The sequence below is a fragment of the Staphylococcus sp. HMSC063F05 genome (genome assembly GCF_001837075.1).
Lineage (GTDB): Bacteria > Bacillota > Bacilli > Staphylococcales > Staphylococcaceae > Staphylococcus > Staphylococcus epidermidis.
In genome coordinates this window covers 1-115,343 of sequence record NZ_KV831317.1, presented here as the reverse complement: position 1 = coordinate 115,343, position 115,343 = coordinate 1, and the positions used below count along the sequence as shown (strand labels likewise).

The 115,343-nt window shown below is 31.2% G+C and carries 111 protein-coding genes and 1 pseudogene (1 of these 112 running past the window's edge); 81 read left to right on the top strand and 31 right to left on the bottom strand.

What is annotated here, in order from left to right; all coding sequences use genetic code 11:
* From mvk to HMPREF2576_RS02155, 4 genes are all read left to right on the top strand, one after another.
* Positions 1-827 carry the 3' portion of a mevalonate kinase gene (gene mvk / locus HMPREF2576_RS02170; protein WP_002438735.1) on the top strand. Its footprint begins 94 nt before the window's first position, so the window shows 827 of its 921 coding nt (coding positions 95-921); the start codon falls outside the window, past its left edge; the stop codon is at positions 825-827.
* 4 nt (positions 828-831) lie between these two features.
* On the top strand, positions 832-1,815 hold the full coding sequence (gene mvaD / locus HMPREF2576_RS02165; RefSeq protein WP_002502520.1) for a diphosphomevalonate decarboxylase: 984 nt from the start codon (positions 832-834) through the stop codon (positions 1,813-1,815).
* A gap of 12 nt (positions 1,816-1,827) precedes the next feature.
* Positions 1,828-2,904 carry a phosphomevalonate kinase gene (locus tag HMPREF2576_RS02160; protein WP_002489802.1) on the top strand — a complete coding sequence of 359 codons (1,077 nt, stop codon included), beginning with the start codon at positions 1,828-1,830 and terminating at the stop codon, positions 2,902-2,904.
* 213 nt (positions 2,905-3,117) lie between these two features.
* Complete coding sequence (locus HMPREF2576_RS02155) at positions 3,118-3,459, top strand: YuzB family protein (RefSeq protein ID WP_001832090.1); 342 nt, start codon at positions 3,118-3,120, stop codon at positions 3,457-3,459.
* A gap of 389 nt (positions 3,460-3,848) precedes the next feature.
* Here HMPREF2576_RS02155 and merA read toward each other — a convergent pair whose 3' ends face one another.
* Entirely contained in the window at positions 3,849-5,180 is a 1,332-nt protein-coding gene (gene merA, locus HMPREF2576_RS02150) for a hypothiocyanous acid reductase MerA (protein WP_002502519.1), read from the bottom strand.
* Positions 5,181-5,184: 4 nt separating this feature from the next.
* Positions 5,185-5,607, bottom strand: coding sequence for a redox-sensitive transcriptional regulator HypR (gene hypR / locus HMPREF2576_RS02145; RefSeq protein WP_002468721.1), 423 nt, complete (start codon positions 5,605-5,607; stop codon positions 5,185-5,187).
* Positions 5,608-5,762: 155 nt separating this feature from the next.
* Here hypR and HMPREF2576_RS02140 point away from each other — a divergent pair, with 155 nt between their 5' ends.
* From HMPREF2576_RS02140 to HMPREF2576_RS02125, 4 genes are all read left to right on the top strand, one after another.
* Positions 5,763-6,701: an aldo/keto reductase gene (locus tag HMPREF2576_RS02140; RefSeq protein ID WP_002469173.1), complete on the top strand. Its 939-nt coding sequence runs from the start codon at positions 5,763-5,765 to the stop codon at positions 6,699-6,701.
* Positions 6,702-7,317: 616 nt separating this feature from the next.
* Positions 7,318-7,794 carry a GNAT family N-acetyltransferase gene (locus HMPREF2576_RS02135; protein WP_002438748.1) on the top strand — a complete coding sequence of 159 codons (477 nt, stop codon included), beginning with the start codon at positions 7,318-7,320 and terminating at the stop codon, positions 7,792-7,794.
* A gap of 91 nt (positions 7,795-7,885) precedes the next feature.
* Positions 7,886-9,184 (top strand): HD domain-containing protein, encoded by a 1,299-nt coding sequence (locus HMPREF2576_RS02130; protein WP_002438750.1) that lies wholly within the window; start codon positions 7,886-7,888, stop codon positions 9,182-9,184.
* Between the two features lie 56 nt (positions 9,185-9,240).
* Positions 9,241-9,747: a YwhD family protein gene (locus HMPREF2576_RS02125; protein WP_002470595.1), complete on the top strand. Its 507-nt coding sequence runs from the start codon at positions 9,241-9,243 to the stop codon at positions 9,745-9,747.
* Between the two features lie 84 nt (positions 9,748-9,831).
* Here the strand turns inward: HMPREF2576_RS02125 and larC are convergent, their stop codons facing one another.
* The 4 genes from larC to larA are packed head-to-tail and all read right to left on the bottom strand — an operon-like array spanning position 9,832 to position 13,922.
* Entirely contained in the window at positions 9,832-11,019 is a 1,188-nt protein-coding gene (gene larC / locus HMPREF2576_RS02120) for a nickel pincer cofactor biosynthesis protein LarC (protein WP_002470583.1), read from the bottom strand.
* A complete protein-coding gene (gene larB / locus HMPREF2576_RS02115; protein ID WP_070856328.1) occupies positions 11,016-11,792 on the bottom strand; it encodes a nickel pincer cofactor biosynthesis protein LarB in 777 nt (258 codons plus the stop codon). The genes larC and larB overlap by 4 nt, the downstream gene beginning before the upstream one ends.
* Positions 11,793-11,806: 14 nt before the next feature.
* A complete protein-coding gene (larE, locus tag HMPREF2576_RS02110) occupies positions 11,807-12,634 on the bottom strand; it encodes an ATP-dependent sacrificial sulfur transferase LarE (RefSeq protein WP_002470573.1) in 828 nt (275 codons plus the stop codon).
* Between the two features lie 19 nt (positions 12,635-12,653).
* Positions 12,654-13,922, bottom strand: coding sequence for a nickel-dependent lactate racemase (larA, locus tag HMPREF2576_RS02105; RefSeq protein WP_002502518.1), 1,269 nt, complete (start codon positions 13,920-13,922; stop codon positions 12,654-12,656).
* Between the two features lie 286 nt (positions 13,923-14,208).
* Between larA and adhP the strand changes: the two genes are divergently transcribed.
* The 13 genes and pseudogenes from adhP (at position 14,209) to HMPREF2576_RS02040 (ending at position 26,748) form a co-directional block, all read left to right on the top strand.
* Positions 14,209-15,231, top strand: coding sequence for an alcohol dehydrogenase AdhP (gene adhP, locus HMPREF2576_RS02100; RefSeq protein ID WP_002502517.1), 1,023 nt, complete (start codon positions 14,209-14,211; stop codon positions 15,229-15,231).
* 80 nt (positions 15,232-15,311) lie between these two features.
* Positions 15,312-15,703, top strand: a pseudogene (locus HMPREF2576_RS12280) (hypothetical protein).
* Positions 15,704-16,192: 489 nt separating this feature from the next.
* Positions 16,193-16,609 carry a YwiB family protein gene (locus tag HMPREF2576_RS02090; RefSeq protein ID WP_001832036.1) on the top strand — a complete coding sequence of 139 codons (417 nt, stop codon included), beginning with the start codon at positions 16,193-16,195 and terminating at the stop codon, positions 16,607-16,609.
* On the top strand, positions 16,606-18,267 hold the full coding sequence (gene argS / locus HMPREF2576_RS02085; protein ID WP_002438772.1) for an arginine--tRNA ligase: 1,662 nt from the start codon (positions 16,606-16,608) through the stop codon (positions 18,265-18,267). Before HMPREF2576_RS02090 ends, argS begins: the two co-directional genes overlap by 4 nt.
* A gap of 256 nt (positions 18,268-18,523) precedes the next feature.
* The gene (locus HMPREF2576_RS02080) at positions 18,524-19,159 is read left to right on the top strand and encodes an endonuclease III domain-containing protein (protein WP_002456006.1); all 636 of its coding nucleotides are present in this window, start codon (positions 18,524-18,526) and stop codon (positions 19,157-19,159) included.
* A 54-nt stretch (positions 19,160-19,213) separates the two neighbouring features.
* Complete coding sequence (locus tag HMPREF2576_RS02075; protein ID WP_002438776.1) at positions 19,214-19,966, top strand: MerR family transcriptional regulator; 753 nt, start codon at positions 19,214-19,216, stop codon at positions 19,964-19,966.
* A gap of 448 nt (positions 19,967-20,414) precedes the next feature.
* Complete coding sequence (locus HMPREF2576_RS02070; RefSeq protein ID WP_070856330.1) at positions 20,415-21,302, top strand: ABC transporter substrate-binding protein; 888 nt, start codon at positions 20,415-20,417, stop codon at positions 21,300-21,302.
* A gap of 278 nt (positions 21,303-21,580) precedes the next feature.
* Positions 21,581-22,525: a FecCD family ABC transporter permease gene (locus HMPREF2576_RS02065; RefSeq protein WP_002456003.1), complete on the top strand. Its 945-nt coding sequence runs from the start codon at positions 21,581-21,583 to the stop codon at positions 22,523-22,525.
* Positions 22,526-22,583: 58 nt separating this feature from the next.
* Positions 22,584-23,312 (top strand): HAD family hydrolase, encoded by a 729-nt coding sequence (locus HMPREF2576_RS02060; RefSeq protein ID WP_001832134.1) that lies wholly within the window; start codon positions 22,584-22,586, stop codon positions 23,310-23,312.
* Positions 23,290-24,087 carry an alpha/beta fold hydrolase gene (locus tag HMPREF2576_RS02055; protein ID WP_002438782.1) on the top strand — a complete coding sequence of 266 codons (798 nt, stop codon included), beginning with the start codon at positions 23,290-23,292 and terminating at the stop codon, positions 24,085-24,087. Before HMPREF2576_RS02060 ends, HMPREF2576_RS02055 begins: the two co-directional genes overlap by 23 nt.
* 202 nt (positions 24,088-24,289) lie before the next feature.
* The gene (locus HMPREF2576_RS02050; RefSeq protein ID WP_002469179.1) at positions 24,290-24,799 is read left to right on the top strand and encodes an SA0570 family protein; all 510 of its coding nucleotides are present in this window, start codon (positions 24,290-24,292) and stop codon (positions 24,797-24,799) included.
* A gap of 244 nt (positions 24,800-25,043) precedes the next feature.
* Positions 25,044-25,763, top strand: a complete 720-nt coding sequence (locus tag HMPREF2576_RS02045; RefSeq protein ID WP_002456002.1) for a hypothetical protein — start codon at positions 25,044-25,046, stop codon at positions 25,761-25,763.
* Between the two features lie 208 nt (positions 25,764-25,971).
* Positions 25,972-26,748 (top strand): alpha/beta fold hydrolase, encoded by a 777-nt coding sequence (locus HMPREF2576_RS02040; protein ID WP_001832174.1) that lies wholly within the window; start codon positions 25,972-25,974, stop codon positions 26,746-26,748.
* Between the two features lie 172 nt (positions 26,749-26,920).
* On the opposite strand, the gene sarA is transcribed toward HMPREF2576_RS02040, so the two are convergent.
* The 5 genes from sarA to HMPREF2576_RS02015 form a co-directional block, all read right to left on the bottom strand.
* Positions 26,921-27,295, bottom strand: a complete 375-nt coding sequence (gene sarA, locus HMPREF2576_RS02035; protein WP_001832055.1) for a global transcriptional regulator SarA — start codon at positions 27,293-27,295, stop codon at positions 26,921-26,923.
* 412 nt (positions 27,296-27,707) lie between these two features.
* Positions 27,708-28,661: an efflux RND transporter periplasmic adaptor subunit gene (locus tag HMPREF2576_RS02030; RefSeq protein WP_002438787.1), complete on the bottom strand. Its 954-nt coding sequence runs from the start codon at positions 28,659-28,661 to the stop codon at positions 27,708-27,710.
* A gap of 325 nt (positions 28,662-28,986) precedes the next feature.
* Entirely contained in the window at positions 28,987-29,916 is a 930-nt protein-coding gene (locus HMPREF2576_RS02025; RefSeq protein WP_001832125.1) for a DMT family transporter, read from the bottom strand.
* A 353-nt stretch (positions 29,917-30,269) separates the two neighbouring features.
* Positions 30,270-30,494, bottom strand: a complete 225-nt coding sequence (locus HMPREF2576_RS02020) for a DUF2922 domain-containing protein (protein ID WP_002438795.1) — start codon at positions 30,492-30,494, stop codon at positions 30,270-30,272.
* 15 nt (positions 30,495-30,509) lie between these two features.
* A complete protein-coding gene (locus HMPREF2576_RS02015; RefSeq protein ID WP_001832147.1) occupies positions 30,510-30,716 on the bottom strand; it encodes a sigS mRNA-stabilizing protein SroA in 207 nt (68 codons plus the stop codon).
* Between the two features lie 723 nt (positions 30,717-31,439).
* Here HMPREF2576_RS02015 and HMPREF2576_RS02010 point away from each other — a divergent pair.
* From HMPREF2576_RS02010 to HMPREF2576_RS01975, 8 genes are all read left to right on the top strand, one after another.
* A complete protein-coding gene (locus HMPREF2576_RS02010) occupies positions 31,440-33,842 on the top strand; it encodes a DUF4040 family protein (RefSeq protein WP_070856332.1) in 2,403 nt (800 codons plus the stop codon).
* On the top strand, positions 33,829-34,254 hold the full coding sequence (mnhB2, locus tag HMPREF2576_RS02005; RefSeq protein ID WP_001832105.1) for a Na+/H+ antiporter Mnh2 subunit B: 426 nt from the start codon (positions 33,829-33,831) through the stop codon (positions 34,252-34,254). The genes HMPREF2576_RS02010 and mnhB2 overlap by 14 nt, the downstream gene beginning before the upstream one ends.
* Positions 34,251-34,595: a Na+/H+ antiporter Mnh2 subunit C gene (gene mnhC2 / locus HMPREF2576_RS02000; RefSeq protein WP_001832057.1), complete on the top strand. Its 345-nt coding sequence runs from the start codon at positions 34,251-34,253 to the stop codon at positions 34,593-34,595. Before mnhB2 ends, mnhC2 begins: the two co-directional genes overlap by 4 nt.
* The gene (gene mnhD2, locus HMPREF2576_RS01995; RefSeq protein WP_011082609.1) at positions 34,585-36,087 is read left to right on the top strand and encodes a Na+/H+ antiporter Mnh2 subunit D; all 1,503 of its coding nucleotides are present in this window, start codon (positions 34,585-34,587) and stop codon (positions 36,085-36,087) included. Before mnhC2 ends, mnhD2 begins: the two co-directional genes overlap by 11 nt.
* Complete coding sequence (gene mnhE2 / locus HMPREF2576_RS01990) at positions 36,084-36,566, top strand: Na+/H+ antiporter Mnh2 subunit E (RefSeq protein WP_001832121.1); 483 nt, start codon at positions 36,084-36,086, stop codon at positions 36,564-36,566. Before mnhD2 ends, mnhE2 begins: the two co-directional genes overlap by 4 nt.
* The gene (mnhF2, locus tag HMPREF2576_RS01985) at positions 36,563-36,865 is read left to right on the top strand and encodes a Na+/H+ antiporter Mnh2 subunit F (RefSeq protein WP_001832031.1); all 303 of its coding nucleotides are present in this window, start codon (positions 36,563-36,565) and stop codon (positions 36,863-36,865) included. The genes mnhE2 and mnhF2 overlap by 4 nt, the downstream gene beginning before the upstream one ends.
* A complete protein-coding gene (gene mnhG2, locus HMPREF2576_RS01980; protein WP_001832099.1) occupies positions 36,840-37,304 on the top strand; it encodes a Na+/H+ antiporter Mnh2 subunit G in 465 nt (154 codons plus the stop codon). Before mnhF2 ends, mnhG2 begins: the two co-directional genes overlap by 26 nt.
* 448 nt (positions 37,305-37,752) lie before the next feature.
* Positions 37,753-39,792 (top strand): cation:proton antiporter, encoded by a 2,040-nt coding sequence (locus tag HMPREF2576_RS01975; RefSeq protein ID WP_001832160.1) that lies wholly within the window; start codon positions 37,753-37,755, stop codon positions 39,790-39,792.
* 735 nt (positions 39,793-40,527) lie between these two features.
* On the opposite strand, the gene mntC is transcribed toward HMPREF2576_RS01975, so the two are convergent.
* From mntC to HMPREF2576_RS01960, 3 genes are read right to left on the bottom strand one after another with little or no spacing between them, the layout of a single operon-like run.
* Entirely contained in the window at positions 40,528-41,457 is a 930-nt protein-coding gene (mntC, locus tag HMPREF2576_RS01970) for a manganese ABC transporter substrate-binding lipoprotein MntC (protein ID WP_070856334.1), read from the bottom strand.
* Positions 41,454-42,290: a metal ABC transporter permease gene (locus HMPREF2576_RS01965; RefSeq protein WP_001832042.1), complete on the bottom strand. Its 837-nt coding sequence runs from the start codon at positions 42,288-42,290 to the stop codon at positions 41,454-41,456. The genes mntC and HMPREF2576_RS01965 overlap by 4 nt, the downstream gene beginning before the upstream one ends.
* Positions 42,291-43,037 (bottom strand): metal ABC transporter ATP-binding protein, encoded by a 747-nt coding sequence (locus tag HMPREF2576_RS01960; RefSeq protein ID WP_001832084.1) that lies wholly within the window; start codon positions 43,035-43,037, stop codon positions 42,291-42,293.
* Between the two features lie 119 nt (positions 43,038-43,156).
* On the opposite strand from HMPREF2576_RS01960, the gene HMPREF2576_RS01955 reads away from it, so the two are divergent.
* A complete protein-coding gene (locus HMPREF2576_RS01955; RefSeq protein ID WP_001832139.1) occupies positions 43,157-43,801 on the top strand; it encodes a metal-dependent transcriptional regulator in 645 nt (214 codons plus the stop codon).
* A gap of 164 nt (positions 43,802-43,965) precedes the next feature.
* Here the strand turns inward: HMPREF2576_RS01955 and HMPREF2576_RS01950 are convergent, their stop codons facing one another.
* Positions 43,966-44,712 carry a M50 family metallopeptidase gene (locus HMPREF2576_RS01950; RefSeq protein ID WP_002469172.1) on the bottom strand — a complete coding sequence of 249 codons (747 nt, stop codon included), beginning with the start codon at positions 44,710-44,712 and terminating at the stop codon, positions 43,966-43,968.
* 173 nt (positions 44,713-44,885) lie between these two features.
* On the opposite strand from HMPREF2576_RS01950, the gene tarA reads away from it, so the two are divergent.
* A complete protein-coding gene (gene tarA, locus HMPREF2576_RS01945) occupies positions 44,886-45,644 on the top strand; it encodes an N-acetylglucosaminyldiphosphoundecaprenol N-acetyl-beta-D-mannosaminyltransferase TarA (RefSeq protein WP_032602480.1) in 759 nt (252 codons plus the stop codon).
* Between the two features lie 77 nt (positions 45,645-45,721).
* Here the strand turns inward: tarA and tagH are convergent, their stop codons facing one another.
* Positions 45,722-46,516, bottom strand: coding sequence for a teichoic acids export ABC transporter ATP-binding subunit TagH (gene tagH / locus HMPREF2576_RS01940; RefSeq protein WP_001832071.1), 795 nt, complete (start codon positions 46,514-46,516; stop codon positions 45,722-45,724).
* A 331-nt stretch (positions 46,517-46,847) separates the two neighbouring features.
* Here tagH and HMPREF2576_RS01935 point away from each other — a divergent pair, with 331 nt between their 5' ends.
* The 11 genes from HMPREF2576_RS01935 to HMPREF2576_RS01885 all read left to right on the top strand — a co-directional run bounded on the left by HMPREF2576_RS01935 (position 46,848) and on the right by HMPREF2576_RS01885 (position 60,863).
* A complete protein-coding gene (locus tag HMPREF2576_RS01935; protein WP_001832041.1) occupies positions 46,848-47,660 on the top strand; it encodes an ABC transporter permease in 813 nt (270 codons plus the stop codon).
* A gap of 322 nt (positions 47,661-47,982) precedes the next feature.
* The gene (gene tarB, locus HMPREF2576_RS01930) at positions 47,983-49,074 is read left to right on the top strand and encodes a teichoic acid glycerol-phosphate primase TarB (RefSeq protein WP_064603114.1); all 1,092 of its coding nucleotides are present in this window, start codon (positions 47,983-47,985) and stop codon (positions 49,072-49,074) included.
* Entirely contained in the window at positions 49,074-50,138 is a 1,065-nt protein-coding gene (locus HMPREF2576_RS01925; RefSeq protein ID WP_001832059.1) for a glycosyltransferase family 2 protein, read from the top strand. The genes tarB and HMPREF2576_RS01925 overlap by 1 nt, the downstream gene beginning before the upstream one ends.
* A 134-nt stretch (positions 50,139-50,272) precedes the next feature.
* Positions 50,273-50,671, top strand: a complete 399-nt coding sequence (tagD, locus tag HMPREF2576_RS01920; RefSeq protein WP_001833002.1) for a glycerol-3-phosphate cytidylyltransferase — start codon at positions 50,273-50,275, stop codon at positions 50,669-50,671.
* 983 nt (positions 50,672-51,654) lie between these two features.
* Positions 51,655-53,382, top strand: coding sequence for an ABC transporter ATP-binding protein (locus HMPREF2576_RS01915; protein ID WP_001832157.1), 1,728 nt, complete (start codon positions 51,655-51,657; stop codon positions 53,380-53,382).
* Between the two features lie 285 nt (positions 53,383-53,667).
* On the top strand, positions 53,668-54,897 hold the full coding sequence (locus tag HMPREF2576_RS01910; protein ID WP_002493541.1) for a NupC/NupG family nucleoside CNT transporter: 1,230 nt from the start codon (positions 53,668-53,670) through the stop codon (positions 54,895-54,897).
* Positions 54,898-55,433: 536 nt separating this feature from the next.
* On the top strand, positions 55,434-56,267 hold the full coding sequence (locus HMPREF2576_RS01905; protein ID WP_001832123.1) for a YitT family protein: 834 nt from the start codon (positions 55,434-55,436) through the stop codon (positions 56,265-56,267).
* Between the two features lie 358 nt (positions 56,268-56,625).
* Positions 56,626-57,423: an ABC transporter ATP-binding protein gene (locus HMPREF2576_RS01900; protein ID WP_001832050.1), complete on the top strand. Its 798-nt coding sequence runs from the start codon at positions 56,626-56,628 to the stop codon at positions 57,421-57,423.
* Positions 57,424-57,742: 319 nt separating this feature from the next.
* Positions 57,743-58,243: a hypothetical protein gene (locus HMPREF2576_RS01895; protein ID WP_001832127.1), complete on the top strand. Its 501-nt coding sequence runs from the start codon at positions 57,743-57,745 to the stop codon at positions 58,241-58,243.
* 224 nt (positions 58,244-58,467) lie between these two features.
* Positions 58,468-59,535, top strand: a complete 1,068-nt coding sequence (locus HMPREF2576_RS01890) for a YkvI family membrane protein (RefSeq protein WP_001832177.1) — start codon at positions 58,468-58,470, stop codon at positions 59,533-59,535.
* Between the two features lie 278 nt (positions 59,536-59,813).
* The gene (locus HMPREF2576_RS01885; RefSeq protein WP_032601707.1) at positions 59,814-60,863 is read left to right on the top strand and encodes an alpha/beta hydrolase; all 1,050 of its coding nucleotides are present in this window, start codon (positions 59,814-59,816) and stop codon (positions 60,861-60,863) included.
* Between the two features lie 560 nt (positions 60,864-61,423).
* Here HMPREF2576_RS01885 and HMPREF2576_RS01880 read toward each other — a convergent pair.
* Positions 61,424-61,930 carry a GNAT family N-acetyltransferase gene (locus tag HMPREF2576_RS01880; RefSeq protein WP_001832115.1) on the bottom strand — a complete coding sequence of 169 codons (507 nt, stop codon included), beginning with the start codon at positions 61,928-61,930 and terminating at the stop codon, positions 61,424-61,426.
* A 108-nt stretch (positions 61,931-62,038) separates the two neighbouring features.
* Here HMPREF2576_RS01880 and graX point away from each other — a divergent pair, with 108 nt between their 5' ends.
* The 7 genes from graX to HMPREF2576_RS01845 all read left to right on the top strand — a co-directional run bounded on the left by graX (position 62,039) and on the right by HMPREF2576_RS01845 (position 69,638).
* Positions 62,039-62,962 carry an auxiliary protein GraX/ApsX gene (gene graX, locus HMPREF2576_RS01875; RefSeq protein ID WP_070856336.1) on the top strand — a complete coding sequence of 308 codons (924 nt, stop codon included), beginning with the start codon at positions 62,039-62,041 and terminating at the stop codon, positions 62,960-62,962.
* Between the two features lie 18 nt (positions 62,963-62,980).
* Entirely contained in the window at positions 62,981-63,655 is a 675-nt protein-coding gene (gene graR / locus HMPREF2576_RS01870; RefSeq protein ID WP_001832046.1) for a response regulator transcription factor GraR/ApsR, read from the top strand.
* Complete coding sequence (graS, locus tag HMPREF2576_RS01865) at positions 63,648-64,688, top strand: histidine kinase GraS/ApsS (RefSeq protein ID WP_002468453.1); 1,041 nt, start codon at positions 63,648-63,650, stop codon at positions 64,686-64,688. Before graR ends, graS begins: the two co-directional genes overlap by 8 nt.
* Positions 64,689-64,833: 145 nt before the next feature.
* Positions 64,834-65,595 (top strand): ABC transporter ATP-binding protein VraF, encoded by a 762-nt coding sequence (gene vraF / locus HMPREF2576_RS01860; RefSeq protein WP_001833013.1) that lies wholly within the window; start codon positions 64,834-64,836, stop codon positions 65,593-65,595.
* On the top strand, positions 65,585-67,474 hold the full coding sequence (gene vraG, locus HMPREF2576_RS01855; protein ID WP_001832022.1) for an ABC transporter permease VraG: 1,890 nt from the start codon (positions 65,585-65,587) through the stop codon (positions 67,472-67,474). The genes vraF and vraG overlap by 11 nt, the downstream gene beginning before the upstream one ends.
* 521 nt (positions 67,475-67,995) lie before the next feature.
* Positions 67,996-68,613, top strand: a complete 618-nt coding sequence (locus HMPREF2576_RS01850; RefSeq protein WP_002457534.1) for a DUF47 domain-containing protein — start codon at positions 67,996-67,998, stop codon at positions 68,611-68,613.
* 14 nt (positions 68,614-68,627) lie between these two features.
* Complete coding sequence (locus tag HMPREF2576_RS01845) at positions 68,628-69,638, top strand: inorganic phosphate transporter (RefSeq protein ID WP_001832181.1); 1,011 nt, start codon at positions 68,628-68,630, stop codon at positions 69,636-69,638.
* Between the two features lie 192 nt (positions 69,639-69,830).
* Here HMPREF2576_RS01845 and HMPREF2576_RS01840 read toward each other — a convergent pair whose 3' ends face one another.
* Entirely contained in the window at positions 69,831-70,631 is an 801-nt protein-coding gene (locus tag HMPREF2576_RS01840; protein WP_001832086.1) for a LysM peptidoglycan-binding domain-containing protein, read from the bottom strand.
* Between the two features lie 410 nt (positions 70,632-71,041).
* Here HMPREF2576_RS01840 and HMPREF2576_RS01835 point away from each other — a divergent pair, with 410 nt between their 5' ends.
* The 5 genes from HMPREF2576_RS01835 to HMPREF2576_RS01815 all read left to right on the top strand — a co-directional run bounded on the left by HMPREF2576_RS01835 (position 71,042) and on the right by HMPREF2576_RS01815 (position 76,058).
* The gene (locus HMPREF2576_RS01835; protein WP_001832176.1) at positions 71,042-71,701 is read left to right on the top strand and encodes a Bax inhibitor-1/YccA family protein; all 660 of its coding nucleotides are present in this window, start codon (positions 71,042-71,044) and stop codon (positions 71,699-71,701) included.
* A 263-nt stretch (positions 71,702-71,964) separates the two neighbouring features.
* A complete protein-coding gene (locus tag HMPREF2576_RS01830; RefSeq protein WP_070856338.1) occupies positions 71,965-74,139 on the top strand; it encodes a helix-turn-helix transcriptional regulator in 2,175 nt (724 codons plus the stop codon).
* A gap of 114 nt (positions 74,140-74,253) precedes the next feature.
* Positions 74,254-74,613 carry a transcriptional regulator, SarA/Rot family gene (locus HMPREF2576_RS01825; RefSeq protein WP_002455993.1) on the top strand — a complete coding sequence of 120 codons (360 nt, stop codon included), beginning with the start codon at positions 74,254-74,256 and terminating at the stop codon, positions 74,611-74,613.
* A gap of 252 nt (positions 74,614-74,865) precedes the next feature.
* Positions 74,866-75,582: a YebC/PmpR family DNA-binding transcriptional regulator gene (locus HMPREF2576_RS01820; RefSeq protein WP_001832120.1), complete on the top strand. Its 717-nt coding sequence runs from the start codon at positions 74,866-74,868 to the stop codon at positions 75,580-75,582.
* Entirely contained in the window at positions 75,582-76,058 is a 477-nt protein-coding gene (locus HMPREF2576_RS01815; protein ID WP_002468440.1) for a cupin domain-containing protein, read from the top strand. The genes HMPREF2576_RS01820 and HMPREF2576_RS01815 overlap by 1 nt, the downstream gene beginning before the upstream one ends.
* 310 nt (positions 76,059-76,368) lie before the next feature.
* Here HMPREF2576_RS01815 and scdA read toward each other — a convergent pair whose 3' ends face one another.
* Entirely contained in the window at positions 76,369-77,043 is a 675-nt protein-coding gene (scdA, locus tag HMPREF2576_RS01810) for an iron-sulfur cluster repair di-iron protein ScdA (protein WP_001832101.1), read from the bottom strand.
* A gap of 171 nt (positions 77,044-77,214) precedes the next feature.
* On the opposite strand from scdA, the gene HMPREF2576_RS01805 reads away from it, so the two are divergent.
* From HMPREF2576_RS01805 to HMPREF2576_RS01780, 6 genes are all read left to right on the top strand, one after another.
* Positions 77,215-78,360: a globin domain-containing protein gene (locus tag HMPREF2576_RS01805; protein WP_001832143.1), complete on the top strand. Its 1,146-nt coding sequence runs from the start codon at positions 77,215-77,217 to the stop codon at positions 78,358-78,360.
* A gap of 19 nt (positions 78,361-78,379) precedes the next feature.
* A complete protein-coding gene (locus HMPREF2576_RS01800; protein WP_001832064.1) occupies positions 78,380-78,565 on the top strand; it encodes a hypothetical protein in 186 nt (61 codons plus the stop codon).
* A 288-nt stretch (positions 78,566-78,853) separates the two neighbouring features.
* On the top strand, positions 78,854-79,447 hold the full coding sequence (locus tag HMPREF2576_RS01795; RefSeq protein WP_001832140.1) for a ribonuclease FAU-1 family protein: 594 nt from the start codon (positions 78,854-78,856) through the stop codon (positions 79,445-79,447).
* Positions 79,448-79,527: 80 nt separating this feature from the next.
* Entirely contained in the window at positions 79,528-80,382 is an 855-nt protein-coding gene (locus HMPREF2576_RS01790) for a LysR family transcriptional regulator (protein WP_001832044.1), read from the top strand.
* A 57-nt stretch (positions 80,383-80,439) separates the two neighbouring features.
* A complete protein-coding gene (locus tag HMPREF2576_RS01785) occupies positions 80,440-81,648 on the top strand; it encodes a sugar efflux transporter (protein ID WP_001832093.1) in 1,209 nt (402 codons plus the stop codon).
* Positions 81,649-81,654: 6 nt separating this feature from the next.
* Positions 81,655-82,143, top strand: a complete 489-nt coding sequence (locus HMPREF2576_RS01780) for a DUF456 domain-containing protein (RefSeq protein WP_001832028.1) — start codon at positions 81,655-81,657, stop codon at positions 82,141-82,143.
* Positions 82,144-82,198: 55 nt separating this feature from the next.
* Here HMPREF2576_RS01780 and HMPREF2576_RS01775 read toward each other — a convergent pair whose 3' ends face one another.
* Positions 82,199-82,888: a DUF1129 family protein gene (locus HMPREF2576_RS01775; RefSeq protein ID WP_001832056.1), complete on the bottom strand. Its 690-nt coding sequence runs from the start codon at positions 82,886-82,888 to the stop codon at positions 82,199-82,201.
* A 438-nt stretch (positions 82,889-83,326) separates the two neighbouring features.
* Between HMPREF2576_RS01775 and HMPREF2576_RS01770 the strand changes: the two genes are divergently transcribed.
* From HMPREF2576_RS01770 to HMPREF2576_RS01760, 3 genes are all read left to right on the top strand, one after another.
* Positions 83,327-83,749 carry an SA0632 family lipoprotein gene (locus HMPREF2576_RS01770; RefSeq protein ID WP_001832142.1) on the top strand — a complete coding sequence of 141 codons (423 nt, stop codon included), beginning with the start codon at positions 83,327-83,329 and terminating at the stop codon, positions 83,747-83,749.
* Between the two features lie 131 nt (positions 83,750-83,880).
* Complete coding sequence (locus HMPREF2576_RS01765) at positions 83,881-84,177, top strand: hypothetical protein (RefSeq protein ID WP_001832178.1); 297 nt, start codon at positions 83,881-83,883, stop codon at positions 84,175-84,177.
* A 125-nt stretch (positions 84,178-84,302) separates the two neighbouring features.
* Positions 84,303-84,851: a GNAT family N-acetyltransferase gene (locus HMPREF2576_RS01760; RefSeq protein ID WP_002470594.1), complete on the top strand. Its 549-nt coding sequence runs from the start codon at positions 84,303-84,305 to the stop codon at positions 84,849-84,851.
* 298 nt (positions 84,852-85,149) lie between these two features.
* Here HMPREF2576_RS01760 and HMPREF2576_RS01755 read toward each other — a convergent pair whose 3' ends face one another.
* The 3 genes from HMPREF2576_RS01755 to HMPREF2576_RS01745 are packed head-to-tail and all read right to left on the bottom strand — an operon-like array spanning position 85,150 to position 86,859.
* Positions 85,150-85,716: an LOG family protein gene (locus HMPREF2576_RS01755; RefSeq protein ID WP_001832158.1), complete on the bottom strand. Its 567-nt coding sequence runs from the start codon at positions 85,714-85,716 to the stop codon at positions 85,150-85,152.
* A 10-nt stretch (positions 85,717-85,726) separates the two neighbouring features.
* Positions 85,727-86,176 carry a YaiI/YqxD family protein gene (locus HMPREF2576_RS01750; protein WP_001832102.1) on the bottom strand — a complete coding sequence of 150 codons (450 nt, stop codon included), beginning with the start codon at positions 86,174-86,176 and terminating at the stop codon, positions 85,727-85,729.
* A 2-nt stretch (positions 86,177-86,178) separates the two neighbouring features.
* Positions 86,179-86,859 (bottom strand): hypothetical protein, encoded by a 681-nt coding sequence (locus tag HMPREF2576_RS01745; RefSeq protein ID WP_001832119.1) that lies wholly within the window; start codon positions 86,857-86,859, stop codon positions 86,179-86,181.
* Positions 86,860-87,055: 196 nt separating this feature from the next.
* Between HMPREF2576_RS01745 and HMPREF2576_RS01740 the strand changes: the two genes are divergently transcribed.
* A complete protein-coding gene (locus tag HMPREF2576_RS01740) occupies positions 87,056-87,520 on the top strand; it encodes a GyrI-like domain-containing protein (RefSeq protein WP_001832179.1) in 465 nt (154 codons plus the stop codon).
* 282 nt (positions 87,521-87,802) lie between these two features.
* Here the strand turns inward: HMPREF2576_RS01740 and HMPREF2576_RS01735 are convergent, their stop codons facing one another.
* A complete protein-coding gene (locus HMPREF2576_RS01735; RefSeq protein ID WP_001832082.1) occupies positions 87,803-88,675 on the bottom strand; it encodes an undecaprenyl-diphosphate phosphatase in 873 nt (290 codons plus the stop codon).
* A gap of 210 nt (positions 88,676-88,885) precedes the next feature.
* Here HMPREF2576_RS01735 and HMPREF2576_RS01730 point away from each other — a divergent pair, with 210 nt between their 5' ends.
* Positions 88,886-90,520 (top strand): ABC transporter ATP-binding protein/permease, encoded by a 1,635-nt coding sequence (locus tag HMPREF2576_RS01730; RefSeq protein WP_002470576.1) that lies wholly within the window; start codon positions 88,886-88,888, stop codon positions 90,518-90,520.
* A complete protein-coding gene (cydC, locus tag HMPREF2576_RS01725; protein WP_002502812.1) occupies positions 90,517-92,211 on the top strand; it encodes a thiol reductant ABC exporter subunit CydC in 1,695 nt (564 codons plus the stop codon). Before HMPREF2576_RS01730 ends, cydC begins: the two co-directional genes overlap by 4 nt.
* A 240-nt stretch (positions 92,212-92,451) precedes the next feature.
* Here cydC and mgrA read toward each other — a convergent pair whose 3' ends face one another.
* On the bottom strand, positions 92,452-92,895 hold the full coding sequence (mgrA, locus tag HMPREF2576_RS01720; protein WP_001830335.1) for a global transcriptional regulator MgrA: 444 nt from the start codon (positions 92,893-92,895) through the stop codon (positions 92,452-92,454).
* Between the two features lie 221 nt (positions 92,896-93,116).
* Here mgrA and HMPREF2576_RS01715 point away from each other — a divergent pair, with 221 nt between their 5' ends.
* From HMPREF2576_RS01715 to HMPREF2576_RS01695, 5 genes are all read left to right on the top strand, one after another.
* On the top strand, positions 93,117-94,043 hold the full coding sequence (locus HMPREF2576_RS01715) for a CobW family GTP-binding protein (protein WP_001830339.1): 927 nt from the start codon (positions 93,117-93,119) through the stop codon (positions 94,041-94,043).
* A 21-nt stretch (positions 94,044-94,064) separates the two neighbouring features.
* A complete protein-coding gene (locus tag HMPREF2576_RS01710) occupies positions 94,065-94,358 on the top strand; it encodes a hypothetical protein (RefSeq protein WP_001830319.1) in 294 nt (97 codons plus the stop codon).
* Positions 94,359-94,486: 128 nt separating this feature from the next.
* A complete protein-coding gene (gene mdh / locus HMPREF2576_RS01705) occupies positions 94,487-95,428 on the top strand; it encodes a malate dehydrogenase (protein WP_070856340.1) in 942 nt (313 codons plus the stop codon).
* Positions 95,429-95,561: 133 nt separating this feature from the next.
* Entirely contained in the window at positions 95,562-97,118 is a 1,557-nt protein-coding gene (locus HMPREF2576_RS01700; RefSeq protein WP_002438863.1) for an SLC13 family permease, read from the top strand.
* A 196-nt stretch (positions 97,119-97,314) separates the two neighbouring features.
* Entirely contained in the window at positions 97,315-98,688 is a 1,374-nt protein-coding gene (locus HMPREF2576_RS01695) for a cryptochrome/photolyase family protein (RefSeq protein WP_001830324.1), read from the top strand.
* Positions 98,689-98,737: 49 nt separating this feature from the next.
* Here HMPREF2576_RS01695 and HMPREF2576_RS01690 read toward each other — a convergent pair whose 3' ends face one another.
* A complete protein-coding gene (locus HMPREF2576_RS01690; RefSeq protein WP_002438864.1) occupies positions 98,738-99,007 on the bottom strand; it encodes a hypothetical protein in 270 nt (89 codons plus the stop codon).
* Positions 99,004-99,621 (bottom strand): DUF1361 domain-containing protein, encoded by a 618-nt coding sequence (locus tag HMPREF2576_RS01685; protein ID WP_002438866.1) that lies wholly within the window; start codon positions 99,619-99,621, stop codon positions 99,004-99,006. The genes HMPREF2576_RS01690 and HMPREF2576_RS01685 overlap by 4 nt, the downstream gene beginning before the upstream one ends.
* 409 nt (positions 99,622-100,030) lie before the next feature.
* Between HMPREF2576_RS01685 and norA the strand changes: the two genes are divergently transcribed.
* The 10 genes from norA (at position 100,031) to HMPREF2576_RS01635 (ending at position 111,942) form a co-directional block, all read left to right on the top strand.
* Positions 100,031-101,194 carry a multidrug efflux MFS transporter NorA gene (norA, locus tag HMPREF2576_RS01680; protein WP_001830321.1) on the top strand — a complete coding sequence of 388 codons (1,164 nt, stop codon included), beginning with the start codon at positions 100,031-100,033 and terminating at the stop codon, positions 101,192-101,194.
* 321 nt (positions 101,195-101,515) lie between these two features.
* On the top strand, positions 101,516-101,986 hold the full coding sequence (locus HMPREF2576_RS01675; RefSeq protein WP_001830333.1) for a hypothetical protein: 471 nt from the start codon (positions 101,516-101,518) through the stop codon (positions 101,984-101,986).
* 113 nt (positions 101,987-102,099) lie between these two features.
* Entirely contained in the window at positions 102,100-102,582 is a 483-nt protein-coding gene (gene ybaK, locus HMPREF2576_RS01670) for a Cys-tRNA(Pro) deacylase (RefSeq protein WP_001830357.1), read from the top strand.
* 230 nt (positions 102,583-102,812) lie between these two features.
* A complete protein-coding gene (locus HMPREF2576_RS01665; RefSeq protein ID WP_002438877.1) occupies positions 102,813-103,571 on the top strand; it encodes a DeoR/GlpR family DNA-binding transcription regulator in 759 nt (252 codons plus the stop codon).
* The gene (gene pfkB / locus HMPREF2576_RS01660; protein ID WP_002438878.1) at positions 103,568-104,488 is read left to right on the top strand and encodes a 1-phosphofructokinase; all 921 of its coding nucleotides are present in this window, start codon (positions 103,568-103,570) and stop codon (positions 104,486-104,488) included. Before HMPREF2576_RS01665 ends, pfkB begins: the two co-directional genes overlap by 4 nt.
* Positions 104,489-104,493: 5 nt before the next feature.
* On the top strand, positions 104,494-106,446 hold the full coding sequence (locus tag HMPREF2576_RS01655; protein ID WP_070856342.1) for a PTS fructose transporter subunit IIABC: 1,953 nt from the start codon (positions 104,494-104,496) through the stop codon (positions 106,444-106,446).
* A 374-nt stretch (positions 106,447-106,820) separates the two neighbouring features.
* Positions 106,821-107,993 (top strand): N-acetylglucosamine-6-phosphate deacetylase, encoded by a 1,173-nt coding sequence (nagA, locus tag HMPREF2576_RS01650; protein ID WP_070856347.1) that lies wholly within the window; start codon positions 106,821-106,823, stop codon positions 107,991-107,993.
* 236 nt (positions 107,994-108,229) lie between these two features.
* Complete coding sequence (locus HMPREF2576_RS01645) at positions 108,230-109,579, top strand: hemolysin family protein (RefSeq protein WP_002456926.1); 1,350 nt, start codon at positions 108,230-108,232, stop codon at positions 109,577-109,579.
* A gap of 214 nt (positions 109,580-109,793) precedes the next feature.
* Positions 109,794-110,633: an aldo/keto reductase gene (locus tag HMPREF2576_RS01640; protein ID WP_001830355.1), complete on the top strand. Its 840-nt coding sequence runs from the start codon at positions 109,794-109,796 to the stop codon at positions 110,631-110,633.
* Positions 110,634-110,835: 202 nt separating this feature from the next.
* On the top strand, positions 110,836-111,942 hold the full coding sequence (locus tag HMPREF2576_RS01635) for a glycosyltransferase family 2 protein (RefSeq protein ID WP_001830351.1): 1,107 nt from the start codon (positions 110,836-110,838) through the stop codon (positions 111,940-111,942).
* 69 nt (positions 111,943-112,011) lie between these two features.
* Here HMPREF2576_RS01635 and HMPREF2576_RS01630 read toward each other — a convergent pair whose 3' ends face one another.
* From HMPREF2576_RS01630 to HMPREF2576_RS01615, 4 genes are read right to left on the bottom strand one after another with little or no spacing between them, the layout of a single operon-like run.
* Positions 112,012-113,064 carry a sensor histidine kinase gene (locus tag HMPREF2576_RS01630; RefSeq protein ID WP_025987135.1) on the bottom strand — a complete coding sequence of 351 codons (1,053 nt, stop codon included), beginning with the start codon at positions 113,062-113,064 and terminating at the stop codon, positions 112,012-112,014.
* Positions 113,065-113,066: 2 nt separating this feature from the next.
* A complete protein-coding gene (gene saeR, locus HMPREF2576_RS01625) occupies positions 113,067-113,756 on the bottom strand; it encodes a response regulator transcription factor SaeR (RefSeq protein WP_001830352.1) in 690 nt (229 codons plus the stop codon).
* Positions 113,731-114,204 (bottom strand): DoxX family protein, encoded by a 474-nt coding sequence (locus tag HMPREF2576_RS01620; RefSeq protein ID WP_001830332.1) that lies wholly within the window; start codon positions 114,202-114,204, stop codon positions 113,731-113,733. Before HMPREF2576_RS01620 ends, saeR begins: the two co-directional genes overlap by 26 nt.
* Before the next feature lie 50 nt (positions 114,205-114,254).
* A complete protein-coding gene (locus tag HMPREF2576_RS01615; RefSeq protein WP_001830329.1) occupies positions 114,255-114,692 on the bottom strand; it encodes a DM13 domain-containing protein in 438 nt (145 codons plus the stop codon).
* Between the last annotated feature and the right edge of the window lie 651 nt (positions 114,693-115,343).

Below are 115,343 nucleotides of genomic sequence, written 5' to 3'. Positions count from 1 at the left end.
TTAATGCTGGAAAAATTAAAGTCCTCATTGAAAGTTTAGATGAAGGTAATTATTCTTCTATCACAAGTGACGTATATGACGGAATGTTATACGATGCCCCCGAACATCTAAAGTCTATCATTAATCGCTTTGTTGAAAAAAGTGGAGTGAAAGAACCACTATCAGTAAAAATTCAAACTAATTTGCCTCCATCAAGAGGTTTAGGTTCAAGTGCTGCAGTAGCAGTAGCGTTTGTACGCGCCAGTTATGATTTTATGGATCAACCTTTAGATGACAAAACATTGATTAAAGAAGCAAATTGGGCGGAGCAAATCGCACATGGTAAGCCAAGCGGTATTGATACGCAGACGATTGTGTCAAATAAACCCGTCTGGTTTAAACAAGGGCAGGCCGAAACATTAAAATCACTAAAATTAAATGGTTATATGGTTGTCATTGATACTGGAGTAAAGGGTTCTACCAAACAAGCAGTAGAAGATGTTCATGTATTATGTGAATCTGATGAATATATGAAATATATAGAGCACATTGGTACACTTGTTCACAGTGCTAGCGAATCGATTGAACAGCATGATTTCCATCATTTGGCTGACATATTTAACGCATGTCAAGAAGACTTGAGACATTTAACAGTAAGTCACGATAAAATAGAAAAATTACTTCAAATTGGGAAAGAACATGGTGCCATTGCTGGTAAACTAACTGGTGGAGGAAGAGGTGGCAGCATGCTTCTTCTTGCGGAAAATTTAAAAACTGCAAAGACTATTGTTGCTGCTGTTGAAAAAGCTGGCGCAGCACATACATGGATTGAACATTTAGGAGGTTAAATCATTGGTGAAAAGTGGCAAAGCACGAGCACATACAAATATTGCGTTGATTAAGTATTGGGGGAAAGCTGATGAAACTTACATTATTCCTATGAATAATAGTTTATCAGTTACTTTAGATCGATTTTATACTGAAACAAAAGTGACATTTGACCCTGATTTTACTGAAGATTTCCTTATTTTAAATGGTAATGAAGTGAATGCCAAAGAGAAAGAAAAGATTCAAAACTATATGAATATAGTGAGAGATTTAGCTGGAAATCGTTTGCATGCGCGAATTGAAAGTGAAAATTATGTGCCAACAGCAGCAGGACTTGCTTCTTCAGCGAGTGCTTACGCTGCTTTAGCTGCCGCTTGTAATGAAGCTTTGTCATTGAACTTATCAGATACAGACTTATCACGATTAGCTCGACGTGGTTCAGGTTCTGCTTCTAGAAGTATTTTTGGTGGATTTGCCGAATGGGAAAAAGGGCATGATGATTTAACTTCATATGCACATGGTATTAATTCCAATGGTTGGGAAAAAGATTTATCAATGATATTTGTAGTGATTAACAATCAGTCAAAAAAAGTATCTAGTAGGTCAGGAATGTCACTAACAAGAGATACTTCTAGATTTTATCAATATTGGTTGGATCACGTTGATGAAGATTTAAATGAAGCAAAAGAGGCAGTCAAAAATCAAGATTTTCAACGCTTAGGAGAAGTCATTGAAGCAAATGGTTTACGTATGCATGCCACTAACTTAGGCGCTCAACCTCCTTTTACGTATTTAGTGCAAGAAAGCTACGATGCTATGGCGATTGTGGAACAGTGTCGAAAAGCCAATTTACCTTGTTACTTTACAATGGACGCGGGTCCCAATGTAAAAGTTTTAGTAGAAAAGAAAAATAAACAAGCTGTGATGGAACAATTTTTTAAAGTATTTGACGAATCGAAGATTATAGCAAGTGATATCATTAGCTCTGGTGTTGAAATTATTAAGTAAGGAAGAGATAGAATGATTCAGGTAAAAGCCCCCGGAAAACTTTATATTGCAGGCGAGTATGCAGTAACCGAACCAGGATATAAATCTATTCTTATTGCAGTAAATCGCTTTGTAACGGCGACAATTGAGACGTCAAATAAAGTTGAAGGTAGTATTCATTCCAAAACATTACATTATGAACCAGTTAAATTTGACCGTAATGAAGATAGAATTGAAATCTCAGATGTTCAAGCTGCTAAGCAACTGAAATATGTTGTGACAGCTATAGAAGTGTTTGAACAGTATGTGCGCAGTTGCAATATGAATTTAAAGCACTTTCATTTAACCATTGATAGTAACTTAGCAGATAACTCTGGTCAGAAATACGGATTAGGTTCAAGCGCCGCTGTTTTAGTATCTGTTGTTAAAGCTTTGAATGAATTCTATGGTTTGGAATTATCAAACCTTTATATTTATAAATTAGCTGTAATTGCAAATATGAAATTACAAAGTTTAAGTTCATGTGGTGATATTGCGGTTAGTGTCTACAGTGGTTGGCTTGCATATAGTACGTTTGACCATGACTGGGTGAAACAGCAAATGGAAGAAACATCGGTGAATGATGTTTTGGAAAAAAATTGGCCAGGCTTACATATCGAACCTTTACAAGCTCCCGAAAATATGGAAGTCCTTATTGGATGGACTGGGTCTCCAGCTTCTTCTCCACACTTAGTGAGTGAGGTCAAACGTTTAAAATCAGATCCAAGTTTTTATGGTGATTTTTTAGATCAATCTCATGCTTGTGTAGAAAGTTTAATCCAAGCTTTTAAAACTAATAATATCAAAGGTGTTCAAAAGATGATACGTATAAACAGACGTATTATTCAATCTATGGATAACGAAGCATCAGTTGAAATTGAAACAGATAAGCTAAAAAAATTATGTGATGTCGGTGAAAAGCACGGTGGCGCTTCTAAAACTTCAGGTGCTGGTGGTGGCGATTGTGGCATTACTATTATCAACAAGGTAATTGATAAAAATATTATTTATAACGAATGGCAAATGAATGATATCAAACCATTGAAATTTAAAATTTATCACGGGCAATAAGTAAAGTAACTCGTGATATAAGTCATTTAGGGTTCGAGGCTCAACCGGGGGTGGGACTGTGTATTCAGTTCCACTTTCTTATTTAATTAGTATATGGTATGTATGAATTTTAAAGTGAAAAGTATCTTGAATTTTATAGTAAAAAGAGTAAAATAAATAGAGTTATATTAACGATGATGGTGGAAGAGTTTATATAGAAAGGTGGGTAGCAAGATGAAAAATAAATTTTTAATCTGTGATGAGTGTCAGGCTGTAAATTTAAAGTCTTTGAAGCGAAAATTAGAAAAATTAGATCCGGAAGCTGAAATTGAAATAGGCTGTCAATCTTATTGTGGACCAGGTCGACGTAAAACATTTGCATTTGTCAATAATCGACCACTTGCTGCGTTAACCGAAGAAGAACTTATGGAAAAGGTTACAAAACAATTAAAAAAACCACGTGATCCAGAAGAAGAAGAGCGACTAAGAAAACGTAACGAAGAACGAAAACGTCGTAAAGAAGAACAAGATCGCAAACTTAAGGAAAAGTTAAAGAAGCGCAAAGCAGAGAAATAAATGAATCAAAACCACCTGTGACATGAATTAATGTCGCAGGTGGTTTTAATGTTAGTAGTACATAATTAAGTTGCAAATACTAATATATTAAACCATTTAATTTTCATTACTTTGTAATATGGTAGGTTGTCGCATTAGATATGAATACTATCATATTCTTATTAAAGACTGATGAGTTCTAAAAAGGAATTCATCGGTCTTTAATTTTAAATATTCGTAATAGATAATTCCTATATTTTTGTAGTATCTAATCATCAAAGATCAAAGTATGGAGAGGAACGCAGGAGGTAAAATCTCCTACATAAGAACCACTAATGATCAAAGATCAAAGTATGGAGAGGAACGCAGGAGGTAAAATCTCCTGCATAAGAACCACTAATGATCAAAGATCAAAGTGGTTCTAAAAACAAGTCATTAAAGGATTCGGTCATTGTCGGATGTGTGTATATATTATCTCTTAATACTGTGTAAGGAATATGTTGATCTATAGCAAGTTTGATTAAGTTAATCAGTTCTTCTGATTCTTTGCCATATAATGACGCTCCTAAAATTTCTTTTGTATCTTTATTAATCACTGCTTTAAATAAACCTCTAGAATCATTATTGATTTTATGACGGGGTATGTTACTGACAAAGACTTTATTGTCTAGAATATCGTATCCTTGTAACTTAGCCTCACTTGCAATTAGTCCTACTCTAGATAGGGGAGGGTCAATAAAGACAGTATAAGGTATTGCGCCACGATTTTCAGTTGTTCTAGAACCATCACCAAATAGATGCGATTTAATGATTCTATAATCATCGAGTGAAATATACGTAAATTGCAATCCACCTTTAACGTCACCTGCAGCGTATATGTGTTTCACTGTACTTTGCAAATGTTTATTTACAATCACTTCACCTTGTTTTCCAATTTTTACATCTGTATTTTCAAGACCTAAGTGATTTGTATTTGGCTTACGACCTGTGGCTAAGAGCACAGTATCAGCTGATATTTCTCCATGATTTGTGTGTATGATAGTTTGATCTTTATTGTTTGAAAATGCAATAGTGCTAGTATTAGTGTTTATAGTCACACCTTTATCTTGTAAATCTTTGACAATAAGATTTGCAATGTCTTGATCTTCATTTGCCATGATAGCATCACCACGCTCAAGAATTGTTACATGTGTTCCAAAATTTGCAAACATTGAAGCGAATTCGAGAGCGATATAACCGCCACCAATAATAACAAGTTCTTGAGGTTGATAGTCAATATTTAGTAATCCTGTAGAATCATATATATTTTGAGCTGTATCTATCCCTTTGATATCTGGGATATTCGCACGTGAACCAGTGTTGATTAATATCTTATCTGCGGTAATTGTTTCTTGAATTGTTCCATTACTATCCTGTAGTTCTATTATCTCGTTAGAAATAAATTTGGCGTTATAATTTAGAACATCTATATTGTTCTTTGAATTTAAGCCTTGATAGTTCTTGTTATTCAATGCTTGTACGACTTCTTTTTTTCTAGTAATAGACTCTTTGAATGAATTACCTTCAATACCATCATGAATTAATGTTTTAGTAGGTATACATCCGATATTAATGCATGTACCACCATACATCTTTGTTGATTGTTCTACCACTGCAACCTTTTGTCCATGACCAGCAGCATGTGCCGCTAATGTTTTACCTGCTTTTCCAAAACCAATAATAATCAAATCATAATTTTTCATGGTTTTATCCCTCCTGTAAAATATCTGCCAAAACATCTGTAATATTTTTATTTTTGTAAAAATCTAAAATTATTTGATGTTCTTGAGAATAATAATGTGACATTGTATGAGCAATTTTCTTAGAAATTTGACAATGACTGTCAGAATCGCCAGTAAATCGTCTTTGGCTATTATTTTTATCTAAAACAAAGTGTTGATATAACTTGGCTAAATCTACTTGAGCAGTATGTTGATTGGCTTGATAGCCTCCTGCTTTACCACGTTGAACTTTGATATAGTTGTGTTCAGTTAAATATGCTAGAACGCGCCTAAGTTGTACAGGGTTCAGACATGTTAATTTAGCTAATTCTTTACTATTGAATTGTTCTTGATCGTGTTGAGCAAGAAAACATAATACATGTACTGCAATATTGAATTCTAAATTCATTTTTACCCACCTTAATGTAACTTCGTTAGTTACATTAAAGCGTATAATGATTTTAAGGTCAAGATAATTGTTCCTAATAGGTATTTAACATGAATGAATAAGTTACAATTTGGGTAGAATATATTTAAGTATATTAAATAAAGGAGATGACTTTAATGGTAAATCAAGTACAATTAGGTAAATCTAGTGTCAACGTTTTTCCTATCGCATTAGGCACAAATGCAGTAGGTGGCCATAATTTATATCCTAATTTAGATGAAGAGCAAGGTAAAGAAGTTGTACGTCAAGCTATTGATAATGGTATAACATTATTAGATACAGCATATATTTACGGGCCCGAACGTTCCGAAGAATTAGTTGGACAAGTTGTAAAAGAATATCCACGCGAGAAAGTGCAAATTGCAACAAAAGGTTCACATGTTATTAAAGAAAATGGAGAAGTTGTTCAAAATAACGATCCAGAATTTTTAAAACAGCAAGTTGAAAATAGTTTGGAACGTCTTCAAGTGGATTATATTGATTTGTATTATATTCATTTTCCTGATGACGATACACCAAAAGATAAAGCGGTAGCCGCTCTCAAAGAGCTTAAAGATGAAGGTAAAATTAAAGCAATAGGTGTATCTAATTTCTCTTTAGAACAATTAAAAGAAGCGAATAAAGATGGATATGTTGATGTTGTTCAATTAGAATACAATTTATTACATCGTGAAAATGAAGAAGTAATGGCATATGCTGCTGAAAATAATATTACATTTGTTCCTTACTTCCCACTTGCTTCAGGTATACTAGCTGGCAAGTACGATGAAAATCAAACATTTGAGGATCATCGTGCAGAACGTCCTGATTTTCAGCCAGACGTATTCAAAGATAATGTTCGTCGTGTAAAAGCATTAACTGATATTGCAGAAGCACATGATACAACGATTGCCAATGTCGTGTTAGCATTTTATCTTACACGTCCATCACTAGATGTTGTCATTCCTGGTGCAAAACGTGCAGAGCAAGTTGTTGAAAATATTGATGCTGCAAATATTGAATTATCACAAGGTGAAATAGACAAAATTGATAGTTTATTCCCAATTAAAAATTAACTTAAGAGATAGATTAAGAACCTGAGACATCATTTGTTGTCTCAGGTATTTTTTATGCAATAAAAAATAGTACTGAATTGAAAAATATTTGTAACAACTGTTCATACTCTCATACTTGTTATCTCAATGGAATAAACCATTGAGTATGAATGTTAACTTATTTTTATGTCTTGAATTTGAACTCATTTAGATTAGAATTCTAAGATTAACTTTTTAATATTAATGAAATTATTTATAAGTAGGAAGATAGACGACATTGATAACAGTATTTTTGGTAACAATCGTCCAAAAGCTAACGTAGTGCAGTTCATAAAATAAGCATTTAATCATGTAAAAGAATGGAATAGAGAAATAACCAAATCATGATTTCAAGAAGGTTAGTATGAAATTATAATATTGAGTGAATATTTAATGCTTGCTTTTAAATTTTAAAAAATTAGAAATATGTGTATAAAAAATATTGTGTCAAATAATCATTTTTTAAAAGGTGTAGTTATTAATAGTTTTAAAATAAATTTTTGTGAAGCTTTTTGAATGTCTAGATTGAATTAAGGTATCATACATGTGGTATAATGCCTATATTAATAGTGAAGTAAATAGTTAGGGGAGAAGTCACATGTATAGTGTCAGACAAGCAACTGAAAAAGATGTTGTAGCGATAAGAGATGTTGCGACAAAAGCTTGGTATAACACATATTTAAATATTTATGCTGCTTCAACAGTTAATGAACTGTTGGCCGCTTCATATAATGAAACGCATTTAAAAAAGAGACTAAATGAGCAATTATTTTTAGTGGCAGAAGAAGATAGTGAGATTGTTGGTTTTGCAAATTTCATTTATGGTGAAGAGCTTTATTTATCTGCACACTATGTTAGACCTGAATCTCAACATAGAGGTTATGGAACTCGTTTGCTAGAAGCGGGGTTGAAAAGGTTTAAAGACCAGTATGAAACAGTTTATTTAGAAGTTGATAACAATAATAGTAATGGCATCGAATATTATCAAAATCATGGATTCGAGATTATTCGCTCATATCAACCTGAAATGTATGGTGAAATCATGGATTTAGCTTTAATGAAGAAATCATTTTAACAAACATATGAATAATTAACATTGTTTCGTCTAGTAATATGAGGAACAAAAAATAAATGTTTTTTGGAATATATAGGATAGGAGGGAAAGTATGACGCTATCATCATATGCAACGAGTAAATTAACAGAAGAAAAGGTATTTAAAGATCCAATTCATCGATTTATCCACGTACAGGATCAATTGATTTGGGACTTAATTAAAACAAAAGAATTCCAACGCTTGAGACGTATTAAACAACTAGGTACTTTGTATTTATCATTTCATACAGCCGAACATAGTCGTTTTGGACACTCTTTGGGTGTTTATGAAATTGTGCGCCGAATGATTGATGAGACATTTATAGGACAAGACGCGTGGGATAATACTGATCGGCCACTTGCGTTGTGTGCTGCGTTGTTACATGATTTAGGTCATGGTCCTTTCTCTCATAGTTTTGAAAAAATATTTAATACAGACCATGAAGCATTTACACAAGCTATTATCACAGGAGACACTGAGGTTAATGGTGTACTAAGTCGAGTCTCTGATAACTTTCCTAAACAAGTAGCTGATGTAATTAATAAAACGCACGATAATAAGCTTGTTATTTCTATGATTTCCTCACAAATTGATGCTGATCGAATGGACTATTTACAAAGAGATGCATATTTTACAGGCGTAACGTATGGCTCATTTGATATGGAGCGTATTTTAAGGTTGATGAGACCATCTAAAGAAGAAGTGTTAATTAAAGATAGTGGTATGCATGCTGTCGAAAATTTCATTATGAGTCGTTATCAAATGTATTGGCAAATATATTTTCATCCAGTAAGCCGTGGTGGGGAAGTTTTATTAAACAATTGTTTAAAACGAGCTAAGCAGCTTTATAATGAAGGATATGAATTTAAAATGTATCCAAAAGACTTTATACCATTCTTTGAAGGAACAATGACTATTGAACAATATGTAGAACTTGATGAAGCAGTTGTATTGTATTACTTGAAGAAATGGATTCATGAAAATGATACAATATTAAGTGATTTATCAAGACGGTTTATCAATCGAGATTTATTTAAATATATTCCTTTCGACGGTTCAATTATTACCATTTCGGAATTGCAAGAATTATTTGAAGCGGGTGGTATTAATCCTGATTATTACTTTGTAAGTGAAGCATTTTCAGATTTACCTTATGATTATGATCGCCCAGGCTCAAATCGCAAACCGATTCATTTATTAAAAAGTAATGGTGGAATTACAGAAATAAGTAATCAATCATTGGTGATTAATAGTATTACAGGGATTAATAGAGAAGACCATAAATTATATTATCCTAAAGAGATGATTTTAAAAATTAAAGATTATCAAATTAAAGGTTCTATTATTAACTTACTTAATGAATTAAATTAACAGTTAAGAATAAGATATATAGTCTTTATTTGATGACTTATTAGGAGGTATCTCGTTTGTCTGAGAAAAAAGGTTTCAATTTCAATATTATAAAAAATGATCCACTAGATGGTCATAAAGGAACCAATATTGGTTCGATTAGTTTAGATAATATTGCCCCGGTTTTTATAGATGTTGAAAATCAGAAGGCATTTGTTGATATTGGTGGTATGCACGCACGTGCTGAAGTTGAAAAGGGTGTCAAGTGGATTACTGACAAATCACAAGTTGAAGGTGAGGAGGCTAAAGCATACTGGCTATGTTGGGTGACGACCGAACGTAGTGAACAAGGGCCATATTATGCGGGTGTGACTGCATGCTATTTATTAGTTAACAAAAGTATTAGACGTGGTTATAAGAGCATGCCAGAACATGTTAATATGATGGATAAGTCAATGAAACATCAATTTATCATCGACCAAATCGGTGATGATAACAAACAAATTTTAAAAAAATTTCTACAAAATCATAACGTTGAAATGTGGAATAATTCTAGTGAAGAACTATATCGAGCATTTGAATAGAATAAAAGGATAGGTGACTGTTTTATGTAGAATGACTGTCCCTATCCTTTTTTGATGAGCAAAATTTAAATGAGTAAAACTAATTTATTGAAGTATATTTCCTATACGATATGTTTGATAGAGTTGTTGTAATACCTCGTTATGAATTACTTGAAACGGTTGATTTGTCGTTTTAGCTATTTTCTTCAAATCTTCATACTCGGGTTTCATTTTCATAATTTTTCCATTTTGTAGGCCGAATTTAATGGAAACAGTGCCGTGTTGCGTAGAAAGAATTTTGAATGCGCGGTCCAAGGTCTTTCTATTAACAGAAGTACTTCTGACGCCTAAAGAACTTGTTTCTTGTAAGATAAGTTGTTCGAAATATGTCTTATCATGTAATTTACATATTAACGTTAACTGCGTGCTTGGGCGACTTTTTTTCATAAATATAGGCGTATAGTAAGCATCTAAAGCACCTTGCTCTAACGCATTATTCATAAAATAACCTAATGCTTCAGGTGTCATATCATCTATTTGACACTCTATTACTTGGACGCTATCTTGTTGCTCGAATTCAGATTCAAATTGAATAACCCTTAATATATTAGGGAAATCAAAATCCTTACTGCCGGCGCCATAGCCTATATGTTGTATTGTTGCTGAAGGAAATGGCCCAAACGATGAAACAAGTCCCTTAGCAAATGCAGCACCAGTAGGGGTTGTGAGTTCACTTTGAACATCAAAATGTGCGATTGGTATACCTTTAAGAATTTCAGCAGTAGCAGGTGCAGGGATTGGATAAATGCCATGAGCAATATTGATTTTACCATGACCTGTTGGAATAGCTGAACAGTATAATGTGTTAATCCCTAGTTGTTCTAGTGCAATACACCCACCAATAATATCTATAATAGAGTCCATTGCCCCCACTTCATGAAAGTGAACTTCTTCAAACGACATGCCATGAATTTTAGCTTCTGCTTGACCAATGATTTCAAAAATTTTCTTACTGCGATATTTAACCCTTTCCGGAAGTGTACTGTCATCTATCATTTTAAATATATCATTAACGTGACGATGATGATTTGCTTCTTTAACATCAATGTTTAATGTCATTGCATGAATACCTTGTTTTACTCTTTTTTGAAAATGTAGCTTAAATTGGTCTAAAGGTAACTTTTTTAGTTCTGATTCAATGTCTTCAGGGTTTGCTCCTAAATCAACTAAAGCAGAAAGTAGCATATCTCCGGCAATACCTGCGTGGCAATCTAAATATAATGCTTTTGTCATAAAGATACCTCACTCTCTTTATTTTCTAGCATATGAATAATCTGTGCAGCGTTGTAACCGCCACCAAATCCATTATTGATATTTAATACGCTGGTTCCGGGTGCGCAACTATTTATCATTGATAATAGGGTGGTAACCCCATTCAAGTTTGCTCCATAACCTACACTCGTTGGTACTGCATATACAGGGTGGTTGACTAATCCTCCAACAACACTTGCTAAAGCGCCTTCCATTCCAGCTATAACGATAGAAACTTTCCCTTTGCGTATATCATGAATGTTGGATAATAAGCGATGAATACCTGAAACCCCGACATCATAAAATCGTTTTACACTTACTCCCATGATTTCAGCGGTTAATGCAGCTTCTTCAGCAATAGGTAAATCAGAAGTTCCAGCACAAAGTACAGAAACATAGTATTTAGATTGTGGTATATCTTTTAGTGGAGTGCTAATTAACTGTGCAGTTTGATGATATTCCAAGTTTGGATAATGTTGTAAAATGTATTTTGCTTTCATTTCATCAACACGTGTCACTAGAATAACTTCATTATGAAATAACAAACTAGAGATGATTTTAGTGATTTGTTCTTTTGTTTTTCCTTGCCCAAAGATAACTTCGGGAAATCCTTGACGCTGTGCTCTATGTAAGTCAATTTTAGCAAAGCCCAATTCGTCATAATGACTGAGTTGGGCTTTAGCATCATTAATAGATAGTTGATTTGATTTTACAGCTTTGAGCACCTCTTCTATAGAATTATAACTATGGCTCATTGGTACTCACATCCTTATTTAAAACTTGTAGATTTGGTATCAATGATTTCATTCATACTACCTGTACGATAGCCTTCTAAATCCATTGTTACATAGTCAAATCCTAATTCTTTCAAATGTAATATGATACTGTCTTTCAATTTAAGAAGATTATTTAATTGATCTTCTGTTACTTCAATGCGTGCTATGTTGTGATGATAGCGTACTCGTACGTGGTTGATACCTAGGCTTAAAATGAATTTTTCTGCTTCGTTGACCTTGTTAACTTTTGTAAAACTTAATTCCTCACCATAAGGTATTCTTGATGCTAGACTACATAAGGCTGGTTTATTCCATACAGGCAAGTCATGTTGATGACTTAATTCTCTAACTTCAGATTTATATAGTTTTGCTTCTTGTAAAACGCTACGAACACCAAAGTCGTCTCTTGCTTTTAATCCGGGACGAAAATCATCTAAGTCATCCATAATCATACCATCTAGCACATAATTAAATCCTATTTTATTCTTAATATTCTCAAGTTGACTATACATCAAGCGCTTGCTATAGTACCAACTTTCAGGCGTATTTTTAACGATATTCGCATCTTGAAGTTCAGACATTTCAGTTTCTAATACTTCAACACCTAGACTTTGTCCAAGTTTAAGCGCTAGTTCAAACTCTTCATTTCTAAATAATTCTGATTTTACTACAACAGGTTTAACATAGTTAACACCTAAAACATCAATCGCTTTTTTCAGTAACAAGCTACTATCTACTCCACCTGAGAAGGCAATTACTACACTCTGCATGTCTTTCAATAGTGCGTCTAATTTCATTTCTTTAGTATTTAATTCAGTCATAGTTTCCATCCTCCATTTATTATTCTTTATCTTCTACGTACGGTATTGTTAAAGGACCTTGTGGCATAACACCAATGGTTAATTTACGGCCATATCGATGTTCTAATTCTTGTATTGTATATTCAATGTTAGAGGTTGGGATTAACATCGAGTCTTTAAGTTGTTGGTCAGTAAGTTCTGAATAAACATGCACATTGGCAAAAGTTTGAATACTTGCTTGTTTTTGTACTTGCCATTGGTCGACTTCCTTAAAGTTTGGATCGTGAATAAGTTCTAAAATACCTTGAGGTGTGTCTGCCATTTTGAAAATTTCGGCAAACTTACCATGATCAGGAAAGCCATCTGCACACTCAGATACCATAATAATATGACCGTCTTTTTTAACAACTTTACTCGCTGCACTCATCCCTTTTACTGTTTGATATAAATTTTGATCTAAAGGATAGCCAGAATTTGATGCGATAACAATATCAAAGCGTTGATCACATTTAAACATTGCATGATCTTTTACATATGCGCATCCTTCTTTGTGTGTATCAAAGATTTCACCAGCAAATGCTGCAGTAATTTCTTTACTTTTATTCAATGCAACATTAAGTAAAAAGTCAGGTTTACACATACGGTTAACTTCCCGTGCCATATCTTGAACTGGATTGTCTTCTAAATTTCCCCACGTTGATCTCGGATCGCCAATCATTTTTGCATTATGAAATGTTTGAATTGTTTCTAAACCTGCAATTCCAGGCATTATCCCTTTAGGTCCACCTGAAAATCCAGCGAAAAAGTGTGGTTCAATAAAACCTGTTACAATTTTAAAATCGGATTCTACATATGCTTTGTTTAAATAAACATCACATCCATATTGACTGTGTCCCACTTTAGCTAGACTTTCTTTTTCTGAGCAATGATTGTGAACGATTTTTACTGAATTTACAATATCTTCACCTAACATTTGAATCAATTCATCTCGCGTTTGATCTCGATGAGTCCCTGTACCATTAATAATTACGAAATTCTCACGAGGAACATGATTTAATTCCTCAATTAGTAAAGGTACAAGAATATGGTTGGGCGTTGGACGTGTAATATCACTAATAACAATAGAAACAATATCATTACTGTTTACCATTTCTTTTAAAGGTTTAGAATTTGTAGGGTTTCTTAATACATTTTTAATTGCTGATTCATAGTTTTGAATAGCATCGATGTTTTGAGGCTCTATGATTGTGCTATCATCAGGCACATTGATTTCAATTTCAGATTTTCCGTACAAAACTTGCGTCTTCACTTTCATCCCCTCCAATTAAGATTTTTAAAATAAACACCTTCATCCCCAAATTATAAGGTGTGATTAAGAACGATGACTTTTCACTGACATGATATATATAGTTAAAAAATAAAATATATGAATAAATCATAAAATATGCTATAAAAGTGACGATATTATGTCGCTCTATATACAATTTACAAAAAATTCAGTATAAATGAAAGGACTTTTGGTAAACGATTTCAAAAGAGTGTAAAATAAGGGTGGAAGTAATAGAATTACACTTTAATACTAGGGAGGGCTTTTTATGAAAGCAGCTGTAGTAACCAAAGATCATAGAGTAAGTATTGAAGAAAAACGTTTAAGAGAATTAAAACCTGGAGAAGCATTAGTAAAGACTGAATATTGTGGTGTATGTCACACTGATTTACATGTTAAAAATGCAGATTTCGGTGACGTAACAGGTGTAACATTAGGACATGAAGGAATTGGACGTGTCATTAAAATTGCTGATAACGTAGATTCATTAAAGGTAGGGGATCGTGTATCTATAGCATGGATGTATGCAGCATGTGGTAATTGTGAGTATTGCACAACTGGTAGAGAAACATTATGCAGGGATGTTCTCAATGCTGGATATACTGTTGACGGGGCAATGGCTGAAGAAGTCATTGTTGATGCGAATTATGCAGTTAAAGTTCCCGAAAATCTTGATCCAGCGGCTGCTTCATCTATTACCTGTGCAGGTGTGACAACATATAAAGCAGTAAAAGTGAGTGGTATCGAACCAGGACAATGGTTAGGCGTATTTGGTGTGGGAGGATTAGGTAATTTAGCATTGCAATACGCCAAAAACGTAATGGGCGCGAAAGTCGTTGCATTTGACATTAATGATGATAAATTAAATTTTGCTAAAGAGCTTGGTGCTGATGCAATCATAAATTCAACTAATGTTGATCCTATTGAGGAAGTAAATCGTCTAACGAATAATAAAGGATTAGATGCAACGGTGATTACTGCTGTAGCTAAAACACCTTTTAATCAAGCAGTTGATGTTGTTAAGGCGGGTGCACGTGTGGTAGCAGTAGGACTTCCAGTAGATAAAATGGATTTAGATATTCCGCGTTTAGTGCTTGATGGAATTGAAGTCGTTGGTTCATTAGTTGGTACCAGACAAGATTTAAGAGAAGCATTTCAATTTGCTGCCGAAAATAAAGTTATTCCTAAAATCCAATTAAGACAATTATCTGAAATTAACGATATTTTTGATGAAATGGAAAAAGGAACAATTACGGGTCGAATGGTAATTGATATGAAAAGCACGCACTGAAAGTGAACATAAAAGATAATATAATATTTAGAAATTAAACTATCTTTTGATTTGTGAATGTAAAAAAGGAAGGGCTAATTATGCGATTTAAATTAAAAGAAGATGAAATTTTAGAATTTTTAGATTTAAATTTTCCACAACAAACATTTGAAAAAGGTCGTCTCCTTATTGGGCAAAATAAGAGACAACCATTACACGTTTATTATTTTGGAAAAAAATTCTTGGCTCTTTTAAATGTAAATTTTAACACTTTTGAATATATTAAAGTAGATGAAGTCGATTATAATGATATAAAAAAATCACTTTAAAAGACGGACTGCTTTTTAAAAAAATGTTTATTGAGACAGAGGATTTTATGTTTAACTATAGTACATCTAAAGCTCTTTTAAGTGATTTTCAAAATAATAATTTTAATTACTTTATTCAAAATAAAAAAGAGCGTGTTATATTTGAAGATGGGCATTTCCTCTAAAATATATGATTGAAAACTAACTCTAACCTTGAATATTTTATAGAAATACAATTTGATAATGCTATAATATATTATAGATTTAAAAATATTTTGAGGAATATGAGGTTAAAAGATGAAAAAGACAATGTTCATCATTGCAGCAATGATATTCGGCATCGTATATTTCGATAAATATAGATTTTTATTAAAAAAATATGAAATTGACATTATTGATGTTGAATAATTGTAAATCTGATTGAAGTGATAGGTGACATTTATATTAAATGTGTGAGTTCTCTGTGGCAACAATATCTAGAATAGGAAAGCACCACTTTCACCTCAGTTATGAATTGTGAATATGTGAAAAGAATCTGAGACAAGATTAATGTTTCAGGTTCTTTTCATATTGTGTAAATTTTTGACATGAACACATGTCTTGAGTACTACAAGCAATAGCAGTTTTATGCTATAATGACATTTATTATTGTAAGGGTTAAGGTGAGTAGTAAATTGAATAAAAATATTAACATTCAAACCCGTCAAGTTTTGAAACAGAATGGTGAAAAGCAGAGATTTGAGTTTACTACAAAAGGTTCTTGGCAACAAAAATTTGCAGATTTTATACGTTACGAAGAACAAATTGAAGATGCTAAAGTTAATGTTACGATTAAAATTGAAGATAGCGGTGTAAAGTTAATTCGTAAAGGCGACATTAATATGAACTTACATTTCGTCGAAGGACATGAGACGACAACACTCTATGATGTACCTGCCGGAAAAATACCTTTAACTGTTAAAACACTAAGCCTTATGCATTTCGTTACTCATAATGGCGGTAAACTTAAAATACATTATGAGTTATATCAAGATGAACAAAAGATGGGTTCTTATCAATATGAAATAAATTATAAGGAGATAAGCGAATGAATATAATCGATCAGGTTAAACAGACGCTAATAGAAGAAATAGAAGCTAGTATTAGAAAAGCTAACCTCGCAGAAGATATTCCAGAAATTAAAATTGAAATACCTAAAGATACTAAAAATGGAGATTATTCTTCTAATATTGCTATGGTTTTAACAAAAATTGCTAAGCGTAATCCACGTGAAATTGCGCAAGCTATTGTCGATCATTTAGATACAAGCAAAGCACACGTTAAACAGGTTGATATTGCTGGGCCAGGTTTCATCAACTTTTATCTGGATAATCAATATTTAACAGACATTATTCCAGAAGCTATCACAAAAGGTGATCGATTTGGATATGCAACACAATCTAAGAATACTAACATTTTATTAGAATATGTATCAGCTAATCCAACAGGAGACTTACATATTGGTCATGCTAGGAATGCAGCTGTAGGCGATTCTTTAGCTAATATTCTCATTGCGGCTGGTTACAATGTTACACGTGAATATTATATTAATGACGCAGGTAATCAAATCACTAATTTAGCACGATCAATTGAAGCACGATACTTCGAAGCTTTAGGTGATACGAGTTATGAGATGCCGGCAGACGGTTATAATGGTAAAGACATTATTGAAATCGGTAAAGATCTCGCTGTTAAACATCCAGAAATAAAAGACTACTCTGATGAAGAACGCTTAAAAACGTTTAGACAACTTGGTGTCGATTATGAAATGGAAAAATTAAAAAAGGATTTATCTGATTTTAACGTGCACTTTGATAATTGGTTTAGCGAAACATCTTTATATGAAAATGGCGCGATTAAAAATACATTATCTAAAATGAAAGAGCTAGGCTATACGTATGAAGCAGATGGCGCGACTTGGTTACGTACAAGTGACTTTAAAGACGATAAAGATCGTGTATTAATAAAAAAAGACGGTAATTACACTTATTTCACACCAGATACGGCCTATCACTACAATAAGATTAATAGAGGAAATGATATTTTAATTGATTTAATGGGTGCTGATCACCACGGTTATATTAACCGTCTCAAAGCTAGCTTAGAAACATTTGGTGTAGACAGCGATCGTCTTGAAATTCAAATTATGCAAATGGTTCGCCTTATGCAAAACGGAGAAGAAGTGAAGATGAGTAAGCGTACAGGCAATGCGATTACTTTACGTGAAATTATGGATGAAGTCGGTATCGATGCTGCACGTTATTTCTTAACAATGCGTAGTCCTGATTCTCATTTTGACTTTGATTTAGAGTTAGCTAAAGAGCAATCTCAAGACAATCCAATTTATTACGCACAATATGCACATGCACGAATTTGTTCTATTCTAAAGCAAGCTAAAGAACAAGGTATTGAAGTGTCTACTGATGCAGACTTTTCTAAAATAAATAATGATAAAGCAATAGACTTATTAAAAAAAGTAGCAGAATTCGAATCGACGATAGAGAGTGCAGCCGAACATCGTGCACCTCATCGTCTAACTAATTATATTCAGGATCTAGCTGCAGCATTCCATAAATTTTATAATGCTGAAAAAGTGCTTACAGATGATACGGAAAAAACTAAAGCACATGTAGCTATGATTGAAGCGGTGCGTATTACCTTGCACAATGCATTAGCATTAGTAGGTGTTACAGCACCAGAATCTATGTAAAACTTCATAAAATAGATACACGAGAGCCTGTGACATATTTATATGTACAGGCTCTTACATTATTTAGTCCTTATTATTGATGCATTCCAAAAAGAAAAAACAAGCAAAGCAAACCGATATTGGGACACAGCATAAAGTTTGTTATAAAAGGAATATTAACAATTAGGTAGGACAACACCTCAGACTTCTTGGGAAAATTGGACAATGTAGCATGCGAGATATAACAATCATGCGAAGATTTGTAGGGGGAGAAATCATGTTATCAATAGAAAAATTATATCAAATTCTATATCAAAATATGGGCCCTCAATATTGGTGGCCAGCAGAAACGCCAATAGAAATGATGCTTGGGGCAATTCTAGTCCAAAATACTAATTGGAACAATGCAGATATAGCGTTATCAAGATTAAAAGAAGAAACTTCTTTTAATGCACAGACGATATTGAAAATGCCTTTAGAATCGTTGCAGCAAGTGATACGTTCGAGTGGTTTCTATAAAAATAAAGCTAAGGCTATACAGGCATTGTTACTATGGTTAAATCAACATCATTTTGATTATAGTAGTATAGCTAAGTTATACGGTGATAGCTTAAGAAAAGAATTACTCACCATCCGTGGTATAGGTGAAGAGACCGCCGATGTCTTAATAGTATATATTTTTAAAGGTAAAGAATTCATACCTGATAGTTATACTAGACGTATTTTTAGAAAATTGGGATATCAACATACAGAAAGTTATCATAAATTGAAACAGGAATTAACACTTCCTGAATCATTTTCAAATCAAGATGCAAATGAGTTTCACGCTTTATTAGATAATTTTGGGAAAAATTATTTTAATGGTAAGGGGAAACAACGCTATACCTTTTTAGATACCTATTTTAAAAAATAAGTATTGACCTTAACGTAACGTCATACCTCATACTTTAATTCAGGAGGTGAAATGATGAAAGAACGCTTCAGTCCCAAAACGCTTTCTGACATTACCGGAGTTAGTATACGCACGCTTCATTATTATCATGAAAAGGGGTTACTCGTGCCACAACAAATGAGTGCTAATGGATACCGATATTATAATGTTCAAGATATTTCAAAGTTACAATATATTCTCTTTTTAAAGGAATTAGATTTAACATTAAAGCAAATACAGACGTATTTTGAAGGTGATAGTGATTTTAGAACTAAAATATTACATGATAATTTTTATCACATTGTTAAAAAAAGAGATCGCTTAAACGATATTATCCGTACGTTAGAACATCATTTTCACAAAGATAACGATGAGATTGAGGTAACTACAATGCAAAATTTCAATTTAAATGAACAGTATGAAAAAGAAGCAGCAAGTAAGTATGGAGATACTCATTATTATCAAGCATATAAAGATAAACAAAAATGTAAGGATGAATCAGAACAGCAAAATCATTTTGAGGAAATTAATAAGCAATTAAATATGTTTTTTGACGAAATGAATCAACTATACTTAAACAAAGTTTCTATACTTGAAGCAAGTGGAAAAACTAAGAAATTACAATGTATTTTGAAAGAACAAGTTCCTAATTGTGACAATCAATTTTTAGAATATATAGCTCAGATTTATATTGAGGACGAGCGATTTGTAAAGTTTATTAACAAGCAACGTGAACGTGGTTTGAATTTATACATTTCTGACGCGATAAAAACATTTATTAAATTATAAAACATTATGTGTCTGGGACATTGTTGATTGTCTCAGACATTTTAGCATTTTACCGATTGATACTAACATTATAAAACTGATCAACACAGAAAATTTCAACGAGAAATTCCACAGACAAGGCAAGTTGGGGTCGGGGCCCCAACACAGAAAATTTCAACGAGAAATTCTACGGACAAAGCAAGTTGGGGTTGTGGCCCCAACACAGAGAATTTCAATGAGAAATTCTACGGACAAAGCAAGTTGGGGTTGTGGCCCCAACACAGAGAATTTCAACGAGAAATTCTACAGACAAAGCAAGTTGGGGTTAAATATATTAATAGATTTAATTCAAAGTTGTCTTTTTTCATATTTTGTGAAAATCAAATAAAATTGTATCTACAAATATTGGTATATTTTGATATGATGAATAGGAACATTAAAAATAATTTGTGAAAGGGTGATGCTCCAAATGAAAAGTAAACTATGGATAGTTATATGTGTATTGATTGTAGTACTGGCTGCATGTGGTCAAGATGCCAATCATTCATCTAATAATAAAGACACTGAAAAAAGCGATAAAAAATATCATAGAATTATTTCGCTCATTCCTAGTAACACAGAAATTTTATATCGCTTAGGAATCGGAGAAGATATAGTTGGTGTATCCACTGTGGATGATTATCCTAAAGATGTAAAAAAAGGTAAAAAACAATTCGATGCGATGAATTTAAATAAAGAAGAATTAATAAAAGCTAAACCGGATTTGATTTTAGCGCATGAGTCACAGAAAAATTCTGCAGGTAAAGTGCTAAAGTCACTTAAAGATAAGGGAGTAAAAGTCGTTTATGTGAAAGATGCACAATCGATTGATGAAACTTATGATACTTTTAAATCAATTGGACAATTAACGGATCGTGAAAAACAAGCTAAAGAACTTGTTGATGAAACAAAACACAATGTAGACAAAATCATTAACTCCGTTCCTAAACATCATAAGAAACAAGAAGTGTTTATGGAAGTATCGTCTAAACCAGACATTTACACTGCCGGAAAAGATACCTTCTTTAACGATATGTTAGAGAAACTAGATGCTAAAAATAGTTTTGATGATGTTAAAGGTTGGAAATCAGTAAGTAAAGAAAGCATTATTAAACGTAATCCTGATATTCTGATTTCCACAGAAGGTAAATCAAAATCAGACTACATAGAAATGATAAAAAAACGTGGCGGTTTTGATAAAATTAATGCTGTTAAAAATACACGTATTGAAACAGTAGATGGGGATGAGGTTTCTCGACCAGGTCCTCGTATTGATGAAGGTCTAAAGGATTTAAGAGACGATATATATAAAAAATAGTCATTTGAATACTATGTATTGTATTTTACTTAGATGATTAATTTTATTAATAAGCTGACAGAGATGTATTTCAAACGCCTGGGACAGTAGTTATTGTCTCAGGTATTTTTAATATTTATGATAGACGGATATTGAATTAAACTGATGCAAATATGCCATTTGATTCAACTTCATTACTCGATGACTAAATCGTGCAACGAATGGAAGCCAGTCGTTTTACACTTTTTAAGTATTGTTTTGTTAATATAGTGATTAAGAAAGTATTGAAAGAGAGAGTTATGAATAAATATAGAAGTGTCATTATATGGTTATTTATTTTAATATTAAGCATGAGCTTAAGTTTAAGCTGGGATGTAGGAAAACTTGATGATGTTTTTAATCAAACCATACTATTCCAGGTTCGTTTACCTAGATTACTTGAAGCCATGCTCACTGGTGCAGTACTTACATTAGCTGGCCAAGTGTATCAAATTGTGTTAAATAATCCACTTGCAGATAGTTTTACATTGGGATTAGCTAGTGGTGCATCATTAGGATCTGGAATTGCTTTATTTTTGGGACTTAGTTTTTTATGGTTCCCTATATTTTCCATTATTTTCAGTTTAATCACACTGTTACTTGTTTTAAGTGTTTCAGCGATGTTAGCCAAAGGATATCCTGTTCAAATGCTTATATTAACGGGATTACTATTTGGTGCACTATTAAATGCATTATTGTATTTGCTTGTTTTGATTAATCCTAAGAAGATGAATCCAATTGCTAGTTATCTGTTCGGTGGTTTTGCATCAGCTGAATATCAGGATGTTATGATTATTAGTTTGATAGCATCTGTCGCAATCATAGTATTATTTTTAATGCAAAAAGGAATTAAATTACTGCAAGTTGGTGAATTGAAAAGTCAGTCTCTAGGATTAAATGTACAACAAGTAACGTATATTGTTCTTATAGTAGCCTCCATCATGACAGCAGTTGTGGTCGCATACGTTGGAGTTATTGGTTTTATAGGCATGATTATTCCACAACTGATTAGAAAATTTTATTGGCGTTATCAAATAGGTTTACAAATGTTATTGAATATAATCATAGGTGCTGTAGTCATGATAATTGCAGATTTTATAGGAAGTACAATGATACAACCTATACAAATTCCTGTAGGCATCGTGATGGCATTGCTCGGTGTACCAGTCCTATTTTATATTTTAATTAAACAGACTAACATATGACGTTCACACTACTCTTTTGCTACAATAGTATTATTAAAATATTAAGAGGTCATTGAAAATGAATTTAAACTGCATTAAGGCTATCGTCTTTGATTTAGAAGGTACTCTATTAGATAGAGTAAAATCGCGTGAAAAGTTTATAGAAGAGCAATATGAACGGTTTCATGATTATTTTATTCATGTGCAATTAGCAGATTATAAGAATAAATTTATTGAATTAGACGATGATGAAGACAACGATAAACCTGATCTATATAAGGAAATCATTAAACAATTTCATATCGACCGTCTTAAATGGAAAGATTTATTTAATGACTTTGAAATGCATTTCTATCGTTACGTTTTCCCTTACTATGATACTTTGTATACATTAGAAAAGTTATCGAAACATCATTACATGATTGGTGTGATTGCAAATGGGAAATCCAAAATTAAACAATTTAGATTGCATTCATTGGGTATTATGCACGTTATTAATTATTTAACTACTTCTGAAACTGTAGGCTATCGTAAGCCACATCCTAAAATCTTTGAAGATATGATTGATCAATTGGGGGTTAAACCATCTGAAATAATGTATGTCGGAGATGATGCATTAAACGATGTTGCTCCTGCACGTGCAATGGGGATGGTAAGTGTGTGGTATAAACAAGAAGATGCAGAATTGGAGCCATTAACAGAAGAAGTAGATTATACGATTACTACCATAGAGGAATTGCTTAAAATTTTACCAGATAATTTTGAAACAGAAGGAGAAGAACAACATGGCAATGGATTTAATTACTAAACAAGACGGTACAACATTACACTATAGTACTATGGGACAAGGATATCCTGTCGTACTCGTGCATACCGCTTTTGATAATTATGCTGTTTTTAATGATTTAGCTAAGGTATTAGCAAAGTCTTTTCAGGTTGTGCTTATCGATTTGAGAGGACATGGTTACTCTGATAAGCCTAGAAATATAGAGTTTTATGACTTTGCTGACGATATAAAATTTTTATTAGATGCTATATATATAGATGAAGCAGCATTTATTGGGCACGAGATGGGGGCACTTATTGCTGCTGATATGTCTGTTAGAAATCCTGGCTATATATCCTCAATCACATTAGTTAATCCTACTTCAATAGAAGGTGAATTGCCTGAAGAACGCTTGTTCAGAAAATATGCGCATAAAATACGTAACTGGGAAGATGATAAGCAAGAAAAATTTTTAGATAAACGTAGATATTATAAAGCGCGTAAGATGAATAAATTTTTAAAGCATGTCGTTGATACAAATAGTATTTCTACTAAAGAAGAAATTCAAGCTGTTAAAGATGTCTTCAAATCTGAAGGTATTGCAGATGTTTTCAAGCATGTTCAAGTTCCTACGCTTATTGTTGCTGGAGAACACGGAGAACGTACAACTACACTAGAAGCTAAAGAAGTCGCAGATTTGATTCAACACTGTGAATTTAACGTCTATCAACATTCAAGTGCATATCCTTTTGTTGAAGAACAGGCTCAATTTACTCAAGAGACAACAAACTTCATTCAACAACATGCACCTAAATAAAAGAGTTCACACTGAGATTTTGTAAGGTAATAATTAATGAATTAAGAAAGATATGTTTCTCTATAAGCGCTAAAACAGTTGTTAAAAAAGTCATCTACTAAATCCACGTAATCATTTTGTAATGTTATTGTTATTTTAGTAATATTTATAGTACAATTAACATGAGCACAGAAGACATAAAGAATTAAAGGAGTGAGTGCTTATGAAGAAACTAATAACATCATTACTTGTTTTAGGATTAGTTTTAACTGGAGTAAGCGTGGGAAACAACGTTGAAGCGGCAACTGGTAATTCAATGAAAACAGTACAACAATTAAACAAAGGTGATAAATCATTAGAAAACGTTAAGATAGGCGAATCAATGAAGAGTGTATTAAAAAAGTATAGTCATCCTATCTATTCTTATAACCCAAATAGTAATGAAAAGTATTACGAATTTAGAACTGATAAAGGTGTTTTGCTAGTAACAGCTAATGGTAAAAAAGAAAGAGGAAATGTTACACGCGTATCAATGACATATAATGATGCAAACGGCCCTTCATACAAAGCCGTAAAACAACAACTTGGTCATAAAGCTATAAGTCGTGTACATTATAATAATGTTACAGGTAACTTTGGCTATATTCAAAAAGGTCAAGCAAGTTATCAATTCAGTTCAAATTCACCAAAGGATAAAAATGTGAAGTTATATCGTATAGATTTAAATAAATAAGAAGAATTGGATATACGTTTTATAAGATAAAATAGTTTGAAATTTGAAGAGTTTAAAGTTGAAATCATAATTTGTAAAATGGATTTCACTTTAGCTCTTCTTTTCATTTTAGTTGCTAATGATGATATGATTAATCATTATGTTCAAGTAAAATTGTAAGATGTATGATAAAATTTTAATTTGAAAATGATTAACTTATGAAATCTACAAATTACATCAAGATTTAAATGAAAAGGAGTAAATCATGCGTACGAATGATAAAGTATTACTCGAAAATATTAATGATTATTTTAGTCACAAAGGAATGTCACCACACTTAATTGATGATATAAAAGAAAAATATCGACAAGATATTAAAAAGTCTGAAGAAAAAGATCAAGATTACATTGAATATAGAGGTAAATCACCTGCGCAATTAATATTAACAATTCAGCGTAATTTGTTTGCATTACAACTCAATCCAATGATTTTCTTTATCATTAACTTTATTCTTATTTCATATTTGTACGATAAACAATATGTACCTTTTCAAGCAATTACCGGTATAAGCTTGTTTTATTGCTTAGTTATATTTCCAATAACACTCATTTTATATGTGCGTATTGCCAAAAAAAATTATCTATACAGTAATAAGTATGAAATGAGAACTGGAATAATCATTGGTATTATTGCTTTAATTCTAGTAATTATGCAAGGGTTTCACTTTAACTGGGCTATTATTCCTATTTCTATCTATGGTCATCAGTTTGTATTTTTCGCTGGAATTATTTTAAGTCTTGTTGGTATATTCTTTAAACGTATAGAATTTGTAGGAGTTGGCTTACTATTTTGTCAAAAAACAATAGATGCAATGGTAACTGACCCGGAAATTGCACAGTTTTTCTCTTTAGCAATTTGGATTATACTTGTTGTGCTAATCATTTTTTATACGATACGTTTATCTGAACGCACTAAATCATCATAATACAAAGATTTAAACTCAGAAAATATGCTAGACATATCTTTCTGAGTTTTTTAATTTATTAAAATATATCATTTGTTTACCATATAAGTTTGTTTTAGAAAATGAATCACTATTTTAATATACAAATAATTTAATTACACTGAAAATAACCTAAAAGCGTAACACTATTTTAATATGGGTATATAAATGACTAAAGGGAGGTGCCAAGATGAATAAAATTCAAATTTGTAATCAGATTGAACTTAACTATATTGATGAAGGCGAAGGCATCCCCATCATTTTAATTCATGGATTAGATGGAAACTTGGCAGGATTTAAAGATTTAAAAAATGAACTCAAGAAGCAGTATAGAGTAATTACTTATGATGTCAGAGGTCATGGAAAATCTTCACGAACAGAATCATATGAATTAAAAGATCATGTTGAAGATTTAAATGATTTAATGGGAGCATTAAATATCGATTCTGCACATATTTTAGGACATGATATGGGGGGCATCATTGCGAGTGAATTTACTGAAAAATATCAATATAAAGTGATTACATTGACAATTGTTTCGGCCAAAAGTGAAGACATTGCAAATGGTTTCAACAAATTAATGGTTGATTACCAAGAAGAATTAGCAGGGTTTAATAAATCTGAGGCAATGATTATTTTATTCTCTAAATTATTTAAAGAGAAAGATAAAGCAATGAAATGGTATCAAAGCCAAAAATTATACAATAGACCAACTCCGGAAGAAAGTGCAATTGCAGTACGTGCATTGCTTAATATTAAAGATTTAACTCGTGTTCATCATAATGTGTCCATACCTACTTTAATTGTGAATGGTAAGTATGACCCACTCATACAAAATAAAAGTCATTATGATATGGATCAATATTATGATCAAGTTACAAAAATTGTATTTGATAATTCAGGACATGCACCACATATCGAGGAACCAGAAAAATTCCTGAAACTCTACTTAGATTTTGTTAGTTAAAAAATAAGAACATAAATAAAAACCCTTAAATGATTATTGTCGGAAAATCATTTGAGGGTTTTGTAGTAGCAGTAAAGTTTGGACTCAGATCACTATCGTATTAACTTAATAAAAGAGTAAAACAGTCTTATCTTTCATAAGTGAAAGAAATATCTGTTTTACTCCCTAGCCATTATACTTCATTTTCATTATTTGCTTCTGTGATACGGTTGTTTACTCGTTTAAGTAAATCATCGATTTTTTTACGCTGCTTAGAATCTACTAAGATTAAAACAGTTCTTTCATCGTGTTCATTACGTTTTTTATTAAAGTAATTTTCTTGAGATAAATTTTTAACAGCTTTAACAACTTGAGGTTGTTTATAATTTAAGTGATTGATAATATCTTTAAGATAATATTCCTCTTCTTTATTCTCACTAATATAAGTTAATACTGCAAATTCTTCAAAGCTGATTGAGAATTCTTTTTTAATTATTCCTTTTAATCTGTCAGCATAAGTGACCATAGCTAATAATTCAAAGCAGTCATTGATTTTTGAAATAGCCATTAATGAAACCTCCCTATTTATATCATATCCATAAATCTTAAAACCCATCTTTTTAAATTTAAAGATAGTTAATTATATTATTGAATTAAGATTACTTGGATACTATACCCTAATTTATTAATTTATATCTATTTTTCTTATGAAAATACGAAAGTGTCCGTCATAATATAGTATTAATTTAAATTTAAAGAATATATTTAATGCTATATTATTTAGTTAATTATAACTAAATAAAATTAAGAAGTAAACAAATAAGTGTTTATAAAACAAATTATCTTTTAAAGTTTATACTTGAATTAGCAATGTAGCATTTGCTATATTCAAAAAAAATAAGATTGTTTCTAATTTCCCTTAATTTAATAAAAATTATACTAAAAAGAATACTTTTTGGAAAGAATTTTACTAACATTTTTTATATATAAATGTTTATTAATTTAGAAGTAGGATTTTTAACAACTTTTTCATCTATCAATAAGCCTTTAGTTATATTAATATACCCACTTTTTAAACTCTTTTTGTATGTTACTTCTCTTTTTGTAATTTTCCCGTTTTTTAGAATTAAAACATAGCGTTTTTGAACAATAGCTGACGTAGGTAACTCTATGTCATTTGAGGCTAATTTGATTTTAAAGTGTGTTCCAATTTGATGATTGGGTTGTGTAGAAAGTAAAATGTCGTAATATGAGACGCCATTTTTTATTTTTGATGGTATATTCGAAATTTCTTTAATTTTACTAGTAAATTGAGTGTTGTCACTAGATGTTACAGAAATATTTTGATTTATTTTTAATAAATTCAACTCAGATTCTGATATATTAGCACGAATAATACGTTCGTTGCTATTAATTTGCACTATCTTTTCGTTTGGTTTTGAAGGGATAGAATTAATATATGAAATACTTCCATTAATTGGTGAAAATAAAGTGGATTTAATTGAGGATTTAGTTTGAATCATTTGTAATTTTAGCTGATTAAGGAATGAATAATAATGTAAATCATTTTTAGAATTTAAAGTTTTGTTGTTACGTTCATTACTAAGTGTATTTTGGAGTTCCTCATATAAATGATCTTTTTCATAATTGTAATATTCTAACACTGGAGTGTTTTTAGATACTTTGCTATGATTTTTTACTAAAAGTTTTTGGAGTTGTCCTAAAGTGGGAGTGTAGTAGAAAATATAGCTGTTAAGAGGGGCTTGTATACCAGTTGTTGAAAGGAGTAATTTGGGCTTTGCTTTTATAGTTTTTATATTTTTAATATCTTCTGTTTTAGAAGTTAATTTAGAGAAAGTAATGTAACTAAAACTACAAGTTGTGAGAATGAAAATGAATAGTAATGAAGAAATAACGATGCGTTGCTTGGTCATGGATGTTCACCTCATAATATTATTGTGAGGTTATTATACACTATTATTTTAAATGAAAATATATTAATTTTAAAATAAGCATTACTTTTGGTTTGTATATTGTTTTATTTCAAAAAATAAAGTAAATCAATTTAATAAATTGAAAAATAGAAGGCTATCTTTAATTTTAAAATATATGATTCTACATAAATGTTACTATAAGAAGAATCACTCATAAAAACTGCCAACAAAGACAAAATCTTTGTTGGCAGTTCGAAATAGACATTTATTTGTATGAGGAATCTACATTAATATAAGCGGATAATTTTTATTCAGAATAAGGAATTTAAAATAATCGTAATAAAATAATACCTATAGCTATACATAATAATCCACCTAACTTACGTGATGTTATTTTGTTTTTAGGTGAACCCAACAAACCGAAATGATCGATAATAATACCCATAATCATTTGGCCCATCATAGCAATTATAGTAGTTAAAGCTGCTCCTAAGAAAGGCATTAAAATAATATTAGATGTTACGAATGCCATTCCTAGTATCCCTCCAATAAAATAAATAGATTTAATCTTACCTAGTGTTTTATGAGTAGATGATATTTTCAGACTACGATTAAATACTAATGTTAATATAAATAACGCTATTGTACCAACGCTAAATGATATGAGTGAAGCAAATATGGATGAGTGTGTGTGTTGAGCCAGTGTGCTGTTGATTGTTGTTTGGATTGGCGGAGCGAAACCAAATACGAATCCAATAAGCAACCAGAATACTATTGGTGTATTCTTATGTCTATTAACAGGATGTCTACGAACATAATTCATAAATATAATTCCAGTAATTAAAAATATAATTCCAACACCTTTAAATAATGTAAAAGATTGTTGATGGGCGCCCAATAATCCAAATGTATCAATGATTACACCCATAATAATTTGCCCTGTAACCGTAATAACAACAGTAAGTGCTGCGCCTAATCTTGGTAATAATAATAAGTTTCCAGTTAAATAGATAACACCTAATAGTCCTCCTAGGACCCAAGTATAGTTAAGTGTTTGCTTAGAAAAGAATTCTGGTGTTAATACTTGTGGATGAATAATGATATTAAGCACAAGTAAGCATATTGTTCCGACAGCAAAAGATATGGTTGAAGCATAAAAAGATGAACGGGTAAATTGGCTTAGCCTTGAGTTGATTGAAGTTTGAATAGGAAGTAACATGCCAACAAAAATTCCTAAAAGATATAGAAAAAACAATGATAAAAACCAACTTTCTCAATTTAATATGATTATCATACCATTCATAATCATGTTTCTAAAATGATTGAGCCATAAGCAAAGTATAGAAATAAGTTGTGAATGTTCCGAGGTGTCATACAGCCGATACTATTTTGATGAATCATTATAATAAAATGCACATTAAACAAGTTTTAGAATTAAAAAAAGCGAGACATCATTTTGAATTTGATATCTCACTTCATATTAATAAAAGAACAATGTAAATTAAGTTCTTTTTTAGACTTGAACAATTTTAAAAAATTTGTTCTTCGATAAGTCTTTTTTATGATTTTAGTACTTTAAATAAAGCGTCAAAAATAATGTTTTATGAATTAATTTTTATCTTCAAATATAACAGTTGTACTTTTATCAATAAGTTGTGCAGCATAAATTTTGACAGGCTTTCCCAAACTAAATCTTAAAATGTCTAATTCTAAAAGTTGGTTCATACTTTCTTTAATTAATTGTTCTGTAGTAATAGCGTTAAAATCGGGTAATAGTAATTTGACGGGTTTATTAAGATTTGATTTAAATACGAGTTCCAAAGTTTTTGACATACTGATGTATCCTCCTTAAATTAAAGATTCTGTTTTAACGATCTCGACTTTGTCATACTCTTCGCCACTGATACGTTCAATGATGGAACGAAAAGATTTGATTTGATCATTAGAAACAAGCGGATTAATGTTAGAAAAACGACGCTTATGTTCGACTACTTTACCTTCAGAATTATGTTTGATTTGAGTAAAGATAATCGTCACTTGATTGACTTCATTCATAATAAAACCTCCTTTCACTATATATATCGAAATAGATTGAAAAAAAAGGACACATTTTTTGAAAAATATAGGCAAATGCCTTTGATGTGATACAAACGTCATTTATCATTAATTATGAAACCTGTTTTAGAAGGTATATGAGGTAAGTAGAATTGTTAAGTTGTAAAAGAAAAAATTGGAACCTGATATTTAAAATAACCAACTTAAAAGATTGATCAGTGTCTAAAATTACTATTTATATATGAATTAAAATATTAAGATCTCCCAATATGAGAATGAATTAGTTTAAGTTTATCGATGATTGAAAAATTATAGCCTCATGGATTCTATCTTATATAAAATAAAGTTCTATTCCCTTTTGGATATAAATAAGAATAGTTACCTTTTTGTGATATGCCAATTCAGAAAAAAAGCGACAGTGCTTGAATCTATGTATGCTCAATAAACTCATTCAAATCAACTAGCAATATCAAATCATAAATCGTGTTGCACCATAATAAGGATTAAAACCTGTTAGTTTAACTAATTTAAGAAAAACATTTGATTATCTTCTCTTTCAATCGGGAATATTAATTTCTATCATTCAACAATATTTTGGATATCAGATAACTTAAGAAATATTGAGATTTATTGAAATACGATATGTTTCAAATCGCCATACAATGATTACACTTAATAAATGATTACACTTAATATAAATGTAAAAAGAAAAGGAGGGGTTAAATGAGTTTAGTATATCTTATGGCGACTAATTTATTAGTCATGCTCATAGTTTTATTCACTCTGAGTCATCGTCAACTAAGAAAGGTTGCGGGCTATGTTGCATTAATAGCTCCTATTGTGACATCTACATATTTTATTATGAAAATACCAGATGTGATTCGAAATAAGTTTATTGCTGTTCGATTACCATGGATGCCTTCAATTGATATTAATTTAGATTTAAGATTAGATGGTTTAAGTTTAATGTTCGGCTTAATTATTTCGCTAATAGGTGTGGGTGTATTTTTTTATGCTACGCAATATTTATCCCACAGTACGGACAATCTTCCTAGATTTTTCATCTATTTACTATTATTTATGTTCAGTATGATTGGCATTGTAATAGCTAATAATACCATCTTAATGTATGTATTTTGGGAACTCACAAGTATTTCCTCATTCTTGCTTATATCCTATTGGTACAATAATGGTGAAAGTCAATTAGGCGCCATTCAATCTTTCATGATTACAGTGTTTGGTGGGCTAGCGTTATTAACAGGATTTATCATTTTATACATCATTACAGGAACAAACACAATTACTGATATCCTTAATCAACGCAATGCAATTTCACGACATCCTTTATTTATACCAATGATTTTGATGCTATTATTAGGTGCTTTTACCAAATCTGCACAATTTCCGTTTCATATTTGGTTACCAAAGGCCATGGCAGCACCTACACCAGTAAGTGCTTATCTTCATTCGGCAACAATGGTAAAGGCTGGAATCTTTTTACTATTTAGATTTACACCTTTATTGGGACTTAGTAATGTTTATATTTATACAGTGACATTTGTTGGTCTAATAACTATGTTATTTGGATCTTTAACTGCTTTACGACAATACGACTTAAAAGGTATACTCGCTTATTCTACAATAAGTCAATTAGGTATGATTATGACAATGGTAGGTCTAGGTGGCGGTTATGCTCAGCACACATCAGATGAATTGTCTAAGTTTTATATTTTAGTTTTATTTGCTGGCTTATTCCATTTAATGAATCATGCGGTTTTTAAATGTGCATTATTTATGGGCGTTGGTATCATTGATCACGATTCCGGAACACGTGATATTCGTTTGCTAAATGGTATGCGTAAAGTCTTCCCTAAAATGCATATTGTCATGTTGCTCGCTGCATTATCTATGGCAGGTGTTCCTTTTTTAAATGGCTTTTTAAGTAAGGAAATGTTTTTAGATTCGTTAACTAAAGCAAACGAACTTGATCAATATGGCTTCGTATTAACGTTTGTGATTATTTCAATAGGTGTCATCGCGAGTATATTGACTTTTACTTATGCACTTTACATGATAAAAGAAACATTCTGGGGAAATTACAATATAGAAAAATTTAAACGTAAACAAATACATGAACCATGGCTATTTAGTTTACCAGCTGTGATTTTAATGTTACTCATTCCAGTTATCTTCTTTGTTCCAAACGTTTTTGGCAACTTTGTTATTTTGCCCGCAACCAGATCTGTATCTGGGATAGGTGCGGAGGTTGATGCATTTGTGCCACATATTTCTCAGTGGCATGGTGTGAATCTTCCATTAATTTTAAGTATAGTTGTTATTATTATTGGACTTATTTTAGCTCTAGTTGTGAATTGGAAAGAGGTTACGCATCAAATAATCAAAAGTGCTTCGATTACAGATGGCTATCGGAAAATTTATAGAGAATTTGAATTATACTCAGCCCGTGGTATACGTGCATTGATGAATAATAAATTGAATTATTACATCATGATTACATTATTTATTTTTGTAGCTATTGTAGTTTATGGATATTTGACTGTGGGTTTTCCTCATGTACATCAGCTTCATATTAGTTCTTTCGGACCGTTGGAAGTTATCTTATCAGTTGTAACATTGATTATCGGCATTTCATTAATCTTTATTCGTCAACGACTAACGATGGTGGTATTGAATGGAATGATTGGATTCGCAGTTACATTATATTTTATTGCAATGAAAGCTCCAGATTTAGCTTTAACACAGTTAGTTGTTGAAACTATTACGACAATCTTATTTATTGTTAGTTTTTCGAGACTACCTAACATCCCTCGAGTTAAGGCAAATTTAAAAAAAGAGACCTTCAAAATCATTGTGTCACTTGTTATGGCATTGACGGTGGTATCACTTATTTTTGTTGCTCAACAAGCAGATGGTATGCCTTCAATTGCTAAATTTTATGAAGATGCATATGAACTTACAGGTGGAAAAAATATTGTCAATGCTATACTAGGTGACTTCAGAGCTTTAGATACTATGTTTGAAGGACTAGTGTTAATCATAGCTGGATTAGGTATTTATACGTTACTTAATTACAAAGATAGGAGGGGGCAAGATGAAAGAGAATGATGTAGTACTTAAATCAGTTACAAAAATTGTAGTGTTTATTTTGTTAACATTTGGATTTTATGTATTTTTTGCTGGCCATAATAATCCAGGTGGTGGCTTTATTGGTGGCTTGATTTTTAGCTCGGCATTTATCTTAATGTTTCTTGCCTTTGATGTAAATGAAGTGTTGAAAAGCTTGCCTATTGATTTTAAAAAATTAATGATTATAGGTTCACTCATATCTGTTGCAACTGCATCAGTGCCTATGTTTTTTGGGAAGCCATTTTTATATCAAACTGAAGCAAATGTAACATTTCCATTACTAGGACATGTTCATGTTACTACTGTGACTTTATTTGAGCTTGGCATCTTATTAACAGTAGTAGGTGTGATTGTTACAGTTATGCTATCTATAAGTGGGGGTAGATCATGAATTTAATATTACTCCTTGTGATAGGATTTTTAGTGTTTATTGGAACTTATATGATTTTATCTATTAATTTAATTCGTATTGTTATTGGTATTTCTATTTATACACACGCCGGTAATTTAATTATTATGAGTATGGGGAAATATGGACCTCATATGTCTGAACCGCTAATTCAAGGTCATGCTCAAAACTTTGTTGATCCTTTATTACAAGCTATCGTTTTAACAGCTATTGTGATTGGATTTGGTATGACTGCGTTTTTATTGGTGTTAATATATAGAACTTACAGAGTAACTAAAGAGGATGAAATAAGTGCATTGAAAGGTGATGAAGATGATGAGTAATTTAATAATATTGCCTATGTTGTTGCCTTTTGTATGTGCTTTAATTTTAGTCTTCACTAAAAATAAAAATCGTATTTCGAAAATCCTATCCATTACAACTATGATTGTTAATACAATGATTTCAATTGCTTTACTTATTTATGTCGTTAATCATAAACCGATAACACTTGATTTTGGGGGATGGAAAGCACCTTTCGGCATTCAATTTCTAGGTGATTCACTGAGTCTGCTTATGGTGTCAGTATCATCTTTTGTTGTTACGCTAATAATGGCATACGGCTTTGGTAGAGGGGAGAAGCGAGTCAATCGATTTCACCTTCCTACATTTATTCTTTTATTAACAGTAGGTGTTATTGGTTCGTTTTTAACTTCTGATTTATTTAACCTATACGTGATGTTTGAAATTATGCTTCTTGCTTCGTTTGTACTTGTTACATTAGGACAATCTGTTGAACAATTACGTGCAGCGATAGTATATGTTGTTCTGAATATTTTAGGTTCGTGGTTGCTTTTATTAGGAATTGGCATGTTATATAAGACAGTCGGAACACTTAATTTCTCACATTTAGCGATGCGATTGAATCATATGGAAAATAACCAAACAATAACGATGATATCTTTAGTATTTCTAGTTGCTTTTAGTTCAAAGGCAGCACTAGTGATTTTCATGTGGTTACCTAAAGCATATGCAGTGCTTAATACGGAACTTGCCGCGTTATTTGCAGCATTGATGACAAAAGTTGGAGCTTATGCGCTTATTCGTTTTTTTACTTTACTATTCGACCATCATCCAAGCGTCACGCATACATTGCTCGTGTTTATGGCTTGTATCACAATGATTATCGGTGCATTTGGTGTCATCGCTTACAAAGATATTAAGAAAATTGCGGCTTATCAAGTTATTTTGTCTATTGGATTCATTATTTTAGGTTTAGGTTCTCATACTATATCAGGTGTAAATGGTGCTATCTTCTATTTAGCGAATGATATTATCGTTAAGACATTATTGTTTTTTGTAATTGGTAGTCTTGTTTATATGTCAGGCTATCGAAATTATCAGTATTTAAGTGGACTGGCAAAAAGAGAACCATTCTTTGGTGTTGCATTTGTCGTGGTAATTTTTGCTATAGGTGGCGTACCTCCTTTTAGTGGCTTTCCGGGTAAAGTCTTAATATTCCAAGGGGCTATTACAAATGGTAATTATATTGGTTTAGCACTTATGATTGTGACAAGTTTAATTGCTATGTATAGTCTTTTTAGAGTGATGTTTATAATGTATTTTGGTGATGCTGACGGAGAACAAGTACAATTTAGACCACTACCTATTTATCGTAAAGGTTTACTTAGTGTTTTAGTTGTAGTGGTATTAGCGATGGGTATTGCAGCCCCTGTTGTTCTGAAAGTAACAGAGGATGCAACAAATCTTAATATGAAAGAAGATGTCTTTCAAAAGAATGTAAATACACATTTGAAGGAGGTTAATCATAAGTGAAGCAAGTTGTATTAAATATTGTTATCGCGTTCCTTTGGGTACTCTTTCAAGATGAAGATGAATTTAAATTTACAACCTTCTTTGCTGGATTTTTAATTGGTTTAATTGTGATTTATATTCTGCATCGCTTTTTTGGTGAAGAATTTTATTTGAAAAAGATATGGGTGGCTATTAAATTTTTAGCTGTATACCTATACCAGCTTATTACTTCTAGTATAAGTACCATAAATTACATCTTATTTAAGACGAATGAAGTTAATCCAGGTTTACTCACATATGAAACTTCATTAAAAAGTAATTGGGCTATTACTTTTTTAACGATTTTAATTATTATTACTCCAGGATCGACAGTTATTCGAATTTCTAAAAATACTAATAAATTTTTTATTCACAGTATTGATGTGTCAGAAAAAGATAAAGAAAATCTTCTAAAAAGTATTAAGCAGTATGAGGATTTAATTTTGGAGGTGACACGATGATTGAAATGTTCACTCAAATATTTATTATAAGTGCATTAGTGATTTTTGGTATGGCACTACTTGTTTGTCTAGTCAGATTAATTAAAGGTCCCACTACTGCTGATAGAGTTGTATCATTTGATGCCTCGAGTGCTGTTGTTATGTCTATTGTTGGTGTGATGAGCGTTATTTTTAACTCAGTGTCTTATTTAGATTCAATCATGTTAATTGCAATTATTTCGTTTGTCAGTTCGGTCTCAATTTCAAGATTCATCGGGGAAGGACGTGTCTTCAATGGAAATCATAAAAGACATCGTTAGTCTTATTGCTTCGATACTTATTTTCTTAGGAAGTATTATTGCATTAATTAGTGCAATAGGGATTGTAAAATTTCAAGATGTCTTTCTAAGAAGTCACGCCTCAACGAAAAGTTCTACATTGTCAGTATTACTAACTGTAGTTGGTGTACTGATCTATTTTATTGTGAATTCAGGTTTTTTCAGTGTCAGATTATTATTATCACTAGTTTTTATCAATCTTACATCTCCGGTTGGAATGCATTTGATAAGTAGAGCGGCCTACCGTAATGGTGCATATATGTACAGGAAAGACGATGCATCTAGACAATCTACTATCTTATTAAGCCAAAAAGAGTTTAATACGCCAGAAGAATTAAAAAAACGTGCAAAACTACGAGAAGAAAGACGAGAAAAATTATACTATAAAGAAAAAGAATATATTAATAAAATGGACGATTGATTGTTTAAGCTTTTAAACTACTAGCATATAAAAGATATATCTTTTATATGCTAGTAGTTTTTTGTATATCTGAGGTGAAGATATTAATGATATAAAAGCTATTTATTTAAGAATCTGGTTAATAAATGATAAAATTGTAAACAAGAATAATTGTGAATGACAGTTGTCACTAATTTTTTCAATGAAATTACACATAAGCATTTTCTCGTTCGAAGAAGCGAGCTTCATAAGTTAATTTAAATGTTCATGTTTGATTTCACTGATAAAGAAAATAATTGAGTTTTGAATAGTATATTTGTGGCATGATTGAGTGTTAATAGTTATGTCCTTACAGGAATGACTCTATTGTTATTATTTCACTTCTTCAGTGTTGCAGTAGATAACCTTGCAACTTTTTATTGTTTTGATGACTAAATTTGCAATTAAAAATTAATAAAGAGGTGAAAGTGTGGAGATATTTGAAACTCTACTCATATTTGTCGCACTAGTTATTGTGAGCTCCTTTGTACATACTTTCATACCTAAAGTACCTCTTGCATTTATCCAAATTTTCCTTGGGATGATTTTATACCTCACTCCCATTCCAGTTGAATTCAATTTTGATTCTGAATTATTTATGGTTACATTGATTGCACCACTACTATTCGTTGAGGGTGTTAATGTTTCAAGAGTACATTTAAGGAAGTATATCAAACCTGTTATGATGATGGCTCTAGGTCTTGTCATAACTACCGTTATAGGCGTAGGATTGTTTATTCATTGGATTTGGCCTGAATTACCTATAGGTGCTGCTTTCGCAATTGCGGCTATACTTTGTCCTACAGACGCTGTTGCGGTACAAGCAATCACGAAAGGTAAGGTTTTACCAAAAGGTTCAATGACCATTCTTGAAGGTGAATCTTTACTTAATGATGCTGCAGGTATCATTTCATTTAAAATTGCCGTAGGTGTATTGATTACTGGAACTTTTTCCATTTTTGATGCGATTCAACAATTTTTGATTGCCTCTATTGGAGGTGCTATTGTTGGTCTAATTATAGGCATGGCTTTAGTGAGATTTCGTTTAACATTAATGAGACGTGGCATTGAGAACATTAACATGTTTACATTTATACAATTGCTGACGCCGTTTGTCACTTATTTGATTGCTGAATTATTCCATGCATCAGGGATTATTGCAGCAGTAGTTGCGGGACTCGTGCATGGATTTGAACGTGACCGTATAGCTCAAACGAGAACACAATTACAGATGAGCTATAATCACACATGGAGTATTTTAGGCTACGTTTTAAATGGTTTTGTGTTTTCAATCTTAGGTTTTTTAGTACCTGAGGTAATAGTGAAAATTATTAAAACTGAACCGCATAATTTATTATTCTTAATCGTCATCACATTGCTAGTCGCTCTTGCGGTGTATCTCTTTAGATTTGTGTGGGTATATGTACTTTATCCTTATTTCTATTTATCTGTCAGTCCATTCCAAAAAATGATTTCTAAAAATGATGAAGATAAAGTTACTGAGAGTAAACCTAAGCGTAGCTTATATGCACTAATCATGACTCTATGTGGTGTACATGGAACCATTTCACTCGCAATCGCCTTAACCTTGCCATATTTATTAGCAAATCATGAAACATTTGCTTATCGAAATGATTTATTATTTATTGCTTCCGGAATGGTAATATTAAGTTTAATTATTGCACAAGTCATTCTGCCTTTAGTAACGCCTGATAGCCCTGAAGTGAAGATAGGTAATATGTCATTTAAAGAGGCGAGAATCTACATTTTAGAACATGTTATCGATTACCTAAATCAAAAATCGACGTTTGAAACGAGTTACCGTTATGGAAACGTCATTAAAGATTACCACGATAAACTCACATTTTTAAAAACGGTTGAAAAGGAAGATGAAAACTCCAAAGAACTAGAACGACTTCAAAAGATTGCATTTAACGTAGAAACAAAAACGCTAGAGAAATTGGTTGATGATGGCGAAATTACTGAGAGTGTTCTTGAAAACTATATGCGTTACGCTGAACGAACAGAAGTGTATAAACAAGCTTCGTTATTAAGACGAATTATTGTTGGTTTAAGAGGAATGCTATTGAAACGTCGTGTAAAAACAAAAATTAATTCGGCATCATCTCTTAGTGTTACTGATAACTTATTAGAATTGGGTAAAATCAATAAGCTTGTTCATTATAACGTCGTAAGTCGTTTAGCCAAAGAAGCTACTACTGATAATAAACTAGAAGTAGGTATGATTTGCGATGGATATCTGATGAGAATAGATAACTTAACACCAAACAATTTCTTTAATTCCAGACATGAAGATACACTTACCAAAATTAAATTAAATGCTTTAAGAGAACAACGTCGTATTCTAAGAGAACTAATTGAAAATGATGAGATAACAGAAGGTACTGCATTAAAATTAAGAGAATCCATTAATTATGATGAAATGGTAATTGTAGATAGTATGACATAATGAATAAAAAATAATATATAAGCAAAGCTTCCAAATGACTTCTTAAACTAAAGTTGATTTGGAAGCTTTTCTCATTTTAAAGGAAATGGTTGTTTAGAATATATTGCTCGGTTAAACATATTTGTATAGATCGTATTCATGTAGTTTAAAATTTTATTTAAAATGAAAAAGTTGCACTAATATCAACTGATTAGTGCAACTAACGTCTCCATGGGGAGGATAATGGATACCACGGAGATAACTGAGTGATTATTTGTGGCTTTAGTAACTATTCAAAAATTGAATAGAGCTTATAAATACTAATTACTATATAATGACACAAGTAATTAGATATTCATTGTATATACATTATTCACATTTATCGCTCAAAAATATGAAGTAATGTATTGGTACATCATCATTATTTAAAGCACCATTTACGGAGAGGGTGGGGCTTCAGTTTATTTATGATAATGCACAGCTAACTAATACCACCATATCGTGTGTAAAAGATGTTGTTTATATTATAGGAGGGTAATATAAAACCACACGATATGGGACTACTAGTTATATAGTATGATGAGTATAAAGGAGTAATCCTCTGCTCAAAATTTTTCAATATAATGGCAGACGATGACTGAGTTGAAAGTTGGCTTATAATAAGTTGCTTCAACTAAAGTCTTCGTTGCCATTAGCGACCGAATTCAAAACGAATCCGGTCTTATTAACATATCATTTAGGGCTATTTTTACCATGTTATTTCATACTACCATGTATTGTATCAATATTAGATTTCATCATTTTATAGTATGAGTCACCTTTAGTACCTTCCTTACCTATAGAGTCGGTAAATACTTCACCATAAATATCTTTCTTAGTTTCTTCTGATAAACTTTGCATAGCTTTTTTATCTACGCTTGTTTCGACTAATAAATGTTTTAAATGATTATCTTTAACAAATTTAATGGCTTGTTTCATTTGACCAGGTGTACCTTGTTTTTCTGTGTTTATCTCCCAAATATAACCTGGTTTAACATCGAATTGTTGAGCAAAATATTTAAATGCACCTTCACTTGTCATCATGGCACGTTGATTTTTGGGTATGTCATCAAATTTATTTTTACTATCTTTATTAAGTTCTTCTAATTTTGATATATATGCATTCCCTTGTTTTTCATATGTAGACTTATCTTTTTTATCATGATGTTCTAGTGATTTTTGTATTGTTTTTACGTATTTAATTCCATTCTCTAAACTTAACCATGCATGTGGATCTTGTTTGTTTTTGTTACCTTCCTCACCATTTAAGTATATTGGTTTAACATTATTTGATGCTGCTATCACATTTTTATCTTTTGTTGTTTTTCCTGCTTGGTCAAGTGCTTTTTCAAACCAACCATTTCCAGTTTCTAGGTTTAAACCGTTATAAAATACAACGTCAGCATCTGTTAATGCTTTAATATCTTTAGGTTTAACCTCATATTCATGTGGGTCTTGTCCTACTGGAACGATGCTATGAACATCGACCTTATTTCCACCGACACGTTTAACCATGTCATAGAGAATAGAGTTTGTAGTTACAACTTTTAATTTTCCTTCATGTGAGTGATGTTCATGGTTACTGTGATTCCCACATGCGGCAAGGATAATTAAAAATGCTATTGCTAAAGCGAGAATTTTTTTCACGTTAAAGCGCTCCTTTTTTGTTTATTTTTAATTCTAGTAATTGATAGCGTTACAATATAAATCATAAAGGTACAGATTACAATAGTTGCTCCACTTGGAATATTATATATATAACTAAAATATAGACCGATAATCGAACTTATCACGCTGATTATGCTTGCAATTACCATCATGGCATAAAGTTGTTTACTGATTAAAAAAGCTGTAGAAGCTGGAGTGATTAGTAAAGCAACTACAAGGATAATTCCAACTGTTTGTATGCTCGCAACTGTTACAAGTGCGAGTAATAACATGACAAAGTAGTGAATTAATGTTGTGTTCAGCCCGCTCATACGACTAAAAGTTGCATCAAATGTTGAAATCATTAAAGGTCTATAAAAGATAATAATAAGTAAAATAACCAGTACAGTAATGACAATTGTTGTCCAAAATGATTGATGTGTAATTGCTAATAAATTGCCAAATAAAATGTGATATAAATCTGTTGTACTATTGATTAAACTAATAATTATGACGCCAGATGCTAGGAATGCAGTGAAACTTATTCCTATTGCAGCATCTGGTTTTGTTTTACTGTTTGAAGTAATAAAACCAATAAACAAACTTGCAAGCATTCCTGTTACAAGTGCCCCGATAAACATTGGAATATTAAATAAGAAAGATAAAGCAACACCTGGTAAAACAGCATGACTCATGGCATCACCCATTAAAGAAAGACCACGTAAAACAATAATGCTACCCATCGTTCCACATACAATCCCAACTAAAATAGATGTGATTAATGCACGATTTAAAAATTGATAACTAAGCAAATGGTTAATGAAATCTAACATCTAATTCGTACTCCCTTGTGAGGATAGTGTTAAAAGCGAATCATCTTTGTAATTAATGAAAGTTGCATTTAATCGTTCAGATGATAATGCTTCTTTTGTTGGCCCTAAAAACTGCAACGATTGATTTAATAATAAAATGCGGTCAAAATATTGATCTGCTTTTGATAAGTCATGATGAACAATTAAAATCAATTTACCCATATGTCTTAAATGTTTAATTTTCTTCATAATAAGTTGTTCGCTATAAATGTCGATGCCAACAAAAGGTTCGTCTAAACAATAAATATCACTATTACTCATAAGTGCTCTTGCAACAAGAACACGTTGCAATTGTCCACCACTTAATTCTGCAATTTGTCGATGGCGTATATGGTCGAGTTCTAAATCATTAAGTAATTGGTTAAGTTTCGTTTTTTCAACTACACTCGCTTTTTTAAACCATCCAATGTCTTCATAACATCCTGATAGTATCACTTGATCCACTTTTATAGGAAAATCTAAATCGATATGAGCTTTTTGTGGGATATATGTAATATATCTAAGTTGTGTATGTATAGGGTGATCATATAATGTATGTTTACCGGTCGCTTTAAACTCTCCGATAAATGCTTTGAGAAGAGATGATTTACCGGCACCATTAGGTCCTACAATACCAATGATTTCACCATTTATAGGTAATGAGAATGTAATATCTTTAAGAATGTGCTTTTTTCCCAAAAATAAATTCAAATGATTCACTTCGAGCAATAATTAAAACCTCCTAATAAAAAGTTTAGGTTAACCTAATTTATTTTATAATATACTCTAAAGTTTTAACATGTCAAGTTAATTCATGGTACAATAAAGTGAATGTGTGAGGTGAAACGATGTTAACTGAAGAAAAAGAGGATTATTTGAAAGCAATTTTGACTAATGATGGCGACGTGTCCTTTGTATCAAATAAAAAACTATCGCAATTTTTAAATATCAAACCACCATCAGTAAGTGAAATGGTAGGGCGTTTAGAAAAGGAAGGCTATGTTGAAACAAAACATTATAAAGGTGCCCGTTTAACTGAAGAAGGGTTAAAGCAAACGTTAGACATCATAAAACGACATCGATTACTAGAATTATTTTTAATAGAAATTTTACAATATAATTGGGAAGAGGTTCATCAAGAAGCTGAAATACTTGAACATCGGATATCAGATTTATTTGTAGAACGTTTAGATAAGATTTTAAATTTTCCGAAAACATGCCCTCATGGAGGCGTCATTCCTAGAGGTGATCAATATAAAGAAATTTTTACTACGTCAATTCTTAATTTTGAACCTGGAGAACGTGTTACTGTACGACGAGTTCGTGATAAGACAGAGTTGTTAGTTTACTTATCAAGTAAGGATATTTATATTGGAAATACAGTTGAAATTGTATCCAAAGATGATACCAATAAGGTTATTATTCTTAAGAGGAATGATATTGTAACAATTTTAAGCTATGAAAATGCGATGAATATTTTTGCAGAAAAATAAACGATAAAAAGAGCCTAGGATTAATTTCCTAGGCATTTTTAAGATATTGGCATTTAGTGAAAGGATTTAAAGTGTGTTTGTAATAAGCGTTTTAAGTTACTGTCTCTTAGTTAGAATGTGCTTACTAATTCAATGTACATGATGATAAAATCTATTTATCGTATTTATAGTATTGTGTATTTGATTAATAAATACACAGTATAGAGATTGAATAATATCCACACTAAACTAAAGATAAAGGTGGGTACTCGAGTAACTTCCGTTAAAGCACTGCCATCCCAAGAAGGTTTAGGTCGTTGAAAGGTAAGACGAAAAATCGTCCATGAGGATTGTAATATTTCACCTAAAAGTACGCCTAAAATAAAATGGTAACTTAATGTGACAATGTCGTAAATAAACCATTGATGGTCTTGTTTAAATACTAAATAGAGTAAACTTGAGATGAGTATAATGACAATCAAAGGTGATAGTTTACGGGAAGTAATAAAGAAATAATATATAAAAATAAATAAATATATAGTAATAAATATACTTGGATATTGATAGTGAATAGATACCAATCCAGTTAAAAACATCAATGGTGGCATAAGATACCCGCCTATAGTTGTAATAAACTGACCTAAGTATCCTTTAGATTGTGTAATCGCATAGCCTTGTTGTGAAGTGACTTTTCTTTCTCTAGGGCTTGTCACAATGACAAGATCTTTGGCCTTTCCACCAGCGAGTTTGTTAAATAAGACGTGGCCAAATTCGTGTGTAAGTACCGGTATATAATTTAAATAAATATCTAAGAAAGCGTTAACACCTTTATTTCTATAATAGTGGATGATGACGTAAAGCAGTCCAATAACTAAAATAAGATAGATATTTAATTGGATAGTTGTAGTAATAAAATTTTGTAAATAAATCATGAGTGAACCTCGTATTTTTTAAGTTAAAATCATCTTTATTTAATTATATATAAAAATACTGTGGATATCCTTTAGACTTTAGATGTAAATGATTAGAAAATATTTTTTGTTTAAATTTTCATGTGTTAAAATAATTTATGCATTTTAAACGTGTTGTAAAGTGGGGATTGAATATGTATCAAAACCAAAGAATAAAAGATAAAATTAACATATTAGGTGTAAATTTTGATAATACTACAATGCTGGAAATGGTAGAAAATATTAAACAATTCATATCTAGCAATACAGATGATAATTTATTTATAGTGACTGCTAATCCTGAAATCGTGGATTATGCAACTGAACATGAGCTATATAGAAATTTAATTAATCAAGCTGATTATGTAGTTCCAGATGGTACAGGAATAATAAAAGCTTCAAAGCGATTAAAACAGCCCTTAAAACGGCGTGTGCCAGGAATAGAACTTCTTGAAGAATGTCTGAAAATAGCACATGTCAGCCATCAGCGCGTATATCTGCTTGGATCTAAAAATGAAATTGTTGAGTCAGCAGAGAAAAAGCTTCAATCTCAATACCCTAATATCCACTTTGCACATCATCATGGCTATATTCATCTAGAAGATGAAACAGTCATAAAACGTATAACAAGTTTTAATCCCGATTACATTTTTGTAGGAATGGGATTTCCAAAGCAAGAACAATGGATTCAAAAGCATAAGGACAAGTTTAAGCACACTGTAATGATGGGCGTAGGTGGATCGTTTGAAGTATTCAGTGGCTCAAAGAAAAGAGCACCTCAAATATTTAGAAAGTTAAATATTGAGTGGGTATATCGTGTACTTATTGATTGGAAACGCATTGGGAGAATGATAAGTATTCCTAAATTTATGTTAAAGGTAGCAATACAAAAATATAAAATGAAATCAAAATAAGAGTAGAAAAGGGAGGCAATCAATTCGGATGAATTTTATTGCACTCCCTTAATGTTTAAGTTTTACTTTCTTCAAATTTATTTTACGACAAAACGTGACTCATCTAATTTATTTCTAAATTCCTTTTGTTCTGCTTTAGATTTTTTCTTAAAAGTTTTAAGAAACGCCTCATAATCAGGTAATACTTCTTCAAGTTCGCCGAATTCTTTTAGTTTACCGCCCTCAATCCAAGCGATTTTTGTACAAAATTCACGCACTTGTCTAATATTATGACTAACAAAAAATATTGTTTTTTTAGCCGCTTTAAATTCATAAATTTTATCTAAACATTTTTGAGTAAATGTTTGATCGCCTACTGATAATGCTTCGTCAATAACTAATATGTCAGGATTAACAGTAATATTAATTGAAAATCCAAGTTTTGCACGCATACCACTTGAATATTTTTTAACAGGTTGATAAATAAATTCGCCGAGTTCACTAAATTCTATAATTTCCGGCATTAATTTTTTAATTTCTTTCCTTTTAAAGCCCATGCAGAGCATTTTAAATTCAATATTTTCTACACCTGTCAATTGTCCATTTAGTCCTGCATTAATAGCGATGACACTCACATCACCATGTCTCGTTATTTCACCGGAACTTGGTGAAATAGAGCCACCAATCATATTACTTAAAGTAGACTTACCTGAACCGTTGATGCCGACTAAGCCTATCACATCTCCCTCATGCGCTGTTAAACTTACGTTATCCAGAGCGTAAAATGTTTTATTTTTGTTTTTAGGTATTAATGCATCTTTAATTCTATCTTTATTATTTCTATAGATACGGTATTCTTTTGTTAAATTTTCAATATTTACCGAAACGCTCATTTTTGTACCTTCCTTATAAACATTTATATAGATTATAATATACAACACATCAGTTGTTAAATTTATTAACCTAGTGTAAAGTGAATAGAAGATTTTGTTGAAAATAAATTTAACACAGTGAGTTAAGAAAGTGATTCATTTTCTAAAATTCAATCTTACACGAAATTTCTAACAATTTTTAACTGAATTGATTGTATAATATAATGAGCTTATGATAAACAGTTAAATGTTATTATTTAAGAATGGACTCAATGAATCAAATTAAAGAGAAACTATTAATGATTTACAATAGATAGATAATCTATTATAGGAGAAAGCGTGGTTAAGTTTAATGTTCGCAGTTGGAACGGTTTTAAAAGAACATATTAAAAACTTCTATTTAATTCAAAGACTAGCACAATTCCAAATTAAAATTACCAATCATAATAACTATCTAGGTATTGCATGGGAAGTGTTGAACCCTGCTTTACAAATCATGGTGTATTGGCTTGTTTTTGGTTTAGGAATTAGAAGCAATGCACCTATACACGGCATTCCGTTTGTATTTTGGTTGTTAGTTGGTATAAGTATGTGGTTCTTTATTAATCAAGGTGTCTTAGAAGGAACTAAATCAATCTCACAGAAATTCAATCAAGTGGCAAAGATGAATTTCCCACTCTCAATCATTCCTACTTATATTGTAACAAGTAGGTTCTATGGTCATTTAGGATTATTAGCAATTATTATAATAGCTTGTATGTTCAATGGAATTATCCCTTCAATTCACATTGTACAATTACTTATATATGTACCTTTTGCATATTTGCTAACATCGTCGGTGGCACTTTTAACATCCACTTTGGGGATTTTAATTAGAGATACGCAGATGATTATGCAAGCATTAATGAGAATATTGTTTTATATGTCTCCAATTTTATGGGTGCCAAAAAATCACGGCGTAAGTGGTTTGATTCATCAAATTATGTTATTTAATCCAGTATATTTTATCGCAGAATCATACCGAGCAGCGATATTGTTCCATCAATGGTATTTCATAGATCATTGGAAGTTAATGCTATATAACGTTATTATCATTCTCTTATTCTTTATAGTAGGTTCTATTTTACATAGACGCTATAGAGATCACTTTGCGGACTTCTTGTAAAAGTGTCAATCAAGAGGGTTCTATTAACGATTTACCATAAAACGAATTAATATTTAACTTATTATCAAAGATTTAGTTTATTTATTAAAAGAAATTATAATAATTGTTTGTTAGAAATATTTCAAATTTAATATACGCTATATTGACGTTATGAGGTAGGACAATGGATTCAAGATGAATTCGTAGTCCTACTTTTTTAATAATATCGAGATTTCTAGTAGAATTTTTGAGTGAATTAAAAATTATTTGCTTTTATTTTCTTTGAAAGTAAGTATCGTTTATAATTTGATATAATGATTGGAAATTTAAAGATGGTGAAAAAATGAGATTGATAATTAAAAAGATTTATATCATAGCTATTGTGCTTTTAAATATGATTTTTAAACCGTTTAATGTAAATTCGAAGCACATTGTGATAATGATGACCTTTAAGCAAGATATATTGCCTATTATAGAGGCATTATGTCGTGAAGGATACCATGTGACGGTTATAGGTAAAAAAATATATCAGAAAGATATTAATAACATTAATCATGCATATTTTATACCTGCCGGAAATAAATATATTATGAGACATATGAAAGTATTAAGTAAAGCAAAGGTTATTATTTTAGATACGTATTATTTAATGATGGGTGGTTATCAGAAGAAAAAAGGGCAAACTGTTATTCAAACATGGCATGCTGCTGGTGCGCTTAAAAATTTTGGCTTAACTGATCATCAAGTTGATTTAAAAAATAAGGCTATGGTAAGACAATACAAAAAAGTTTATGATGCTACCGATTATTATTTGGTAGGTGGGGAGAAAATGGCTCAATGTTTTATACAATCGTTTGATGCATCTCCATCGCAAATGTTAAAGTTTGGACTTCCAAGACTGACCCAATACTTTAGAAGCAATCTTAAGTTAGAACAACAACGATTAAAAAAGAAATATCATATTACAAATAAACTCGCAGTATATGTTCCGACTTATAGAGAAGGTCAAGTAGCACAACGTACTATTGATAAAGAAAACTTTGAACGGCACTTGCCGAATTATACGTTATTGAGTCATTTGCATCCTTCGACTGTTGATTGTCAAACTTCTCATTCAATCGACGTTACTTCATTGTTAATTATGGCGGATATTATTATAAGTGATTATAGCTCATTACCTATTGAAGCAAGCGCACTTAATAAACCGACACTTATTTATAATTATGATGAACAGCAATATGAAAAAGTAAGAGGATTGAATGAATTTTATTATGCTATTCCAGAACGATACAAAATGAGTAATGAAGAGTCAATTATACAAGCGATACAGGATAACGATGAGCAATTTCAATCTTTATTTAATGATTGGCATCAATATAACTCAAAAGATAGTCTTAACCAGTTAGTTCATTTTATTAATAAGTTGGTGAAATAATGAAATTAGCAATAATTATTCCAGTGTATAACGCTGAAGAAACGATTAAACGTGCTATACTCTCAGTTGATACTAGTGTGCCTTATGAGATTATTTGTATCAATGATGGTTCAACTGATCAAACACAACATGTACTTACAGAATTACAACAAAAACATCCACACATTAAAGTCATTCATCAGAGTAATCAAGGAGCAGCTCGAAGTAGAAATGTTGGCTTAGAAGCTATGTCTGAAGATGTTGATGCATTTTTATTTTTAGACGCAGATGATGAGTTTTTACCTAGTAGGATTGATTTAATGGTGAATGCTTTTAATAAAAACAAAGAAACCGATGTTGTTATCGGTCAAATGGCAAGAGATGTTAACGGCGAATGGCAAGTCATTTCGACCCATCAATCTATGGTAAAAGATGCGATTGTCACACTTGATCGTAAACCGGATATTTTACAATCGATAGGACCTGGAGCAAAATTATTTAGCTCGAAGTATGCTGGATTACGTTTTGATGAAGATGTCGTTTTCTGTGAAGAGCATACCTTTATTGTCAAAGCGTTCTCTAAAGCGCGAGATATTCAACTTATACCTAACATTGTATATGGCTATAATGAGAGAGAAGGATCAGTAACAGCGCAACGTGCTGATACATTCTTACCTTATATGAGTGATGCGTTAAAAGTTCGTCAACGCGTGATGGAATTACTATTATTATTAGACGAAAAAATCTACTATAGTTATCGAATGGATAACCTCATAGTAAGTTACTTAATACAGGCACATTTAAAGAAAAATAACAAAATAACGCAATCTTTGCTTGAAAGTGTTATAGAGTATATGAAAGCTATGCAGCATACACATTACTCGGGAGAGGCTATGTTTCGAATTGTTAGAGCTGTTGAACAGAGTGCAACACATTGGACAAAGCCTTTATACTTACAATGGAAAAAGGCACTTAGTGAGGTTGGAATTGGCAGACCAGGCTTAATTCGTTTTAAACTTCAAGTTATACCTAAAAAGATATCCTTTTCTGGTAAAGAATCACTAAAAAGAATTTTTAAAAAATAACTTTTCTTTGAAGTAAGTTTTAAATTTATTTATGTTTAGTATCTAATATAGTATTAATGGCATGGTCAAAATATTTATGATACATTAAGATTATAAATTTTTATTAAATTTTTAGTTAAGGAGAATTTCGTATCATGAAAAGAGTCATTACTTATGGTACATATGACTTGCTTCATTATGGTCATATTGAATTACTTAGAAGAGCTCGTGAGATGGGGGATTATCTTATCGTTGCGCTTTCTACTGATGAATTCAACCAAATCAAAAACAAAAAATCATATTATGATTATGAACAACGTAAGATGATGTTAGAGTCTATTAGATACGTAGACTTAGTTATCCCTGAAGAAGGATGGGGACAGAAAGAAAAAGATGTTGATCGTTTTGATGTTGATGTATTTGTGATGGGTCATGATTGGGAAGGGGAGTTTGACTTCCTTAAAGATAAGTGTGAAGTCATTTATCTTAACCGCACAGAAGGTATCTCAACTACCAAAATCAAGCAAGAATTATACGGAAAAGATACAAAATAACTAAGAGTATTTATGACACTATTGAACATTTAATCTTGAAAATAGAGATAAGAAAGAATTGTTCTTTAAATCAATGTGACTAGAGTTGGAAAAGGTTGATATAAACTTATTTTTATCTAGTCATCGATTGTCAATATGTAAATGAAACCTGAGATAATGGTAGATGTCTCAGGTTTTATATTTAAAATCAAACATTCTGTAATTCGAGATGCCTATATATTATTTAATAAAGGTGAAGACATAAATCTATAAGAACAGCAGTAAGATATTATTTAATGAGAAAATATCTTGCTGCTTTTTTCTATTTTGATAATTTATTAACCTCGTCTTTCACGAATGTGTGGGTGTAAATGCATTGTATTTGGTGGATGCTACTATTCAAAAGTTTTATGGCAAAGATTATGTTTTAAGGTGTGGTTTGACAGCTATTATATTACGAATAGAAATTCTTTTAGAATACATCAATCGACAGTTTATTTTGTATCAATAAAGTCATAAAACATTTACATGATAGTGAGTTTGATAAATTGAATCACCATATTGATGTCACGTATTATCATTTTTAAATATTGTTAAATTTTATCACATATATTTTAATATTTTTAGATTTTGTGTGCAGCTGATTCGGATAAAATCGATTATTCGTAGAAATGTTGTATCATAGTAAATATTTCGTTAGTGTTTTTTTAACACAGAAAGGTGACAGAAAATAAAAATAGATGACGTGCAATTTTTTGTACTAATAAATAATCTTTTGCGTGTGTTCTGATAAAAAATGTTATAATATCAACTACGAAGAACATAGTTACGTACATGAGAAGTTGAATGTTAAAATTACATAGTTTGCAACATTTTGGGTGTCATATAAATTTGCTTAAAAGACTGATAAATAAGCAATCATTATATATCTTGTGATTTGGGATGAAATGAACTTTTACAAGATTAAGCAAGATCAAATATGAATATAAAGACGAGGTATAACTATGAAAGAACAAAACCCTTTGTTTTTCTTATTTAAAAGACTCTCATGGCCATATGGGTTAATCATTGCAGCGGTTATCATTACTTCGTTGGGAAGTTTAAGTGGTTTATTAGTACCATTATTCACCGGGCGTTTAGTTGATAAATTTTCCGTCAGTAGTATTAATTGGGGAATGATAGCTATATTTGGCTCGATTTTCTTAGTTAATGCATTGCTTAGCGGTATAGGCCTATATTTGTTAAGTAAAATTGGTGAAAAGATTATTTATGCGATTCGTTCATTATTGTGGGAACATATTATTCAATTAAAAATGCCGTTCTTTGATAAAAATGAAAGTGGCCAATTAATGAGTCGTCTAACAGATGATACAAAAGTGATTAATGAATTTATTTCACAAAAGCTACCTAATTTATTGCCTTCTGTTTTAACTTTAATAGGTTCATTAGTCATGCTATTTATCATGGATTGGAAATTAACTTTATTAACATTTATTACTATTCCTGTATTTATTTTAATCATCGTTCCTTTGGGACGTGTGATGCAAAAAATATCTACCAATACGCAATCTGAAATTGCGAACTTCAGTGGATTATTAGGTAGAGTGCTTACCGAAATGCGTTTAGTTAAAGTATCTAATACTGAGCGTTTAGAGTTAGATAATGCGCATACAAATCTTAAAAAAATATATAGATTAGGATTAAAACAGGCTAAAATATCAGCAGTCGTACAGCCCATTTCTGGTGTTGTTATGCTATTAACTATTGCGATTATTTTAGGTTTTGGTGCATTAGAAATAGGTACTGGAGCAATTACTCCTGGAACACTTATAGCTATGATATTTTATGTAATCCAGTTATCTATGCCACTGATTAACTTATCGACACTAGTTACGGATTATAAAAAAGCTGTGGGTGCGAGCAGTCGTATATATGAAATTATGCAAGAGCCTATTGAACCTACTGAAGCTTTATCAGAATCTAAAGACGTTACGATCATCGACGGCGAATTAGTATTTGAGCACGTGGATTTTAAATATGACGTTAAAAAGATTTTGGAAGATGTGTCATTTAGTATTCCACAAGGTGAAGTGAGCGCGTTTGTAGGACCTTCTGGTTCAGGTAAAAGTACGATTTTTAATTTAATTGAGCGCATGTATGATATTGAACGTGGAGATATTAAATACGGTAATCAAAGTATTTTTGATATTCCACTTTCAAAGTGGCGCACAAAAATTGGTTATGTTATGCAATCTAATTCGATGATGAGTGGAACGATAAGAGATAATATTTTATATGGTATTAATAGAAAAGTTGATGATGAAGAGTTAATAGAGTATGCTAAACTAGCTAATTGTCATGATTTTATTATGCAGTTTGACGAAGGTTACGACACGATGGTTGGTGAGCGTGGACTCAAATTATCAGGTGGTCAACGACAAAGGATAGATATCGCTAGAAGTTTTGTTAAAAATCCTGATATTTTGTTATTAGACGAGGCGACAGCGAACCTAGATAGCGAAAGTGAATTGAAAATTCAAGAAGCACTTGAAACACTTATGGAAGGCAGAACTACTGTAGTCATTGCTCATCGACTTTCAACTATAAAAAAAGCTGGTCAAATTGTATTTATTGATAAAGGTGAAGTTACCGGTAAGGGAACGCATCATGAATTGATGGCAAGTCATGATAAATACAGACATTTTGTTACATCTCAAAAATTATCAGATTAATATTAACCACGCCCTAATTAATGAGTGGAAGGGCGTGGTTTTTTATATAAGTTTTGTAAAAATGTCATTTTAACCCTATTTTTCACGTGGTATAATAACTTTTGTAAGATTAAAAGAACTTTTGGGGTTTGCACAGAAATATAGTACGTAAAACAAACGCTTTCATTTTTTTGTTGTTCATCATTGTTCATCATTAACAAAATACATAGAATGACATATTGATAGTCTTACAGGATTGCATAATCAATGCATGAAAGTATAAAAATACATATAGGTAGGTGCCAAATGTTTTTATTAGTTAATATCATTGGATTATTTATTTTCCTAGGTATAGGAGTTATTTTCTCTAGAAATAGGAAGAATATACAATGGAAATCTATTTTTATTTTGGTTATTTTGAATTTGTTTTTAGCTTGGTTCTTTATATATTTTCCATGGGGAAGAGCAGGGGTTAAAGGAGCAGCTAACGGTATAGCATGGGTTATAGAATCCGCACATGAGGGTACCGGATTTGCATTTAAAAGCTTCACGTCTAATAAAATGATGGACATGGCGGTAAGCGCGCTCTTCCCTATTTTATTAGTTGTACCATTATTTGACATTCTTATGTACTTTAATATACTTCCAAAAATCATTGGCGGTATTGGTTGGGTACTTGCTAAAGTTACACGCCAACCTAAGTTTGAATCATTTTTTGGTGTTGAAATGATGTTCTTAGGTAATACTGAAGCTCTTGCAGTTTCTAGTGAACAACTTAAACGAATGAATGAAATGCGGGTACTAACTATTGCGATGATGTCTATGAGTTCAGTTTCAGGAGCAATTGTGGGCGCTTATGTGCAAATGATACCTGGAGAACTTGTATTGACGGCAATTCCACTTAATATTATTAACGCAATTATAGTTTCTTGTATTTTGAATCCTGTATCAGTTGAAGAACAAGAAGATGTCGTGTATAGCATTAAAGATCACCAAACTGAAAGACAACCATTTTTCTCATTTCTTGGAGATTCAGTTTTAGCAGCTGGAAAGCTTGTATTAATTATCATTGCATTTGTCATTAGCTTTGTAGCTTTGGCTGACTTAATTGATAGATTGATTCATTTAATCACACATCTTATTGCAAATGGTATTGGTGTCAAAGGTAGCTTTGGTCTTGATCAAATCTTAGGCGTTTTCATGTATCCATTTGCTTTACTATTAGGTTTACCGTTTAATGAAGCGTGGGAAGTAGCACAACAAATGGCGAAGAAAATTGTAACAAACGAATTTGTTGTGATGGGGGAAATTTCTAATCAAGTCAATGCGATGACGCCTCATCATAGAGCAGTTATATCAACATTTTTAGTTTCTTTTGCAAACTTTTCAACTATTGGAATGATTATAGGTACATTGAAAGGTATTGTTGATAAGAAAACGTCGGATTTCGTTTCCAAATATGTACCGATGATGTTGTTAGCAGGAATTTTAGTATCCTTACTTACTGCTGCATTTGTTGGATTATTTGCTTGGTAATTTACTTTTAAGATTTTTAATTAATATAGGCACGCTACTCATCCTATTTTGTAATTAGATGAGTCGTGTGCTTTTTAATTTTGTAGAAAGCTGACGAATTGATTTGCGAATCTCTAAAATGATAAAAACCAAGCATAAAAGTGAGGAGACACTTTTTATACTTGGCTTTTATGGGAAATGAATATTAATGTACTTGTAACGGTAAGGACTAGGTACTGTCACAGTACTTCGAGCAAAATTTGTTTTGTTACTATAAACAACACAAAGGAGATAACTTCTCTTTCAAGAAGTTAAAATTATTATAGCAGACCTAGGAGTATAAGTAAATTAAAAATTCAGAATATTTAAATTTATTCAAAATCAGATGTATTGAATTCCCACTTTAGTACGCTTAAGATGACATATATTTATAATTACGAATATATGATATGTGAATTTGTTTTTTTAAATCATATAGTTATTTGAAATTTTATTGTAGTAAGTAGTTATCTTATGCTAACATTTTAATAATTAAACAAAGTTTTAGGGGTGATTGAGTGAATAAAACTATCAGAGATATCATTTTAGTTATGATAGGTTCATTTATTTTCTCTGCAGGTATCAATGCATTTGTTATTTCAGGGAATTTGGGTGAGGGTGGTGTCACTGGTATAGCCATCGTATTATATTATGCTTTTCATATTTCACCGGGAATAACCAATTTCGTTTTAAATGCTATTTTAATTATTGTGGGTTATAAATATTTGAGTAAACGTAGTACATATTTAACAATTTTTGCTACAGTACTCATTTCAATCTTTCTAGGTTTAACTGAAACATGGCATGTAGAAACTGGGAATGTTGTGATTAATGCTGTGTTCGGTGGGACTTGTGTTGGTTTAGGAATTGGTATTATCGTTTTAGCAGGGGGAACAACCGCTGGAACGGTTATTCTTGCGAGAATTGTTAATAAATATTTAGATATTAGTACGCCTTACGCTTTGTTATTCTTTGACCTTATCGTTGTGCTTATTTCATTGACAGAAATTCCTTTAGTGAAGTGCTTAGTTACAGTTATGTCTTTATATATAGGTACAAAAGTGATGGAATTTGTTATAGAAGGATTAAATACTAAAAAGGCAATGACTATTATATCTAGTCGCCCTAATGAGGTAGCAAAAGCTATTGATCAGCAAGTTGGAAGAGGATTAACAATATTAAATGGACACGGTTATTACACTAGAGAAGAAAAAGATGTACTTTACGTAGTCATCTCTAAAACACAAGTATCTCGTGCTAAACGAATCATCAAAAATATTGACGAAAATGCCTTTTTAGTTATTCATGACGTTCGTGATGTATATGGTAATGGTTTTTTGTTAGATGAGTAAAATATCAATATATTATAAAGTTAAAAAGTTGTTAAAATGTAAGGCACTTTTTTAAATGAAGTCTAAAATGATTGCTTAGTTAAAGTCATTTTGGGCTTTTTATTATCATACTGTTCTCTACTTATTTATTAAGGACAGTACTACTCGCTTAATTTACTACTACTCATTTACGAATATAATATATAACCTAGTGAAAATAATTGTTAGTCATAATATAGAAGAGATGTTATAATAAAAACTGTGATAATGATTATCAATTACAAGTTTGTGACTGATAATGAGTGAATAACTTAATTAATAACAATGTTTTTACTATATATAAAGCAAGATTTTAGAGAATGAAAGTAGGGGAATTATTATGAGTCGTTTAAGTGGTGAACAAGTGAAAATTGGCTACGGTGATTCTACGATTATTAATAATTTGGATGTCGCAATTCCTGATGGAAAGGTTACTTCTATTATTGGACCTAACGGGTGTGGGAAATCAACTTTATTGAAAGCGTTATCTAGACTATTGTCAATTAAAGAAGGTAAAATTAATTTGGATGGTAAGAGTATTCATGCCACATCCACGAAAGAAATAGCTAAAAAAATAGCAATTTTACCACAATCACCAGAGGTCCCAGATGGACTTACTGTAGGAGAACTTGTTTCTTATGGGCGTTTTCCACATCAAAAAGGATTTGGTCGTTTAACTGCAGAAGATAAAAAAGAAATTGATTGGGCATTGTCAGTTACAGGTACAAGTGAATTTCGTCATCGTACTATAAATGATTTAAGTGGTGGACAAAGACAACGCGTGTGGATTGCAATGGCACTAGCCCAACGTACTGATATTATTTTCTTAGATGAACCTACAACTTATTTAGATATTTGTCATCAATTAGAAATATTAAATTTAGTCAAAAAGCTCAACGAAGAAGAAGGTTGCACTATTGTGATGGTTTTACATGACATTAATCAAGCAATTCGCTTCTCAGATCATCTCATTACGATGAAAGCTGGAGATATTGTTGCTACTGGTCAAACTGATGAAGTGTTAACTAAGGACATTTTAGAAAAGGTATTTAATATTGATGGTGTTTTAGATATAGATCCGAGAACAGGGAAACCAATTTTAGTTACTTACGATTTATTCTGTCAGACGTATTCGTGATTCAATGAATACAGTCTTATTGATAAGATATGATAATAAAAAATGCTCAAAATGATAATTGTTTTGAGCATTTTTTTATATCATAACCATAGTTTGAATAATTTTATCACGTGAACCACAATAATTTTTAAAGTTCACCATTTATACATTTATTATTGTTATAATAAGACGTATACATATAAAGAAAAGATGTTTGAAAATATATTGTAATTTTACGATACAAAACGTTGAGTATCATTTTTTAAATGAAATTTAAAGGTAATTATGGTATTATAATAATAATTGCTATATAAAATCTGGACAATAGGAGGACATTGCCATGCAACATCTTATAAAAAAACATGTATTGAATGGCGAGTTTGAACTAGTTAGACAGTTAATGTCCGAAACAGATTTTATGGAATTTGAAGAAGCATACATCTCTAGTGCTCATGAAGTAGAGAGTATGATGTTTTATACATGTATTCTAGATATGATTAAGGTAGAAGAATCATCAGAATTACATGATTTAGCATTCCTTTTACTTGTTTATCCTTTAAGTGAATATGAGGGCGCACTAGATTCAGCTTATTATCATGCAGATTCTTCCATAAAACTTACTGACGGAAATGAAGTGAAGAGTTTATTACAAATGTTATTGCTTCATGCTATTCCTGAGCCAGTTATTTCGGATAAAAAAGCGTTTGATGTCGCTAAACGAATTCTAAAACTCGATCCAAGTAATAATGTTGCACGAAATGTACTTAAAGATACAGCAAAACGTATGGATAATGTAGTTGTAGACATTAATGAATTGAACAATCAAAGAGATGCACGCTAAAAAATGAGTTATAGTCGCTCAAGTTTATTGAAACTTTTGCGACTATTTTTTTATACATGATTACGTTTGATTATACATTTTTATTTATATTGATTCCTGAAAAATCGTTTTCTAAAATGATTAAAAATACAGAATAGCTAAATTTATACATTTTTTTAGGGTTGCAATAAAAAGTCAGTACGTTATAATTCTCACTGTGCAACTCTAAGGAGGTAAATATTCACATGGGGCTGAATAAAGAAGCTATAAAAATTGGTTTTGCCTATGTCGGCATTGTTGTCGGCGCAGGATTTTCAACAGGACAAGAAGTGATGCAATTTTTCACACCATTTGGTTTATGGTCATATATTGGAGTGATTATCTCAGGATTTATACTTGGATTCATAGGAAGACAAGTAGCTAAGATAGGTACTGCATTTGAAGCGAAAAATCACGAGTCCACATTGCAATATGTGTTTGGAAAAAAATTTAGTAAAGTTTTTGATTATATTCTTGTCTTTTTCTTATTTGGTATAGCTGTCACTATGATAGCCGGATCAGGTTCTACTTTTGAGCAAAGTTTTGGAATTCCTACTTGGTTAGGCGCATTAATCATGACAGTTTTGATTTACTTAACATTATTATTAGATTTTAATAAAATTGTAAGAGCTTTAGGACTAGTTACACCATTTTTAATCATAATGGTTATTCTTATTGCTGTGTTTTACCTATTTACAGGTAGTATTTCATTAGGGGAAGTAAACAGTGCTATGCCTGAAACGAGTGCTTGGAAAGGTATCTTTTGGGGATTAGTATACGGCGGATTAGCCTTTGCTGTAGGATTTAGTACGATAGTAGCTATCGGCGGTGATGCGTCTAAGCGAAGAGTTTCAGGTGCAGGAGCAATGTTTGGTGGTGTGCTATACGCTATCCTACTTGCGTTAATTAACTTCTCGCTTCAAACAGAATATTCAAAAATTAAAGATGTGGCAATACCTACGCTTAACCTAGCGAAAGGTATACATCCATGGTTAGGTCTTGTACTCACAGTCATTATGTTAGCTGTGATGTACAACACGATTTTAGGTCTTTGTTATTCTTTTGCAGCGCGTTTCACAGAACCTTATAGTAAAAAATACCATATATTCATTATTATCATGATGGTGATGGCATTTATTTTAAGTTTCGTAGGATTCGCTGATTTAATCAATGTCTTATACAAATTTATGGGTATTGTCGGATTATTTATTGTAGTAGCAGTATTGATTAAATATTATAAACGTAAAAAAGATGATGAAGAGCATATCGCGTAATCATTGCTTCACACTTTTATGATTAAAAATGTTTATTTTAATCGTGAGAAGTTTAAGGTTAAAAAATACATGAACAAGTATATATGTTCATCCGAGTTGACTAAGTTAAAGATGCACGCTTATATTAAATAATTTTAAATTGAGTCAGCTTTGAGGGGTGGGACTTCGAATTCATCAAAATGGATTCTGTCCTACCCCTTTGTTTAATTATATCGATATTTGTTTTATTATATTAATAGCAAGACAAGTAGAGTAATTATTTGAAAGGGTTAGCCATGATGAAAGAAAAGCTAAAATGGATATGGATAACAACACTAATCATACTTGTTGTCTCACTTATATTGGCTTTTAATTTGAAGAGTCGTTATAACCATGTTCATGATAAACAGAAGAGCAAGACAAATGTTCAAATTAATAACAAAAATGTAAAATTATATAGAGATATCTCATATGGTAAAGGTATACCCAACAGCAAATTAGACATTATTACCCCAGCTGATATGAGCAATGATACGAAATTACCGGTAATTTTTTGGATGCATGGTGGAGGATTTATCGCTGGAGACAAACAATATAAAAATCAATTATTGTCAAAAGTTGCAGAACAAGGATATATCATTGTCAATGTAAATTATGCGTTAGCTCCGCAATATAAATATCCAACGCCGCTAGTACAACTCAATCAAGCTGTAAAGTTTATAAAAGAGAATAAGCATGAGTTACCTATTGATTTTGATCAAGTTGTTATTGGGGGAGACTCTGCTGGTGCTCAGTTAACTAGTCAATATGTAGCTATACAAACCAATGAAGACTTGAGAGATGAAATGCATTTTGAACAGCAGTTCAAGCCTTCACAAATAAAGGCTGCTGTATTTTTTGGTGGTTTTTATAATATGAAAACCGTTAAAGCAACAGAGTTTCCGAGAATACAATTATTTATGAAAAGTTATACTGGAACAAGTCATTGGGAAACAGATTTTAAAAACTTATCTCAAATGTCAACGCTCAATCAAGTGACTCACGAATACCCACCGACATTTCTTTCGGTTGGTGACGCTGATCCTTTTTACAGTCAAAATAAAGAATTTGCGCAAGGTTTGAAAACAGAAAATATTCCAGTAGATACATTATTCTATGATGGTTCGCACCACCTACATCATCAATATCAATTTCATCTAGATAAACCGGAATCAAAAGAGAATATCAAAAAAGTACTGCTATTTTTAAGTCGAAACACATCATCTTCTGGAGTGGAGAGTAACGAGTCATCACAAAATCAGCCAACTCAAAATACTAATGAAGTATCCTTATACCCTTTTGATTCTTAAGTTTATTAAACATGTATTTCAATGGATTCGTGCATTGAAGTACGTCATTGCGAGGAGTACTGTATATGTTCTGAGAATACGATTGTATAATTAAATACCATAACTACATTAAAGAGATTTCATTCAAATTCAATGTGCAATGACTATCAGCATCAAACAATCCCAAAGTCAGTTATCTTTGTAATTTCTGTAAGAAATTCTACTCTGAATTATTGATATAGTAAGCTTGACATAAATACATTTTTAATCCAGTCATCGACTGAAAGCATATTAAAATGCTCAAGACAATATTGTGCACCCCAAAAGCTAGACTAAATTTTAGCTTTTGAGGTGCGTTTTTATAATTAAACAGTATAAATTTGATTTTAAAATTAAAGTAATTTAAGAATAATTCAAAGATATACGAAGCGATGATGCAGTAGATTCATAATAAGTAAAGAATAAATAATCTTAAACTTATAAGTAGTAAAGATAATTTAAATACGCCTCAATATGAGAGACGTATGATGATATTATTTAATATTTTAAATATGTGGTAAAATTTATAGTGACATACTTAGTTAATTTAATATTTTAGCCATTACATATTCGTTATAATATTTTTGGTTTATAAAAAGCTTATCTTTAAGTTCACCTTCGATTTGAAAGCCCATGCCTTTAAACAATTCTATTGCGTTAATGTTTTCAGTAACAACCGTAGCTTCAATACGTCGAATATGATGATTTAAAGCCCATGCTTCAATTCTATTGATAAGTGCTTGTCCAATACCTTGATGTTGGTAATATTCTCTAACACCAAGGTACACCACAGCTTCGTGCTGTGTACGTTCATAGGTTTCAGTATTAACAAATACGTATCCAACAAGTTGCTCATCACTTTCAGCGACATATATTGCTTTGGTAGGTGAGGTGATGTATTTTTCTAAGTGTTGACTTGCGGAAGATATCGTTGGTGAATATTCACCTGGATTGTAGAATGTAAATTCTGATTCATCATATATTTGGCTTAATAGGCTGATAAAGTTTTCAACGTCTTTAATACTAATTTCACGAATGAGATGTGTCATATCAACACTCCTGTTTTGTTAAATCAATTGTCTTCCTTATTATAGTACACTTTACATAATTACGCTTGATATGAAATTATCTAAAAGAAAGTTTAGGAGTTGATATTTATGAAGCCTAAAGTATTGTTAGCAGGTGGCACCGGCTATATTGGTAGATATTTAAGTCGAGTCATTGAACATGATGCTCAATTATTTGCTTTATCTAAATATCCCAAACCTGACAAAGGATCTACGAATAAAATCACATGGTTAAAACGCGATATATATAATTATAAAGATATAGTTGAAGCTATGAAAGGTATAGACATTGCGGTATATTATTTAGATCCAACTAAACATTCTGCTAAATTAACACATGCAACAGCACGAGATTTAAACTTTATAGCGGCAGATAACTTTGGTAGAGCTGCATCAATAAATAAGCTGAAAAAGATTGTGTATATTCCGGGGAGCCGTCATGATAATGAAGCTATTGAACGTTTAGGCGCTTATGGCGTACCAGTTGATTGTACGGATGTTGAAGTGAAACGTCCTCATATTAACGTAGAATTACAAACAGCTAAATATGATGATGTTCGAACAGCGATGAAGATGATTTTACCAAAGAAATGGACGCTCAATCAACTTGTAGACTATTTTAGTAGGTGGTTAGATGAGACAAAAGGAACTTTTGTACATACTCAAAAACAAGATCATCACTACACCATTTACAATAGTAACATTAAAAGACCTTTAGCTATTTTCAAAATGGTTAATACAACAGAAGATATAATTACATTACATCTTGTTGATGGTAAATTGATGAAACCTAAATCAAAGAAGCAAGCAAAATTAGAATTTAGACTTCTTAAAGGAACACGTTTAATTATGGTTCATTTATACGATTATATCCCTAGATTATTTTGGCCAATTTACTATTTCATACAAGCACCGATTCAAGGACTTCTTATGAGAGGTTTTGAAATTGATTGTAGAATTAAGCATTATCAAGGTCGCATTCAATCAGGTGAGAAGATTAAATATACTAAATAATATATTAGGTGATTCGTTATGCAAATATTATTAGTCGAAGACGATAATACGCTTTTTCAAGAATTAAAAAAGGAATTAGAACAATGGGATTTTAATGTCGTTGGTGTCGAAGATTTTAGTCATGTGATGGAGACATTTGAAACATTTAATCCAGAAATAGTTATTTTGGATGTTCAATTACCGAAATACGATGGGTTTTATTGGTGTCGAAAAATGAGACAACAGTCGAACGTTCCTATTTTATTTTTATCATCAAGAGATAATCCAATGGATCAAGTGATGAGTATGGAACTTGGTGCAGATGATTATATGCAAAAACCATTTTATACAAACGTCTTAATTGCTAAGCTACAAGCTATTTATAGACGCGTTTATGAATTTGGAGTTGAAGAAAAGAGAACGTTAAGTTGGCAAGACGCTACTGTGGATTTATCAAAAGATAGTATTCAAAAAGATGATAAAACTATCTTTTTGTCTAAAACAGAGATGATTATTTTAGAGATGTTAATCAATAAACGTAATCAAATCGTGACACGAGACACTCTCATTACTGCTTTGTGGGATGATGAAGCTTTTGTTAGTGATAATACTTTAACAGTTAATGTTAATAGATTAAGAAAAAAATTATCAGAAATTGACATGGATAGTGCAATTGAAACCAAAGTTGGTAAAGGATACTTAGCTCATGAATAATTTTCGATGGTTTTGGTTTTTTATAAAATCTCGTATTAATTGGATATTGTGGATATTATTTCTCAACATTATTTTATTAGGTGTTGCCTACATAGATTATGAGATTTCAGTTGAAAGTGTATTTTATATAGTGATATTAAACGTAGGATTGAGTATACTTTTCTTATTATTTACGTTTGTTAAAGAAGTCCGTCTATCTAAACATTTTTATGAAGATAAAGAAATTGAAGAAATTAAGCATAAAGATTTGGCAGAAACCCCATTTCAACAACAAGTCATAGATTATCTGTATCGTCATATAGCCGCTCAAAAAGAGAAAGTAGTCGAACAACAATTACAAATTAAAAATCATGAACAAACAATTACAGAGTTTGTTCATGATATAAAAACACCTGTTACGGCTATGAAATTATTGATAGATCAAGAGAATGATGATCAGCGTAAGCGAGCGTTATTATTTGAATGGTCTCGTATTAATGAGATGTTAGATAAGCAATTATATTTAACAAGGCTTGAAACACAACATCGTGATATGTATTTTGATTATATTTCATTAAAGAGAATGGTTATAGATGAAATACAAGTTACTCGACATATCAGTCAGGCAAAAGGGATAGGTTTTGAATTAGATTTTAAAGACGAACAAAAGGTTTATACAGATGTTAAATGGTGCCGTATGATGATTAGGCAAGTTCTATCTAACTCTTTGAAATATAGTGATAATTCTACAATAAATTTAAGTGGTTATAACATAGAAGGACACGTTGTTTTAAAAATTAAAGACTACGGTCGTGGAATTAGTAAAAGAGATTTACCACGTATATTTGATAGAGGATTTACTTCTACAACAGACCGCAACGATACTGCGTCTTCTGGTATGGGATTATACCTTGTACAAAGCGTGAAAGAACAACTTGGGATTGAAGTTAAAGTTGATTCAATAGTGGGGAAAGGAACAACGTTTTATTTCATTTTCCCACAACAAAATGAAATCATTGAGCGCATGTCTAAAGTGACAAGATTGTCATTTTAAACGTGCGTTTTGTTACTTACTATTATCACAATTGTAATAAATAATCGATATAATAAAAGATGTAAATTAAAGAAGATATGATAGTCTACATTAAGTTTGTCTTCGTAAAAAGATAATTTGGTTGAAGTATGACAGGAGTGATTATTTGTCGATATTAGAGGTAAGACAGTTGTCAAAAGTCTATGGTGATAAGCAAGCTTTCCAAGAAGTTTTGAAAGAAATTAATTTAGATGTTGATGAAGGTGAGTTTATATCAATTATGGGACCTTCTGGTTCAGGAAAGACAACTTTATTAAATGTACTTAGTTCGATTGATTATATGACTAAAGGATCTATTACAATCAACGGGAAACAACTTGAGAAGTTATCTAATAAGCAATTATCTGATATTAGAAAAAAAGATATTGGATTTATTTTTCAAGATTATAATATTTTAAATACCTTAACCGTTAAAGAAAATATCATGCTTCCACTATCAGTTCAAAAGTTAGATAAACAAATAATGCATGAACGTTATCAACGTATAGTAGAAGCTTTGAACATTAGTGATATTAGTGATAAATATCCATCAGAGTTGTCAGGTGGACAGCGTCAACGTACCTCAGCAGCAAGGGCATTTATTAATTTACCTTCAATTATATTTGCTGATGAGCCTACAGGTGCTTTAGATTCTAAAAGTACACTAGATTTACTTAAGCGTCTTAAATATATGAATGAGGAATTTAACACAACCATACTTATGGTGACACATGATCCAGTAGCGGCTAGTTTTTCAAACCGTGTTGTGATGTTAAAGGATGGACAAATCTTTACTGAGTTGTATCAAGGTGATGATGATAAACAAACGTTTTATAAAGAAATTATAAGAACGCAAAGTGTACTTGGTGGCATCAATTATGAGCTTTAATGAAATTATCTTCAAAAACTTTAAACAAAATGTGACGCACTATGCTATTTATTTATTATCTCTTGTTATCAGCGTTGTATTATATTTTAGTTTTGTAACTTTAAAATATGCGCACCATTTACACGGTAATCAATCGTTTCCTGCCATCAAAGAAGGTTCACAAGTAGGAAGTTATTTTTTATTTATCATTATTGTGGTCTTTTTGCTTTATGCTAATTTTTTATTTTTGAAAAGACGAGGTCGTGAACTATCGTTATTACAAATTATTGGTCTAACAAAGAAAGATATCATGAAAATGATTATGTTGGAGCAATTGATGACATTTATGATGACAACTATTGTAGGTATCATATTGGGAATCTTTGGTTCGAAAATTTTACTCATGATTGTATTGCGATTATTAGGAATCAACGTGAGTGTTTCTATTATATTTAATTATCATGCCATTTTAGAAACGTTATTATTAATAGCTGTGTCATATGTACTTATAGTCTTTCAAAGCTATGTATATTTACTTAAACGTTCTATTAAAGAGTTAGCGTCTGATGTAAATAAAAAAGAGTTCAGTCATACACGCACAACACTTGGTGAAGTTGTATTAGGTTTGCTAGGGATTATTATGATAGTTAGTGGTTATATAATGTCGACTAAATTAGTAGATAACGTAGAAACAATTATTCAACCTTTTGCTATTTTATTTTTAACTGTTATAGGATCATATTTTTTCTTTAGAAGTACAGTTTCATTGATATTTAAAGCGATACAGCGGTTGAGAAATGGAACGGTAAGTGTCACAGATGTTATGTTCACATCACCTATTATATATCGTGTTAAGAAGAATGCATTTTCTCTAACTGTAATGACTGTTGTGTCAGCAATAACAGTTTCTGTATTATGTTTTGCGGCGTTAAGTCGTAGTACGTTAACAAATGAAGTGTTACTGAGTTCACCACATGATGTTACGTTAAAGAATCAGAAACAAGCAAATGAACTTGCTTTTAAATTAAATAACCGTAATATTGAACATTACTATAATTATAAAGAGGTCGTGTATGCAAAAGTTTATAAAGATCATCTTTTTAGCGAAGGTGTATATAGACCGAAAGAAATCACAGTAACGAGTGATAAATATATTCCAAATGTAAGTACGAAAAAAGGGCAGACAGATATTATTATACCTAGAGGATCTCTCAAAGATGTTGTTAAAACAGACAAAAAAAGGACGGCTTATGTAGGAAGTAAGAAGTTTCGTTTAAAAGTAAGTTTGAGAAAAGGGATAAATAAAGTCTATTTTATGTCTGATGTTGATCGTGGTAGACCGACACTTATTTTAAATGATGAAGATTATCAAAAAATTAGAGAACATATAAAAGAAAAGAATATTGTTTCCCAATATGGTTTTGATCTTAAAAATAAAAATGATTTACCAGAATTAGAAAAATTAGTTAGTAGTATCAATGAAGATATAGAAACAAGAAGTGAAGCGGCAAGTGAAATTTCTAGTTTAACTGGTATTTTATTATTTGTGACATCGTTTTTAGGAATTACATTTTTAATCGCAGCAGGATGTATAATTTACATTAAACAGATTGATGAAACGGAAGACGAACTTGAGAACTACACGATTCTTCGTAAGCTAGGATTTACGCATCAAGATATGTCTAAAGGTTTGAAACTTAAGGTAATATTTAATTTTGGTTTACCTTTAATTATTGCATTACTGCATGCATATTTTGCTTCACTTGCTTATATGCATTTAATGAATGTGACAAATCAAATACCTATTTTTATAGTTATGGCAGTTTATACAGCAACTTATGCAGTATTTGCTATTATAGCTTATAATCATTCTAAAAGAACAATTAAACATTCGATATAAATTTATACTTATTGAATTTGTGTTATTTAATTTATAGATTTTAATATATTTTCAAAACTCAATTGATAATACTAAGCGACATTTTAATCATTGAAAATAACAAATGATTAAAGTGTCGCTTTATTAAATTGAATGAAAATTACAATTAATATTTGAAATTGATTTAATAAATCGTTATTTTAAAGTTGGAGTGGATAAAAGTGTTTCCATGATTTTATCGCTCATCATTTTTAATAAGATTATGAGACACTTATGTAAAAATTTAATATCTAGTTTGTTAAGAATTTGTAAATAGAATTGTGGTTATGTAAATTTTGTGATATTTTCAAGTAGGGACAAAACTGGATGTTGGCGAACATCAATAAATGATTACTATATATTAAATTTACACAATTTTTACAATATAAGAATTGCTAGTTACTTTTTATAATAATTGTAAATCAGTTCCTCAACCACTTGTCTTACGCAAATAAAATTTAATAATGTGATTGATGACAATCGCTCAAAATGGAGGATTTTTAATGTTTAGTAAGAAAAAGGATAAGTTCATGGTTCAATTAGAAGAAATGGTATTCAATCTAGACCGTGCAGCTATTGAATTCGGCAAAATGGACTTCAATACACACTTAGATTTGAAAGCTTATTCTGATAATATTAAAACGTATGAGTCACATGGTGACGAACTTATGCATCAAGTTATTTCTGATCTCAACCAAACATTCATTACACCAATTGAACGTGAAGATATCTTATCTTTATGCAATGCAATAGATGATGTTCTAGATGCTATGGAAGAGACATCAGCAATGTTTGAAATGTATTCAATTGAATATACAGATGAGTACATGGCTGAATTTGTAGAAAACATACAAAAAGCAGTTGCCGAAATGAAGCTAGCTGTAGGATTACTTGTAGACAAAAAGTTATCTCACATGCGCATTCATTCTATTAATATTAAAGAATTTGAGACAAATTGCGACGGTATCTTAAGACAGTCGATGAAACACATCTTCAACAGTGAAACAGATCCAATCACATTAATTAAAATAAAAGATATTTATCAAAGCATGGAAGAAATAGCAGATAAGTGTCAAGCTGTTGCTAATAATTTTGAAACTATAATCATGAAAAATAGCTAAGGGAGTCTTTATTTATGTCATATATTTTAATTGTCACGATAGCTATAGTTATATTTTCATTAATATTTGACTTTATCAATGGTTTCCATGATACAGCTAATGCTGTAGCTACTGCGGTTTCTACTCGAGCATTAACACCAAGAAGAGCTATTTTATTAGCAGCAGTCATGAACTTTATTGGGGCATTGACCTTCACAGGTGTTGCTGGAACTATTACAAAAGATATCGTTGATCCATTCAAATTACAACATGGTTTAGTTGTTGTGTTAGCAGCTATTATTGCTGCCATTATTTGGAATTTAATCACTTGGTTGTATGGAATACCAAGTTCATCTTCTCACGCACTAATCGGATCTATAGCGGGTGCAGCCATTGCATCGCAAGGTTCGTTTGCAGTATTACACTATCAAGGTTTTACAAAAATTATTATCGTATTAATCATTTCACCAATTATAGCTTTTTGTGTAGGTTATATGATGTATACGATTGTTAAAATCGTTTTTAAAAATTCAAATTTAACACGTACTAATCGTAATTTTAGGTTTTTCCAAATCTTTACTGCAGCATTACAATCATTCTCACATGGTACAAACGATGCTCAAAAATCTATGGGTATTATCACATTAGCTTTAATTGTAGGTAATTTACAAGATGGTAGTAATGTTGAACCTCAAGTATGGGTTAAAGTTGCGTGTGCAACAGCTATGGGATTAGGTACAGCAGTAGGTGGTTGGAAAATCATCAAAACTGTTGGCGGAAATATTATGAAAATTAGACCTGCTAACGGTGCAGCCGCTGATATTTCTTCAGCATTAACGATTTTCGTAGCGTCATCATTACATTTCCCATTATCTACTACACACGTTGTGTCTTCATCTATTCTAGGTGTAGGTGCTTCAAATCGTGCGAAAGGTGTTAAATGGAGTACTGCTCAACGTATGGTTGTAACATGGGTGATTACTTTACCTATCTCAGCTGTTTTAGCAGCAATTATTTATTTTATTATTCATCTGTTCTTAAAATAAAAAAGGTTTGTATAATACGTAAGTACATATAGCTAAAGGCCACACAAAGACTGACATTTTTAGTCAACTTTGTGTGGCCTTTTTATTTGAATTGCTTAAAATATAAAATAATGAGGTTCAATCATTCTATTAAAATAAAAAACTACAAGGTATATTCCATTACCTTGTAGTAAAATCATTAATCATCAATGATTAGTGGATAAATGCATATGAAGATACTTCTGAAGCTGGGATAGTACGATAGTTCATATTGTATGGACCATTTGCATAATTCATTTCTGAAATTAAAATACTACCATCACCATTAATACGTTCAACGTATGCTACATGACCATATGGTCCAGGTGTACTTTGCATAATTGCACCAACAGATGGAGTATTATCAACTTGATAACCATCATTCGCTGCATTTGACGCCCAGTATTTTGCATCAGACCAGTAAGTACTGATAGGTTTACCAGCTTGTGAACGTTTGTCGAACACATACCATGTGCATTGACCTTCAGTGTATAAGTTTTGATGGTTGAATGAAGGTGAAGTATAATTACCGCTAGTTTGAGTTGCTGTACCACCTGATCCTGAACCAGAACCACCATTAGGGATAGTTAATATTTGGTTAGGCATAATTAAATAACCATTTAGATGATTTGCTTGCATTAATGCATCAACTGAAACACCATATTTATTAGCTATGATGTTTAATGATTCACCTGCTACTACAGTATGTGAAGATGCTGAACTTGAAGAAGTGTTTGAACTAGTATTTTGCGAAGCACTTCCACCTACATTAATAACTTGTCCTGGGAATACCATATTGTTGCTAAGATTATTATTCTGCTTAATGCTTTCTACTGAAGTATTGTATTGTTGTGCAATAGTCCATAAGGATTCTCCAGATTGAACCTTATGTTGTGTAGAAGCTTCAGCATCATGATGTGATAGAACTGCTGCTGCGCCTGAAGCGGCTGTAATTGCAAAGGCTAACTTTTTCAAAGTAACTCCTCCTTAAATATAACAAAGATTTAATTGATTTAAGTTTAATGATTTAGATAATTGTCCCGACAAGTCTCTGTACATTAACTTTTTGTTTTTTTATTACGTACCCCATACTAACAAAAATATTTGACTTTGTGGGCTTTGTTATTATCTTGTAACATTGTTAAAATAATGTATTGTTCTGAACATTTATTAAAGAAAGTTGATATATCGCTATTTATAAGACATATTTCGTTACTTTTCTTAATATTTATTAGATAAATTGTAATAAAGTAAAGTTCAATGTAATGAGTTTTCTAAAACTTCTATATATTTAGAATTTATGAACTTAAATACTTTTGTAATTCTTTATAGTGTTGTAAAATTTTTATTACCTAATTATTTAATATAGAAAAGGAGTTATTATAATGTCACAATCGACACACCAATCAACTGATCATAAAAGACAATCTCAAGATAAGAACCAAACACATGCCTATGCAAAAGTTTGGTTATATTTTATGTATTATTGGATGATTTTTGGGATTGGTTGTTATTTTGGACAATATCTTCCTATGTCATGGAGAAAACCATTGTCTCTAGGATTGTTAATTCTGATATTAGCAACGTTGTTTATTAAACGTGCGCGAAAATATGGATTAGTGATCTCTCATATATACGCTATTATTGTAGGTTTGCTTTCGTATGCTCTTTTTACGACTTACTTACAAAATTTAGGAGCAGAAGTATTCTATAAAAATATTATTCTTGCTATTGGTGCATTTATAGCTTTTGGTATTATAGGTTACTTTTTAATAAAAGACGCTTCGAGTATGGGAAAATATTTGTTTGTGACATTAATTGCGCTAATTATAGCTGGGATTATAGGGATATTTATTAATAATCCAATTTTTCATACTGTCATTACAATAGTGAGCTTATTATTGTTTCTCCTTTATACTTTATACGATTTTAATAGAATGAAAAGAGGTCAATTCTCACCAAGAGAAATGGGATTTAATTTGTTTATCAACTTATTAAATATCATCGAAGATATACTTAGTTTAGCAAATCGCTTTAAAAACTAAAGAGATTATGAATGAATTAAAAGATGTGATCGTGTTTCTCTATCAGAGAGTTTCTGGGTTTTTCATTTAATGTTGAACTCTCAACACGACACATCTTTTTTTATATCTAATAGAAAAGATGAAGTACAAAAATAAAAAAATGATTAAATATATCATTTTTCTTTTTGATTTATTTTTATATTGTGTTAGATTATTTTCTGATACTTGTGAAAATTTACATGAATTGATATGGGCATAAAAGACTGAGGGAAAGAGGTAAAGATATGGCAAATTCTTGTTTGCATATACTTTCAAAAAAAGAATATACGGCAACACGATGTCAAGACGGCATTTTATTATTTTGGCCTATCGAAGGGAGTATGTACTTTCAACAATTTATGAAAGAAAGGATACTCTCAGATGAGTTATATATTGTGAATAATATGGATGTGTTTAGTATCAGTGACAATGGCATCACACTAGAAGTATATATTTCTAGTGATTGGTTTACAGAGTTAGGCTATTCTTTTTTTAATTACCATTATACTTCGGATTTAATACAATCTAAGAACGAAATTAAAGAACTAGTTGCTCAACTTACGTTGAATTTTTTAGATGGTGATGTGGATAAAGAGCAAGATATTATCAATAAAATTGTTCATATTCTTGCTAATGAGGCTATTATTGACAAAAAAATTGCTGAAGACCAATATATGTATGATTATTATGGTGAGTTAAAGGATGAATTGAATTATATATATAATCACATCGAAGAAAGACTTACTCTAAAAGATATTTCCAATAAATTATATGTTTCTAAGTCCAACCTTTCTACGCAGTTTCATTTGTTATTAGGTATGGGATTTAAAAAATATATAGATACACTTAAAATTAGTAAATCTATAGAGATGCTACTTACGACAACTAAAACGATAAGCCAAATTAGTGAAACGTTAGGATTTAGTAATGTATCTACATATTCTAGACAATTCAAAAATTATTTAAGTGTAACGCCCAATGCATATCGTGCAATGAAAAAATATGATAAGTACAATGGATGTTCTGATGATGATGTTTCAGAACACTTAAAATCACGTGTACAATCATTAATATGTTCTAAAATGCCAACGAATGAGTTAGATAATTATGATGAAATTGTTATTGACCAATATCCAATTTCTAATGTTTCAACGTTTTATTCTGTCGTTCAAATTAATTCAATTGATGAAATTAAAATGTTGTTTTTGCAAGGTATTCATAAAAAAATAGGGTATGAAGGTTCAAATATTATTTTTTGTATTATGCCTAACTTATGCCAATATAAGAATTCGTTCTCTCAAGAAGAGATGAATGATATCATTAAAATTATTATTGAATATCGCTTGCACGTCGCATTTAGCATCGATAAAATCGAGCAAATATATGAACTTAATCAACTTTTTACATATCAATATGAAAACTTAAAAATTATGAATAAATGTTCTGTTTCAGATTACAATGTGCAATTTATATTTAATTTGAACGAAAAAAGTATTCGAGAAATTTATCGTAATATCTTGAAGATACAAAACATCGAATTGGAATATAAAATAGGTTTAGATATTAGTTGCATGTTTAATGACACTGCACAATTTAAATCATTAGCTTCGCAAATAAAGCGTTTAAAATTTGACTATCTTTATATTGATAATGCTAGATTAAAGTCACCCTATTTACTTGATAATGAGGAAGGTTTATTACTCAAAAATATTCTACAATTTAAGCATTTAATAGATGATTTAAAGCAGTTTGATTTTAGTAGTGAAAATTTAATTTTTCTAAATTTATATAATCATCAATTACTGAATAATAATGAAATTGATTTAAGTAATAGCGCTCCATTACTATTTAAAACGATTTCAAAACTAAAAAAACATTTTAAAGGCTACGGATTAAATGTATTTTCAAATCCTAAAGTCTTTAACGCTGTACATTTATTTGATGAGAATGGGTTTAAAACAACGTTTGGACTGATTTTTAATCATTTGAGTTGGATGACTAATCAAAACCAAATTGAACAACGATTCTATAATATTATTGAAAATGCTGATCAATATTATCTCTACTTATATGATTGGCGTGTGATTGAAAGTGAATCTAATGAGAGCGACTTTAAAGACGTTGATATATGGATTAACTTTGAAGATGAAGCGTTAATAGATGAATATATTTGTGTGATTGCTAAAGTTGATGATGAAGGTGGCAATATTAATCATATGATTTCTCAAAACTTACGTCACAAATATGTTTGGTCTACACCGTTCTTGATGAGAGTTGAGGAGAACTTTAGACCATACATGCACATTATGGAACATGACTTTAAAAAGGGCCCATTGAAAATCAGAATGAAATATAATGCAGTATATTTAGTTGAAATATATAAAAAAGATAAAATAAATAAAAGGCGTAGCACAACTTAAATTGTGTTTATTCGTAATTTTGACAATTGTTTAAAAACAAATGTCAAAGACAATTATCCAAATATTTAAGATAATGATATATGCGTTGTCTACTTATATTTGGAGGTGCAGATTTTGAATGAGCAGAAATTAATTAAATTACTAGAATTTTACAAACAATATAAAGCATTATCTGGATATATAGATAAAAAATATAAGTTGACGTTAAACGATCTTGCTGTACTATATTTAGCTAAAAAATATTGCTTAGATGAGCGAATTCTTATGCAAACTTTTCTAAAACTGGCTACAGGAGAGTTAGATATTAGTAGAACTAAGATTTTGATGTCTATTAGAAGATTGATAGACAAAGAAAAGTTAAATAAAGTAAGATCGAATAGAGATGAAAGAAAAATTTTTCTATATATGGATGAAAATAATATGAGTGAATTTGATGCTTTATTTGAAGATGTTGAAAAATTCTTAAGTTATTAATGACATTTTAATCGATATACAAAATGTATAGAGATGTGTCGAAATGAATCAAGCTACATAAAATGAGTTTGCTGTCGTCAAAAGTTTTATTTTGATGACAGTTTTTTTATTAAAAATGTTTATTGTATTTTGAGGAACAATAGGTATCTATAATGATTGATTTAACAATGTTTGTAACATGTTAACAGATTTTACAAAGACGGTAGCTAAATATATAATATGGTACATAGATGATGAAAGTGAGATGACATTATGGGACGTAAATGGAACAACATTAAAGAGAAAAAAGCCCAAAAAGATAAAAATACTAGTAGAATATATGCCAAATTTGGTAAAGAAATATATGTAGCTGCAAAGTCTGGTGAGCCTAATCCAGAGTCAAATCAAACTTTAAGATTAGTATTAGAACGTGCAAAAACATATTCAGTACCTAATCATATTATAGATAGAGCTATTGATAAGGCTAAAGGCGCTGGTGACGAAAACTACGATCACTTAAGATATGAAGGTTTTGGTCCGAATGGTTCAATGCTTATAGTTGACGCATTAACAAACAATGTAAATCGTACAGCATCAGATGTACGTGCTGCGTTCGGTAAGAATGGAGGAAATATGGGAGTATCTGGTTCAGTAGCTTATATGTTTGACCATACTGCAACCTTTGGTGTAGAAGGTAAATCTGTAGATGAAGTCTTAGAAACACTAATGGAGCAAGATATTGATGTAAGAGATGTAATTGATGACAATGGCTTGACTATTGTTTACGCAGAACCAGATCAATTTGCACAAGTTCAGGATGCATTACGTGAAGCTGGCGTTGAGGAATTTAAAGTAGCAGAGTTTGAAATGTTACCTCAAACTGATATTGAGTTGTCTGAAGAGGATCAAGCTATTTTTGAAAAATTAATCGATGCACTTGAAGACTTGGAAGATGTTCAAAATGTTTTCCATAATGTAGATTTAAAATAATGATGACTGCTAATGATTGGATAGACCGGTTGGAATTAATTTCGCATCCTGAAGGCGGATATTTTAAAGAAACAATGAGAGGCGACGGTAAAGGAAGAGCGTCTTTTAGCAGTATTTATTTTCTATTAACACAGCGCGATATATCACATTTTCATAGAATAGATGCAGATGAAGTATGGTATTATCATGCTGGTCAGACGTTGAAGATTCATATGATAACCCCTAAAGGTGAATATCATACTGTTAAATTAGGTAGAGATATAGATTGTGGTGAGTGTTTACAATATTGTGTGTCAAAAGGGACAATTTTTGCTTCTACTTTAGATAGTGCAGAGGGATATAGTCTAGTTGGATGTATGTGTCAACCTGGATTTGAATACGAGCATTTTGAACTTTTAACACAAGAATATTTGATTCGTCAATATCCACAATATGAAAGCATAATAAAAAGATTAGCTATATCTCAAGAAGATTAATAGAATATATAATAAGTATAAGAACCTGAGACATCGGTAATAGTCTCAGGTTTTTTGATATATTGACAGTCGATAACTAAATTAATATACGACTATTTCAAATTTTTTAGAACACAACATAGAGAATTTCACCGAGAAATTCAACAGGCAAAGCAAGTTGGGGTTCGGGGCCCCAACATAGAGAATTTCACCGGGAAATTCAACAAACAAAGCAAGTTGGGGTTCGGGATTCAGGACGTGGGGCAACGAATTCAATTTGAAATTTGACACGTGCACTCAGTTAATTAAATGAAGCCTAAGTTTTATTTAATTAACTTACCTTTTTAAATAACACATGGTTTTCAAGATGTACATGTTGGTGTGTTTGACGTTCGATATTTTGTAATCTTTGGTAAACAAGCTTCCATGTTCCACATGCTTCTTCTGGGGTTTGATAATCAGAGGTTAGTTGATTCATAACATTTAATAATTGCCCAGTATCTTCGTGGTCATTAATTAAATCTTCTAATATGATTTTAATGTTTTGTACATCTTGTCCTTGACTATATTGAATGAGTTTAGGAAAATCTTCCTCATCTTCTTTACGTATATGATCCAACATACTATCACGAAACTCGCGATATAAGTCTTGTAATTTTAATAAGTATGGGTGACTAGGACCATGTACTTTTGCCAATTTAGTCATGTAAGGTGTAAGATTCTTAAATTCTTCTTTAAGCGTTTCGTGATAAGCTGATTGTATATATTGTATAAGAGATTCAACATTTAAAAATTTAGGATTAATGGTACTGTTACCTTCTGTATTATCAATATGATTCAACTTATTTAATAAGGAATTTAAGTCAATATTTGGTTTATGATTGACAGCTGAAGCGATACTCTCTTGTCCGCCACAACAAAAATCTATTCCAGCATTTCTAAATATATCTGCACTTTTAGGATAATCTGTTACAACATCTGCAACAATATCTTCTTTTGTAATCATAAAAATTCCTCCTTAATATTTAGTATAAATGAAAAGTAAAAAATTGAATCAATCATAAAGATAAACTTCATAAAATATTCAAATAATAATAAAAAGGTTGCAATTCATAAATTTATCCTTTGAAATATAGGATAATAGCTATCATAATTAGAAAAGAGGGAGGAATGAATTATGCTAACTGAAAAAGAGCAAGATATTATCAAACAAACTGTACCATTATTACAAGATAAAGGAACTGAGATTACTTCAATTTTTTATCCTAAGATGTTTGAGGCTAACCCAGAATTATTAAACATGTTTAACCAAACAAACCAAAAGAAAGGTATGCAATCTGCTGCATTAGCACAAGCAGTACTAGCTGCAGCAATGAATATTAATAATTTAGGTGCAATTAAGCCGGCAATTATGCCTGTGGCACATAAGCACTGTGCTTTACAAGTTTATCCCGAACATTATCCAATTGTAGGTGAAAATTTACTTGCTGCAATTCAAGATGTGACAGGGTTAGAAAGTGACGACCCAGTAATTCAAACATGGGCAAAAGCGTATGGAGAAATTGCAGATGTATTTATCAAATTAGAGCAAGAAATTTACAACCATATGTTATGGAAAGGTTTTAAACCATTTAAAATCACAAACATTACACAAGAAACAAGTGACATCAAATCTTTCACAGTTGAATCTGAAGAATATGATTTAAGTCAATTCGAACCAGGTCAATACATTACCGTAGATGTTTCTAGTGAAAAGTTACCATATAGAGCTAAACGTCATTATTCAATCATAGATGGAGATGAAAATCACTTAGTATTTGGTGTCAAACGTGATGTGACTACTGAACATGAAGGTGAAGTTTCAACAATTTTACATGATGAAATATCAGAAGGTGACATGATTAATTTATCTGCTCCTGTAGGTGGTTTTTCAATAGAAAATACTGAAAGACCGCAATTGTTTATTGGTTCTGGCGTAGGTATGACACCATTAGTTTCAATGTTTAAAAAAGCTGCATCATTAAACGTTCCAACTCAAATGATTCAAGCGGTTGTGACAGAAGATGAACGACCATTTGCTCAAAAACTTGATAGCATTACAGATAATTATGAGCAAGCACAGCTACATTTACACGTGAAAGATAAAGAAGGTTATTTAGAAGCTAAAGAATTAGAACAATATTTAAGTGAACAGCCTGAAATTTATATTTGTGGTGGTACGAAATTCTTACATTCAATTATAAATTCTCTTAAAGAATTAAATTATGATATGAATCATGTTCATTTTGAAACATTTATTCCTCGTTTAAGTGTTCAAGTATAGTTTTAAAGAAGGTAATATAATGAAAATGAATCCAAGATATGTTAAAGTTTTTTTTCTATATTTAGTAAGCACATTTATTTCTAATCGCTTAACAACGAATAAATCTTTATGCAAAACATTAATGCAAGGCATTTTAGGTTATGGTTTATTTGCATTAGGATTAAAGTATTTAACTATTAAGAAAAAACAACATCAAGCGCAATAGAATTTTAATGATTGTTTTACCATTAATAAAATTGGTATTTTATCAAGCAACGAGCAACAGTGTTTATGACTCTGTCACTCGTTGCTTATTTTTATGTTCACATTTTTAAATTTCAATATTTATGTGTTAAAACCTAGTATTTCTATCTATTTTAAGTAAAATAAATCAATTTATAGTAAAATAGTCTTAATGATTTAATAAGAACATTTATGTAAACAGTATTTATCTGAGACTTAAGATGACATTGACATCCTAGTTTAATATAATAAAAGCAAGGAGTTGGTGACTGTGAAAGTAAAATATATAGACAAACGTCACTGGCGTCGCCTGGTAGAGAGAGAATATACAGAGGTTAAAGTTAATAATAATAGATTTAAAGGTATTATAGGCTTGGTCACGATGAAAAAGGTTCGTGAGCCTTTAGAGGTGACGGTAGTTGGACAAAACATAATAGTTGCAGATGACAATTATAAATGGTTACAGATACTACCGGATAAGAAGCGGTATAGTATGACTGTCATGTTTGATAATAAAGGGAATCCATTAGAATACTACTTTGACATTAATATAAAGAACATTACTCAAAAAGGAAATGCACGTACCATCGATTTATGTTTAGACGTTCTCGTTCTACCTAATGGTGAGTATGAACTTGTAGATGAAGATGATTTAATGTACGCACTACAAAATAAACAAATTTCAAAGAAGCAATATCATGAGGCATATATTATCGCCCATCAATTAATGATTGAAATAGAAGATAATTTTTCAGAAATACAAGATAAGGTTATGCGTTGTTATCATAAAATCAATCATAAAGCACAGAAAATGAAACATAAACGTCCCTATAAAGCTAAAAAGAAATCACACCGACGACATTAACAATTTTAATCAATTTATCGCTGATGGTAAGTTATGTCGTTTCACTAAGATTAAAGTAAAAACATATGTAGGGGGACGCTATGAAAATAGATGATTATCGTTTGCTCATTACTTTAGATGAGACAAAAACTTTACGCAAAGCAGCAGAAATTCTATATATTTCTCAACCTGCAGTTACTCAACGTTTAAAGGCAATTGAGGCTGCATTTGGAGTTGAGATTTTTATTCGTACAAAAAAACAGCTCATTACTACGACTGAAGGTTCAATGATTATTGAACATGCGCGTGATATGCTCAAACGTGAACGTTTATTTTTTGATAAAATACAAGCACATATTGGTGAAGTGAACGGTACAATTTCAATCGGTTGCTCTTCGCTTATTGGACAAACATTGCTTCCTGAAGTATTAAGTCTTTATAATTCGCAATTTCCCAATGTGGAGATACAGGTTCAAGTAGGATCTACTGAACAAATAAAAGCGCATCATCGAGACTACCATGTGATGATTACACGTGGAAATAAAGTAATGAATTTATCGAATACACATTTATTTAATGATGAACATTATTTTATATATCCTAAGGATCGTAAGGAAGATGTAACTAAACTGCCTTTTATTGAATTTCAAGCGGATCCAATTTATATTAACCAAATTAAACAATGGTATAACGATCATTTGGGACATGATTATCACGCGACAATCACAGTTGATCAAGTTGCCACATGTAAAGAAATGTTGCTTAGTGGTGTAGGGGTAACTATACTACCAAAAATTATGATGAAAAATATCGATAAGAACATGTTTGAATTTGAAAAAGTCACTATTGATAAAAAGCCACTTATTCGGTCAACATACATGAGTTATGACGCAAGTATGCTACAACTTCCTCAAGTAGACGCATTCGTAAATTTAATGTTGAACTTTATTAGATAATTGAGGCTTAATTCTGTTGTGTAACTGCAATCTAAAAATAGGATAGAGGTCGAGAAGATGTTTACAGCATTATTGCAAATAAAGAATTATAAATTGTTTGTGGTCAATATGTTGTTACTAGGTATGGGAATAGCAGTGACTGTACCTTATTTAATTTTATTTGCTACAAAAGATTTGGGGATGACGACAACACAATATGGACTGCTACTTGCACTTGCTGCGATAAGTCAGTTTATAGTCAATTCCATTATTGCAAGATTTTCTGATACACATCATCTTAATAGAAAGATTCTAATCATCACTGCTTTGTTTATGGGGGCAGTGAGCTTCTCAATTTATTTCTACGTTCATCAAATATGGTTATTCATCGTGTTATATGCGTTGTTTCAAGGATTATTTGCACCAGCAATGCCACAATTGTATGCCTCTGCCAGAGAATCAATCAATGCTTCAAGTTCACGTGATCGTGCTAAGTTTGCTAATACTGTTTTACGTTCAATGTTTTCACTTGGTTTTTTATTTGGGCCATTTATAGGTGCACAACTTATTGAGTTAAAAGGTTATTCTGGATTATTTGGTGGCACAATAGCTATTATTTTATTTACTTTAATTTTACAAGTGTTTTTTTATAAAAATTTACCGGTAAAAAATCAAATTTCTGAACAACAGCATATTGAGAAAATCGCACCAAATATGTTTAAAGATAAATCATTATTTATTCCATTTATAGCGTTTATATTACTTCATATTGGGCAATGGATGTATACGATGAATATGCCACTTTTTGTGACAGATTATTTAAATGAAAAGGAAAGATATGTAGGCTATTTAGCAAGTTTATGTGCAGGTTTAGAAGTGCCGTTTATGGTTATATTAGGTATATTATCAGCTAAATTGCCAACTCGAACTTTATTGATAATTGGTTCTGTATTTGGTGGCGCATTTTACTTTAGTATTGGTGTATTTAAAAATTTTCATATGATGCTTGTTGGACAAATATGTTTAGCCATCTTTCTAGCAATATTACTAGGTCTTGGGATTAGTTATTTTCAAGATATTCTTCCTGATTTTCCAGGTTATGCATCAACACTTTTTGCCAATGCCATGGTAATAGGACAACTTGGTGGTAATTTGCTAGGTGGTGTGATGAGTCATTGGGTTGGTTTGGAAAATGTATTCTTTGTCTCAGCAAGTTCTATCTTCGTAGGGATGATACTCATCTTGTTTACGAAAGATCAAAAAATTACAATAGAAGATGTGGAGTAGATAGAGATGACAGCGATATTATGGATTTTAATTATTATAGCCTTTGCGTTAGCATTTATTGGTTTAATTAAACCGGTGATACCATCACTTTTAATGTTATGGATTGGTTTTTTAATTTATCAATTTGGTTTTCATGAGGGAAGATTATCGTGGATTTTTTATGTTGCAATGATTATCTTTACCATTATGATATTAGTAGCCGATTTTGTGATGAATAAATATTTCGTCAATCGCTTTGGAGGAAGTAAAATAGGTGAATACACAGCGCTCATAGGTGTGATTGTAGGTTGTTTCGTTTTTCCTCCCTTTGGTATTATCATTATTCCTTTTGTTGCTGTGTTCATTGTTGAATTGGTTCAAGGGTTTAACTTTCAACAAGCTATAAAGGTGAGTTTTGGCTCAGTGATTGCATTTTTAGCGAGTACAATTGCTCAAGGTCTAATAATGATTGTAATGGTTATTTGGTTCTTTTTAGATGTCTTTCTAATAAATTAAATTGAGATAAAATAAAGACTTGCACTCAAAATAAACGTTTTGAGTGTAAGTCTTTTTATATGCGTGTATTTGCTTCTTTATTATAAAAGTGATGATTCACATAAAATGAAATAGGGATGATTATTATCGCAATAATGATGAAAGTCCAATTACTAACTTTAATATATGGTCCAAACGCTAAAAATGATTGCGGTATAAAAAAAACATAAAAAAGAGTGATTAATAATAATGCGATGACACCATAGGTGAGCCACCAGGTCCAATAAGAGTTGTTAAAGCACTGTAATTGTACCGTTTTAAAGTTCATCCAAATAAATAAAAATATAATTACTAAACCAATAATGACAGTTAGGGGAAACGTATATAAATATAGTAAATTACTATCGCCCCCTATAAAAAAGCCAATCAATCCTTTGAGAAAACAAAAAATACCTATTAAAAGAATGAAGTTATGACTTATATATTTAAAAATGTTTTTAAATGTTTCATTTGGGAGTTCCCTTATCTCTTTTTTAGCATGTGCTTTAGGATCATGGTTGAAAAACTCCATCGCAAGCATTCCAGTATCACCTGCACGAATTAAGTGTTTCAAAGTACGGTTTAACATTAATTCTGAATCGTGAGGGTTAACTCGTAAGTCAGCACGCACATATGTCATGTAATTTTCAAATATTTCACGATCGGTATTGTTCAGTCGCAAAGCTTTGACATTATTCTCCTTTGTTAATTGCGCAGTGGATTTCATAATAAAATACTCCCTTAAATTTTAAATTCATAAATAAATACTACTTTAAAAAGGATAACTAAGTTAAAGTATCATTTAAAAACATGATGATTAGTATGATAAACACAATCATATCATAATTATCACATGTATATCATTACTCTTATACAAGTTCAAAAGGGCTATTAGACAAAATTATAGGAATTGTAAATCTTTTTTCTATTTCACACAAACGTCGTTTAATTTTGATAAAATAGCGCGAATGATATCATAACTAAAAAGATAACTTTAATAAAAGTAAAACTTTTATAAATAAAGAGTAAATAATTTACCATTAAATATATATGTTACTTTGTGAAATTAAATGTAATGAAATGATATTTTATGTTAAAAAATGATTAAATCAAAAAACCATGTTAAAATAAAGAGTATCGATAAGTAACTACAAAGGAGTCTATCATGAGAAAATGGTTAACCTTACTATTAATTACAACATTGGTGTTAACTGCATGTGGTAAAAGTAACGAAAAAGCTTCTTTAGAAAAAAGCATTGATCAGTTGAAAAAAGAAAATAAGGATTTAAAAAAACAGAAGAAAAAGTTACAAGAGCAAAAGGATAAGCTTAAACACAAACAGGATAGTCTCCAAGAAGATGTAAATGACTTGCCTGCTAAAAGCACATCCCGAGATAAGAAAAATAAAGATAATCATGATGCAAAAGAAAAGTCTTCAGATAATCAATCGACATCTGCTAATCATGATGATCAAACTAACAAAATAAAAAGCAATCAAGATGAACATGACAGTCAATCCTCTAAACCACATACACAGCAGAAGCCCTCACAGAATGATAGAAAAAATAATCATCGACAAGAACGATAGGTAGTTATTCCTAACGTTTAAATACGAAACGGGAAGGGTATTATATGTTGCGAATAGGTATTAGTGAGTTTAACAAACATTTAGATTGGAAGATAGCGAATAGTTGATAGCTTTAAGAGGAGAGAAGAACGATGCATGAACAAGATTTTAATATTCTAGAAGGTAAAAAGATGACATTAGTAGAATTAGGTCGTGAGTTAGAGAATCTAACTGGTCGTACTATTAAAGATACAACAAGTGATATTAAACGAGTCATTGCACATTTGCCTAACTTTGAATCAGATACAGATACATTTGTAGCAACATACCACCTTAATCATCAAAATGATTTTATTGATGCAACATTTGTTGCACCTAAAAATCAAAGTGATCGTTTGAAAGAAATACCGGTACACATTAAGTTGATTAGTTATATTTCTAAAAACTAATAAATATAAAAAAGAATATATGTTTAAATAACGCGATATGAGTAGAGTTAAAAACTTCATAACGCGTTAATTTTATATTAAAATATAGGCAAAATAAGCATTTTCGATTAAATGGAGTGTTTAAGATGGTTATTTATATTGAAACTGAACGTTTAAACTTAAGAGATTGGGAAACCAAAGATTTATTACCTTTTCAAAAAATGAATGCTAATACGCAAGTACGTAGATACTTCCCTAGTTTACTTAGTTATCGTCGTTCTGAGATAGACATGGAAAATATGGATAGCATAATACAAGAGAGTGGCCTAGGTTTATTTGCTGTAGAGTTGAAAGAGACGGGAGAATGGTTAGGGTTTATAGGTGTGAATTACGTTTCAAAAGATAGCCAGTACCCTTTTAAAGAGTTACCGTTTTATGAAATAGGTTGGAGGCTAATTCCAGAAGTATGGGGAAATGGTCTAGCTACAGAAGGGGCAGAAGCCGTAATGAAATATGCTAGAGATAAAGGAATTAAAGAATTATATAGTTTTACTTCTGAAAATAATTTGCCTTCTAGAAAAGTCATGGAAAAATTAGGAATGACTTTTTTAGACAATTTTGAATATCCGAATCTTAGTAAATACCATCCCCTTAAACGTCATGTAAGATATTATAAAGAGCTACTTCCTTCTTGAAAGGAAAGTTAGTAGTTCTTGTACAAATGAAATTGTGATTCATAAAAGCACCTTCACGGATGGGGATTTGTAGTTTTTGTATAATTGGAAATGATAATCCATATAATAAAGAACTTGAAAATAATAAGTCAATAATATAAACTACAAAGTTATTAAATAATAAATGATTATGTTTATTTGATACTTAATTTTAAGATAGATTTTAATAAACATGAAAGAGTTTAATAGTTTTATTGAAAAATACCCACAAATGTTTCTTTAGATGAAATCATTTGTGGGTTCTCTACCTTTTACTTTATTAATCGTATGTACGTACACCAAGTGGTTTGTAATGTTTAAGTCCTTCGATGAGTGATTCTTTAGTATCATATAAAGGTGCAAGCTTTTGATATTTCTCATCAATAAATCCTTCTTTAATCATATGGTCGATTAAGTGTTGTAGTGGCTCAAAGAATCCATTTAAATTAAATACACCTATAGGCTTTTGGTGTATACCAATTTGAGCCCAACTATACATTTCAAAAAATTCTTCTAATGAACCAGCACCGCCTGGAGCCATAATAAAAGCATCGGCAAGTTCAGTCATTTTATTTTTTCGTTCATGCATAGAATCTACTAATATAAGCTCACTTACTTTTTGGCTTGTTATTTCTCGTTCATCTAACATTTTAGGCATGACACCGATAGCTTTACCGCCATGCTCAAGTATGCCATCTTGAATAGCTCCCATAATGCCGACTGATCCTGCTCCGAATACAAGCTCGTATCCTTGTTCAGCCATATATTTTCCTAATTCGTATGCCTCTTTAACATAAGAGGGGTTTTTCCCTTTACTTGCACCACAATAAACAGCAATTCTTTTCATAATATGCCTCCTATATTTGATTAATGATTTTTCTAAAAGCATGCTCGAATTTAAGTCTATCCTCTGTTGTGAAGGGAGGAGGGCCTTTGTGACGACCACCTCGTCTTCTTATTTGAGCATTTAGATATCTTTGATCTAATAAGCTTTGGATGTTGTTTGAGTGATAAATATTTCCTTTATGATGCATGACAGTATGTACTTTGTCTATCAGTAGACTAGCAAGTCCATAATCTTGTGTGATGACGATATCATTATTGCTAGCAAGTTCGACTATTTTATAGTCTACCGCATCGGGACCGTCATCAACGTATACAATTTTTACATGTTCGGGTTGTATTTGTTGTGAAAAATGGCTAAAACTTCTTAAAATTGTAACAAAAATGCCTGTCCCTTTCGTCAATTCAATGACAGAATTAACAACAGGACAAGCATCTCCATCTATAATTACGTTAGTCTTCATGGTTAAGAATGATTTGATTCCTTATGTTGTTTTACGACACTGTCAGCCACGTAATTTTCATATTTTTTAAATTCTTTTTTTCTAGCTTTCTCTGCTTCTTCACGCTGTTTTTGTTCTTCTTTATGACGTTTTTCAATATTCTTTTGAAGCTTTTTATCTAATTTTTTAATATCTTTACGATTATCTTTTTCTAGTTTTTCGCCTTTTTTCTCAATTTCGTGATCTATTTTACCAGGAGTTAAGCCAACTTGCTCTTCGTATTTTTGAGTTTTTTTCATGTCTTTAATACGTTGTTTCTGATTAGCTTCACGTTGTTTTTGTTCTTCTTTATGACGTTTCTCAATATTCTTTTGAAGCTTTTTGTCCATTTTGTCTGCTTCTTTACGATTTTGTTTAGCTAATTTTTCGCCTTTTTTCTCAATGTAGGCTGGATCATTTTCCTTCGCAATTTTCTTCAATTCACGCTTATTATCAAATTCTTGCTTTTTATCTCCTACGTACTCTTTGACATCTGAAGCTTTATTTGAAATTGCAGAAGTTGTTTTTGAAGTAGCTTTAGATGTAGCATTAGTTACTTTCTGTACATCTGGATGTTCTTTAATACGCTTACGTTCAGTTACTAATGGTACGATAACGATTGGTAATACATTGATAAGTGTTTTAATGAGTTTCTTTTTGTCCATACACGTTGCCTCCATAACTTTTACTATTCTTTTTCATACCCTATGATACATGAAAATAAACGATTGATACTAGTTGAATGGTTGAAAATAAAATTTTCATATTAACATCATAAAGCGCTTTATTGTATAACAAAATTTTAAAATTTATGTTGAAAAAAATTTTAACTCGGGTTACTTTCTCAGTGGAGGCGATAATATGAAATATAAGATTGAAAAATTGGATGACAGTAGCGTCGTTTATATGAGAATGATAGGTACTTATCAAAGTGATAAAAACTTTGAAATGATGAAGACTTTTAAGCATTGGATTCAGACTAATCATTATTGGAAATATGTTGAGAAATACGGTGTGTTAGGTATAGCATTAGATAATCCTCTCCACGTTCAAAGTAATCAATGTAGATATGACGTTGTTTTGAGAATAGATGAAACAGTAAATGATCAGACAATATCTAAAAGAGATTTTACAGGTGGCATATATGCTGTGTTTAAAGTTAGTCATACAAAAATAAATATAGAGAAGTTCTTTAGCAATTTAGAAAATATTTTAAATGAAAGTCATTTGCGTATGAGAAATGAACCAATTATAGAGAGATACATTGAAGAAGAGGGAACAGATAAAGTGTGTGAAATGTTAGTGCCTATCTATGAAGTAAATTAAAAAACATAGACAATTTCGATAATTTTAGTATTCATACTAAAAACCTTTATAGCAACAAAACACATTTTATTTATAATAAAGAAAATATAAGTTTAATAAAAAAACTCCCACCTGTCTGGCGAGAGTTTAATGATTGGTAACTTTCATTACCTAGTAAAATCTGGAACATCTTACAATATTTCAATTTTATACGTAATGATGATAAACAAACTGAAGATAAGTTGATATACAATCATTTCTATAATATTGAAATAGACTAACGTATTTCATACGTGCGTTTTATTAAATTCCTTTGCCAATACCGAATCCGAAGTATAGGATTGCTATAAAAATAACTAAGACAATTCTATAAATAGCAAAAGGTACTAACTTAACTTTATTAATTAAGTGTAAGAATGTTTTAATTGCAATTAATCCAACAATAAATGCCGCTAAAAATCCTAAAATGTAGAATGGTATGTGTGCTAAATGAATATACTCATAATGTTTTAGTAAAGATAATCCACTTGCAGCTAACATAATTGGTACCGACATAATAAAAGTGAAATCAGATGCAGCTTTATGATTCAATTTCATAAGAACACCTGTTGAAATCGTTGAACCGGATCTACTAAATCCAGGCCACATAGCTATTGCTTGAGAGATACCAATGACAAATGCTTGGAAATAATTAATTTGATCTACTGTTTGAGGATGCTGAACAGTTTTAGAATACTTATCAGCTATAATCATATAAATGGCACCTATAAATAAACCAATTAAGACTGTTGGTACACTAAATAAGTATTTTTCAATTAAATCATCAAATAAAAATCCTAAAATCCCTGCTGGGACCATACCTACTAATACATGTATTAAATTCAGACGTCGTGGTTTTGAACGTCTGTCTCCCGAAGTGGAAGGTTCAGGTTTATGTTGGCCAATATGTAAAATTTCTAAGAAGCGTTCTCTAAATACCCAGGCGGCCGCAAATACTGAACCTAACTGTATAACAACTTTAAATGTGAATGCTGATTGAGAACCGAGAAAATTAGTTGACTTTAACCACATATCATCGACAAGTATCATGTGCCCAGTAGATGAAACAGGGGCGAATTCGGTAAGTCCTTCTACGATACCTAAGATGATGCCTTTTATTAATTCAAGTAAAAACATACTTTACCCACTTTCTTATCTCTATTAATTTATTACTAGTACTCAAAATACCATATTATCATAGCATAGAAAATCATATTGATGGTGTTTACAATCTAAATACTAGACCAAAGTCTTATAAATGTATTAAGTTGTGACTAGAATTATTCTGTGAGCGAATTGATTTTAATTTTTTGTAAACACTCTATAATATATGTAGGTGATATTATTGTGAAAAAACTAACAAAAATGGTTTTAAGTTATAAATTATACCCCACACTCATGTTAATCATGAGCGTTTTTTTATCTTTTACGGTCGTTGCGCAAAACATTTCAATTTCACACTTTTTAAATCACTTACTGTATTATCAACAACAATCTTTATTATTATTGTTATCAGTTATTTTTATCTCTCTTATTTTAAGAGCAACATTTAATATGCTGATTCAATTTTTAGGAGATCATTTGGCATTTAAAGTAAAACATATGCTTAGAGAACAAGTGATTTTGAAAAAAAGTGTCCGTTCAATTGGTGAAGAAATAAATATTTTAACTGAAAGTATTGATGGTATCGGTCCGTTCTTTCAGAGTTATTTACCTCAAGTCTTTAAATCAATGTTGATTCCCATCGTTATTATTATTACCATGTGTTTTGTTCATTTACCTACTGCTATTATTATGATAGTTACCGCACCTTTTATTCCATTGTTTTATGTTATTTTTGGACTTAAAACAAGAGATGAGTCAAAGGATCAAATAACATATTTAAACCAGTTTAGTCAACGTTTTTTAAATACAGCTAAAGGTCTTATTACATTTAAACTTTTAAATCAAACGAAACAATCTGAGCAACAACTTTATAAAGACAGTACACGTTTTAGAGATTTAACAATGCGTATTTTGAAAAGTGCCTTTTTATCAGGACTTATGCTTGAGTTCATAAGTATGTTAGGGATTGGATTGGTCGCATTGGAAGCGGCTTTAAGCTTAGTTGTATTTAACCATATCAACTTTGTGACTGCAGCGATAGCGATTATTTTAGCTCCTGAATTTTATAATGCGATTAAAGATTTAGGTCAAGCATTTCATACAGGTAAGCAAAGTGAAGGTGCTAGCGATGTGGTGTTTTCATTTTTAGAATCTGAAGATAAAGCTGATTCTCCTACATTAAAAGTGGATGAGCAACAGTTTGAACAAGTTTTAATTAAGCATGTTGATTTTCAATACGCTAATAGTAATCATATGGCTTTGAAAAACATTTCTTTTTCGGTAAATAAAGGAGAAAAGGTCGCTATTGTGGGACCGAGTGGTGCAGGGAAATCCACTTTAGCTAAGTTGCTTAGTCAATCAGTAACACCCACACATGGAACACTTTCATTTAACCAAGCATCATTAAATATCGGATTTCTAAGTCAGCGCCCACATATATTTGCAGATTCTATCAAAAATAATATTGCAATGTATGATGATGAGATATGTGATGAGCAAGTGATTCAAGTGCTTGATGAAGTGGGGTTAAAAGAGAAAGTACTTTCATTAAAATATGGTATCTATACTTCTATTGGTGAAGGTGGGGAAATGTTATCAGGTGGACAAATGAGACGTATTGAGTTAAGTCGTTTATTATTATTGAAACCAGATATTGTAATTTTTGATGAACCAGCGATAGGATTAGATATTGAAACTGAAAAGGTCATACAACAAGTATTAGAGCATCATTTTTCTACAACGACAGTGTTTATTATTGCACACCGTGATTCAACCATTCGAAGTTCAGCACGGCGTATATATATCGAAAGTGGTCATCTTATAAAAGATGATTCGATAATTTCTGTTACGCGTAGTGAGGTGAAGATAGATCAATGAAATCACATATTCATTTTAGTATAGATAGAGATTTAATATGCGCTATCATGGTAGGTGTTTTAAGCGGAATTGTAACATTAGCAATGTTCTTTTTAAGTGGTTATATGATTACTCAAAGTGCGCTAGGTGCGCCACTTTATGCATTAATGATTTTAGTTGTATCTGTTAAATTGTTTGGTTTTTTAAGAGCAATTACACGCTATATAGAAAGATTACTTTCACACAAGACGACATTTACAATGTTACGTAATGTACGAGTTCAATTTTTAAAAATGCTATATCCAGTCGTTCCAGATATCTATAGAAGATTTAATTCAAGTGATCTTATTACAAAAATGATAAGCCGTGTAGAAGCTTTACAAAACATATATCTGAGAGTATATTACCCACCGATTGTAATCGGATTAACTGCAATTGTTTCAGTAATAACTATGTTGTTTTTATCTCCACTACATGCATTAGTGATTACTTTAAGTATGTTATTAACTTTATGGATTGTTCCTTGGTTAAGTGCTAAGAAAGCACGTAAATTAAAGCAACAAGTGACCCAAACGCAAAAAACATTTCTTAAAAGATATTATGATTATAAAGAAGGTCATGAAGAATTAAAACGTTTCAATCGCAGCGATGACTTCAAAAATACAGTTTCCCAGTCTTTACGACAATTTGATGATATGCAACTTAAGGAACGCCGATTTCTTTCTATTTATGACTACTTGTTAAACTTAATAGCGATGTTCTCAATATTTATGTGTTTAGTGTTAGGTGCGCAACAGATTCATGATGGTCAGCTCAATGCTATTTATATTACAAGTATTATATTGATGATATTAACTTTATTTGAACAAGCAGTACCTATGAGCAATGTGGCATATTATAAAGCAGATACAGACCTGGCACTTGAAGAGATACAAGAGGTTATTGTACCTAAGTATAAAATTCCTTCAGAACATACAAACTTAAAGCGTTCGCAAAATCTTTTATTAGAAATTAAAAATGTCACATTTAAATATGAACATCAACATCATTCTACTTTAAAACAGATTAATCTAACCATTGAATATGGTGATAAGGTGGCAATCATTGGTCCTTCAGGATCAGGTAAAAGTACTTTGCTTCATGTATTACTTGGGCTATATCAAATAGAAGAGGGAGAAGTGAGATTAAATGGTAAGGATATGAACAGTATCAATGACAATGATAAATATCAAACATTTAATGCAATGCTTCAATCTCAATATATTTTTGATGGTTCAATTCGTGATAATTTATTTTCTGAGCAATCAGATGATAACCTCAAAAAGGTTCTCGAAGATGTTGGATTAGAATATTTAAATTTAGATAGTATAGTTACGTTAGACGGTCATAATTTATCAGGTGGGGAAGCTCAACGTCTAAGTTTAGCGAGATTGCTATTAAGACCTTCGGCCGGTTTTTGGATATTAGATGAACCTACTACAGCACTAGATATTAATAATACCCAAAAAATTATAAATTTGATTGAATCCTTATCCCAAACACTCATCATAGCTACACATGATTTAGAAATACTTCCAAGATTTAATAAAATTATAGTCATGAATGACGGAGAAATAATAGAAAATGATTCATATCAAGAATTAATGCAGCATGACGGTTATTTAAAAAAAGTAATAGAAATGAATGGAAACGAAATGAAATTTTTTAATTAAATAATATATAACAAAATCCTGAGACACTAAATTTTGTCTCAGGATTTTGTTATATATTGGTAGTCGATGACTAAGATGAAAAAGAACTTGTATTCAGTCTTCTCAGTCATAGTTCTCGTTACCACAAGGAAGGACATGAATTTAATTCAAATTCTGTTCCCACCTTTGTTATATAATATGTTTGAGTGTACAGTGTATTTAAAACTTAACCTTTAACTTTAGTTTCATGACAGCAACACATTACTTTTCTTTTGTTTCGATAAATGCATCGATGACTTTACCTAATAAGCGATTAAGTTCTTTGACCTCTTCTTTAGATAAAGAAGAAGCGGTTGCAACTTTCTCAGATGCGTTGCTTAATTCGGGCCTAATCATTTCACTTTTGTCTGTTAAGTGAATAAATACTTCACGTTGATCTACTTCAGAACGTTCACGTTTGATTAAATCAACTTGTTCCATTCTCTTGAGTAATGGCGATACAGTTCCAGTATCAAGTGCTAATTCTGTAACGACCTTTTTGACGTTAACAGGTGATTCATCCCATAATATTGTTAAAACAAGAAATTGTGGGTATGTTAGATTGTACTTTTTAAAGACTTTGTTAGAATAGTAGCGATTAACTTGTCTTTGAGCATTGTACAAACTAAAGCATAGCTGCTCTTTTAAATTATGTTGTTCAGACATTAAAGTTCTCCTCCAGACATTCTATCCGTATTCTCTTTTTTTTCGGATTGGAATCCATCTATGTTGCTTGTTTTATATACAACACTATGATTCAATGTCATGCTAAAATTAAAGTATGTTTAAAGTTTAGAAGATATCTTACATTAAATCAAGTAAAAAGATAATTAAATATTTATGTTATCATATATTAAAATATTTGTAATAGTAAAGGATATATTAAAATGAAAAATAATAAAAATGAAAAGTTGAAAATCACAATCGTTAGCGGTTTCTTAGGCAGTGGTAAAACTACGTTCCTGACACATTATATTAATGAATTATTAAAAATTGATGAGAAAATAACAGTAATTATGAACGAATTTGGATCATTTGATGTAGATGGTAACCATTTGAGTGAATTAGTCAAAGTGTATCCATTGTTGAACGGTTGTGTTTGTTGTGATATGAAATCAGATTTAGTTCAACAAATTGAGATGCTCAGTCACAACCATGAAACGGACCATATTATAATAGAAGCAACTGGTATCGCGCATCCTATTGAATTGATTATGGCGTGTCAAGATCCTCGCATAGTTCAGTTTGTTGAACGTCCCCACGTTGTTAGTATTGTTGATGCACTTCGCTTTTTACAAAGACAACAGTATACTGACTCCACAAAGCGTCTCATGGAAGAACAACTCGAGGTAAGCGATGTGCTCGTCGTTAATAAATTAGATTTAATATCTGTTGAAGACAGAGATGCTTTAAAGAACCAACTTAACGAAGTAAACAAATATAGTTCAAAAATATATACTACTTATGGACAAGTTAATATCGAGGAGTTGTCACAATTTCGTGATCAATTAGTAATGACACACACACATTCTCATCACCATGGTATAAATAGTATGCAATACACATTTACAACAGCTATTGACCGACAATTATTTTACCAATTTATTTTGCGTATGCCTGATAATGTTTTAAGATTAAAGGGATATGTACAATTTAAAGATGAACCCAATGTGACATATGAGTTTCAATATTCATTTGGTATGCCGGATTATGAAGTTATTAATGGGGATTATCCGTTAACAATAGTATTGATTGGTGAACAACTTGATGTTAACAGACTAAAAAATAAACTCGATGTTTTGCAATTCTCATAAATCAAGGAGAGTATGATAAAAATGAATGAAGATAACCGTAACAAACAAATTAAATTTGAAAGAAACCTAATCACTTTTCCATATTTAGGTTTTGCCTTTATTGTTTTATTATTTAATATTTTTTATACTGATGTAAAAATTACAATGGTCTTATTTGGTCTATTCTTTGCTTACAATTTAGGAATGCTTTTTATAGCCTTCATAAGACATTTTAAACGTACACTTATATTAACCTTAATACTAACAATATTAAGTGGTATAGCATTTTTTGTACTACTTTATGTTTTTGGATTAAATCACGATATTTTTGGATAGTCAGTTATTATATAAATATTTATTTCACTTAAGTATTCAAAAGCTTTGTCATTTCAATGTTATAATTAACATGAAGTGGCAAAGCTTTTTGATTTTTAAAGAAAAAATTAAACAAGGGGGCATTGCTTATGGTCAATAGAAGAAAGATATCAATTATTGGCGCGGGACATACAGGTGGGACTCTAGCATTCATTCTTGCACAAAAGGAATTAGGAGATATTGTGTTGATTGAACGCCAGCAATCAGAGGGTATGGCTAAAGGAAAGGCGTTAGATATTTTAGAAAGCGGACCCATTTGGGGGTTTGACACATCTGTACATGGTTCAGTAAATATAGAAGCTATTAAAGATTCAGACATAGTGGTGATGACTGCAGGTATACCTAGGAAATCAGGAATGACAAGAGAAGAATTAGTTCAAACTAATGAACAAATAGTACGAGAAACTGCATTACAAATTGCAACGTATGCACCTCATTCAATAATTATTGTATTGACTAATCCGGTTGATGTTATGACATATACTGCATTTAAAGCATCAGGTTTTCCTAAAGAACGTATTATTGGTCAATCTGGAATTTTAGACGCTGCAAGATATCGAACTTTTATTGCTCAAGAACTTAACGTGTCTGTCAAAGATGTAAATGGGTTTGTTTTAGGTGGACATGGTGATACGATGTTACCTTTGATTAATAACACACACATTAATGGGATTCCAGTTAAGCATCTTATTTCTGAAGAAAAGATTGATCAAATTGTTGAACGTACACGTAAGGGTGGTGCAGAAATTGTTGCATTACTAGGTCAAGGCTCAGCATATTATGCACCAGCAACTGCTATATATGAAACTATAGATGCAATTTTTAATGATCGGAAACGGTTATTACCAAGTATTGCTTATCTAGAGGGAGAATACGGTTGTTCAGATATTTGTTTCGGAGTTCCTACTATAATAGGATATCAAGGAATAGAAAAGATTATAGAGGTAGATATGAATAATGATGAGTATCAACAACTACAACACTCTGCGCAAGCTGTGAGTGAAGTCAAAAACTCACTAAAATTCAAATAAATAATTATGAAGTTCTACATCTTAAATTGTTAGATTTTTGTGAAAATTGTGTAAAGGGTATTTTTTCGTTGATTTATAAAAGCGCTTTCTTGATATAATGAACATATATTCATAGAATAAGGAGACGATTAAAATGGCTAAAGGGGACCAATATCAAGCTCATACTGAAAAATATCATGATAAAAAGTCTAAAAAAAGTTATAAACCTGTGTGGATTATCATTAGTTTTATTATTTTAATTACAATCTTGTTATTACCCACACCAGCAGGATTACCTGTAATGGCTAAAGCAGCACTAGCTATTTTAGCTTTCGCTGTAGTTATGTGGGTTACAGAAGCAGTTACTTATCCAGTTTCTGCAACATTAATTTTAGGATTAATGATACTTTTACTAGGTTTAAGTCCAGTTCAAGATTTATCCGAAAAACTTGGAAACCCTAAAAGTGGCGACATAATACTAAAAGGTAGCGATATTTTAGGAACGAATAACGCGCTTAGTCACGCTTTTAGTGGTTTTTCAACCTCAGCCGTAGCACTTGTAGCTGCAGCATTATTTTTAGCAGTAGCTATGCAGGAAACCAATTTACATAAACGACTTGCATTACTTGTGCTATCAATTGTTGGAAATAAAACTAGAAATATAGTCATTGGTGCTATTTTAGTATCTATTGTTCTAGCATTCTTTGTACCATCAGCTACAGCACGTGCTGGTGCAGTTGTCCCAATATTACTGGGAATGATTGCTGCATTTAATGTGAGTAAGGATAGTAGACTTGCTTCATTATTAATTATTACTGCTGTACAAGCAGTTTCGATATGGAATATAGGTATTAAAACGGCTGCAGCACAAAATATTGTAGCCATCAATTTTATTAACCAAAATTTAGGACATGATGTATCATGGGGAGAGTGGTTTTTATATGCTGCGCCGTGGTCAATCATTATGTCTATAGCTCTTTATTTTATAATGATTAAGTTTATGCCACCTGAACATGATGCAATTGAAGGTGGAAAAGAGTTAATTAAAAAGGAACTTAATAAATTAGGACCAGTCAGTCATAGAGAATGGCGACTAATTGTGATTTCAGTGCTTTTATTATTCTTCTGGTCGACTGAGAAAGTATTGCATCCGATTGATTCAGCTTCGATTACACTAGTTGCTCTAGGTATTATACTAATGCCAAAGATTGGTGTTATTACTTGGAAAGGTGTTGAAAAGAAGATTCCTTGGGGGACGATTATAGTATTTGGTGTAGGAATCTCACTTGGTAATGTATTGCTTAAAACAGGAGCCGCTCAATGGTTAAGTGATCAAACATTTGGTTTGATGGGTCTTAAACATTTACCGATCATAGCAACTATTGCGTTAATTACCTTATTTAATATATTAATACATTTAGGTTTTGCAAGTGCAACGAGCTTAGCCTCTGCGTTAATACCTGTGTTTATTTCTTTGACTTCAACGCTAAATTTAGGTGATCATGCTATTGGTTTTGTATTAATACAACAATTTGTGATTAGTTTTGGTTTCCTACTACCTGTCAGTGCACCACAAAATATGCTTGCATATGGTACTGGGACTTTTACCGTAAAGGATTTTTTAAAGACAGGTATACCTTTAACGATAGTAGGTTATATTTTAGTTATCGTATTTAGTTTGACGTATTGGAAATGGCTTGGTTTAGTGTAAGTAAAAGATTTAGGTATTAAAATGATAATTATAAATGTCTCGTAAAGTTTAATATTTTAACTTTACGAGACATTTTTTATAAACTCGTGGCAAGTTAATCTTAATAGTTGAAATGTATCGTATAAAAAATATATGAATGTAAATAGAATTTAGTATTAGAGAATAACAAAAAATTGATGTTAGGTGGTAAAATCTAATGGCTATAGGTGTCATATTAAATAGAGTTTTTAGGCTAAATAATAATCCATTATTTGATTATATATATAGTAATAAAGAATCTATAAATCATTGTTATTTTATTATTCCAACTGAAGAGTTTGAAGAAGAAGCAAAAAAGAAAGCACAATACTATTATGGGTCCATACAGAAGTTTATGTATGAACTACAACGATATGATATAGAACCCTTTTTGATGTCTTATGATAAATTAATAGACTTTTGTAAAAAACAAGCTATAGACAAAGTTGTTGTTGCAGGTGATATTATGAGTTATCATCACGAAGAATATGACATTTTACATCAAAGGAAACGATTTAAACAAGCTAATATTCAAGTAATATCATTAAGAGCAAATCATTATTTTAACCCCCGCAAAACACATAATAAACAAGGGGAACCATATAAAGTATTTACCAGTTTTTATAGAAAATGGCGTCCTTACTTAATGATTAGAGATGAATATGACTATCATTTAGAAGATATTTCAAAGGTTGTAGTGAAATCTCAACATAAAATTAAAGAAGATTATCATTCATATGGTATAAGTGAACGTGATGTTCAAAATCGTTGGTCTGAATTTTTATCTCAAGATATCGAAAATTATAAAGAAAACAGGGAATACTTGCCTGAAGTATTAACAAGCCAACTAAGTATTTACTTAGCTTATGGAATGATAGATATTATACAAGTTTTCAACGATTTACTTCAAAATTATGATAAAAATGAACAAAATTACGAAACTTTTATACGTGAATTGATTTTTAGAGAGTTTTATTATGTATTAATGACCAATTATCCCGAAACAGCTCATGTTGCTTTTAAAGAAAAATACCAACAATTGAAATGGTCTTATAATGAAGAGAATTTTAAACTGTGGAAAGATGGGAATACTGGTTTTCCAATTATTGATGCAGCAATGGAGGAACTTAAAACAACTGGATTTATGCATAATCGCATGAGAATGGTAGTTTCTCAATTTTTAACTAAAGATTTGTTTATTGACTGGATTTGGGGTGAGTCATTTTTCAAACAAAAATTAATAGATTATGATGCAGCTTCAAATGTTCACGGATGGCAGTGGTCAGCTTCTACTGGAACAGATGCTGTACCATACTTTAGAATGTTTAATCCTATAAGACAAAGCGAGCGTTTTGATAATAATGCACGATATATAAAAACTTACATTCCAAGATTAAATCAGGTAGATGCTAAGTATTTACACGATACTCATAAATTCGAGCAACAAATAAAGGGGCAAGGTGTTGAAATAGGTAAAGACTATCCTAAACAAATGATTGATCACAAAGAAAGTAGACAACGTGTAATGTCAGAATTCAAAGCATTAGATTAAATAAAAAAGATCTGAACAACAGTATATAGGTGTTCAGATCTTTATCTAGTTACATAAAAAAGCAAACATAGATTAAAATATATTCTAACAAAGTTAAAATATACATATATTTAAGATTTAATTTAGTTTTCAAAGGTACTTCCCAATTTGTATAACGGGGCTCATAATAAAATAATTGCATCAAATATAATCCTATCCCTAACGGTAAACACATTAATAAAATAGCTTTAGTATAACTCCATCCTATTTGATGCCATAAATGACCTATCATAAGTTGAATAATGATGAGACATACCATTAAAATTACTTCAATTATCATTGGTATAATCTCACCCCTTTAATAAACAATATGACTGTTGCTTGTATGAGCACCATTAAAACGACAAATAGTAACGCTTTAACATCTATGATTAAAAAAACCTCTTTCACAATTTTTAAAGGTGCATTTAATAAATAGACAGTATGTAATCTTAAGAATCGACCGATGTAAATACCTAATCCATTTAAGAACATTAATATAACTATCAATAGTCGATTTAACCATACATAAGACGTAAAATGTGCAATTTCTAAAAATATAAGAATTGTGAGGTATATTGCTAAGAGTACGCCAAGTATTAAATAGGTGAAATAAATCCATTCTGTGATGTTTAATCCAGCTAAAAAGTTAAATTGAAATTGGTTTAAGTGTATGAGATCGGTAATCATATAAAATGTGTTTGGAACTAATAATAGAAATATGAGTCCGAAAACAATAAATAAGGGCCATTCAAAAGCTTTGACTGGTTTGAACAATTTTAAAAGTAGACAAAGTTCAAATGGCACGTATGCTAAAAATAAATTTAACGTCATAAAGTTAAAAATATGTGATTCAGTCATAGATATAACAAATAAGATAATAAAGTATATTCTTGCAAAGTAACGAGATTGCATAACCACGCACTACTTTCTATAGAGTTTGATAATCGAGAGTTAATGATAACTTTTACAGTGAGGCATTTCAAACAATTTGAGGTGTTTTCTGTTTATACAGATGTGAAAGCGAAGAAAAATTATACCGTATGTTCATTAGACTTTAGTCAATTGGATAAAGGTTTTGTCGAAAGTTTATGAAGATACAGGTTCGTTTAATTATATGTTAAATTTTTAACTAAAAAATTAGAGTTTAGTGAAATTTAAAAATTAAAGTTTTTCAAAATGATTGTCATGTCACGTTAAATTGTTATACAATGTAGAAACTTTTAGTAAAGTAAAGTTCTTATGTGGGACATTAAAAATAAATTTGCGATAAATTTCAAAATTATTGGTATGCTTACTATATTAGAAAAAAAGGGGGGTTCCTATGAAAAAACAATTATTCATTCTTTATTTTAATATATTTCTTATATTTTTAGGGATTGGATTAGTTATTCCTGTACTTCCTGTATATTTGAAGGATTTAGGATTAAAAGGTAGTGACTTAGGAATGCTAGTTGCTGCTTTTGCATTATCACAAATGATTATTTCACCATTTGGTGGGACACTAGCTGATAAATTGGGTAAAAAATTAATTATATGTATCGGTTTAGTATTCTTTGCTGTCTCTGAATTTATGTTCGCAGCCGGTCAAAGTTTTACCATTTTAATCATTTCACGTGTTTTAGGTGGCTTTAGTGCAGGCATGGTCATGCCTGGTGTAACAGGTATGATTGCAGATATTTCTCCAGGAGCTGATAAAGCTAAAAACTTTGGTTACATGTCGGCAATTATTAATTCAGGTTTTATATTAGGACCTGGATTTGGAGGCTTTTTAGCTGAAATTTCACATAGATTACCTTTCTATGTTGCTGGAACATTAGGTGTTGTTGCATTCATTATGTCAGTTTTATTAATTCATAATCCTCAAAAAGCAACTACAGATGGATTCCACCAATATCAACCTGAATTATTCACTAAAATTAATTGGAAAGTATTTATTACTCCAGTCATATTAACACTTGTATTAGCATTTGGTTTATCTGCTTTTGAAACATTATTTTCTTTATATACAGCTGACAAAGTAAATTATACTCCTAAAGATATTTCGATAGCTATTATCGGTGGAGGCGTGTTTGGCGCATTATTCCAAGTATTCTTCTTTGATAAATTTATGAAATATATGAGTGAACTTAATTTTATTGCATGGTCATTACTATATTCAGCCATTGTTCTCGTTATGTTAGTGCTTGCAAACGGTTATTGGACGATTATGATTATTAGCTTTGTTGTTTTTATAGGTTTTGATATGATTAGACCAGCTTTAACCAATTACTTCTCGAATATAGCAGGCAAACGGCAAGGTTTTGCAGGTGGATTGAATTCAACTTTTACCAGTATGGGTAACTTTATAGGTCCTCTTGTAGCTGGTGCATTATTCGATGTTAATTTAGAGTTTCCTTTATATATGGCTATTGCGGTTTCATTAAGTGGAATTATCATTATTTTTATTGAAAAAGGACTTAAGTCACGCCGTAAAGAAGCAAATTAATACGGGGCCCCAACAAAGAGAATTTCGCCGAGAAATTCTACGGACAGAGCAAGTTTTGGGGACGAGGTGGGACACAGTGTTCAAGACGAATTCTGTGTCCCACTTCTTTTGTTTTATAACTTGTAATGTAAAGTTGATGTTATCTCAAATATAAGTTTTAAAAGATTATGAGTTATTAGTGGTTTATGTAACAAAAATAACAACTATATTAATGTTAGTGTTACAAATATTACAATCTATTTAAATTGTAATCTACATATCTTTTATTAAAAGTTGTTGTGTTAAGATAGAATAAATCTTAAGAGAAATGTGGGTAAGGAGATGAAATTGAAAAACTTATTTTTAAGTTCTGTTGCAGTTATTTTATCAATTTGTTTAGTACTTTTATTATTTTTAGCTACAAACCAAAATGCATTAGCGAAAGTCCATAAAACAATTTGTACTTTTACTAAAGTGAAAACAGTATCTCATAACGATATATTCCCTAACTTAAATATGAATCATGTTGCTGAAGCTTCAGAAAAAAACTCTGATCACCAAAAGAATGTTAATAAAACAAATCAACAAAGTGTAAGAACGCAAGCATCTTATGATTTCAACCCACAGGAATGTAAAGTAATTGCTTTGAATTACGCTGAGAATCATTTAAGCAAAAAATATAATATAGAGCGTACTTTCAACGAGTCGCTTCATTCAGTATATGTATTTTCTAGTGAAAATAAACTTCATCAAACTAAGGTTAAAGTCAATAAAAGTGGGACTGTACATGCATCAAACATCAATAATCATTAATTAACACGCTTTCTTCTATATAAGAAAGGGTGTTTTTTAATAGTGTTAGTGTAAATGAAATAAAGTTTTCATGTTAAAATGAGATGTGAATGATTGTTATAAAGGGTGAGAATATGTCTAAAACTAAAAAAACAAATGCAATGCGGATTTTAGATAGAGCTAAAATTAATTATCAAATGAATACTTACGAAGTTACTGACAAGCATCAACATGGAGAAGAGATTGCACAACTCGTAGGTGCTAAAATAGAAGAAGTCTTTAAAACACTTGTACTAGAGAATTCCAATCATGAACACTATGTTTTTGTCATTCCAGTTAATGAAACCTTAGATATGAAGAAGGCGGCTCATGTTGTTAATGAAAAGAAATTGAATTTAATGCCTCTCGATCAATTAAAACAAGTAACAGGGTATGTTAGAGGAGGATGTTCACCTATCGGTATGAAACATTCCTTTAAAACGACGATTGATGCTTCCGCTAAAAATTTAGAAAAAGTTTATATTAGCGGAGGTCAAAGAGGAATGCAAATTATCATTCATGTGAATGATTTAATTGACATGACAAAGGCTCAGGTAGAATCTATTACACAGAATTAAACGTATATAGACATTTAATGTTTCAACATTATTTAATACTTAGAAAATGATTTCTGAAAATTAAAATGTACGTCTTAAAGTGTGATGATACAATCCATTTCAAACACCTAATCTGAAAGGTGTTTTTATTTTTGTCATAAAATGATTGTTTTTGATTGAAAATGGAAGATTTTGATTGAAATATGTAAGCGTAGCCATTACAATATAAGTGAATTAGGGGAGGTATAGCAGTGATATCAGAAAAACGACAGAATTTAATTTTACAAGAATTAACTCAAAAGGACTTTTTAACACTTCAAGATTTAGTTGATAGAACAGGATGTAGTGCATCAACTATACGAAGAGATTTATCTAAGTTGCAGAATATGGGTAAATTACAACGAGTACATGGTGGTGCTACAATTCATCAAAATCGAGTTAAGGAACCTAAGTTATCTGAAAAAAGAACTCAGAATTTACGTGAAAAACAAGAAATCGCTAAACGTGCTGCATGTGATATCCAAGATCATGAATGTATATTTCTAGATGCGGGTTCCTCAACTTTTGAGTTAATTCAATATATTGAGGCAAAAGATATTACTGTTGTAACAAACGGAATGACACATGTTGAAGAACTATTAAAGCACGGTATTAAAACTTTAATGGTTGGTGGCCAAGTTAAACCTACGACAATGGCTACAGTTGGTGCTAACGCGTTAGAAACATTAAGACGTTATTGTTTTGATCGTGCTTTTATAGGAATGAACGGTATTGATGTGAAATATGGATTAACAACCCCTGATGAACAAGAAGCTTTGATTAAAGAAACAGCTATGAAACTATCAAATCACAAATATGTGCTTGTCGATCAATCAAAGTTTAATCAAATTTATTTTGCAAGAGTTCCAATTTTAGATGGACTTAGCATCATAACTTCGCAAAAAGCAATGCAAAGCAAGATGACTGAAGCTTACATGAATGAATTTAATTTTATAGGAGGGAAATCATGATATATACAGTTACCTTCAATCCTTCAATCGATTACATCATTTTTACTGATGGATTTGAAATATCAGGATTAAACCGGGCAAAAGCAACGTATAAATTTGCAGGAGGTAAGGGAATCAATGTATCAAGAGTACTTAAAACTTTAGATGTTGATTCTACAGCCTTAGGATTTTCAGGAGGTTTCCCTGGAGATTTTATTGCTCAAACACTTGAGGACAGTAATATCCAATCAGATTTTGTTCAAGTAGATGAGGATACGCGTATTAATGTAAAACTAAAATCAGGTCAAGAAACAGAAATCAATGCACCCGGACCTAAAGTGACACACGCGCAATTTGAACAACTTTTATCTCAAATACGTCGTACTACAAACGACGATATTGTTATTGTAGCTGGAAGTGTACCGAACAGTATTCCAAGTGATGCTTATGCACAAATAGCACAAATCACTGAAAAAACTGGTGCGCAACTAGTTGTTGATGCAGAAAAAGATCTTGTTGAAACAGTATTACCATATCGACCATTATTTATTAAACCAAACAAAGATGAATTAGAAGTAATGTTTAACACTACAGTCAAGAGTGATGAAGATGTTATAAAATATGGTAAAGAAATTTTGAAAAAAGGGGCACAATCAGTCATCATTTCACTTGGTGGCGATGGTGCAATATATGTTGATCAACATCAAAGCATTAAAGCTGTGAATCCACAAGGACATGTAGTTAATACAGTAGGATCTGGTGATAGTACAGTGGCAGGTATGGTAGCAGGGTTGTCCATGGGTCTTAATATAGATGAAGCTTTTCAACAGGCCGTAGCTTCAGGAACAGCGACTGCTTTTTCAGAAGATTTAGCGACAAGAGATGCTATAGAAAATATTAAATCTCAAGTGACAATTTCTGTACTTGATGGGGAGTGAAAAAGATGAGAATTACTGAACTGTTAACTAAAGAAACAATAGCGATGGATTTAGATGCTTCTGATAAAAGTGGGGTGATTACTGAGCTTGTTAATCAATTGGATAAAGCAGGTAAGTTAAGTGACCCTGTATCGTTTAAAGAGGCAATTCATAATCGTGAATCTCAGAGCACAACAGGAATTGGTGAAGGTATTGCTATACCACATGCTAAAGTTGCAGCAGTTAAAACACCTGCAATTGCATTCGGTAAATCTAAAGAAGGTGTGGATTATCAAAGTTTAGACATGCAACTTGCACACTTATTCTTTATGATTGCAGCGCCTGAAGGTGGAGCACAAACGCATTTAGATGCGCTTGCGAAACTTTCTGGAATATTAATGGATGAGAAAATACGTGAAAAATTAATTCATGCTGAATCTCCTGAAGAAGTGTTAAACATTATCGATGAAGCGGATGATGAGGCAACAAAAGAAGAAGAAGCAGAAGCGAACGAAAATGCAACTGTTTCAACTGACAACTCAAATCAAGATAATAATGAGCCATATGTTTTAGCTGTTACAGCATGCCCAACTGGGATTGCCCACACATATATGGCACGTGATGCTTTGAAAAAGCAAGCTGAGAAGATGAACATCAAAATTAAAGTTGAAACAAATGGTTCTAGTGGTATTAAAAACCATTTAACTGAACAAGATATAGAACGTGCAACTGGAATAATTGTTGCAGCAGATGTCCATGTAGAAACTGATCGTTTTGATGGGAAAAATGTGGTTGAGGTTCCTGTTGCTGATGGTATTAAGCGTCCCGAGGAACTAATTAATACAGCTTTAGATACAAATCGTAAACCATTTGTAGCGCAAGGTGGATCTAAAAAACATGACGATAATGAAGAAAAGTTAAGTCCAGGAAAAGCATTCTATAAACACTTAATGAATGGTGTTTCTAATATGTTACCACTTGTTATTTCGGGTGGTATCTTAATGGCAATTGTATTCTTATTCGGCGCAAACTCATTTAAGCCTGATAGTTCAGAATATAATGCATTTGCCGAACAATTATGGAATATTGGTAAAAATAGTGCCTTTGCTTTAATTATTCCAATTTTAGCTGGTTTCATTGCACGTAGTATTGCAGATAAACCAGGTTTTGCAGCTGGTTTAGTTGGTGGTATGTTAGCTATTTCTGGAGGTTCTGGCTTTATTGGTGGAATTATTGCTGGTTTCTTAGCAGGTTATTTAACTCAAGGAATTAAATATATTACACGTAAATTGCCACAAGCAATTGAAGGCTTGAAACCTACTTTAATCTATCCATTACTTTCAGTTTCAATTACTGGATTGTTAATGGTGTATGTCTTTAATCCGCCAGCAGCTTGGTTAAATCATTTGCTACTAAATGGTTTAAATAGTCTGTCAGGCTCTAATATTATGTTACTTGGTCTTGTGATTGGAGCTATGATGGCAATTGACATGGGCGGTCCATTTAATAAAGCAGCTTATGTATTTGCTACTGCTGCATTAACGGAAGGAAATGCAGCTCCTATTACTGCAGCGATGATTGGTGGTATGATTCCTCCATTAGCTATCGCTACAGCAATGTTAATCTTTAGAAGAAAATTCACTAAAGAGCAAAGAGGCTCAATTGTACCAAACTATGTCATGGGATTATCATTTATTACTGAAGGTGCCATCCCATTCGCAGCTGCCGATCCATTACGTGTGATTCCTTCAATGATGGTTGGCTCAGGTGTGGCTGGAGCAATTGCTTTAGGTTTAGGATCAAGTATCAAAGCACCTCATGGTGGAATTTTCGTCATTATTGGTACTGATTTTAACCATATACTTCAAACTCTTATTGCTTTAGTTGTGGGTACGTTAGTTTCAGCTTTAATTTATGGTTTCTTGAAACCAAAAGTAACAGAAAATGAAATTCAAGCATCTCAAGCTATGGATGAATAGTAATTTCAAAATTAGTAATAACAATGCTTTAAATATATAGAAAATTAATTGAATTAAACGGTGATTTCCATTTTGAAAATAAATGGGAATTGCCGTTTTTTTTGAATCGAAACTTATGTTGCATTGGTTAGATTGAATGTTATCGTTGTAATAAAGACTAAGAAGTTTTAATAAATTTACATTAAATAGTTATTTTGTATGAAAATAATATCTTAAATTAAAAATACAGTTATTAAATTAAGAATATAGAGTAAATTAGTAAAATTCATCTGTTAACCAGTAAAATATTGAAAAAGTGATATTCATTACGAAGAAAGATATAATAAAATAGTTCAGTCAACTACTAATAATTCAAAGAAAAGAAGGGTTCAATCATGTCAGAATATGTTTTAACGAATGGCATCGTATATACAGAAAATGAAATGATTAACAATGGATATGTTCATATTAAAGATGGGAAAATTTTAGACGTTGGTAAGTGTCCTTTTCATCCGTCATCGTCGCATAATACAATTGACATTATTGATGTAAAAAAACGACATATACTGCCAGGATTTATAGATATTCACATCCATGGGGGGTATGGTGAAGATGCCATGGATGCATCTGAACAAGGCTTACAACATTTAGCAGAATCACTCCTTTCTGAGGGGACAACATCTTTTTTAGCAACAACAATGACACAGTCAACAGTCAATATTGAGCGAGCACTTCAAACTATTGCTAAATATACTCAACAACAAGATGTTACAAATGCTGCCGAAATTGTGGGAGTACATCTTGAAGGTCCATTTATTTCAGAACATAAAGTAGGCGCACAACATCCTCAATTCGTACAACGTCCTACGGTTGATAAAATAAAGTCGTTTCAGGAAGTAGCGAATGGACTAATTAAGATTATTACGTACGCTCCTGAAGTTGATGGAGCAACAGAAACGTTAAAGACAATGAAAAATGATATCATTTTTTCAATCGGACATACGGTGGCAACGTTTGATCAAGCGAATACAGCTGTGAGTCATGGTGCCAAACACATCACTCATTTGTATAATGCAGCGACCGGCTTTCAACATAGAGAACCAGGTGTATTTGGTGTAGCCTGGTTAAATCAAGGGTTGCATACTGAAATGATTGTGGATGGTGTTCATTCACATCCTGCATCCATCGCACTTGCATATAGACTTAAGGGGAATCAAAGCTGTTATTTAATTACAGATGCGATGAGAGCTAAAGGAATGCCAGAAGGACATTATGATTTAGGTGGTCAGGATGTGATTGTAAAGGGAAGTGAAGCACGCCTGTCTTCTGGGGCTTTAGCTGGAAGTATACTCAAAATGAACGAAGGACTTAAAAATTTAATACAATTTACAGGTGACACGATTGAGCATTTATGGAGAGTAACAAGTTTAAATCAAGCGATAACATTAGGTATAGACGACATAAAAGGTAGTATTAAAATCGGGAAAGATGCAGATATTGTTATCATAGATGATGCATGTAATGTTGAAACGACGATTAAAAATGGAAAATATCATGCTTTCAAATGATTTGTCATTGGTTGAATAAAAAAATTATTTTGTCTACAATATAGTATTGGCATATGTTTAACATATAACAAAAGATTTATGATAGAATGAAGCCAATCACATTTTTTACGGGGAGTATCACGATGGGAAGGTCTTAGCATGTAGTTGTCACTTATTGAGTCATGATGATTTAAATACGTGTTACCTAAGCGTGACACAACATATATGGAGGTGAATCCCTAGAAATAGGGAATTAATTGGAAACTTCGACCATAATTAGTTTAGCTATATTTTTTCTTTTGATTGCATTAACAACAGTATTCGTTGGGTCAGAATTTGCACTAGTAAAAGTGAGATCAACGCGTATTGAACAATTAGTAGATGAGGGTAATAAGAGCGCAAAAATTGTCAAAAAAATGATAGACAATCTTGATTATTACTTATCTGCCTGTCAATTAGGTATTACAGTAACATCTTTAGGCTTAGGTTGGTTAGGTGAACCGACATTTGAAAAGATGATGCACCCACTATTCGAGTTATTACATTTACCTAGTCCTTTAACAACGACGATTTCATTTGTTGTTTCATTCATTGTTGTGACATATTTACATGTTGTATTAGGCGAATTGGCACCTAAATCATTTGCTATTCAACATACAGAACAACTTGCACTTTTATATTCAAGACCATTATTTTATTTTGGTAATTTTATGAAACCACTTATATGGTTAATGAATGGTTCTTCTCGTGTGATTGTCAGAATGTTTGGATTTGATCCAGATGCTCAAACTGATGCAATGTCAGAAGAAGAAATAAAAATTATTATAAACAATAGTTATAACGGTGGAGAGATTAACCAAACCGAGCTTGCGTATATGCAAAATATTTTTTCATTTGATGAACGTCATGCAAAAGATATTATGGTGCCACGTACACAAATGGTTACGCTCAACGAACCATTTAATGTAGATGAATTATTAGATACTATCAAAGAACATCAGTTTACAAGATATCCAATCACTGAAGATGGTGATAAAGACCATGTAAAAGGTTTTATAAATGTCAAAGAGTTTTTAACAGAATATGCGTCAGGTAAACCGATTAAAATCGCCAATTATATTCATGAATTACCCATGATTTCAGAGACAACTAGAATAAGTGATGCTCTTGTAAGAATGCAAAGAGAGCATGTACATATTAGTTTGATTATAGATGAGTATGGTGGGACAGCTGGTATTTTAACAATGGAAGATATTTTAGAAGAAATTGTTGGTGAAATCAGAGACGAATTTGATGATGACGAAGTTAACGATATAGTTAAACTTGATGATCATACTTATCAAATTAATGGTCGTGTTTTACTTGATGATTTAAATGAAAAATTTGGCATAGAGTTTGAAGATTCTGAAGATATTGATACTATTGGTGGTTGGTTACAATCACAAAATACTAATTTGCAAAAAGATGACTTCGTTGATACTGAATATGATCGTTGGACGATTACAGAAATCGACAATCATCAAATTATTTGGGTCAACTTAAATTATGAATTTAATAGTGGACGTCCTTCTGTTAATGAAGAACAAGAAGATGACGAACGTGATTAATATTTCAAAAGATAAGTTGTGGGATAGAACACCAAGTGAGTTCTATCCCACTTTTTGTTTTATATAAGGATACTCATCATTTAAGGAATAATAAATTGCTTTATATTAAAATAACACAATGAATAGCTCTAATTTGTTTCATCAGTAAATAAAAAAGGTATTAAAATGTTAATAAGTGAATAATTTCTATGTAAATAAGGAGAGTTAATGTACTATGACAAATGATGTCCAAATTTTAAATAACGGTTATCCAATGCCTGCAGTTGGATTAGGAGTTTATAAGATAGCGGATGAGCAGATGGAAGAGGTTGTCCGTACAGCTTTAGATGCAGGATATCGTGCATTTGATACGGCATACTTTTATGGAAATGAAAAAGCCTTAGGTAGTGCATTAAAACATTCAAATGTTGAGAGGGACGAGTTATTCATAACATCTAAACTTTGGAATGATTATCAAGGTTATGACCAAACAATAGAGTACTTTAATAAATCATTGGACAATTTAGGGTTAGACTATTTAGATTTATTTTTAATTCATTGGCCTTGTGAAAATGATCAATTGTATATTGAATCATATAAAGCCTTAGAACATTTATATGAAGAAGGTAAAATAAAAGCCATTGGTGTATGTAACTTTAAGATACATCATTTAGAAAAGTTAATGAAAGAAACTAAAATTACACCACAGGTGAATCAAATTGAGTTACATCCGTACTTTAACCAACAAGATGTACAAGACTTTTGTGATGAACATGATATTAAAGTAACAGCTTGGATGCCTTTAATGCGCAATAAAGGGTTGCTTGATGACCCTGTAATTACAGATATTGCTCATCGTTATGATAAAACACCTGCACAAATTGTCTTACGTTGGCATCTTGCACATAATCGTATTATCATTCCTAAATCACAAACACCTAAACGTATTAAAGAAAATTTTGATATTTTTGATTTTAATCTTGAGTTAACAGATGTTGCAGAAATAGATAGTTTAAATAAAAATGCTAGACAAGGAAAAGATCCTGATGATGTCAGTATTGGAGATTTGAAATAAATATAATTAATCAGTTAGAGTTAACTTTAAAAAAATAATTAAATTCTTTTTACTAAAAGTTAATGTGATGCTCATAAAAGAAAATATTTAAAACTATTAAGCTTAATTTAAGATTATGTAAATACACAGTATTTAACTAGAATGTATGACAAGGAAATTGATAAAATGATAGCAAATAGTTCAGAGAAAAGGATGTCATTTAATGAAAATCAGAGTCATCGTCCCTTGCTATAATGAAGGCGAAGTCGTTTTGAAAACTTATGACAAATTAACTGAAATAATGAAGAAAGATAGTTTAATCAAAAATTATGAATACGATTTACTCTTTATTAACGATGGTAGTACAGATACGACAATACATCATATCAAGAATATTGTTGCGTATGATAACCATGTTAAATATCTTTCATTCAGTCGAAACTTTGGCAAAGAAGCTGCAATGATTGCTGGCTATCAGCATAGCACAATGCACGACGCGGTGATTATGATTGATGGAGATTTACAACATCCGCCTGAATATATTCCACAAATGATAGAGGGTTACATTGAAGGTTATGATCAAGTGGTTGCTAAGAGAAATCGTCAGGGAGAGAATTTTGTACGTAAAACTTTGTCTCGTTGTTATTATAAATTAATTAATGCATTTGTAGAGGATATCCAATTTGAAGACGGCGTTGGTGATTTTAGATTACTCAGTCGACGTGCAGTTCAAGCTTTAACAACACTTGATGAATATAATCGTTTCTCTAAGGGTCTATTTGAATGGATAGGTTATGAAACAAAAGTATTTCAATATGAAAATGTGACGCGTGAAGATGGAGAATCTAAGTGGACTTTTAGAAAGTTACTCAACTATGGTATTGATGGACTCATCTCTTTTAACAATAAGCCTTTACGCATGATGATATACTTAGGTATGTTCACGTTTTCTATCAGTATTTTATATATAATTTATTTATTAATAAATATTTTGATTAATGGTATAAATATACCTGGTTATTTTACTACGATTGCTGCTATATTATTGTTGGGTGGTATTCAATTAATGTCTATTGGCGTAGTAGGAGAATATATTGGTCGTATTTATTATGAAGTTAAACATAGACCGAAGTATATTGTTGAAAACTCTAATATTCAGACTGAGAATCTCGACATGAGATATAATGCTTTAAACCTGAATAAAAATAGAAACAACAAGCGTAGTAATGATTTATATAAATTAAGTTCTTTTTATAAAGTTAAAACATATAGTGATACGTATGCATCAAATTATTCTCAAGATGAAGGTTTTAAAGAGCGTGTACATTAATGAAAACCGAATGTAGCTAGAGTGTTCAAACTCATTCCAGCTACATTCGGTTTTTTAATGCAATACAAATTACTTTTTAAATTGAAATTTTTTTAAGGTAAGTGTCATCGTGGTTCCAATGTCTAAATCACTTTGGACTGTAATAGAGGCGTCAATTTGTTGTGCTAACTCATTTGCAATGTATAATCCTAACCCCGAACCACCAGTCTTAGTATTTCGAGAATCTTCAACTCTAAACGTTCTTTCAAAGATACGTGATTGAAGTTCTGGAACGATACCTATGCCCTCATCTTTTATTGAAATACTAATGACGTCGTTTTCTTTACACTCAGAAATAATAATATCAATACGGCTACCAGAATTAGAAAATTTTAATGCATTATCTAGTAAATTGGTCAAAATACGTTCGATTGGAGGTCGATACTGGTAGAATGCATCAATATCTGTGCAGAAATTAACTTCAAGTGTACGATTTTCTTGTTTTATGTGTTGTTCGTATGGTTGTAATATATTAACAAGTAATTGATCGAGCTGTATTAATTCCAAAGGATAAGAACGTCCAGTATTTAAATTAATCACATGTGTAATGTCATCAAATAAAATTGATAAACGATTTGCTTGTTTAATTAATATTTCATATGCTTCATGAACTTCTTGAGGATCACTAATGACGCCATCCCGTAAACCTTCAGAATATGATCGAATACCAGCTAAAGGTGTTTTTAAATCATGTGCAAGGTTTTGTATGATTTCAGTTTTTTCTTGTTGCTCGTTTTTTATCATATTCATTTGATTATTGATTTCATATGCCATTTTATTAAAAGAATCATTCAACTCTTTAATTTCTCTAGGAGACTGAAATGTTTCATCATCAATGAATTTTTCGTGATTTATAAATTGCTTAGTCTTAATATTGAATTGCTTAATCTTCTGAATTAAAGGATTAATAAAAATACTACAAATCGAAAGTGTTAAACAGCTTGTTATCATAGTAGTGATGGCTAAAGTGAGTGTCATGTGACCATTAAACCACATGAGCTTATATGCAATAACCAGTATAATTGTTGTTAAAATAACGCTTGAAATGACACCGATAATGATTTGACTTCTTATTGAAAAAATAGTTATCGGCTCCTTTCAAACTTATAACCAAGGCCCCACACAGTTGTAATAGTGTAGGGTAAAAAATCATGTTTTTCTAATTTCTCGCGAATTCTATGTATGTGGACATTGACAGTGTTAGCATCTTCGTAATAGTCATATCCCCATACTTTTTCTAGAAGTTCGGATTTAGAAATAACTTCACCTTCTCTAGAAGCAAGATACCATAGCAATTCAAATTCTTTAATGCGCATAGGTATCTCTATATTGTTAATGGTAAGTGTCTTGCTTAAATTTTTTAAAACTAAACCATCAAATTCTAATTGCTCAATTTTATTAGAATGATTTGATTTACTCATTCTAGCGAGAAGGTTATTAGTACGTAATACTAGTTCTCTTGGGCTAAAGGGTTTTTTAATATAGTCATCAGCACCTAACGTCAGTGCGTATATCGTGTCATGTTCTTGAGTTTTTGCTGTTAGATATATGAAAGGTATATCAAGTTGCATATCTTTCATTTTTTTGACAATATCGTATCCGCTAACTTCCGGCATCATAATGTCTAAAATCATAATATCTATATCTGAAGATAATAATTTTAGTGCTTCTTTACCACATGTTGTTGTCGTAACCTGATATCCTTCATATTCGAAATACGTTTGACAAATGTCTACAATATCTTTTTCATCATCCACGATTAGTAAGTGGGTCATGCTTATCTTCACCTCGGTTATTACGGTCTCTAAAATAAGCGATGATTTCTTTAAGTGATACCTTAGCCAATAAAGAGTGGCTCATGAGTAAAATAATAAAGAAAGCTAATTGTAGAGGGTACGTAAAAATCATATCTGCTAAAATATAATTTATCATAACGAAGGCTCCAAAGAAACTTGCAGCGTATGCAAATATACCTAAAATTAAACCTAAACCAATTGCCATTTCCCCTAAAGGTACGATTATATTAAATAATCCTGTTGTGTGTGCAACAATATGTTCAAAAAACCATTTATACCATTGAGGAGAGTCTGTGTTATCTCTAATTACCGGAACTAGCCCGTTTAATGTAAAATCACCTGTAAATTTCTCCCATCCTTGTCTGAAAATAACAATACCTGAAATTACACGAATTAAAAATATTATAAATAAACTTATTTTCTTCATGATTAACACTCTCTTTCTATAGTTAAAAACGCCTACATTTAATAGCTAAATTATTTTAATTTAGCGCCACCAAAAATTACATGTGCTTTTTCGCAATAAATTGTTACTTCATTGTATTTTTCTAAATCTACATTTTTTAAATCAAAAGTTTGTTTGGATTTATTGTAGTCTACTGTTGAAATCTTTTTACCGGATTTAATATCTCCGTTTTTAGTTAGGTAAACATATAGGTCTGGACCTTTAGAAGATTTGTAATTCTCTAACATAAGTTTGCCATTTTCAATTTTAGCTTTACCTTCTACTTTTTCTCCGTTTTTAGATTCAAAATTACCAGATAATTTTTTCGTTGTGTCTGTTTTTACATTACTGTCTTCTTGTTGTTTATCTTTGTGATTAGCGTGATCGCTTTCCGAGTTAGAATTTCCACATGCGCCTAATGTAAGTGATGTAACAATTGCTCCGACTGCTAATAAATATTTTGTATTCATAATGTATTCCTCTTTTCTATTTTTATTTAAGAATAGTTTAATCAGAATACGTGAACATAACCATTAACTATTTCTTAACTACATTTAAAAAAGAATTAAATCAAAATGATTTTTATTTATAATTATAAAAATGAAAGAGTTTTATTAGAACGTAATAGACTTGATAAATAAAAAATGAAATAAATAAAAGAGATAAAATGAAGAAAAGGTGTCAATATTGAAAATTAATAAGAATTAACGGTTGGGGTAGGAGGACATTCATTTTGAATTCTTTATTCTAATATGAGCTCGACACAACTTATATGACAAGTAAATTTCTCAGTGACTTTTTCTTGTTGAACAAGTTTTTAAATTAGAAGTTGCTATAATGATATTCTCAATTCTATATTAGACTGTCTGAAAAATATGGCTAATCCAATCACTTATGACCTAAGATCAAAAGATGTTTCACATTATATATTGTCTACAAATAAAAAAAGGCTGGGGCAAAAAGTTCCAGGATAAGTAAAAAAAGACAAATTCTATTGAAATAATATAGAAATTGTCTTTTTTATAATTTTTTGATTATTTTCAGTTCGTTGATCTGTTACTTTTCTTATATTAAGCCACGATGATGACTGAATTCATCGAATTCAGTATCGGGAATTGTTT

Bases quoted from the DNA above. Each gene is read 5' to 3' on its own strand.
- HMPREF2576_RS02160 (WP_002489802.1), top strand. From the start codon at position 1,828: ATGATTCAGGTAAAAGCCCCCGGAAAACTTTATATTGCAGGCGAGTAT.
- HMPREF2576_RS02155 (WP_001832090.1), top strand. From the start codon at position 3,118: ATGAAAAATAAATTTTTAATCTGTGATGAGTGTCAGGCTGTAAATTTA.
- merA (WP_002502519.1), bottom strand. From the start codon at position 5,180: ATGAAAAATTATGATTTGATTATTATTGGTTTTGGAAAAGCAGGTAAA.
- hypR (WP_002468721.1), bottom strand. From the start codon at position 5,607: ATGAATTTAGAATTCAATATTGCAGTACATGTATTATGTTTTCTTGCT.
- HMPREF2576_RS02140 (WP_002469173.1), top strand. From the start codon at position 5,763: ATGGTAAATCAAGTACAATTAGGTAAATCTAGTGTCAACGTTTTTCCT.
- HMPREF2576_RS02135 (WP_002438748.1), top strand. From the start codon at position 7,318: ATGTATAGTGTCAGACAAGCAACTGAAAAAGATGTTGTAGCGATAAGA.
- HMPREF2576_RS02130 (WP_002438750.1), top strand. From the start codon at position 7,886: ATGACGCTATCATCATATGCAACGAGTAAATTAACAGAAGAAAAGGTA.
- larC (WP_002470583.1), bottom strand. From the start codon at position 11,019: ATGACAAAAGCATTATATTTAGATTGCCACGCAGGTATTGCCGGAGAT.
- larB (WP_070856328.1), bottom strand. From the start codon at position 11,792: ATGAGCCATAGTTATAATTCTATAGAAGAGGTGCTCAAAGCTGTAAAA.
- larE (WP_002470573.1), bottom strand. From the start codon at position 12,634: ATGACTGAATTAAATACTAAAGAAATGAAATTAGACGCACTATTGAAA.
- adhP (WP_002502517.1), top strand. From the start codon at position 14,209: ATGAAAGCAGCTGTAGTAACCAAAGATCATAGAGTAAGTATTGAAGAA.
- argS (WP_002438772.1), top strand. From the start codon at position 16,606: ATGAATATAATCGATCAGGTTAAACAGACGCTAATAGAAGAAATAGAA.
- HMPREF2576_RS02080 (WP_002456006.1), top strand. From the start codon at position 18,524: ATGTTATCAATAGAAAAATTATATCAAATTCTATATCAAAATATGGGC.
- HMPREF2576_RS02075 (WP_002438776.1), top strand. From the start codon at position 19,214: ATGAAAGAACGCTTCAGTCCCAAAACGCTTTCTGACATTACCGGAGTT.
- HMPREF2576_RS02070 (WP_070856330.1), top strand. From the start codon at position 20,415: ATGAAAAGTAAACTATGGATAGTTATATGTGTATTGATTGTAGTACTG.
- HMPREF2576_RS02065 (WP_002456003.1), top strand. From the start codon at position 21,581: ATGAATAAATATAGAAGTGTCATTATATGGTTATTTATTTTAATATTA.
- HMPREF2576_RS02060 (WP_001832134.1), top strand. From the start codon at position 22,584: ATGAATTTAAACTGCATTAAGGCTATCGTCTTTGATTTAGAAGGTACT.
- HMPREF2576_RS02055 (WP_002438782.1), top strand. From the start codon at position 23,290: ATGGCAATGGATTTAATTACTAAACAAGACGGTACAACATTACACTAT.
- HMPREF2576_RS02050 (WP_002469179.1), top strand. From the start codon at position 24,290: ATGAAGAAACTAATAACATCATTACTTGTTTTAGGATTAGTTTTAACT.
- HMPREF2576_RS02045 (WP_002456002.1), top strand. From the start codon at position 25,044: ATGCGTACGAATGATAAAGTATTACTCGAAAATATTAATGATTATTTT.
- HMPREF2576_RS02040 (WP_001832174.1), top strand. From the start codon at position 25,972: ATGAATAAAATTCAAATTTGTAATCAGATTGAACTTAACTATATTGAT.
- sarA (WP_001832055.1), bottom strand. From the start codon at position 27,295: ATGGCTATTTCAAAAATCAATGACTGCTTTGAATTATTAGCTATGGTC.
- HMPREF2576_RS02030 (WP_002438787.1), bottom strand. From the start codon at position 28,661: ATGACCAAGCAACGCATCGTTATTTCTTCATTACTATTCATTTTCATT.
- HMPREF2576_RS02020 (WP_002438795.1), bottom strand. From the start codon at position 30,494: ATGTCAAAAACTTTGGAACTCGTATTTAAATCAAATCTTAATAAACCC.
- HMPREF2576_RS02015 (WP_001832147.1), bottom strand. From the start codon at position 30,716: ATGAATGAAGTCAATCAAGTGACGATTATCTTTACTCAAATCAAACAT.
- HMPREF2576_RS02010 (WP_070856332.1), top strand. From the start codon at position 31,440: ATGAGTTTAGTATATCTTATGGCGACTAATTTATTAGTCATGCTCATA.
- mnhB2 (WP_001832105.1), top strand. From the start codon at position 33,829: ATGAAAGAGAATGATGTAGTACTTAAATCAGTTACAAAAATTGTAGTG.
- mnhC2 (WP_001832057.1), top strand. From the start codon at position 34,251: ATGAATTTAATATTACTCCTTGTGATAGGATTTTTAGTGTTTATTGGA.
- mnhD2 (WP_011082609.1), top strand. From the start codon at position 34,585: ATGATGAGTAATTTAATAATATTGCCTATGTTGTTGCCTTTTGTATGT.
- mnhF2 (WP_001832031.1), top strand. From the start codon at position 36,563: ATGATTGAAATGTTCACTCAAATATTTATTATAAGTGCATTAGTGATT.
- mnhG2 (WP_001832099.1), top strand. From the start codon at position 36,840: ATGGAAATCATAAAAGACATCGTTAGTCTTATTGCTTCGATACTTATT.
- HMPREF2576_RS01965 (WP_001832042.1), bottom strand. From the start codon at position 42,290: ATGTTAGATTTCATTAACCATTTGCTTAGTTATCAATTTTTAAATCGT.
- HMPREF2576_RS01955 (WP_001832139.1), top strand. From the start codon at position 43,157: ATGTTAACTGAAGAAAAAGAGGATTATTTGAAAGCAATTTTGACTAAT.
- HMPREF2576_RS01950 (WP_002469172.1), bottom strand. From the start codon at position 44,712: ATGATTTATTTACAAAATTTTATTACTACAACTATCCAATTAAATATC.
- tarA (WP_032602480.1), top strand. From the start codon at position 44,886: ATGTATCAAAACCAAAGAATAAAAGATAAAATTAACATATTAGGTGTA.
- tagH (WP_001832071.1), bottom strand. From the start codon at position 46,516: ATGAGCGTTTCGGTAAATATTGAAAATTTAACAAAAGAATACCGTATC.
- HMPREF2576_RS01935 (WP_001832041.1), top strand. From the start codon at position 46,848: ATGTTCGCAGTTGGAACGGTTTTAAAAGAACATATTAAAAACTTCTAT.
- tarB (WP_064603114.1), top strand. From the start codon at position 47,983: ATGAGATTGATAATTAAAAAGATTTATATCATAGCTATTGTGCTTTTA.
- HMPREF2576_RS01925 (WP_001832059.1), top strand. From the start codon at position 49,074: ATGAAATTAGCAATAATTATTCCAGTGTATAACGCTGAAGAAACGATT.
- tagD (WP_001833002.1), top strand. From the start codon at position 50,273: ATGAAAAGAGTCATTACTTATGGTACATATGACTTGCTTCATTATGGT.
- HMPREF2576_RS01915 (WP_001832157.1), top strand. From the start codon at position 51,655: ATGAAAGAACAAAACCCTTTGTTTTTCTTATTTAAAAGACTCTCATGG.
- HMPREF2576_RS01910 (WP_002493541.1), top strand. From the start codon at position 53,668: ATGTTTTTATTAGTTAATATCATTGGATTATTTATTTTCCTAGGTATA.
- HMPREF2576_RS01900 (WP_001832050.1), top strand. From the start codon at position 56,626: ATGAGTCGTTTAAGTGGTGAACAAGTGAAAATTGGCTACGGTGATTCT.
- HMPREF2576_RS01895 (WP_001832127.1), top strand. From the start codon at position 57,743: ATGCAACATCTTATAAAAAAACATGTATTGAATGGCGAGTTTGAACTA.
- HMPREF2576_RS01890 (WP_001832177.1), top strand. From the start codon at position 58,468: ATGGGGCTGAATAAAGAAGCTATAAAAATTGGTTTTGCCTATGTCGGC.
- HMPREF2576_RS01885 (WP_032601707.1), top strand. From the start codon at position 59,814: ATGAAAGAAAAGCTAAAATGGATATGGATAACAACACTAATCATACTT.
- HMPREF2576_RS01880 (WP_001832115.1), bottom strand. From the start codon at position 61,930: ATGACACATCTCATTCGTGAAATTAGTATTAAAGACGTTGAAAACTTT.
- graX (WP_070856336.1), top strand. From the start codon at position 62,039: ATGAAGCCTAAAGTATTGTTAGCAGGTGGCACCGGCTATATTGGTAGA.
- graR (WP_001832046.1), top strand. From the start codon at position 62,981: ATGCAAATATTATTAGTCGAAGACGATAATACGCTTTTTCAAGAATTA.
- graS (WP_002468453.1), top strand. From the start codon at position 63,648: ATGAATAATTTTCGATGGTTTTGGTTTTTTATAAAATCTCGTATTAAT.
- vraG (WP_001832022.1), top strand. From the start codon at position 65,585: ATGAGCTTTAATGAAATTATCTTCAAAAACTTTAAACAAAATGTGACG.
- HMPREF2576_RS01850 (WP_002457534.1), top strand. From the start codon at position 67,996: ATGTTTAGTAAGAAAAAGGATAAGTTCATGGTTCAATTAGAAGAAATG.
- HMPREF2576_RS01845 (WP_001832181.1), top strand. From the start codon at position 68,628: ATGTCATATATTTTAATTGTCACGATAGCTATAGTTATATTTTCATTA.
- HMPREF2576_RS01835 (WP_001832176.1), top strand. From the start codon at position 71,042: ATGTCACAATCGACACACCAATCAACTGATCATAAAAGACAATCTCAA.
- HMPREF2576_RS01830 (WP_070856338.1), top strand. From the start codon at position 71,965: ATGGCAAATTCTTGTTTGCATATACTTTCAAAAAAAGAATATACGGCA.
- HMPREF2576_RS01820 (WP_001832120.1), top strand. From the start codon at position 74,866: ATGGGACGTAAATGGAACAACATTAAAGAGAAAAAAGCCCAAAAAGAT.
- HMPREF2576_RS01815 (WP_002468440.1), top strand. From the start codon at position 75,582: ATGATGACTGCTAATGATTGGATAGACCGGTTGGAATTAATTTCGCAT.
- scdA (WP_001832101.1), bottom strand. From the start codon at position 77,043: ATGATTACAAAAGAAGATATTGTTGCAGATGTTGTAACAGATTATCCT.
- HMPREF2576_RS01805 (WP_001832143.1), top strand. From the start codon at position 77,215: ATGCTAACTGAAAAAGAGCAAGATATTATCAAACAAACTGTACCATTA.
- HMPREF2576_RS01800 (WP_001832064.1), top strand. From the start codon at position 78,380: ATGAAAATGAATCCAAGATATGTTAAAGTTTTTTTTCTATATTTAGTA.
- HMPREF2576_RS01790 (WP_001832044.1), top strand. From the start codon at position 79,528: ATGAAAATAGATGATTATCGTTTGCTCATTACTTTAGATGAGACAAAA.
- HMPREF2576_RS01785 (WP_001832093.1), top strand. From the start codon at position 80,440: ATGTTTACAGCATTATTGCAAATAAAGAATTATAAATTGTTTGTGGTC.
- HMPREF2576_RS01780 (WP_001832028.1), top strand. From the start codon at position 81,655: ATGACAGCGATATTATGGATTTTAATTATTATAGCCTTTGCGTTAGCA.
- HMPREF2576_RS01775 (WP_001832056.1), bottom strand. From the start codon at position 82,888: ATGAAATCCACTGCGCAATTAACAAAGGAGAATAATGTCAAAGCTTTG.
- HMPREF2576_RS01770 (WP_001832142.1), top strand. From the start codon at position 83,327: ATGAGAAAATGGTTAACCTTACTATTAATTACAACATTGGTGTTAACT.
- HMPREF2576_RS01765 (WP_001832178.1), top strand. From the start codon at position 83,881: ATGCATGAACAAGATTTTAATATTCTAGAAGGTAAAAAGATGACATTA.
- HMPREF2576_RS01760 (WP_002470594.1), top strand. From the start codon at position 84,303: ATGGTTATTTATATTGAAACTGAACGTTTAAACTTAAGAGATTGGGAA.
- HMPREF2576_RS01755 (WP_001832158.1), bottom strand. From the start codon at position 85,716: ATGAAAAGAATTGCTGTTTATTGTGGTGCAAGTAAAGGGAAAAACCCC.
- HMPREF2576_RS01750 (WP_001832102.1), bottom strand. From the start codon at position 86,176: ATGAAGACTAACGTAATTATAGATGGAGATGCTTGTCCTGTTGTTAAT.
- HMPREF2576_RS01745 (WP_001832119.1), bottom strand. From the start codon at position 86,859: ATGGACAAAAAGAAACTCATTAAAACACTTATCAATGTATTACCAATC.
- HMPREF2576_RS01740 (WP_001832179.1), top strand. From the start codon at position 87,056: ATGAAATATAAGATTGAAAAATTGGATGACAGTAGCGTCGTTTATATG.
- HMPREF2576_RS01735 (WP_001832082.1), bottom strand. From the start codon at position 88,675: ATGTTTTTACTTGAATTAATAAAAGGCATCATCTTAGGTATCGTAGAA.
- cydC (WP_002502812.1), top strand. From the start codon at position 90,517: ATGAAATCACATATTCATTTTAGTATAGATAGAGATTTAATATGCGCT.
- mgrA (WP_001830335.1), bottom strand. From the start codon at position 92,895: ATGTCTGAACAACATAATTTAAAAGAGCAGCTATGCTTTAGTTTGTAC.
- HMPREF2576_RS01715 (WP_001830339.1), top strand. From the start codon at position 93,117: ATGAAAAATAATAAAAATGAAAAGTTGAAAATCACAATCGTTAGCGGT.
- HMPREF2576_RS01710 (WP_001830319.1), top strand. From the start codon at position 94,065: ATGAATGAAGATAACCGTAACAAACAAATTAAATTTGAAAGAAACCTA.
- mdh (WP_070856340.1), top strand. From the start codon at position 94,487: ATGGTCAATAGAAGAAAGATATCAATTATTGGCGCGGGACATACAGGT.
- HMPREF2576_RS01700 (WP_002438863.1), top strand. From the start codon at position 95,562: ATGGCTAAAGGGGACCAATATCAAGCTCATACTGAAAAATATCATGAT.
- HMPREF2576_RS01695 (WP_001830324.1), top strand. From the start codon at position 97,315: ATGGCTATAGGTGTCATATTAAATAGAGTTTTTAGGCTAAATAATAAT.
- HMPREF2576_RS01690 (WP_002438864.1), bottom strand. From the start codon at position 99,007: ATGATAATTGAAGTAATTTTAATGGTATGTCTCATCATTATTCAACTT.
- HMPREF2576_RS01685 (WP_002438866.1), bottom strand. From the start codon at position 99,621: ATGCAATCTCGTTACTTTGCAAGAATATACTTTATTATCTTATTTGTT.
- norA (WP_001830321.1), top strand. From the start codon at position 100,031: ATGAAAAAACAATTATTCATTCTTTATTTTAATATATTTCTTATATTT.
- HMPREF2576_RS01675 (WP_001830333.1), top strand. From the start codon at position 101,516: ATGAAATTGAAAAACTTATTTTTAAGTTCTGTTGCAGTTATTTTATCA.
- ybaK (WP_001830357.1), top strand. From the start codon at position 102,100: ATGTCTAAAACTAAAAAAACAAATGCAATGCGGATTTTAGATAGAGCT.
- pfkB (WP_002438878.1), top strand. From the start codon at position 103,568: ATGATATATACAGTTACCTTCAATCCTTCAATCGATTACATCATTTTT.
- HMPREF2576_RS01655 (WP_070856342.1), top strand. From the start codon at position 104,494: ATGAGAATTACTGAACTGTTAACTAAAGAAACAATAGCGATGGATTTA.
- nagA (WP_070856347.1), top strand. From the start codon at position 106,821: ATGTCAGAATATGTTTTAACGAATGGCATCGTATATACAGAAAATGAA.
- HMPREF2576_RS01640 (WP_001830355.1), top strand. From the start codon at position 109,794: ATGACAAATGATGTCCAAATTTTAAATAACGGTTATCCAATGCCTGCA.
- HMPREF2576_RS01635 (WP_001830351.1), top strand. From the start codon at position 110,836: ATGAAAATCAGAGTCATCGTCCCTTGCTATAATGAAGGCGAAGTCGTT.
- saeR (WP_001830352.1), bottom strand. From the start codon at position 113,756: ATGACCCACTTACTAATCGTGGATGATGAAAAAGATATTGTAGACATT.
- HMPREF2576_RS01620 (WP_001830332.1), bottom strand. From the start codon at position 114,204: ATGAAGAAAATAAGTTTATTTATAATATTTTTAATTCGTGTAATTTCA.
- HMPREF2576_RS01615 (WP_001830329.1), bottom strand. From the start codon at position 114,692: ATGAATACAAAATATTTATTAGCAGTCGGAGCAATTGTTACATCACTT.